This window comes from Streptomyces sp. NPDC026394, assembly GCF_055567735.1.
Window position 1 is genome coordinate 53940 of the sequence record NZ_JBVHPX010000015.1, and the last position, 114191, is coordinate 168130.

Below are 114191 nucleotides of genomic sequence, written 5' to 3' on the forward strand. Positions count from 1 at the left end.
ACACGTCCCGACCAAGATCTCACCCATGGCACCCGGCTACCCCGATCCGGCTCCTAGGATCCCGTCATGACCGTCACCTACGAATGGCGGGGCGACTTCGACAACGCGGCCGTCAACGCGCTGCACGCCGAAGGGTTCGACCACCCGCCCCTGAAGATCGACTGGCTGTCGCGGCTGCGTCGGCACAGCCTCGGTTGGGTCTGCGCCCGGGAGGACGGCCGGCTCGTCGGCTTCGTCAACGTGGCATGGGACGGAGGCGTCCACGCGTTCGTCCTGGACACCGTCGTGGACCGGCGGCACCGGAGGAGCGGAGTCGGCACAGGTCTCGTCGCGCGGGCCGTACAAGAGGCCCGCGCCGCACAGTGCGAGTGGCTGCACGTCGACTTCGACGACCATCTGAAACGCTTCTACCTCGACGCCTGCGGCTTCACCCCGACGGACGCCGGGCTGATCCAGCTCTGAGGTGAGGCACCCTGTACACGTCGAAGGCCCCCACCGCGGACGGTAGGGGCCTTTCGACGCGTCGCCAGGTGAGGCACTGGTGGCGGGGTCCTGTCGGCGAGTGATCAGTTGGCGATGCCGACCGGGTGGACCTTGATCTTCTCGTCGTACGGGCCGGCCGGCTTCAGCGCGTCAGCGGGCCACTTCAGGGACACGCTGTGGGTCTCGTTCGGCGGCGTCACGATGAGGTGGGTCGGGGAGACGAGGCCCTCGCCACTGGAGTCGACCGAGTACGAGATGCTGAAGGTGGCGGTGTCGCCGGGCTTCAGGTCGGTGATACGGGGCTGCTCACCGCCACGGTGGACCGGGGCGGAGGTGCCGTCGGCGTCCTTCAGGTCGACACCTGCGAAGCCGGTCACCGAGCAGGTCCGCCCACCCTTGTTCGTCATCTGAACGGTGACATCACCCGTCTCCTGGTCGGGCGAGCTGTCCACCGCCTCCATCGTCAGCTCGTTCGTACGGCAGAACTTGCCCTTGCCCCCGCCCTTCGCCGCTCCGTTCCCGGACCCGGCCCGGGACGAGGCGCCACCACCGGAGCCGGCGCGGGGCGCGGTGCCGCCGCCGGAGCCCGGCTCGGCACTGTCCGGCTTGGCATCGGTGCCCTGCCCGCCACCGGAGGAATCCGCGCCACCGGCCCCGGCGGAACCCGCACCGCCGGCCTCGGGAGCAGCGCCCGACCCCGACTGGCCCCCGGGCTTGGCGGCGGCGTCCGAGCCGGAGCAGGCGGTCAGGGACAGCGCGGCGGCCGCGGTCAGGGCCGCGGCGGCAACGCGCAGGGTGCGGCGACGAGTGGTGCGGTCAAAGGTGCTGGCGCTCATTTCGGGTCCCCCCGGGAAGTCGGTGTCGGTCTCTCCTCCGTACGACACCCACTCTGGCCGGGGCCGTTACCGCCGTACTGGTGCCCCGCTAACTTCCGGCTAATACGGGCGCGAGCAGGGAAGACACCAAGGACCCGGCGGAGCCCTCGGGGTGGACGACTGCATCGGCCGGTGGACAGAGACCAGGACCACGAGGACCGAGAACGGGACGAAGGCCCCCACCGCGAACGGTAGGGGCCTGCGACGCAGTGTCCGGTGAGGCACTGGCGGAGGGTGTGGTGGGGCCTCGTCCGAACAGCTCCGGACGGGGCTGAATGAGACCAGGAGCGAGAGGCAGGACCGAGGCCGGAGCTCCGTGCGGGCGACCGTGAAGAGGAGCGGAAGCCGGTCAGCCGGCGAAGCCCGGGACCACCAGGCCGGACTCGTAGGCGATCACCACAGCATGGGTCCGGTTCTGCGCGCCGAGCTTGGTCAGCACGTTTCCGACGTGGGTCTTGATCGTTTCCAGGCGCACCGTGAGGGACTCCGCGATCTCCGGATTGGAGAGCCCGGTGGCCATCAGGCGCAGCACCTCTTCCTCCCGGCCGGTCAGGGCGGCCCGCGGCAGGGCCTCGGCGGAGCCCAGCGGGCGGGGGGCGACCATGCGGCCCAGCGCGGCCGGGAAGAGGACCGCTTCGCCCGCCGCCACTACCCGTACCGCCTCGGCGATCTGGCGGACCGGGAGGCGTTTGAGGACGAAGCCGCTGGCGCCCGCGCTGAGCGCGGCGGTGACGTAACCGTCGTTCTCGAAGGTGGTGATCACCACGATCCTCGGCGGGTCGGCCGCTTCGGCCAGCAGTTGCCGGGTGGCGTCGATCCCGTTGAGACGCGGCATGCGGACGTCCATCAGGACCACGTCCGGCCGCAGGCTCCGCGCCCGGTCGACCGCCTCGACGCCGTCGGCGGCCTCGCCGACCACCGTGATCCCCGGCTGTGCGGTCAGCAGCATGCCCAGACCGCTGCGGGTCACCTCGTCGTCGTCCGCGATCAGGAGGGTGACGGCGGGGCCGGCGGCAGCGGGGAGGGCCGTGCCTCCGTCCGCGTCGGATCCCCTCACGCCGACACCCGTACCGGCAACCGGACGGCCAGCCGCCAGTGCTGCGTTCCGTCCGGGCCGGCCTGGAAGTCGCCGTTCAGTAGCCGGACGCGCTCGGCCAGTCCGGCCAGACCGTGGCCGGACGTCGGGAAGGCTCCCGTGCCCGGCCCGGTCCGTGCCCCGGTCCGGTTGACCACCGTGAGGTCCAGTCCGTCCGGTCCGGCCGCCACCCGTACCTCGATCGGGCCGCCCGCCCCGTGGCGCAGCGCGTTCGTCAGCCCTTCCTGGAGGATCCGGTACGCCGCCCGGGAGAGCGTCCCCTGTACCTGCTCCGGCTCGCCCGACAGCTCCGGTTCCACCACCGCCCCCGCGTGCCGCAGGCGGTTCAGCAGCTCAGGGAGGTCGGCCAGGGTCCGGGCCGGTGCCGTCCCCGACTGTTCCTCGCGCAGCACTCCGAGCACGTAGTCCAGGTCCTCCAGCGCGGCCCGCGTCGACTCCTCGATGCTGCGCATGGCGGCCCGAGCCGCCGTCGGGTCGGCGGAGAGCACCTCGCCCGCCACCGCCGCCTGGATGGTGGCCGCCGTCAGCGTGTGCCCGATCGAGTCGTGCAACTCGTGGGCGATCCGGTTGCGTTCGGCCAGCAGCAGTTCCCGCTCGGCAGCCAGCGCGAGCCGTTCGGCCGCCGACGGCCCCAGCAGCCGTGGCGCCGACCACCGTAGGACCTTCGTCACCAGTACGCCGACGGCGACCGCCAGCAGGACGCACACGGCCGCACCCACCCAGCTCCACCCGCCCGTCACCCGCACCGGCGTGCCGGACAGGCTCGCCCGTACCTCGCCGCCGAGCCAGTTGCCCGGCAGGGAGATGCCCATGATGAACAGCACCCCGCTCGCCAGTGCCCCTGTCCATCCGACGGTCACGTGCAGCACCAGCCAGAGCGGGGTCCGCCAGCGGCCGAGGCCGAGTGAACCGGAGGACCGGTGTCCGGCCACCGGGTTCGGCAACGGCACCCGCAGCAGCCGGCGGGCGGACACGACCAGCGCTCGCCGTACGGGGCGCGCCAGTCCGACCACGCCGACCAGCACCGCCCAGATCAGCAGGACCAGGACGACCTGCACGCTCTCGGGTGCGGATCGCCACGACAGCGCCGGCAACAGGGCGAAAGGCAGCAGCGGAAGGCTCGCCAACGCGCCGCCATAGGCGAACAGCACACCTGAGTACGTGGAGCCGCGCAGCAGCAGCCGGATTCCCCTGATCATGGTCGCCAGTATCACCGGGCGGCCCACCTGCGGCCTCCCCCGATCGGGGGAGCGATTTCTCCCGCTGTCACGCGATGCGTTCAGAGGGCCCTGGAAGCAAGGATCGTGCTCCGACGAAACGATGACCCAGGAGTTGACTCATGCGTACTCAGACAGGGCAGAGCCGTTGTTCCGCGGCCCGGCGGGGCGGTCGGCGTCGACGAGCCGTTTCGGCCGCGGCCGCGGTGGCCATCGGTGTCATGACGCTGGGCACCCTCGCCCCGCCCGCCGCCTCCGCTGCTGCCGCCGCCAGGCCGGACGCCGTCCAGCAGGCCCTGAACACGCTGGTGCGCGACGATGGGATGCCCGCCGCGCTGGCGAGCGTCCAGGACCGGAACGGCCGCACCCGCACCTACACCGCGGGAGTCGGCGACCTGGCCACCGGCTCGAAAGTGCCCAGGGACGGTCAGGTGCGGATCGGCAGTAATACCAAGGCGTTCACGGCGGTTGTGGTGCTGCAGCTCGTCGGCGAGGGAAAGATCGACCTCGGCGCCTTCGTGGACACCTACCTGCCCGGCCTGGTCCGCGGAAAGGGGATCGACGGGAGCCGCATCACGGTCCGTCAGCTCCTCCAGCACACCAGCGGACTCCCCGATTACGGCATCCACCTCGACGACGACGAGATCAGGAAACGGTATTTCGAGCCCCGCGAGCTGCTCGACCTCGCGCTCAAGCACCAGGCTGACGCGGCTCCGGGGAAAACCTGGGGGTACAGCAACACCAACTACGTCCTGGCTGGCCTGATCGTCCAGAAGGTCACCGGCCGCCCCCTCGCCGAGGAGATGGACCGGCGCATCATCAAGCGCCTCGGGCTGCGTCACACGTACTTCCCCGCCCCCGGCGAGATGACCGTCCGAGAGCCGCACCCTCGGGGCTACCACCGCAACCCGGCGGACGGACCACTGCGCGACTTCACGGAGATGGACCCCTCCGCAGGCTGGGCCGCGGGCCAGTTGATCTCCACCAACTCCGACCTGAACCGCTTCTTCACCGCGCTCCTCGCCGGCCGCCTCCTCCCGGCGGCCCAACTCGCCGAGATGCGCACGACCGTCCCCGCCGGGACCTCCGGCCTCCGCTACGGACTGGGGCTCACGAGCAGGCCACTGTCGTGCGGCGGCGTCTACTGGGGCCACGGCGGTGACATCGCGGGGTACGAGACGCGGGGCGGTGTCACCGACGACGGCCGCGCTGCCAACGTCGCGGTCACCAGCATCCCGACGGACAAGGCGGCCGCACGGCACGTGAACGACGCCGTGGACAAGGCCCTGTGCGGCTGAAGCACGCAACCGGCAACCCGGACGACGCTCCAACGACTCTCAGGACTTGACTCATGCGTGGACAGAAGCGGCGAGTACTCCGCTCGACGGGCCGGCCGCACGGCACGCGGCGACAGATCCTGCCCGGCGCAGCCGCGGTGACCATCGGTGTGCTGACGCTGGGGGCCCTGGCCCCGCCCGCCGCCTCAGCCGCCAGGCCGGACGCCGTCCAACAGAGCCTGAACGCGCTGGTGCGCGACGGCGGGACACCCGCGGCGCTGGCGAGCGTCAAGGGCCCCGGCGGCCGCAACCGGACCTACACCGCAGGGATCGGTGACCTGGCCACAGGCGCGCCGGTGCCCGTCGACGGGCAGGTGCGGATCGGCAGCAACACCAAGACCTTCGTCGCGGTCGTCGTTCTCCAGCTCGTCGCGGAGAGGAGAATGAGTCTGGACGCCACCGTCGAAACCTACCTGCCCGGCCTCGTCCGCGGAGAGGGCATCGACGGACGGCACATCACCGTCCGCCGGCTCCTCCAGCACACCAGTGGGCTTCCCGACTACAGCAACCGCCTCGGGGACGACGTCCGCTACTACAGCCCCCGTGAACTGCTCGCCACAGCTCTCCGCCACCCGGCCGAATTCGCCCCCGGGGAGAGCTGGAAGTACAGCAACACCAACTACGTGCTCGCCGGCCTGATCGTCCAGAAGGTCACCGGCCGACCTATCGCCGACGAGATCGACCGGCGGGTCGTCCGACGCGCCGGGTTGCGCCACACCTACTTTCCCTCACCGGGGGACGCGAGCATCCGGGAGCCTCACCCGCACGGCTACCACCAGGAGCCGGCGGGGACGCCGCTGCGCGACATCACAGAGATCGACCCTTCCTGGGGCTGGGCGGCAGGACAGATGATCTCCACCAACTCCGACCTGAACCGCTTCTTCACCGCGCTCCTGGCCGGCCGCCTCCTGCCCGCGGCCCAGCTTGCCCAGATGCGCTCCACCGTCCCGGCCGAAGCGACCTTCGGCCCGGGCGCCCGCTACGGCCTGGGACTCGTCAGCAGGCCGCTGCCGTGCGGCGGCCTGGCCTGGGGCCACGGCGGTAGTTTCCCGGGGTACGAGACCCGCGGCGGCGCCACCGACGACGGCCGCGCCACCAACGTCGCGGTCACCCTGCAGCTCACCGGCGAGGCGTCCCGGAGGAATCTCGAACGCGCGGTGGATACCGCCCTGTGCCGCTGACCCCCACCGAGGCGTCCCGTGCCTGCGGGCCCGAAACGATGCCGGCCCCACCGGCACGCCCGCACACAGCCGCCGCGCCACAACTCCGCCGGGGCTGCGTCCGCGGCACTTGCGACCAGAGAACGTCGAAGGCCCCGGCCGGTTTCTCGGTCGGGGCCTTCGACGTTAGTGCCCGGTGAGGCACTGGCGGAGGATACGAGATTCGAACTCGTGAGGGGTTGCCCCCAACACGCTTTCCAAGTCTGTTGGTAGGCCACATCGGGCATGTGCAAGTGTGTTCACCTGCGTTCTGGCCCGTGTCCCGGGAGGACTAGGAGCCCGATCATGACAGGCCTCAGCCGTGTCACCGATCAGATGCGTTGGTTGCCTCCGGCCGGGAGATGCTGGGGCGTGCCGTCGTCGACGTGAGGCTTGGGTTTCGGTCGAACTTAGCGCAGCCTGTGGCGGGCTTGTCGACTTCTAGTGGCCCGGCTCCGAAAAGAACGGGTGCGGCCCCGGTTCGCTTGGAGGAGGTCGGGAGGCTCGCCCAGGGCCGAACTGACGGGCAGATTTCGAGGCGTCGGCCTGCGATCGCCGACCGTGTACCAACTTCTTGCGTGAGTCGAGGACAGGCGCCCGCAAGATCCTGACGTCTCCGGAGCCCGACATGACGAGATCAGCAGCACTTGTCGCTCTACCCCGTTGCGCTGATCGTCATCCCTCGAAGACCATGGTCGGGGCGAGGCTGCGATCCGCGGCAAGGGGGCAATGGGTGGGGTTGAACAGCGAAGTGAAATGCAGAGCTTCTTGCGAAATCTCCACGTCGTGAGCCAAGCCTCAGTGTGCCTCGGTCTCTAGCATCGGTTGGCTGTGTGCTGTGTGCGCCGGACGGAAGTGATAAGGCGAAAGGGAGCACAGGCCTGGTTAAGGGCCGGGTGCTGTGAGCGGAGCGAACTTCCTGCAATCCATCCCGTTTACGCACCGGTACTGCGACTCCCCGGCCGGGGCGGTGGCAGCAATAGGTCGCGCTCGGGGTGCTTGCTCCCGATGACGGTCCCTTGAACTCCGAGGTCTTTGCGGGCTGCCTCGTGGAATTCGTTGATGGAGCGGAAGACGGCCCGGTTTCGGTCTCGCCACTGCTGCAAGGTGCCGGCCGTCTTGCCTGCGGCTTGCCAGTCGACCTCTAGGGCTGCGGCGTTGAGTTCGTGGGCTGCCTCTACGACGTCGTCGCCGCCCAGCAGCGTGACGCGTTCGAAGGCCCTGCCTCGGAGGCGTCCTGCCTCCGCTACGTCGGCGAGCAGTTCCTGCTCCGGCTTCTCCGGTTCGCGCATGCCCTCGCGTTGTTCGTAGAGCTGGGCGGCCAGGAAAATGCAGGCTCGCATCCGGTCGATGTAGGTCTCGTAGGCGCTGAGCTTCTTGTCGTCCCAGCGGGTCTTGAGCTGGTACCTGTTGCGGCTCCGCTCCATGAGGAAGTTGGCCACGTACGAGCTCATCGCGCCCAGGAGTACGGCAGCGATCGTCACGAACTGCTCATTGGTCCCCAAGCCATCCCCCAGACACGGAACTTGTGTTGTCGTGTTGAGGAGTTCATGAGTGCGGCGGGGCGCACGGGGTGCGGTGACGTAAGCCTGTGGCTGGGGAGGGGAAGGTGGTCAAGGTACGTGGGTGGGGCTCAACGTGATGCAGCCCGGTTTCCAGTGGGGACACAGCTGGAAACCGGGCTGCCGACGCCGGGCTGGGCCGACGCCGCCCCTCGGCCGGTGGTGCCTCGGTGACGACGCTCAGCGGGTGGACCGCCGAGCAGGCACGCCGAGAGGTTTGGAGACCGGGGGCGGCCAGGCCCGTGCCGGCTCGGCGGCCCCCCGGTCGGTCCTCAGTTGGGTTGTGCGGTGGAGGGGCTGTCAGCGGGGTGGGCGTCGAAGTGTTGGAAGGCGACGACCTCGTACCTGGTGCATCTGGAGAGGCCGGCGTGCTTCAGGCACCAGAGCTGCGCATCGTCGGATGCCTCGGTGTCGGTGGACTGGGCGAAGCATTCCAGGCACTTCCCGTAGTACCGGATCTCCGCGCCCGGGACGGCGCTCAACGTTCACTCGGTGAAGCGGTAGGTCGACCTCATGTCGGCTCCTCAGTCGACCGTGAGGAGTCCTCAAGGTCGTCGTCGGGCTCGTCGTCATCGTCCCGATCGGGGATTCGTTCGCCGCGGCTGTCTGCGACTCGTAGCGCGTCCACCCGTGCTTCGCGCAGCCGACGAGCCAGGAAGTGGAGCTCGCCCGACGACGCCTTGGGGTCGTCCAGCAGCCGGCCGGCGTGGTCGAGGAGCTCTTCTCCGATGTTGAGCTGCGCCTCTTCCATGCTGTCTGCCAGGCGCGATACGAAGCCGGGGGTGCCGTCCGTCGCTACGTAGCAGCGTCGTCCGTTCGGGCCGGACCACGGGAGCAGGCGCAGCCCTGATGCGGTGCTCATGTCGCCACCTGCACACCGTGAATCCAATACGGGCCGACGTCGATGCCATGCACGGCCAGCCACAGGGCTCGGCGGCGTTGCCGCTGGAGTCGCTCTTCTTCCTGTTCCTCGTACGCGATCAGGCACGGGCGGATGAGGGCCACGTCTTCGCCGCGTAGTAGTGGGACATGACTGGTGGGCCTGACGGGTTGGCGGCTGATCGGCGCGGTACCTGCGGCTTGGAGGCGTCGGGTGGCGGCGGCGCAATGGCGCCCTTGGCTGGGGAGCAGCGGCTGAAGAAGCGACTTGATGAAGTGAGCGGTACGGTGCGGCATGTTGACCTGCACTCTCAGGTTGGCCACACCCCCGGGCCGTTCGCCGCGGCCGCGGGGGTCTCTGTGATCAGGCGCCATGGAGCTTGCGGCTTGAGTGATCCGCGAGTGCTGGTCGCCGCTGGGTTTACGTGGATGCTCGGTGGTGACAGGCGGCAGATCAGGCACGGGTCAATCACTCAACGTACAGCTAGTTAACTAGCATAGTCGGTGGTGACGCTTCTACCGCTCCCCTTTGAGATTTCACTCTCCGCGGCCAGCCGCGCCTACCTCGGGGAGTCGGGCGCCTGCGCAGTGGCGCTCAGTGGCGTGCCGCCGTCGGGAAGGCGGTGCTGACGGCGGCTTGTTGGTCGGCGGGGACGTCTATACCCTCGAACTGACGGGTCGTCAGGTACGTCGCCGACGCGGCGACCGCTGAGAGGGGCCTCATGACTGGCCAGGCGAACGGCATGAAGGGCACGAACAGCACCACCGAGTCCATCGACATCCCCCGCGTGATCAGCGTTGACGACCACGTGATCGAACCGGCGCACCTCTTCGAGACCTGGCTGCCCGCGAAGTACCGCGATCTCGGGCCGAAGCCGTTCACCGCCGGTATCGGCGAGCTGGCGTACATCGGAGGCAAGTACAAGTTCACGACGGATCCGGCCGGCCAGCTGACGGACTGGTGGCGGTACGAGGGAAACCTCTTCCCGTACAAGCGGATCATCGCGGCCGTCGGGTTCTCCCGGGACGAGATGACACTCGACGGCATCACCCGGGAGCAGATGCGGCGCGGTTGCTGGGACCCGAAGGCACGCCTCGCGGACATGGACCTCAACCACGTCGAGGCGTCGCTGTGCTTCCCGACCTTCCCCCGCTTCTGCGGGCAGACCTTCGCCGAGGCCCAGGACAAGGAAGTCGGCCTGGCGTGCGTCCGCGCGTACAACGACTGGATGGTGGAGGAGTGGTGCGGGGACAGCGGCGGGCGGCTGATCCCGCTGTGTCTGATCCCCTTGTGGGACGTCGACCTGGCGGTGCAGGAGATTCGGCGTAACGCTGCCCGAGGGGTACGCGCCGTGACCTTCAGCGAGATCCCCACCTACCTGGGGCTGCCGAGTATCCACTCGGGTTACTGGGATCCATTCTTCGCGGAGTGCGAGGCGACGGGAACGGTGGTGTGCATGCACATCGGCTCGTCGTCGCAGATGCCGGCCGCCTCGCCGGACGCTCCCCCGGCCGTGCAAGCTTCGCTGTCCTTCAACAACGCCATGGCATCGATGATGGACTTCCTCTTCAGCGGCGTCCTGGTGAAGTTCCCCAGACTGAAGTTGGCTTACGCGGAAGGGCAGATGGGGTGGATCCCCTACGCCCTGGAGCGCGCGGACGACGTGTGGGAGGAGCACCGCGCCTGGGGCGGCGTACGCGACCTGATCCCCGAACCGCCCTCGACGTACTACTACCGGCAGGTCTTCTGCTGCTTCTTCCGCGACAAGCACGGCGTCGCATCGATCGAGACGGTTGGCGTCGACAATGCCACCTTCGAGACCGACTATCCGCATGTCGACTCGACGTGGCCGCACACCAAGAAGGTGGCCGCGGAGCACGTCGCCGGGATGCCGCCGGACGTGGCTTACAAGGTCCTCCGCGGCAACGCGATCCGGATGCTTGACCTGGACCTCGACAGGAAGCGGTGACGACCGAGGGGTAGGCGTCGATTCGTCCTGGCGGCGCCGCTATAGGCACTCGGACCGGGGCCGCTGATCGTCAGAGCGGCCGTACCGGGGGGGGCTGATCCCGGTACGGCCGCCCGAATGGTGATACCTCAGTAGGGCTGACGCGTACGCACGCACGGCGTGGAGTACACCGCCGCCACGCGGTCTCCGGACATCAACAAGTCAGCCGCCTCCACCACCGTGCCGCGCGCGTCGTACGACGTGCGCTGAATCGCGATCACTGCCACGCCGGGAGAGATGCCGAGTTCGGCCGCCTCCCTTGCGCTCGGTGGCCGGGCCGTAAGCCGTTCGAGGATGTGGTCCAGTTCAATGCCGGCCTCGGTCAGCCAATCCACGGACGCGTCGCCCCACGGAGAGGCAGCGCTCGCAAGTTCCGCCGGTGCCGGGGGCGCCATCGCGTACAGCAGGTAGGAGCGCACGATGCTGTACGGAGCTTCGTCCTTCGGGCGCCGGCCGCGTTCGACGAGCTCAAGCAGTCGCGTCTCGACCTGTACGTTCATCCGCGACGCCAGCTCGTCGTTGGCCCAGACCTCATAGCAGCTCACGGTGACCTCCGGGGAGCCGTCGAGAGCACGTCCCTGCGGTGAGCTGGAGACGTCGGGAGGCTGAGCAGCTCGGTGGTGCCGGTTGTTCGCGTACTCGATCTTTTAGTTCGCTGCTCGGACGAACGTGCCCCGACCGTGGTGCTTCTCGATCAGCCCTTCCGCCTGCAGAACGTTCAGCGCGTGCCGCACGGTCGGCAAGCCGACGCGATGCTGCACGGCGAGGGCGCTCTCGGAAGGCAACCGTGCAGCGGCTGGAAGAGTGCCGTCCTCGATCTGCTTACGCAGGTCGGCGGCGATCTGCTCGTACCGGTCAGCCATGTGGGCTCATCGCCTCCACAAGCTCGGGTACAGGGGTTCTCCTCTTGTCGGCGTTCACGGGTTCATGTCCTCGTCGCGTCGTTGGGGGCTGTCGACACGGCATCGTCCAGACGAGGGCCCAGGCGGTGAGCCCGTGCTCGTTCCCACGAAGGCCGAATCGATCAGCGCGGTCTGGTGCGGCAAGGAGGGCCTGCCGGCGGGGCGGGGACGGCTCGCCGAGCACCTTGGTCACGACGTGGATCCGGGTGAGGCGCCGGTGTACGTGCGGTTCGTAGCCGGCGGCGGTGAGCCGTGCCGCGATGTCCTGCGCTCGGGATGCAGGTGCAGGCACGGCGGGTCCTCCGTGCAGATTGATCACTCACTGTGAAGCTAGTTAACTAGAATAGAGCTAGTGGACTAGATTTGCTACATGCCTGAGCAGCCTCCGTACCTCGCCGTCGCTGACCGGCTCCGGCAGAGCATCGCCGACGGCGACTGGTCCCCCGGTGACCGGCTGCCGTCGCGCGCGCAGCTCGCCGGCGAGTACGGGGTGGGCGACAACGTCATCCGGCGCGCGCAGGAGCTGCTGATCGCGCAGGGTTTGCTGGAGGGCCGCGCCGGTTCCGGCACCTATGTTGCTGAGCCGCGGCAGCGGCTGCGCATGGTCAGGTCCTCGTCGCGGGAGCAGCGCGGCGGAGCGCCGTTCCGCGCCGACATGGCGGGGCTCGGGAAGCACGGTACGTGGGAGCACAGCACCGAAGCGAAGGTGCCCGCCCCTCGTGAGATCGCCTCGCGGCTCGGCATCGCCGAAGGCGACCTGTGCGTCCGCACGGCGTACGAATTCCTGGCCGACGGGAAGCCGGTGCAGCTGTCGACCAGCTGGGAGCCGTACAGCATCACCGAGGGCACGATCGTGGTGCTGCCCGAGGGCGGACCGTACGCCGGTCGAGGAGTCATCGAGCGGATGGCCGCCATCGGCGTGGCGATCACTCACGCCGTCGAGCGGCCGGAGCCCCGGCAGGCCACCACCGCGGAGGCGAACCTTCTCGGTATCCCGAAGAGCGCGCTGGTCACGCACATCCGGCGTACGTACATCTCGGAGGACGGCCGGCCGGTCGAAACGGCGGACATCGTCGTGCCGGACGCGTACTGCGAGATCGTTTACGAGGTGCCGATCGAGCGCCGTACGTAGGGTGATCCGATCCGCACGGCCGGCTCAACTTCTTCGAGGGCTCAGGTGACTTCTCTCCTCACGCAGTTCAGGTTCGACCTCTCCCGCTGGTACGTGCGCTACGCCCCGGGCACGCTCGGCAAGGCCGGCATCGTGGAGTCCTACCTGAACGCCGGCCTGCGCGACCACCCGCGCATCCGCCGGGCCCGTACGCGCTTCGGCGCCACGATCGTCACCGACACCCAGGACCTGATCCAGCGGTACATCTACCTCTTCGGGGTCTGGGAACCGCATCTGACGCGATGGCTGGAGCGACGGCTCCGGCCGGGCGACGTCTTCGTCGATGTGGGCGCGAACATCGGTTACTACAGCCTGCTCGCCTCGCGGCTGGTCGGCGAGAAGGGGGCTGTGGTTGCTCTGGAGGCGTCCCCGGACTTCCACCGCGTGCTGCGCAAGCAGGTGGTGATCAACGGGTGCAGAAACGTTCGTGCGGTGAACGCCGCGATTTCGGACCGTGAGGAGATGCTCACCTTCACCCTCGCGAGCTCCCACAACATGGGGGCCAACAGCATCGTGCCGTATGCCGGTGAGGCCGAGTCCACTTTCGAAGTAGCTGCTCAGCCGCTGTCGGAAGTCCTCAGTGCTGATGAGCTTGCACGAGCCCGGGTGATCAAGATTGATGTGGAGGGGGCTGAAGGCTCCGTCGTACGGGGGCTGGTCCCGCTGCTCGACCAGCTCCGGCCCGACGCGGAGCTGGCCATCGAGGTGACGCCGCAGCGGATGCTCGAACTCGGGGAATCGGCTGAGGAACTGCTGGGCGCGCTGCGGGCGAACGGATTCCACATGTACCGCCTTCCGAACGACTACACCGCCAGCCGTTACCCGGCAGCCTTGCGACGCGAAGCAGCGGTGCCGATCCGGTGGCGAGAGCCGATCACCGAGGAGAGCGAGCTGCTCTTCTCCCGCGTTGGTGCTGAAGCCCTGCCCTGAGTGTCCCGGCAACCTCGGTCGTCTCCGCGCACTCTGCGCCGCATGCAGTTCGTCGGTTGAATGCCTGCGATGGTCATCCGAAGGGGGACGCGGCGGCCGCGGTTTCCGCGTCAGCCAGGGGGCCAATACCCTGGTGCAGTTGCGGGGCGGTGAAGCTGATACCGCCGGCCACCACCGTCGCCAGCTCCAGGAATTCCTCCTGCGCTTGGAACTCTTCCGTCGACAGTGTTACCACCACAGCTTTGGGCAAGCGAGGGAACGCCATGTGAAAGCTGACGGATAGAACTTCGGTGGCCCCGTTTTCGGGAACTCCGAAGAACACTCCTGGCACCGGAATCACCGTGTCCGACACAACGACCGCAGCGAGCCCTGCGGGCAACTCGACGATGCCCCTGTGCTCATCCCTACCGCCTCCGTCTGGTTGCGCGTCGAGCACGGCTCGCGGGTAGAGGTTGGGGTCTCCCATCGGCCGATCGGCCACAGCGATATTGCATGTTCCAGTGAGGAGCAGCCCATCATCTGTCCGCAAGGTGAAAGAGCTGAAGTGGACGAGCCCCTCTTCGACCAGCTTGCTGAGCGTCGCTTCGAAGCTGAGGACGCTGGTGATCAGTTGCTTCGAAGTTGCCGCAGGGTAGATCCGGGTGAGCGCGTCGTAGTGGGCATCCATACGAGTCCCGGGTTCCTGCGCCAGGTCGACGGGGTGGAAACCCTCAGGCAGCGCGTACCACATCGGTAGCAACTCAGCCACTACTGTGCTGTCGAGATCTCGATCCATCACAACGCCTTGGCCACGGTGAAAATTTTCTTCAACGGGTCGACGGCCATGCCGGCGCCGACAAGACCGTCATTGATTTCTGTTCCTCGCAACGCTCTGTCAGTTGTGGCGTCGCTGTGAGTCCAGCAGATGTCCAAAGTCTGGGCCGTGGGCACAGCGAGACCACCGGTTACAACAGCTTGCGTCACGTCAGCGGTCATCTCAGCAGCCGCTCGCGACGACCCCAGTTTCTGAGCCGCCCATTCGATGGGCTTCCCCATGACACGATTCGAGGGGTCTGCTGCTTTGGCGAATTCTCTGAAGTGCACAGCTCCTGTTTTTGCTGCCTGCGAGACAGTCGCGGTACTTTTGGCCACCGCACCAGCGCCACGAGCAGCCCCAAAGCTGGCCCGCCCGGCACCAATAGCAGCCTTGGTCCCCTTGATCGCGGGCCCGACACCCGGAACGGCACCGAGTACGTCGCCAGCCAGCGTCGCCCATTCGCTGATGTTCTTCGATGTCGGCGGAAACATGTCCTTTCCGCTCTTGATGTACTGGTTGGCGTGCTGAGCCGCAGCAGCCAGGCTAAGTCCGATAGCTATCGGCGCGAGCACCGGAACGAAGATGGCAGCGATACCTGCGATGGTGGCAACAACGGTCAGCAGATCGCCTCCGTGTTCGTCCCACCAGTCCCCGAGTTTGTCCAAGAATCCACCGTCGGGAGCATGGTCACTGGCATGTTTCCGTATCTGATCAGCGAAATTTTGCGCCGTGTCGGAGTGTTCACGCTCCAGCTTCTTCGCGTCATCGATCAGGTTCTGAAGCTTGGCCCTCGCGTTTTCCACCGCACGCGAGGCACTGTCCATACGCCCCTGGGCGACGTCCAGTCGATGCTGGGCACTGTCGAGTTCAGCCTTGGTCTCGAATACCTGCCCGGAAAGCTTCAGATCGGGATGGGTTCGGGCTCCCTCGTACTGATGCTCAGCATTCTTGACCTTTTCTCTTGCGTCTTTAGCGTCCTCCTCATAGTTTCTGGCCTTGACTTTCATGTCGTACAGCGCATCACTCCACTTCTTTATTTCTCCTCCTGCCGCTTCGAGTGACTCGTGGGCCCGGCTGAGATAGTCGGGGAGGTCTGATATTTTTTCGGTGAACGCCTTCGCCGCTTCGCCGCTCCAGTAGGAGCTTTCCTTGTCCAGGGAATCGAGCAAATCGTAGGTGCTCTTGAGGGTTGCCGCCGTTTTTGAGAGATTGCCGGCGAGATTGTTAGCCAAGTTCGGGTGGCCAGGTGTCGGGTTCCACCCCAGCCCGCTCCAGTCGTCACTCACTTGGTCTTTCCTCCAGAATTCGCGAACCCTTGCTTGATCTCCTCTTCGGTCTTCTCGTATGCTTTGAGAATGGCTGGCAGCGCTTCATTGAGCGTCTTCAGTCGTTTTTTTGTCTCTTTCAGGCCGTGCTCCCAGTCGTCTTCGAAGTCTTCACACGCTTTGTCAAGCGATCGTTTTCCGAGGTTCTTCGGCCCTGTATCTTTCATCCTGCGCAGGGCCTCCTCCATCTGACTCTCACTGTCTTCCAGCTTCTTCTTCAGCTTGCGCAACTGCGCCAAATCAACCGAGAAGTCCGACATCGCTTTCACCTATTACTCAGGTTCACGCCGACTCTTTTTCTCATCCGCCTGCGCAGCTACCGTGTCGCGGTAGGCGGCGAGGACCACTCCATCCTTCCTGCGCCCTTCCGCTCTTAGCCTCCGCGCCCTGATGAGCATTCGTACACCAACTATCAGAAGTATCGCCGCGCATATTTGAAAGGCCGCATAAAGTGGCCATTCGCCCCACGCGAACCGCGCGAGGATCTCCGCGAACACCCACCCCAAAAGAGCCAGCGCGCATCTGACAGTTGCCCGGTCGCTTCTGGCGCGAGCTGTCCGAAGTTCCTTCTCCGCCGTCGCCAGTGTCGTTTCGTCCAGGGGGTCGAAACCGTCCTGTGTGCGGAATTCTTCGGCTACGCGGCGAGCCGCCGCGCTCTCGCGCACTACCTCAGGGGCAGGCCCCCCTCGTACATCGACGCCTGTTGAAGAACCAGGCTGCGTTCCCACGCGATAGAAAAGCCACTGACCTTTTGCTCCCTGCGACTGCCGGAGAAAACCTTCTTCGCGTGCGACGTCCTCGGCCTGACTGACAGAGATGCCCGGATAGCCGACCGGATCGACACGAATGTGACCACGAGCATTCGGAGTGCCCGTACGCAGCTCCTCACGCAGCACATCGACACGCTGCTCCACCGGGAGTTTCTTTTTCCTTCTACGGCTCTCCCAGGTAGCGACAACGGCGAACAGCAACCAAAGCCCGAACCCGACTGCAGTCCACTGCAGAAAGGCTGGACTGTTCTGGCCGCCCGGCGGAGCCATCAACTGAGTGTCAGCCCAAGACATGTGACTCAACTCGCTTCTTCGGTCGCACTTTTGAAGTGACGCTTCCCGCTCTTCACATGCGGTCCTGGGCAGTGATACTGGTCAGGAAGGCGGAACGGACGGCACTCTGGCCGAGGTCTTCCCGATGCAGCCCGGTCACATCACAGCAACGCCACATCCGCCAGGCGGCCGGATACGATGCAGGGGACTGCTGGGGGAATAGGAATGAGGCGCATGTAGTCGGCCATGCCGACGTTTTGACGCGCAGACAGAAGCTGACGATGCGGGCGGTTCGCATACCGCGGCCATACAAAAATACGCAGCAACCATGTGGTCTACCCCCAGTCAGCGAAGAGACTTGTCCCTTACTCGCCGACCAGACTTCCCGGCACACCAATGCCAACATACACGGCCCCCATGCCCTACTGACAAGAGGGTGGTCCGCCGTTTTAGTGGCTCTCGTGCTTCCTCGCCAGGAGGTGCACGGATAGGTCGTACGCGGCGTCGACATCGCCGCGGGCGAGGCCCGTTGAGCATTCATATGTCGCGACGATGAGCTGTGCTGACCTGTGCGATTGGCACGACGAGGCATTGGCCCATGTCTGGTGCCCGCGAGCTCAGTCGAGCATCTCCCAGCGAAAAACAACGGGGGTGAGGCTTAGCCACACCCCCGTTGTTCCCGAGCCGTTACTGCTCGGCTTGGTATTGCCAGCCTTCCATTGCCGCCAAGGTGCGCGCTCTGGCCTCGACCACCGCGAACCGTGCCTCCCGCTCGCCTTCATGGACGTGGGCCGCCTGGTTCGTCGCCTGTCCAGGCCACTTCCGGTACAGCAGCCCCGTCTCGGCGGAAAAATGCCCGCGACTGACCGCGCTCAGGGCCATCAGCAGACCGGTGTCCTCGCTCGCCGGCAGGGCCATCCATCCGCCCAGCGCCAGGAGCAGGTCACGGCGTATGAAGAGGGTCGCCGGGTGGACCTGGGCGCGGTAGTTGTGGGCCTTCCAGTGCTGGAGGACGGTGCCACGTTCGATCGGGCCCTCGGGCGGGTCCTGGTCGAAGCCGACGGTAGAGCCGTCGGGGAGGAGGTCCAGTACGCGAGAGGTGGCCCAGCCGAGGGAAGAGTCGGAGGCGAGGGCCTGGAGGTCGCGTGCCAGAGCGCCCGGGGTCAGCATGTCGTCAGCGTCCAGGACCTTGACGTACTCGCCCTCGGCGCGGGACAGGCCTAGCGTGCGTGCGACCGCGGCGCGGCCCTGCCGGCCCTGGCCGAAGGAGATGCGCGGGTCGTCGGGCAGGTGGGGCGTTACGCCGTCGGTCTCGCCGTCTTCCTGGATCACCCACTGCCAGTCCCAGCCGTCCGGCAGCTGCTGCTCGGTCAGCGACTTGTACGCGTCGGCCAGGTACTTCGCGGCCGGCGGGTGGACGGCCGTGATCACCGTGATGAGGTTCGTCATCGTCACCACCGGTCCAGGCGGGTCGTGAAAACCAGCTCGGTGCGGTCGCCGGGCATGATCACGTCGGAGACGTCCACCACCCGTCCCTCGGTGTCGATGGAGATCTTGCGGAGCACGATCACGGAGACGCCCTTCTGGAGGCCGAGCTCCTCGGCCTCCTCTGATGTCGGAGGCCGGGCCGTTATCCGTTCGACGATGTGGTCGAGCTCGATGCCGATGGTGTGCAGCTGGCTCTGGGTGCCACCTGGCCACGGCTCGTTGGTCTCGTCGAGAAGGTCAGGGTTGGCCGCCACCACGTCGTGGACGAGGTGGGAGCACACGAGGCTGAAGGCCGCGTCCCCGTCACGCGGGTAGGTGCGGTAGACACGTTCGAGCAGCCGGGTGCCTACGGGGACGGCGAAGGCTGCGGCCAGGTCCTCGTCGGCCTTCGTTTCGCGGTACCGGGCCTTGAAGACGAGATCAGAGACGGTGAGGCCGGTGTCGTGCTCGGTGGCGCCGGTCTTTTCACGCTCGTTCCGTGCCGCGCGCGCCCGGTCTTTCTCCCACTGGTGGCGCTCGTTGGTGCGCTCCACGCGCTGTGGGGGCTTGCGGACGAAGTTGCCGACCCCGTGCCGTTTATCGATCAGCCCCTCGGCCAGCAGCTCGCCCAGCGCGTCGCGCATCGTCGGCACACTGGTCTTGTACCGCTTCGCGAGTGTGGTCTCCGCCGGAAGACGCTCTCCAGGCTTCAGCTGGCCTGCGCGGATGTGCTGACGCAACTCGTCAGCGATCCGCTCGTACTTCTTGGCCATGTGGTGCTCACCGTCCCTGATCGTTGGACGGTTTCAGCATAAGTCCTCAAGAGGAGTTGACGACATCAGGACTGGTCCTATGTTCATGAGCTCTCCTCAAGAGAAGTAGAGGACATGAGGTCTTTACGACCTATCGCGCCGCTCGCCCATGCCTGCCCGCGCCGGCAGAGCCGCGCGATCCCGCAGTGCTCGCGCCCGGAGATCTCCGTGAAACGGGGTCGAAGGAAGCGTCCGTTCCTTGAGAACTGAATGGCACGGCGCCTGGCAAGCAGACCGTGCCCGTACCAGTGGTTTTGGCCCTGGCGCCTCCTCGCGGAGGCGCTGACGGCCATGGCCACTCGCCCACGACGAATGGGCGCCGCTGCCCGGCCCTCGCCGGCGCGCGGCTCGCTCAACACAGATCTGCCGGAGCGCCGGTACTCCCGTGCAAAGGACAACGCCGTCGCTCCGGGGCTGCCTGCCAGCCCGTTCAGGTCAGGAGAGCACCCATGAAGCATTGGTTCGGCAGCCACCAGCTCGTCATCGACGACGTAGAGCTGTCCCTCGGCACGCCGCCCGAGCTCTGGCTCGGTGACGAAAGCGAGAGCGCGGAAGAGCGCTAGGCCCGGCTCGACGCAGGCCGCGGAATCCTCGACGCGCCCGAGCTGCTCGACCTTGTCACCCGGATCACCGTGGCCTCGATCGAGGCGGACGTCCCCGACTCGCTGGGGTACGCGCCCGGCGGCGGCACCCGCCTCGCCGGTCGGCCCACGACGTAGCGGAAGGACTTCCCCTGCGAACGGATACTTCGACTACGACGAGACCGAGTACGGCTTCACGCCACTGGACGCCGCGATGAAGCCGGCCTCGACGAAGTGACCGGTGCAGGTTCCTGCCGGGTGAGGCGGTCGCCGTCGGCCCGCTATCCGCGGTGTGCGCCTGCTGGGTCGGGCGGGGTGCCCCCGCGGAGGAGTGCGAGTGCGGGCCCGAGCGTGGGGAGGTGGCGGGTGGCCACGCCCCCGACTGATTCAACTGCGCCGTCGGTCCTCCCGGCGTCGACGATTTCGACGACGGGAGGAGCCGCACCGGTGACAGAGCAGGAAGCCGGAGCGGCTCGCCGAGCGATCGAGCAGTTGGAGAAGGTCGGGCGCCTGGTGACCCGTTCCCTGCTGGTGCTGGGCATCGGGGCTCTGGTCTTCACCTGCGTCAACATCACCACGTTCGCCGTTAAGCACCACGTACCGGGCTGGGTGGCCTGGATGCTCGCCCCGCCCGCGTCACTTGCCCTGTTGACCGTCCTGTACGTCGACGGGGTCCTGGCCGAGCAGGGCGACTACCGGGCGAGTGCGTGGCCGTTCGTCCTGCGCTGGTTCGCAGGGATGTCGGGCTGGATCATGAACTGTTGGCAGTCCCTGTACGCGGACGGCGTCTTCCGGATCATCCCCGAACAGGCGGACGCCGGCGGCTTGCTGCTTCACTCGGTGGCACCGTTCCTGCTGATCATCCTGGCCGAGGCCTCCGCGGGATACCGCACGTATCTCGCCGCCAAGGCCGTCGCTCACCGCGACACGACCCGCGCATGGGGTGGGAAGACGCTCGTGCCGTCGACCGTGCCGCCCGTGAGCGGCGCGCGCAGGAAGAGCGGGAGCGAGCCGAAGCAGCCGAACGTGAGCAGGCTCTGGAAGCGGCTCGCGCCGTGCGGCAGCAGGACGAGCGTGAGGCGGAACGCGAGGCGCGCGAGCACTCCGCGCGCCTGGCTCGTGAGGCTCAACAAGCGGAAATCGCGAAAGCTCGCGAACTGGCCCGCATCGAGCAGGAGCAAGAAGAACGCGCCGCGCGGCGAGAAGCGGAGCGGCTGCGCGTCGAGGCGGACATCGAGGCAGCGGAACGGGATCGTGCTGCTGAGCGCGAGGCCCTGCGCACCAGGGCGGAAGCCCGAGGCGAGGGCCATTGAAGAGGCCGAGCGCGTGAAGCGGGAAGCTGCCGCCGAGCGGCGGGAGCGTGCTCAGCGCAGCCGTGCCAAGCATCGTCGGAACAGTACGGGGGGCGCCTCGAAGAGGAGGAGATCGAGCCGTACACCATCGAGGAGATTCAGAGCCTTCTGCGGACGGCCTCGAAGGCGCGCAACAGCGCTCGCTGGATCATCGCCCTCGCCCTCGGGCTGCGCCAGGGTGAAGCGCTCGGGCTCATGTGGGAGGACATCTACCTGGACGCTGGGTACATCCGTCTTTCGCAAGAACCGCCTGCGGCCCAGATATGAGCACGGGTGCGGGTACACCTGCGGCCGGAAGCCGAGGTACTGCCCCGCGCGCCGTCAGACCCGGCGGGAGTTCAAGAACACCAAGTCACGCGCCGGGCGGCGCACCGTGGGGCTTCCGGATCCGCTGATCAAGCTGCTTCGTAAGCACCAGGAGGAGCAGGAGCGCGAGCGCCAGGAGATGGGGGGAGGACAGGGGGTACGTCTTCGCTCAGCCGACCGGTGGTCCGCTGAATCCGAACACTGATTACCACCGGTGGAAGCAGTTGCTGGAGAACGCGGGAGTACGGGACGGACGGCTCCATGACGCTCGTCACACGGCCGGCGCCGTCCTCCTTCTGCTGGGAGTCCCGGACGTGATCGTTGACGCGATCATGGGCTGGGAACCCGGTGGCTCGGCCCGGATGCGCGCTCGGTACATGCACGTGACGGGCCCGCTCCTGAAGCAGGTCGCCCGTCAGGTCGGGGATGCGCTCTGGGGCGGGACCGGGCCGGAGCGCGAGGGCGGCGGGGGAGGCGCTCCGCCGGCCAACTGAGACGAAAACTGAGACGGACGCGACGAAGGCCCCCACCGCGGACGGTAGGGGCCTTCGACGTAGTGCCCGGTGAGGCACTGGCGGAGGATACGAGATTCGAACTCGTGAGGGGTTGCCCCCAACACGCTTTCCAAGCGTGCGCCCTAGGCCACTAGGCGAATCCTCCGCCGCAAACAATACAAGACGTTGAGGGGTGCTCGCGAACATGATCCGCCGGAGGGGGTCGGGAGGGGGCGTCGAGAGGGGTGGGAGTGATCTTGCGGTGGGGTGGGAGCGGAGTGGGGTCGTGCGGGGGGCGGGGGATCCGCTAGGGTTGGGCACAGCCCCTCACGTGGCGCTATCTCACCGAACTCCCCCAGGGCCGGAAGGCAGCAAGGGTAAGTGAGCTCTGGCGGGTGCGTGGGGGGCGTTTGCGTTCCGGGGATCGGGGGCGGCCCGGTTGTCGGTGCGGGCCGATATCGTCGTATGCGTGTCGTCCCTCGCGCTGTACCGCCGCTACCGCCCCGAGACCTTTGCTCAGGTCATCGGGCAAGAGCACGTGACCGATCCGCTGCAGCAGGCCTTGCGGAACAACAGGGTCAACCACGCGTATCTGTTCAGCGGCCCGCGCGGCTGCGGCAAGACGACCAGTGCGCGCATCCTGGCGCGCTGTCTCAACTGTGAGAAAGGTCCCACCCCCGATCCGTGCGGGGAGTGCCACTCGTGTGTGGACCTCGCGCGCAACGGGCGGGGGAGCATCGATGTGATCGAGATCGACGCGGCTTCGCACGGTGGCGTGGACGACGCCCGTGAGCTGCGGGAGAAGGCGTTCTTCGGGCCGGCCGCCAGCCGGTACAAGATCTACATCATCGACGAGGCCCACATGGTCACGTCGGCGGGCTTCAACGCGCTGCTCAAGGTGGTCGAGGAGCCGCCGGAGCACCTGAAGTTCATTTTTGCGACGACCGAGCCCGAGAAGGTCATCGGGACGATCCGGTCGCGTACGCATCACTACCCGTTCCGGCTGGTGCCGCCGGGGACCCTGCGTGACTACCTGGGCGAGGTGTGCGGGCAGGAGGACATCCCGGTCGAGGACGGCGTGCTGCCGCTGGTCGTGCGGGCCGGGGCCGGGTCCGTACGGGACTCGATGTCGGTGATGGACCAGCTGCTCGCCGGCGCGGGCGACGCGGGTGTGACATATGCCATGGCCACGTCCCTGCTCGGGTACACCGACGGATCGCTGCTGGACTCGATCGTGGAGGCGTTCGCCGCGGGTGACGGGGCGGCGGCCTTCGAGGTCGTGGACCGGGTCATCGAGGGCGGGAACGACCCGCGGCGGTTCGTGGCCGACCTGCTGGAGCGGCTGCGTGACCTGGTGATCCTGGCGGCGGTTCCGGACGCGGCGGAGAAGGGGCTGATCGATTCGCCCGCCGATGTGGTGGAGCGGATGCAGGCCCAGGCGTCGGTGTTCGGAGGGGCGGAGCTGGCGCGGGCCGCCGATCTGGTCAATACCGGGTTGACGGAGATGCGGGGGGCCACCTCGCCGCGGCTCCAGTTGGAGCTGATCTGTGCGCGGGTGCTGCTGCCCGCCGCGTACGACGACGAGCGCTCGGTGCAGGCGCGCCTCGACCGCCTGGAGCGCGGGGCGAGCACGGCCGGGCTGAGCCTCGGCGCGCCGGTGACGACGGGGGTCGGCGGGCCCGAGGTCGAGTACGTGCCGGGGCCGGGTGCCCATGCGGGAATGCCGCCTTCGGGGTCGCCCGCCGGCGCGCCAGCCGGGTCGCCTGCCGGGCCTGCCGGCCCCGCCGCCGCGCGCGCCGCGGTGCGGGGGATGAACGGCGGGGGCGCCGGGGGCGGCGCCGGGGCCGGAATCGGTGCTGGTGCTGGGGCGAGTGCGCCCGGGGTGTCCTCCGGTGGTGCGCCCGCTGGGGAGATGCCCTCCGGCGGGGGGCAGGCGGAATCCACAGGGGCGGATGCTGCGGCTGCCGCCGCGCCGGGCGCTTGGCCTGGGGCGGCGAATGCAGGAGCAGGAACCGGAGCAGGAGCAGGGGCCGGCGCGGGTTCCGGCTCGGGCGCTGAGCAGGCGGCGCAGCCTGGGGCCTGGCCCGGTCAGGGGGGAGGCCAGGGAGCCGGACAGCGGCAGCCCGGTGCGTGGCCCGGGCAGCAGGCGGCCGGGGGCGCGGCCGGGCGGCAGCCTGGCGGGTGGCCCACGGCGGCGGCGCCGGGGCAGGGCGGCGGCCCGGGAGGCGCCGGGGGCGCCGGCGGCCCTGCCGGTGGCGGCGTGCAGGCCGGTGCGGGCCAGTCCGGGCAGCCCGGCCAGTCCGTACCCGTACAGCACGGACAGCAGTCTCCACAGCCTCCGCAGGCGCAGCAGGCCGCTCAGGGCGGCGGGAGCATGGCGCAGGGAGCCGCGCAGGTGCGGCAACTGTGGCCGGAGATCCTGGAGGCGGTGAAGGGCCGCCGGCGCTTCACCTGGATCCTGCTCAGCCAGAACGCGCAGGTCGCCGGTTTCGACGGCACGACGCTGCAGATCGGCTTCCCGAACGCCGGAGCCCGGGACAGCTTCGCCAACGGCGGCAGCGAGGACGTGCTGCGGCAGGCGCTGGCCGACAAGTTCAACGTGCAGTGGAAGGTCGAGGCGATCGTCGACCCGTCCGGGGGCACCAATCCTCCCGGCGGGCCCGCCGGGGGCGCGCCGCAGGGTGGCGGCTTCGGCGGCGGCAATGCCGGCGGTGGCGGCGGCTTCGGCGGCTCCTCCGGCGCTCCGGCGCAGGGCGGCGGGCCGAGCGCTCCGTCCGGTGGCGCGCAGGCCGGGTCCGGATCCGGGTACGACGCGGGCGGCGGCCAGGGTGCGCAGATGGCGCGGCAGGCGGTGGCTCCGACGGGGGCCGCGTCCGGTGGAGGTGGCTACGGGACCGCGGGCGGCCATGACGGTGGCGGCGGCAACGGCGGTCAGGGTGGCAACGGCGACTCCAGCGGTTCCTACGGGGCCGGGGCCGGGGCCGGTGCCTCCGGGCCTGCCGGTGGTGGCGCTGCCCGGTCCGCGTACCGCGAGCCGGAGCCCGCACCGGTGTCGATCGAGGACGACATGCCCGCCGAGGACGACCCCGACCTCGTCGACTCCGCGCTGAGCGGACACGACCTGATCGTCCGCGAGCTGGGCGCGACGGTGGTCGAGGAGTTCAACAACGAGTACTGAGCGGTCGAGCGGCTGTCGACGCGTCCGTACGGAGCGTTACTGAGCGTTCGCTCCGGGCGTGCTGATCGGGTACGGGCGCGCGCCGGATGGCTGCCGTACTACGGTCGGCCGGGCGTACGGCCCCGCTCCTCCGTACGGCGTAGGGCGTCGCGCCGTTCGAGCACGTAGGCTCGGGCTACCGCACCAATCGTTGTCGTACGGCAGGAGTCACGTAGTGATCCCCGGTGGTCAGCCCAACATGCAGCAGCTGCTCCAGCAGGCCCAGAAGATGCAGCAGGATCTCGCGGCGGCCCAGCAGGAGCTGGCCGAGACGCCCGTGGAGGGTTCGGCGGGAGGCGGCCTGGTCAAGGCGACCGTGAACGGCTCCGGCGAGCTCCAGGGCCTGGTCATCGACCCCAAGGCGGTGGACCCCGAGGCGGGCACCGCCGAGGAGAACGCCGAGACGCTCGCGGACCTCGTCCTGGCCGCCGTACGGGACGCCAACGCCAGCGCTCAGCAGCTCCAGCAGGAGAAGCTCGGCCCGCTCGCCCAGGGGCTGGGCGGCGGCGGCATTCCCGGCCTCCCCTTCTGAGCCACCGGCCACCGGTCGCCGGTCGCCGGTCGCCGGCCACCGGCCGCCGGTCGTACGGCCGCCGACCGGAAGGCGGCAGGAGGACGACACAGGCTCCGGCTCCGGAACCACCGTTCCGGATCTCCGGGGCCGAAGTCGTCGGAAGATGGGTCTCCCTTTCCGGGGAGGAGACAACTAGCGTACGCAGCACGGCAGAAGAGAGAGAAGACGTTCCGTGTATGAAGGCGTGGTCCAGGATCTGATCGACGAGCTGGGCAGACTGCCCGGCGTCGGTCCCAAGAGCGCGCAGCGGATCGCCTTCCACATTCTTCAGGCCGAGCCGACCGACGTCCGCCGGCTCGCGAACGCGCTGATGGAGGTCAAGGCGAAGGTCCGGTTCTGCAGCGTGTGCGGCAACGTCGCGCAGGACGAGCAGTGCCGGGTCTGCCTGGACCCGCGCCGCGATCCGGCGGTCATCTGTGTCGTGGAGGAGCCCAAGGACGTCGTGGCGATCGAGCGGACGCGGGAGTTCCGCGGCCGCTACCACGTGCTCGGCGGGGCGATCAGCCCGATCGAGGGCGTGGGCCCCGACGATCTGCGGATACGGGAACTCCTGGCCAGGCTCGCGGACGGCACGATCACCGAGCTGATCCTGGCCACCGACCCGAACCTGGAGGGCGAGGCCACGGCCACGTACCTCGCGCGCATGGTCAAGCCGATGGGCCTGCGGGTGACGCGGCTGGCCAGCGGACTGCCCGTCGGGGGCGATCTGGAGTATGCCGACGAGGTCACGCTCGGGCGGGCCTTCGAAGGGAGGAGACTTCTCGATGTCTGATGCCACGCTGCACGACGCCACGCGGAATCCGGACGATTTCGCCGTACAGATCTCCGACTCGATCGAGAGCTTCATCGTCGCGGTCACCGAGGTGGCCAAGGGTGACGAGCCGGACAGCGCCGTGCCGTTCCTGCTGCTGGAGGTCTCCCAGCTCCTGCTGACCGGCGGCCGGCTGGGGGCGCACGAGGACATCGTGCCGGACGAGCGGTACGAGCCCGACGTGGGCCCGGAACCGGACGTCGACGAGCTGCGGGAGCGGTTCGCGCGGCTGCTGGACCCGGTGGACGTCTACTCCGAGGTCTTCGACCCGTACGTACCGCGCAGCGCGCCCGTCGCCTGCCGGATCTCCGACGACCTCGCGGACCTCATCACGGACCTGCGGCACGGCCTGGCGCACTACCGGGCGGGCCGGGTCAGCGAGGCGCTGTGGTGGTGGCAGTTCTCGTACCTGTCGAACTGGGGGCCGACGGCGAGCGCGGCGCTGCGCGCGTTGCAGTCGCTGGTCGCCCACGTACGGCTGGACCAGCCGCTGGACGAGCTGGACGGCCTGGACACGGACAGTGACGCGGCGGACGGCGACGAGGAGCGGCTCGCCGAGGAGGCCGGCAAGGTCATGGCGGCGGAGATCGCCGGACCGCTGGGGCTGCGCGGGGTGTGAGACGGCCGCGCGGCCGGGTACGCGCCCCGAAGCGCCCGCAACGGCCACCGCGACCGGTGTGACCTGGCTTACCTTTCCGTGTGCCCTTGTGAGAAGCGGGCATGTGCTGGCCGAGCGGGCGCAACGGCGCGCCCACGCCGGTCCACGGACGTTCGTGACGTGAGCGCTGTGTCTCACCATGTGGTATTGGCGAGGCGGATTCCGCCTGCTCGTTAGACTGAGCCGACCGCAGTACCCCCTTTCCGGGGGTCCGGGAGGAAACTCCCGAAGAGACAGTTGCGAGGAGCGCACGTGGGCCTTGTCGTGCAGAAGTACGGCGGCTCATCCGTTGCGGATGCCGAGGGCATCAAGCGCGTTGCCAAGCGAATCGTCGAGGCCAAGAAGAACGGCAACCAGGTGGTTGTGGTGGTCTCCGCGATGGGCGACACGACGGACGAGCTGATCGATCTCGCGCAGGAAGTGTCCCCGATCCCGTCGGGGCGCGAGTTCGACATGCTGCTGACCGCCGGAGAGCGGATCTCCATGGCCTTGCTGGCGATGGCGATCAAAAACCTCGGTCACGAGGCGCAGTCCTTCACCGGGAGCCAGGCCGGTGTCATCACCGACTCCGTGCACAACAAGGCGCGGATCATCGATGTCACCCCGGGCCGCATCAAGACGTCCGTGGACGAGGGCAACATCGCCATCGTCGCCGGCTTCCAGGGTGTGTCCCAGGACAAGAAGGACATCACCACGCTGGGGCGGGGCGGCTCGGACACCACCGCCGTCGCGCTGGCCGCGGCGCTGGACGCGGACGTCTGCGAGATCTACACCGATGTGGACGGTGTCTTCACCGCCGACCCCCGGGTCGTGAAGAAGGCCCGGAAGATCGACTGGATCTCGTTCGAGGACATGCTGGAGCTGGCCAGCTCCGGTTCCAAGGTGCTGCTGCACCGCTGCGTCGAGTACGCCCGCCGTTACAACATCCCGATCCACGTCCGCTCGTCCTTCTCCGGACTGCGCGGCACCTGGGTCAGCAACGAACCGCAAGGGGACCAGCCCATGGAGCAGGCGATCATCTCGGGCGTCGCGCACGACACCTCCGAGGCGAAGGTCACGGTCGTCGGCGTCCCGGACAAGCCGGGCGAGGCCGCGACGATCTTCCGGGCCATCGCGGACTCCGAGGTCAACATCGACATGGTCGTGCAGAACGTGTCGGCCGCCTCGACGGGTCTGACCGACATCTCCTTCACGCTGCCGAAGGACGAGGGCCGCAAGGCCGTCACGGCGCTGGAGAAGACCAAGGCGTCGGTCGGCTTCGACTCGCTGCGCTACGACGACCAGATCGCCAAGATCTCGCTGGTCGGCGCGGGCATGAAGACCAACCCCGGCGTGACCGCGACCTTCTTCGAGGCGCTGTCCAACGCGGGCGTGAACATCGAGCTGATCTCGACCTCCGAGATCCGCATCTCGGTCGTCACCCGTGCGGACGACGTCAAGGAGGCCGTGCAGGCCGTGCACAGCGCCTTCGGTCTCGACAGCGAGAGCGACGAGGCCGTGGTGTACGGCGGCACCGGTCGATGACGACCCCCTTCTCGGGTACGGCTACGGGCCGCGTGGGTGACCGCGCGGCCCGTAAGCCGCATCTGGCCGTCGTCGGCGCCACCGGCGCGGTCGGCTCGGTGCTGCTCGGAATCCTCTCCGAGCGGGCCGACATCTGGGGCGAGATCCGCCTGCTGGCCTCGCCCCCAAGCTCTCAGCTTCGTTCGGGCAGGGGGGACCCCCACCGTTCGGCCGGCCGCAAGCTGACCGTACGGGGCGAGGAGGTCGAGGTCCTCGCGCTGAGCGAGGAGGCCTTCGACGGCATCGACATCGCGATGTTCGACGTACCGGACGAGGTCTCCGCGCAGTGGGCGCCGATCGCCGCCGCCAAGGGCGTGGTGGTCGTGGACAACTCCGCGGCGTTCCGGATGGACCCGGACGTGCCGCTGGTGGTGCCCGAGGTCAACGCGCACGCGGCGCGGGTGCGCCCGCGCGGCATCGTCGCCAACCCGAACTGCACCACCCTGTCGATGATCGTCGCGCTGGGCGCCCTGCACGCCGAGTACGGGCTGAGCGAGCTGATCGTCTCCTCGTACCAGGCCGTCTCGGGCGCGGGCGAGGACGGCGTCGACACGCTGCGCTCCCAGCTCGCCGCCGTCTCCGGTACGGACCTGGGCACCGCCCCCGGCGACGTACGGCGGGCGATGGGCGACACGCTCGGCCCCTTCCCGGCGCCGGTCGCGCTCAACGTCGTGCCGTGGGCCGGGTCGCTGAAGGAGGACGGCTGGTCCTCGGAGGAACTCAAGGTCCGCAACGAGTCGCGGAAGATCCTGAGCCTGCCCGACCTGCGGGTCACCGCGACCTGCGTACGGGTCCCCGTGATCACCACGCACTCGCTGACCGTGCACGCGCGCTTCGAGAACGAGGTCACGGTCGTCGGGGCGCACGAGATCCTGGCGTCCGCGCCGGGCGTCGTGGTCTGCGACGACCCGGAGGCCGGCGAGTTCCCCACGCCCGCCGACGTGGTCGGCACGGACCCGACCTGGGTCGGGCGGGTACGGCGGTCGCTGGACGATCCCAGGGCGCTGGAGCTGTTCGTGTGCGGGGACAACCTGCGCAAGGGCGCGGCGCTGAACGCCGTGCAGATCGCCGAGGTGGTCGCGGCGGAGATGACCGCGTAGGCCCGTAGGGGCGGGGTACGGGACGCGGGGTACGGGGCCGGCCTGCGGACCCGGCGCACGGCATCCGCGCCCGGTGTGCGACGCTCGTTGGCCGGGAAACGTCGACCGTGGCCGAGGAGTGCCGTTTTGGAGAGCTGCTGACCCGATTGGTGCTGTCACTGATCCGCTCAGGAGATACCTTGTGAGTTGTGTGAAGGTCCTGTGAGCGACTCGTTGGTCCAAACCACTTGAACTGGCCCGACGCCGTGTTCGACTATTCGCTCCCCCCTTGCTGCAACCGGTAGTTGGGCGGGGAGCGTCTTTGTGGCCGCCCCTCAGGGGTGTCCATGGACCTGTTGGACAAATGGGGTATTGGGGAAGAGCTGGTACGCATGAGGGCATTTGACCCGCCGTCAAAGACGGTGTCGTGCGCGTACAACCCTGATGGGGGGAAACGTGTCCAACAGGCGTGGCAGAGGTATTCGGCATCGCGATCGCCCCAGGGGGCTCCGGCGGCACGGCAGTGCGGCCGTTGCGGCCCCGCATGCCCGGGGGCATGCCGGTGATCGCCCCGTGGCCCGCCGCGCAGCCCGCGCAGATCTCCCCTCAGCGTGGGGACACTGACGACGCGATGGCTGCGGGCACGACTGTCGACCATCTCACCGAGACCTACCGCGCGCACTACCGATCACTGCTGGGCCTCGCCGCGCTGCTGCTGGACGACACCGCCTCCTGCGAGGACGTCGTCCAGGAAGCCTTCATCCGGGTGCACTCCGCCCGCGGCCGGGTGCGCGATCCCGAGAAGACCCTCGCCTATCTGCGCCAGACAGTCGTCAATCTCTCCCGTTCGGCGCTGCGCCGCCGCATCCTCGGGCTGAAGCTGCTCTCCAAGCCGATGCCCGACATGGCGAGCGCCGAGGAAGGCGCGTACGACCTCCTGGAGCGCGACCAATTGATCAAGGCGATGCGGGGGTTGCAGCGCCGCCAGCGCGAGGTCCTGGTCCTGCGGTACTTCGCGGACATGACCGAGGCCCAGGTCGCCGAGACGTTGGGGATATCGCTCGGTTCGGTGAAGGCGTACGGCTCACGGGGTATCGCGGCGCTGCGCGTCGCCATGGAGGCTCCCGCATGAGTGGCAAGCAGTTCGGCCCGTACGACCCGCAGGACAGGCAAGGCCCGCGGAACTCCCGTAACGAGGGGGAGCCGCAGCACCGGCAGGACGCGCAGGACCAGCACGGCACGCAGGACCAGCCCGATGCCCGGCCCCCGCAGGGAGCACAGGACCCGCAAGGCACACAGGACCGGCGGGACCCGCGGGGCTCGCAGGCACCGAAGGATGCGCCGGACCCGAGGGGCGAGCCGCAGGAACGCGGGGAGACCGACCAGCCCGGACAGGACACCGGCCACAGCGTCGGCGAGGACGAGCTGCGGCGGCTGCTGCACTCCGCCGTCGGCGACCTGGAGCCCGCCCCCGACTCGCTCGAACAGTTGCGCCGCGCGGTCCCGGCCCGGCGCCGGCGCCGCCGCCACGCCGTGGCCGGCGCCGCCGCGGCCATCCTGCTCGGCGGTACGTCCATCCCCGCGATGGTGCACGTGGCCGACTTCGCCGACGGCCCCGAGGACCGTCCCGCCAACGCCGCCAGTACACAGCGCACCCCGGGCAGCACCGAAGGCACGCACGGCGAGGGCACCGAGCACAGCGGCAAGCCGCCGGCCGGGCACGGCGGGAAGAAGACCGGTCCGGGCAAGTCGGCCGAACCGGGCAAGAGCCCGGACGCGGCGGAGAAGCAGCCCAGCGCCGGCACCGGCACGCCGTACCCGTCCGGGACGATGGACGTCACCTCGCCCGCCTGTTCGCGCGCGCAGCTCGGCAACGGTGTCAGCTCGGTCGGCCCCGCCGACGCCGGCGGCCGCGTCTACGGCTCGTTCCGGGTGGTGAACACCTCCGACACCGCGTGCTCGGTCGAGGGCGGCGGCGAGATCGGCGTGCTCCCGCAGGGCGGTACGGACAGCTCGCGCGTCAGCGTCGTCGACCACACGGCGGGCGACGCGGCCCCCGCCCTGCCCGACCCGATCACCACCCCGGACCAACTGGTGCTCAAGCCGGGCCAGGCGTACGAGGTCAAGTTCGCGTGGGTCCCGGCGGAGGGCGGCGGCACGACCGGCTGCTCCGCGCCGCCCCCGTCGCCGACCCCGGTTCCGTCCAAGGCACCCGGTGAGAAGACGCCGGACTCCTCCTCGTCGGCGTCCGGCGAGGGCGGCGGCAGCACCACGGGCGGCAGCCAGGCCGGCGGCAACGAGGGCACCCCGGGCGGTGGCTCCAACCCGCCGGGCGGCATCGTGCTGAACCACACACCGGAGGCCGGGGAGCCGGCCGCGGCGGACGTCAAGCTTCCGGACGCCTGCGCCGGGACGGTCTACCGCACCGAACCCCTGCCGGCGCAGTAGCGGCCCGCCCCGGGCACTGCCTGCCCTGGGTGAACTCTCCAGGGCCGGTGCGGGCGCGGAGCCGGGCTGAGGTCCGCGTCCGGGCCCGCGCGCGGGTTCTCACCCGGGCCGCGCGGGGCGGCGTGGGTACGGCCCCGCCGTCCGGTCCGGGTGGCGCTCCCCGTACCGTTGGCCTTGTGTACCGGTTCCTGCTGACCCCGCGGTGGTGGGGAATCAACGTCTTCGCCGTACTGGCGATTCCTTTCTGCATCTTCATGGGCAGCTGGCAGCTGAGCCGCTTCGAGGACCGCGTCGACACGCACCACCAGCAGGAGGACCGGTCCGCCGAGGCGCAGGCCGCGGCCGCCCGGCCGCTGGACGAGCTGCTGCCGGTGGACAAGGTCACCTCGGGCCGCCAGGCCACCGCCACCGGTCGCTACGACACCGGACACCAGTTGCTCGTCCCGGACCGCCGTCTCGACGAGCGGAACGGTTTCTACGTACTGACGCTGCTGCGTACGGACGGCGGCAAGGCGCTCCCGGTCGTACGGGGCTGGCTGCCCGGCGACGCGAACGCGCCCGAGGCCAGGGCGAAGGTGCCCGCGCCGCCGAGCGGCGCGGTGACGGTCACCGGGGCCCTGCAGGCTTCGGAGAACCAGGGCACCGACGGGGTGCACGCGAGCGGCGGGCTGCCGGCCGGGCAGCTCGGCATGATCAGCGCGGCGTCACTGGTCAACATCGTCCCGTACGACGTGTACGACGCCTGGATCACCGTGACCGAGGCCGACGCGCCGCTGGTCGCCGTGCCGCCGACGGCGGCGGAGGGCAGCGGGCTGGACCTGAAGGCGTTCCAGAACCTGGGGTACACCGGGGAATGGTTCGTGTTCGCCGGGTTCGTGATCTTCATGTGGTTCCGGCTCTTCCGCCGGGAGGCGGAGGCGGCCAGGGACGTGGCGCTGGGGCTGGTCCCGGCGGAGGAGGGGGCGGCGGCCGGGGCCTCCGGGAGCGCCGATGACGGTACGAGCGCTGCGAACGGCGCGAAGGGCGCGAGCGGCGCGAACGGCACCTCCTCCGCGACACGGTCCTGAGTCGGCCACCTCGCTGCTGTCCCGGCCGCGGCCCCCGTCTCCCGCGGCTCCCCGTCGTCCGCTACTCCCCGCCTCCCGCTACTTCCCGTTTCCCGATGGCCCCTGCCCCCGCTCCTGCCAGTGCGCCGGGCGGCTGAGCGCCTCGGGCAGCTTCGTCGAGGCGTCGCCCCTGGCCGCGTTGAGCTGGGCCTGGGTGAGGAAGATGCTGCCGGTCAGGTCGGCGCCGCTCAGGTTCGCGTCCCGGAAGTCCACGCCGATCAGGTCGGCGGTCCGCAGATCCGCGCCCTTGAGGTCGGCGGCGATGAGGTAGGCGCCGCGCAGGTTCGCGCCCCGCAGGTCGGCCCCCCTGAGCCGGGCGCCGATCAGGTCGGCCCCCCGGTGGTTCTTCTTACGGCCGGGAACGGTGGCCCGCACCAGTTCGCTGGTGCGCAGCAGCAGGGCGTTGACGTCCTGCCGTACGGCCGCGACGTCCACGTCGGCGAGCGCGTCGGCGCTGCCGCGGGTGAGCCGGTCGGTCTCCTTCAGGGCGCGGCGGAGGTCCTTGTGGACGGGACGCGCGGCCGGCAGCTCCAGTGCCTCGGCCAGGTACCAGAGCAGTTCGTGGAGCTGGCGCATGACGGGGAACACGTCGAACATCTGCCGCGCGGTGCCCGGCGCGCTGCGCCAGTCCGTACCGCCGAAGGTGACCTGGGAGACCTTCTGGCCAGCGCCGAAGCAGTCGAAGACCGTACAGCCGGAGAAGCCCTTGTCGCGGAGGCGGGCGTGGATGCCGCAGCTGAAGTCCGCCTGGAGGTTCGTGCACGGCTTGCCGGCGGGCTTGTCGACCGCGAAGTCGGCGGAGGCGGCGAAGGGCAGCGCGACGCAGCACAGCCCGAAGCAGTTGCCGCAGTCGGCCTGCAGGTCGAGACGGTCACCGCCGGCCGAGGGGGCTTCATGCTTCTGGGACACCGTGAGCGCTCTCCTGCCACAAGACGAGCGGGAGTGCGCCCCCCGCTCCGTTCCACGTACGAACCTCCATTCTCCCGGACGGGGGAGAGCGCCGGGGGAGACGGGGCGGGGGGCGGGTGCGGGGCGGTGCGGTCACGGGCGGGGGAGGGGGCCTGGGGCCTCGGGATCTGAGGGCCGGGGGCCCGGGGACCGGGGCGGGCCCACGTGGCGCTCTGGGGGCTTCCCCCCCACCCACCCCCGCCCCTGCTCTCGACCGCTACTGCTTCAGCTCACCGCTGCTCTCCACCCCCGCCCCCAGGCCCAGGTACCGGCGCGTGAAGTCCAGCTCCAGGCGGACCTGCTTGATGCGCTCCTCGACGACCAGGGAGCCGTGGCCGGCGTCGTAGCGGTACACCTCGTGCGGGTGGCCGCGGTCCTTCAGGCGGTCGACGTAGTTCTCCACCTGGCGGATGGGGCAGCGCGGGTCGTTGACCCCGGCGGAGATGTAGACCGGCGCGCGCACCGCGTCCACGTACGTCAGCGGCGACGACGCCTCGAAGCGCTCCGGCACCTCCTCCGGCGTGCCGCCCAGCAGCGTGCGGTCCATCGCCTTCAGGGCCTCCATCTCGTCGTGGTACGCGGTGACGTAGTCCGCCACCGGGACCGCCGCCAGGCCCAGCGCCCACGCCTCCGGCTGGGTGCCCAGCCCGAGCAGCGTCAGGTAGCCGCCCCACGAGCCGCCGGAGAGCACCAGCCGCTCCGGATCGGCCAGCCCGGAGGAGACGGCCCACTCCCGCACCGCCGCGATGTCCTCCAGCTCGATCAGCCCGACGCGGTGCTTGAGGGCGTCCGTCCACTCCCGGCCGTAACCCGTCGAGCCGCGGTAGTTCACCCGCACCACGGCGAAGCCGTGGTCCACCCACGCCGCGGGCGCGGACGCGAATGCGTCGCTGTCGTGCCACGTCGGGCCGCCGTGGATCTCGAAGACCGTCGGGAACGGGCCATCGCCGGCCGGCTGCTGCACCAGCGCGTGGACCGTGCCGCCCGGGCCCTCCACCCACGCGTCGGTCACCGGCACCGAGCCCGGCGCCTTCATCCCGGGCGGGTCGAGGACGACCCGCCCGCTCGTCGAGCGCACCTCCGGCGGCTGCGCGGCCGACGACCAGAGGTACTCCACCGAGCCGTCCGGCCGCGCCGTCGCCCCGGCGACCGTCCCGGCGGGCGTATCGACGCGGGTCAGCTGCCGGGTCAGCGGCTCGTAGCGCCACAGTTCGGCGCGCGCCCGGAACTCGTGCTCCACCAGCAGGGCGGCACCGTCCGGATACCAGTCGGCGGCCACGTCGCCCGGCAGGTCGATGTCCAGGGCGCTCTCCTCGCCCGTCAGCGGGTCCCAGATCATCGGCTCCCAGCGGCCGCGCCGCTGGTGCCCGACGAGCAGCCGGGAGTCGCCGTCCACCGGCGCGAAGCCCATCACGGACAGGCCCAGCTCCTCGGTGCCGCCCTTGGTGTCGTCCAGCTCGGCGACGGTCGAGCCGTCCGGCCGCAGCACCCGGATCGCGGAGTGCATCGCGTCACCGTGCTCGGTGTGCTCGACGGCGATCAGCGAACCGTCGTGCGACAGGGCGCCCACGCCCGCCGACTCGCGGTGCCGGTAGATCTCCACGGGCTGCTGCCCGGGCCGTACGACGTGGATGGTGGTGCCGTCCTCGTCCGTGGAGCGGCCGATCACCGCTGTGCCGTCCCGGCCGAGCGCCAGGCCCGCCGGGTACGAGGGCTCCAGGCCGGGCGCGGCCGGCTCGTCCGGGCCGCCGCCGAACGGCTGCCGCTTCCAGATGCCGAACTCGTCGCCGTCGGTGTCCGAGAACCACCAGATCCACTCGCCGTCGGGCGTCAGCGTGCCGTCCGTCGTGCCGTTCGGCCGGTCGGTGGCCTGCCGCTGCCCGCCGCTCGCCCGGTCCCAGGCGTACAGCTCGAAGGTGCCGGTGGCGTTGGAGACGAACAGCGAGCGGTCCGGGGCGTCCTCGGCCCACTCGGGCAGGCCGACCCGCGGCGCCCGGAAGCGCTTCTCCCAGTCCGGCACGGTCGCGGGGGAACCGGCCGTCCCCGGGGCGCCCGCCCCGGAAGCTTCGGTGTTGGCGTTGGTGGTCTCGTCAGTCATGGCCCCATTCTGCGCAGGCCCGGAAAAATTCCGCTGACACGGCCCCCAGCCTGTGGATAACTTCGCCGGATGCTGACACACACGGGACCTGAGGACTGGCGTGCGGCCAACCGTGCCATGTGGGACGAGCGGGTCCCCATCCACCTCGCCAGCGACTTCTACGACCAGGACGGTTTCCGCCGGGACCGGGACGTCATCCGTGACTTCGAGGCGGCGGAGGTCGGCGACGTCACCGGCAGGACGCTGCTGCACCTCCAGTGCCACATCGGCCAGGACACCCTGTCCTGGGCCCACCGCGGCGCCGCCCACGTCGTCGGCCTGGACTTCTCCGAACCGGCGATCGAGGCCGCCCGCGCACTGGCCGCCGAGGTCGGCATCGGCCCCGACCGTGCCACCTTCCTCACCGCCGACGTGTACGACGCGGCCGACGCCGTCGCCGCCACCGGGGCCCCAGCGGCGTACGACGTCGTCTACACCGGCCTCGGGGCGCTCTGCTGGCTGCCGGACATCCGCCGCTGGGCCGAGACGGCCGCTTCCCTCGTCGCCCCCGGAGGCTTCCTCTACCTCGCGGAGTTCCACCCGCTCACCGACGTCCTGGACGACGAGAGCGCCTCGCGCGTCGCGTACGACTACTTCAGCCGGGACGCGTGGGTGGACGAGAGCCCGGGGACGTACACGGACTTCTCGGCCCCCACGGTCCACAACCGCCGCGTCGAGTGGCAGCACACCCTCGGCGACGTCGTCTCGGCGCTCGCCGCGGCCGGTCTGCGCCTGGAGTTCCTGCACGAGCACGACATGACGATGTTCCAGCGCTTCGGCTCGCTGGCACGCGGGGACGACGGCTACTTCCGGCTGCCCGCCGACCGCCCCCGCGTCCCGCTCATGTACTCGCTCAAGGCGACGCGCCCGTAAGGCTCAGGCGGCCGCGGGACTCACCCGCACGTCTGCGGGGCCCGCACCGACGCCTGCGGGACTCACACGAACTTCTGCGGCCGGTGCCACAGCGCCTCGTCGGTGCCGCGGAAGAACAGCTCCAGCCGGCCGTCCCGGTTGGTGCCGACCACCGGGTCGCCGCCGACGTTGCGTACCAGCTCGAAGTGGCCGCTCCAGTCCACGCCGTTGATCTTCGATTCCTCGGCCGCGTACATGTGGCCGTTGGTGCTGTGGTGGAAGACCACCAGCCGCCCGTCGGCCGCGCGCGCCAGCGCGGGCGTGCCCTGGACGCCGCCCCCCAGGCTGGAGGCGGAGGTCCAGGAGTCGTACCCGGCCTTCTGCTGGATGTGCCACAGCTGGGTGTCCGTACCGCGGAAGAACACCTGGACGCGCTGGTCCGAGTCGAGACCCGCCTCGATGCCGCCGCCGATGTTGCGTACGAGCTCGAAGTGGCCGCTCCAGGAGTCGCTGGAGTCGGGCACCTTCTGCTGGTTGTCGTAGAGGTTGCCGTTGGTGCTGTGGTGGAAGACCTCCAGCTTGCCGTCACCGGCCCGCGCGACCGCCGGGTTGCCCTGCACGCCGCCGGCCAGGCTGGACGGCGCCACCCAGTTCTCGTAGTCGACGTTCTGCTGGTACACGTGCCACAGCTGGGTGTCCGTGCCGCGGAAGAAGACGTCCAGGCGCCCGTCGGCGTTGACGGCCGGGACCGGGTCGCCACCGATGTTGCGCACGATGATGTCGTCGGGGCTGAAGCCGACGTTGATCGCGCCCTGCCGCACGTGGTGCAGGTGACCGTCCGAGCCCTTGTAGAAGACCGAGATGCGGCCGTCCAGGCTGCGGATGGCGTTCGGTTCGCTGCCCAGCGAACCGCCCAGGTTCTCCCAGTCGCTCCAGCCGCCGTCGCGCTTCTGCCAGATGGTCCACAGCGCCTGCTCGTTCTTCCCGCGGGCGAACACCTGGAGGCGGCCGTCGGCGTTCGGGGCCACGGAGGGGTTGCCGACGATCTGCCCGTGCAGGGAGGTGGCCTCGTCCCAGGCCATACCGGGTGTGGTGGGGATGTCGACCATGATCGCTCTCCTTCGTGCGTACGAGTGGAGCAGGTCGGCGCACAGGCTAGCCACGGGAACGGCACCCGAGAACACGGCCCGGCCGATTGACCGGAACCACCCGTCATACCCGGCCATGAGCGACATCGGGGGCGGCGAGCGGGCGGCGAGGGGACAGCGGGCCGGTCAACGGCGAACCGGCGAAGGGCGCCGTTCACCGGGCCACCGGCGGACCGCCGACGCCCCACCACCGGCCCCGCCCCTACTCCAACCCGCGGGCCTGCTGGAACCGCGCCAGACCGTCCGCCAGGTCGATCACCGGGTCCGGGTAGTCCAGCGCCGCCCGCGCCGCGGCGGGCCTCAGCTTCCACGGCTGGTGGACGGCGCCCCCTTCCAGCCCCGGTACGTCCGCCAGCTCCGGCACCCAGCGCCGTACGTACGCGCCGTCCGCGTCGAAACGCTTCGCCTGCGCCAGGGGGTTGAGGACGCGGTTGGGGCGGGTGTCCGTACCGGTGCCCGCCGCCCACTGCCAGTTGAGCTGATTGTTGGCCAGGTCGCCGTCGACCAGGAGCGACAGGAAGTGCGCCGCGCCCAGCCGCCAGTCCAGATACAGCGTCTTGGTCAGGAAACTGGCGGTCAGCAGTCGCGCCCGATTGTGCATCCACCCTTCGTGGGCGAGCTGCCGCATCGCCGCGTCCACGACCGGGTAGCCGGTGCGGCCGGTGCGCCACGCCTCGGCCTCCTGCTCGTCGTGGCGCCAGCGGTCGTGCCGCGCCCGGTAGTCGGCGTGCGCGGCGGCCGGGCGGGCCGAGAGAACCTGGTGGTGGAAGTCCCGCCAGGCCAGCTGCCGTACGAACGCCTCGGCGCCGTCCCCTCCGCCACCCGCCGCACGGGCGCGCCGGACCAGTTCCACGGCGGACAGCGTGCCGAAGTGCAGATGCGGGGAGAGGCGGGACGTCGCGTCTCCGGCGAGGTCGTCCTGCCCCTGTGCGTAGCGGCGCAGCGGCGTGCCCATCCAGGCCGTCACCCGGCGGCGGCCTTCCACCTCGCCGCCCGCCGCCAGCCCGGGGGACACCCCGGACACGTCACGCCGCCGCGGTACGGGACCGGAGCCGGCCGCCTCGGGCACCCGCACCCGCCGGGGTGCTGGCAGCACGTCGCGGTGGCGTTCGGCCTGCCAGCGCCGGAAGTACGGCGTGAAGACCGCGAAGTGGTCCTTGCCGGCCGGCGTGACCTCGCCCGGCGCGAGGGCGGTGACCACCGCGTCGTGCACGTGCAGCCGCCGCCCGGCGGCCTCCAGGGCGCGCCGCAGCCGCTCCTCCCGGCGGTGCGCGTAGCCGCTGACCCCGCCCGCCACATGGACGTCGCGCGCGTCCGCCTCGGCAGCGGCCCGCGCGGTCTCCTCGACCACGTCCCCCGTACGGACGACGAGCCGGCCCCCACGGGCGCGCAGCGCCTCGTCCAGGTCCGCCAGGCAATCGGCCAGGAAGGCACGCCGGTTGGGGACGTCGAACCCCGCGGCCCGTACGCCGTCGTCGAGGACGAACAGCGGGACGACACCGCCCGTGGCCCTCACCGCGGCGTGCAGGACGGGATTGTCGTGGACCCGCAGGTCGGAGGTGAACAGGGCGATCGAGGCAGCACTCATGGGGGTTGCTCCGGGCGTTGTGGGGGAGAGAGCCGAGGTTGGTGGGAAGGCGCGTACGGGTTACGCCCGCGCGCCCCGGCCACACCGCCCGGTCGCCGGCCACAGCACCCCGGCGACCGACAGCGCCCCCCACCCCACGGAGACGGCCACCGCGGCCCGCCGCCGCGCCCGCCCCGGCAGGGTCATGCCGAGCAGTGCCGCGTCACCGAAGTCCGCCGCGATCCGCAGACAGGCGGCGGTGCGCAGGGCCGGCCCCGCCGGTGCCAGGAGCAGCGCCAGGCCGCAGGCCGCGTCGCGCCAGGCCAGCGGGCGCAGCGAGGTACGGGTGGCGGGGGCCGTCCGGCCGTTCGCTTCCGCGAGGCCGGAGGGCTGGGCCAGCAGGCCGGGCCAGGCGGTGACCGCCAGTCCGTACACCGCCGTCGTGGCACCCACCGTGCGCAGCAGTCCCACGTGCATCGTCCGTCTCCTCCTGGCGGCCGCCGTGGCAGGCCCGGAGCGTGCGCCTGCGCGTACCCACTCTTCCCCTTCCGCCGCCTCCCGGCGGTACAACGCGCCCGGCGGACCGTTCCGGCGGCGCGGCGGGTGGCGGCGGCGCTCAGACGTCCAGCTCCGCCTCGACCCCGCGCAGGCTCTCCCGCGCGGCCTCCAGGTCGCCGCTGGCCCGGTCCAGCACGAGGAAGACGAAGATGCCCTGGCAACTGCGCCGGGTGAGGGGGCGGATGACGTGGAACGCGTCGTCGAGCGTGACGACGATGTCGTCGATGCGTTCGGGGCGGTAGCCGATGAGTTCCAGTGCGGAGAGCTTGGCGCGCACCACGTCGGTGTCGCCGCGGGCCGCCGCTTCGAGGTCGGGCCCGGCCGGATCGCCGACCGCGCCGAGCGTCAGACGGCTGAAGTAGTCGACGATCGAGGCGCCGAGGACGCCTTCCAGCTCCGCCAGGTCCCGCAGCGTCTCATCGATGCCTGCCATGGCCACCTGCCCGGGCACCCGGCCCCGTCGCACGTCGAACCGACCGCCGACCAGACTTCCCGGCACACCAGGAGTGCGCCATGGCGACCCCATACGTTCATCCTGGCACGGTGCGCGGCAGCATGACGGCGTACCAGGCGGTGCGTTCGGGGCGGCAGAGGCGCCGGCTCGGGGCGCGCCCCGGCTGTACGCGAGCGTGTTCCGTGGCGTGGGCGCCGGGTCGCGTACTCACGCGCCTCAGTGTGCGCATAAGCGCCCCCGGCCCCCTCGGCACCCCAGTACCCCTGGGCCCGTGACCAGTGCCCCTGGGCCCGTGACGGCCCTGTCAGGCCGCCTCCGCCGCGATGATCTCGTCGGCCGCGCGCTGCCCGCTCGCCACGCAGTCGGCGACGCCCACGCCGTCGTAGGCCGCGCCGCACAGCCGCAGCCCCGGCAGCGTGGACAGCCCGTTGCGTACCCGCGTCACGCGGGCGGGGTGCCCGACCGCGTAGTGCGGCAGCCCGCCGATCCACCGGGTCACGTCGGTCGCCACCGGGCGCGCGGTCAGACCGGTGGCCTCGCCCAGGTCGCGCAGCGCGGCGCTCACCAGGTCGGCGTCGTCCAGGTAGAGGATCTCCTCCTGGCCGTACCGGCCGATGGACGTCCGCAGCAGGAACAGGTCCTTGGCCCGCTCCGACAGCCAGTCCCACTTACGGGTCAGGAACGTGGACGCCTTGATGGTGTGCCCGTCACCCGGCGGCACGAGGAAGCCGCACCGGCCGTCGAACGCCGTCAGCCCTTCCAGGTGCGAGCGCCGGAACGCCATCGTCACCAGGGCCATCGACGCGTAGGCGACCTCGGACAGCTCGGCAGCCGCGAGCGGCGCCTCGGCGGCGAGCAGGGTGGCCGCCGTCCAGGCCGGAGTGGCGAGGACCAGACCGTCGCACAGCAGGGTGCGGGCGGCGGTGCGTACCTCCCAGCCGTACGGGCCACGGGTCAGCGCCAGGGCCGGGGTGTTGCGCAGGATCTCGCCCCCGGCGGCGCGTACGGCATCGGCCACGGCGCCCGCGAGGGTGCCCGCGCCCCCGTCCAGCCCGAGGTAGTCGGGGCCGCCGCGGGAGAGGTCCGGGATCGTGTGGGCGCCTCGGGGGCCGCCGGGGAGGCCGCCGGCGGACTCCGGACCGGCACATCCCACGTCCGCACCCGCACCCGGTCCCGGTCCCGGTCCCGGTCGGGTGAACCCGGAGCGGGGCCGGGGGACGAGCGGACCGGAGCGTGCCCGCCCGGGAAGTCCCGGCTGACCGGCGGTTCCCGGCCGGTCGGCGAGGCGCCGCTGCTCGGCGATCCGCCGTTCCTCCGCGATCCGCCGCCGCTCCACCGCCTGCCGTTCCTCGGCGGCGCGCCGCTGCTGCTCGGCCGTCCGCCGCCGCACCGCCCGTACGCCGGTGAGCAGCGCGCCGTCGTGCCGCGCCGCCTCGAAGAGCTGCGGTACGGCGGCCCGCAGGGACACCTCGTACGTGTCGGCCGTACGGGCCCTGCCGAGGACGTCCCGCCCACGGCAGCTCGGGATCGGCCGCAGCGCGCCCCGCGTCCACAGCGCGGCGTCCGTCGCGGCCGGGACGCGCAGCCGGTCGCCGAGGCCGACCGCCCGCGCCAGGTCGACCGCCTCCGGCCGGGGCACCCGCAGGGCCTCGGCGCCGAGGTCGACCGGCGTCCCGGCGATCTCGCCCGAGCGCAGCTTGCCGCCGACCCGGCCGGTGGACTCCAGCAGCGTCACCCGCAGGCCCGCGCCGGTCAGCCGGTGGGCGGCGGCGAGCCCGGCGATGCCGCCGCCGATGACGACGATGTGCCGCGCGAGCGTCGGACCGGACGCGTCGGGCCCCCCGGACGCGGCGGCGGTTCCGGGCCGGGGCGCGGGACCTGTCGCCCCGTCAGGCCCGGGGCGGCCGGCGGGACGTACGGCGGACACGGTCGTCGGCACGCTCATGAGTCGGCTCCTTCGAACGTGGTGCTCGCGGTCGTCCGCCGGCCGGCCGCGGCGCCCCGGGACCGGGACACCACGGCGGGGCCGCCCGACGCCGGATCGCCGGCGGCCTCCTCGGGGCGGGACGGCGGGCGCAGGATGTCGGAGAGCGGATCGTGGCGGATGTTCTGGGGCGGCACTCCGGCGGCGGTCAGCCGGGCCACGGTCGTGTCGACCACCGCGGCCGGTCCGCTGACGTACGCGAGGTGCCCTGACCAGTCGGCGTGCCGCGTCACCGCGTCGGCCACCGCCTCGGCCAGCGCGTCGTAGCCGTGCGCGTCCGGCCCGAAGGCGCCGCCGGTCTCCGGACGCCGCCCGACGACGGGCGTCACCCGCAGCCACGGCCGCCCCCGTTCCAGCTCCGAAGGCGCCCCCGCGTCGTACAGGTCGGCGAAGCTGTGGGCCCCGAGGAACAGCCGTACGCTGCGGTGACCGCGGCGCGCGGCCAGCTCCTCCAGCAGCGCCTTCACGGGCGCCCAGCCGGTGTCCGCCGCGACCAGGACCAGGTCGCTCGCCAGCTCGTCGTCCAGCGTCATCGACCCGCGCGGCGGACCGACCCGCAGCGTGTCACCGACCTGGGTCCGCGCCACCAGCGCCTCGCTCACACCGCCCGTGCAGGTCTGCCGTACGTGGAACTCCAGCTCGGCGTCGGACCGGGGCGCGCAGGCGATCGAGTACTGCCGCCACGCCTGCGGCAGCCGCGGCGACTCCAGCGCCGCGAACTGCCCGGCCCGGTACGGGTACGGCTCGTGCGGCCGCACCCGCAGGACGGCGAGGTCGGGGCGGCGCCGCTCGTGCGCGGTCACCGTGGCCTGCCAGTACGGCGGTTCGGCGAGCGCGGCCTCGGCGCCGCTGACCATGGCGGCGACGGCGAACCGCAGCATCCGCACCCACGCCTGCTCCACGGCCTCGGCCCAGCGCGGGCCCGCCGTACGGCGCAGTGCCTCGCACAGCGCCGCCTCGAACGCCTCGAAGTGCACCGGACGCACCCCGAGCTTGCGGTGGTCACGGCCGAGCCGCCCGAAGACCTCCGCGATGTCGTCGGGCCGGTGCAGGTTCTCGATCAAGTACCAGAAGGCGCGCGCCAGGTGGGCGCGCTGGAACTCCATCGACTCCGGGAACAGCGACCGCAGGTAGGGCCACCGCCGGAACATCGCGTCGTAGAGGTGGGTGATCAGCTCGCCGAAGGGCGTCACGAGTTCCAGGTACTCGGTGATCACCCGCTGGTCGGCGGCGCCGTCGTAGGCGTCGGCCTGCGGATCGGCGGGGTACCGACCGGCGGCTCCGGAGACGTTGCCGGAGTGGATCGGGGGCCGGCCGAGCGCGCGGGAGCTGTCGGACGGGCCGCCCGCCTGCCCGCCGTACGTCGGGCGCTCCTGGACCGCGTCCTCGCGTTCCGGGCGCGGCGAAAGGATACGGCGGCGCAGCCGCATGGCCTCGTGCCGGGCGAGCAGGGCGTGGTAATCGTCGTTGACGCCGCTCATGGCTGGACGACCGGGTTCGTGGCGGAGGCGGAGGCGGTGGCGTTCGCGGCTCCGGCGGCGACGGTGGTCCCGGCGGATCGCGGGGACGTACGGGCCGGGCAGGCCGGGGCGAGGGGGGAGACCGGGAGGGCCGGAACGGCTCGGAGCGCTCTGACCGTGAGGGCGTACGGCACGGGGGCGTACGACGCGAGGCGTGGCATGAGCGGACCTCCTGAAGGGGATGGGGCGCGTCAGTATGGCACCAGGCAAAGGTGCCCAAACGGCCCTATTCCCGAGGGACTTTCGGCCCTCGCCGGGCGCGGACGCACGGGTGTGTGATGCCCTCGCACCCCTTTGCGCGCGTACGGAGCACCCCCCGGCCACCGCCGGCAGCCGCTCCCGACGCGCGCGTACGGAGCGGGTGTTACGGCGGCGGCGGGCCACCGGTCCGGGCGGCCGCCGACCGGCCCGCCCCGCCGGACCGCCGCACCATGGACCGGTACCCCGCACGCCCGGCCGACAGATCGAGAGCCGCATGAACCAGCACACCGGACCCACCGGCCCTATCGGACGCACCGGCCCTACCGGACGCACCGGCCTCGCCGGACCCATCGGCCCCGCCGCGCCGGGCACCCCGCCCCTGCGCGTCTTCATCCTCGACGACCACGAAGTGGTCCGCCGGGGCGTCCGCGACCTCCTCGACGCGGAGGACGGCATCGAGGTCGTGGGGGAGGCGTCCAGCGGCCCCGAGGCGCTGGCCCGGGTGCCCGCCGTGCGCCCGCAGGTGGCCGTGCTCGACGTACGGCTGGGCGAGCGGGGCGAACCGTCGGGCGGCGACCACGAGGGCATCGAGGTGTGCCGCGAACTGCGCGCCCGTATGCCCGACCTGGCCTGCCTGATGCTGACGTCCTTCGACGACGACGAAGCCCTCTTCGACGCCATCATGGCGGGCGCGGCCGGGTACGTCCTCAAGCAGATCAACGGCTCCGACCTGGTGAACGCCGTACGGACGGTGGCGGCGGGCAAGTCGATGCTGGACCCGCGTACGGCGTCCCGCGTCATGGCCCGGCTGCGCGCGCCGCAGCAGGCCGAGACGTCCCCGCAGTCCGAACTGGACCGGCTCGCACCCCGGGAGCGCGAGATCCTGGAGCTGATCGGCGAGGGCCTGACCAACCGGGAGATCGCGGACCGGCTGTTCCTCGCGGAGAAGACGGTGAAGAACCGCATCTCCACGATCCTGTCCAAGCTGGGGGTGGGGCGCCGGGTGCAGGCCGCGGTGATCGCCGGGCGGATTCGGGGGCAGCAGGAGCGGCAGGGGGAGCAGCGCGGGGGGTGGTAGCGGGGCGGCAGGGTCGGCTTCCGGTGCGGGGGCGGGCTTCCGGTGCGGCGGTCGGCTTCCGGTGTGGCGGGGCCGGTTCCCGGTACGTGGGTCGGCTTCCGGTGCGGCGGCCGGCTTCCGGAGACGTACGCCGGGCGTCATGCACCGGTTCCCGCTCGGCGCCCTTTCCGTCGGCATCCCACCCATCGGCGCCACTGCGCGGTCGCGCCCGCGGTCGCGTCCCGGCTTCGTTCCCCGGCCCCGCCTGCTGCCTTCCTGGTACGACCTCCTCGTACATCCTCGCCGTACGTACCCCTCGGCCGTCCGCGCCTACGCCCTCCTCCTGCCTACCTCCTACCTGCTCGCCGTACGGCCTCGTCACCCGCCCCACCACCGGGGCCTGACGGCCACTCAGCTCAGGGACCCTCGGCGCCCACCCCGGCCCGCCCGGCCCTATGGCGGCGGATGCGCCGCGGCGGACCCTGATGGGGCCGGGAAGAGCCGGTCTCTCCCCCGTGCTGAGGCTCTTCCCGGCCAGAGTCGAGTCAGGCGCCAGAGGCGCGTCAGAGGTGAAGGACACAGCCCGGTGGACGGATCGGATACACGTACGCAGTCAGACCCCGGAGCGGAGGCTGGACCTGGCGCTACGGCGGGCCCCGCCACCGGGCCGGACACCCACCGGGACGACCCGGCGTCCGCGGCCCAGGCCCCCGGCCCGGCGTCCGCGGTCCCGGATTCGGCGTCCGCCGCCACCGGCCCGCCGCGCGCCGTCACCGGCCCCCGCCCGGTCCGTCGCCGGATCCCGGTGGAGTGGCTGACCACCACCGACCACAAGAAGATCGGGACGCTCTACCTCGTCACCGCCTTCGTGTTCTTCCTCGTGGGCGGCCTGATGGCCCTCCTGATGCGGGCCGAACTGGCCCGTCCCGGCACGCAGATCATGTCGAACGAGCAGTTCAACCAGGCGTTCACGATGCACGGCTCGGTGATGCTGCTGCTGTTCGCGATGCCGCTGTTCACCGGCTTCGCGAACTGGCTGATGCCGCTCCAGATCGGCGCGCCCGACGTCGCCTTCCCGCGACTGAACATGCTCGCCTACTGGTTCTTCCTGTTCGGTTCACTGATCGCGGCGGCCGGCTTCCTGACCCCGCAGGGCGCCGCCGACTTCGGCTGGTTCGCCTATGCGCCGCTCTCGGACGCGGTGCACTCGCCCGGTGTGGGCGCCGACATGTGGATCATGGGAGTGGCATTCTCCGGGTTCGGCTCCATCCTGGGCGCGGTCAACTTCATCACCACCATCATCTGTATGCGCGCCCCCGGGCTGACGATGTTCCGGATGCCGATCTTCACGTGGAACGTGCTGCTGACCGCGCTGCTGATCCTGATGGTCTTCCCCGTACTGGCCGCCGCCCTCTTCGCCCTCGAAATGGACCGTAAATTCGGTTCGCACATCTTCGACGCTGCCAACGGCGGCGCGCTGCTGTGGCAGCACCTGTTCTGGTTCTTCGGCCACCCCGAGGTGTACGTCCTCGCCCTGCCGTTCTTCGGCATCATCTCCGAAGTCATCCCGGTCTTCTCCCGGAAACCGATGTTCGGCTACATCGGGCTGATCGCCGCCACGATTTCCATCGCGGGCCTGTCCATCACCGTGTGGGCCCACCACATGTACGTCACAGGCGGCGTGCTGCTGCCTTTCTTCGCCTTCATGACGTTCCTGATCGCCGTGCCGACCGGTGTGAAGTTCTTCAACTGGATCGGCACGATGTGGAAGGGCTCACTGTCCTTCGAGGCACCGATGCTCTGGGCCACCGGCTTCCTCATCACCTTCGTCTTCGGCGGCCTGACCGGCGTCATCCTGGCCTCGCCGCCCATGGACTTCCACGTCTCCGACACCTACTTCGTCGTCGCGCACTTCCACTACACGCTCTTCGGTACGGTCGTGTACGCGATGTTCGCCGGATTCCACTTCTGGTGGCCCAAGTTCACCGGCAAGATGCTCGACGAACGGCTCGGCAAAATCACCTTCTGGACCCTCACCGTCGGATTCAACCTCACCTTCCTCGTCCAGCACTGGCTCGGCGCGGCGGGAATGCCCAGGCGGTACGCGGACTACCTCGCAGCCGACGGATTCACCACCCTCAACACCCTCTCCACGATCGGCTCCTTCCTGCTCGGCCTGTCCTTCCTGCCCTTCTTCTACAACGTCTGGAAGACCGCCAAGTACGGCAAGAAAGTCACCGTCGACGACCCCTGGGGCTACAGCCGCTCCCTGGAATGGGCCACCTCCTGCCCGCCGCCCCGCCACAACTTCACCTCGCTGCCGCGCATCCGCAGCGAATCCCCGGCCTTCGATCTGCACCACCCGGAGATCGCCGCCCTGGAATCGAGCCGCACCTGACGTCCCCGGCCCACGGCTGCGGAAGCACGCCGACGCTCCCGCAGCCGTGGGCCCCACCCACCGGCCCCCGTCCCCGGCGCCGCCATCGGGCCCCCGCCCACTGGGCCCCGCTCACCGGCTCCGCACGTCAGTCCCCACCCGCCCGGCCAGGCCCTGCCCGCCCGGCCTCCGCCCGCCCCCCGAGGGAGGAACCCACCATGTCCCACGCCACCCTCGCCCTCGGCGCCACCGCGCTCTTCGCCGCCGGCTGCGTCTGGTACCTCCCCGCGGCCGCGGCCCTGCGCGCCGGCGCCGACCGGCCGTACTCGCACCGCATCGCCGCCGCGTCCTGCGTCACCTTCTGGTGCACACCCGCGCTCGTCGCCGTACTCCTGCTGACCCCCGCCCCCTGGCCCGCGCTCGCCGCCGTCGCGGCCGCCGGGCTGCTCACGGCCGCGGCCCTGCTGGCCGTATCCCGTCTTCAGCGCGCCCGCGAACAGCAGGAGGAGTCACAGCGCTGGTCCACCCTGCAACAGGGCGGTACGGGCGGCCCCGCCCCCACGCCGCCCCGCAACCCGGCCCGAGCCCAACTCACCTTCCTGCTCTACCTTTTACCCGGCAACATCGTCGCCTCGGTGATCGCGGCCACCGTCCTGCTGACGGCGGACAGCCTGACCCGGCAGAGCGCCGTCACCGCGACCATGACCGCCGTCGGCATCTCCGCCGCCTCCCTGGCCATCGCCGGCACCCGCGCCCAGGCCACCCGCCGCCACTGACGCCCGTACCGCCCGACGCCGGTCCCACCCGTACCACTCGCCACCGGTAGCCGCCCCCGTACCACCCGACGCCATTCCCCCCCCGTACCGCTTACTCGATCTCCACCCGCCCGCCCCCCTGCTCCGGCACCCGCCCGTCGGCCGTGTTCTCCTCCGGCGTGCCCAGGTTGCGGCGTACGGAATCCAGGATCGTCAGCCCCTGCCCGACCAGCCCGGCCGCGATCTCCCCCAGCCCGTCGGCGCCGTTGAGCACGTTGACGTTGGCGCCGGAGAGACCGGCCGCGGCCTCCTTGACGATCTGCGGGAGCTGGTCGATCAGCATCCGGTCCAGCGCCACCCGGTCGTACGACGCGGCGGCCTCCGCCTGGATCTTCATCCGCTCGGCCTCGGCCATGGCGAGCACCCGGATGCGCTCGGCGTCCGCCTCGGCGGGCTTGACGACCTCGGCCACAAGCTGCTGCTGGCGCAGTTGGGCGGCCCGTTCCGCCAGTTCGGTCTGCGCGTCCAGCACCTCCTGCTGAGCGTGGGCCTCCGCCAGCGGCCCGGCCTGCGCGGCCTGGGCCTGCGCACGGTCCACCTCGGCGGAGTACTCGGCCTGGACGACGGCGGTCTGCCGCGCGTACTCCGCCTGCTTGCGTGCCGCTTCCTGCTCCGCCTCCGCCGCGGCCTGCGTCGCCTGTGCCTGCGCGATCTGCGCCTGCCGCTGGATCGCCGCCTTGTGCGGGGCGGACATGGCGTCGATGTAGCCGGTGTCACCGTCGTCGATCGACTGGATCTGCAACGAGTCCACGTGCAGCCCGATCTTCGCCATCTCCGACTTCGAGGTGTCCAGCACCTCGGTGGCCAGCTTCTGCCGCTCGGTGACGATCTCCTCGACCGTCATCGAGCCGATGATGGACCGCAGGTGACCGGCGAAGATGCGGCCGGTCAGTACCGACATCTGGTCCTGGTCGGAGAGGAACCGCTGGCCCGCGTTGACGATGCTCTCGGTGTCGTTGCCGACCTTGAAGGCGATCACGGCCCGTACCGTCAGCGCGATGCCCTGCCGGGTCACACAGGTCTCGACGACCTCCGACTCGCACATGGCCAGGGTCAGGAAGCGGGTCTTGCGGAAGACGGGCAGAACGAACTTGCCGTGGCCGGTCACCACACGGAACGGCGCACCCCCGAGGCCCCGCCTGCCACCCGAGATCAGCATCGCCTCGTCGGGGGCGGGAACGCGGTAACCGAACATCTCTCGTCGTCTCCTCAACCGGCGTCGCCGGCGTCACCGGCCAACGCGTCCAATGGATCGGCCCATCTGATCACGTCGACCTGGCGACCGCCCCGGGACGCGACCACGAGTACGGTCGTCCCGCGCGGCAGGGGATCGTCGGACCAGGCGAGAAACGTTTCCGTCCCGCCCCTGACCCGCACCAGGACCTCACCGGGCCCGGTGGCGCCACGGGTCCCGAGAACCAGCTCCCCAGCACAACCGACCACCGCCTCATCCGGCACCATCGGCGGCCGCCCCCTCATCACTCTGGCCTGCGCTCCGACCATTCCGACCTTAGCGTCCCGCGGCGCACGGCCCCGTCCCCCGGAGCCGTGTGCCACGCACCTCTGACGTACTTACGCATGCAGCGCTCCCGCAGGTGGGCGGACTTACGCATGTCAGTCAGCGCACCGGCAGGTAGCGGGCGAAGAACGTCCGCACCTGGCGGCATACGGCGGGCACCGACCATGCCGGATCGGCCGCCCCCACCAGCCTGGCCCGGCCCTCACCCGACATCAGCCCCGCCGCCTGCAACTGCGGAGCCATGGACGCGTAGTCCGTGAACACCCAGTGCGACGTGCCATCGAGCCGGTCCCGGCACACCCGCCCTCCCGGGTGGGCGAGCGCGGCCGCCCAGGAACGTTCCATCTCCGCCCGCCCCGTGAAGCTGTCCGTGCCCACCAGGAGCAGCGCCCGTTCCACCCCGTCCCGGGCCACCGGAAGCAGTTCCCCAGGACGGCCGGAGGCGTCGGGCGCCTGGTCGAGGAAGCCCTCCCAGTCGACCGCGGCACCGATACGGGAATCCTCGTACAGAGCCTGTGCAGCCGCGGTGCCACCCGCCGAGTGCCCGTACACACCCACCCGCCGCAGATCCAGCGCATGCCCCAGCCCCTCGGGCACCGGCCGCCCCGCCGCGTCCGGATTCCGCCCGGCCACCAGTTCCGCCAACCGGCACAGGACGAACCGCAAGTCAGCGACCCGCGCGGCAATCATGATCCGGAACAGCTCCGCATCCGCCCGGGGATCACCCCGGAACACGGTCGTACGCACCCGCTCCCGCCCGGCCCGCGCCACCGGGAACTCGACGGCAAGGGCGTCCCCCGGGTGGTCGACGGCCACCACCACCCACCCGCGGCTCGCCAAGTCCGTGGCCACCGAGGTCCCGAGAGCGCGCGGGTCGCCCCCTCCAGGGCTGTGGAGCAGTACGGGCCACCGTCGCTCGCGCTGCGCGGGCGCGTCCCCGTACGCGCCGGTCGTGGTGGCCGCCCAGTCCACACCCGTACGCGGCAGCTCCGGATGCACCTGGGGCGCGCCCTCCGAGAACACAGCAGCGACGCCCCGCGTCATATACCGAGCCCGCGACGCCCCTTGGACCGTGCCCGCCGGATAGAACACCGTGGCCATCAGCTCACGTACGGCGATCTCCGCCGCCCACGGGTCCTTCCTCGTGCGATCGACGAGGTACAGCGTGGCGGCCCCGACCGGGTACCTCCCGCCGGCATCCGGCAGCCGCAACCGAACCGCCTCCGCCACGCGCCTGTTGCTCGTGTCCGTCATCGCCTCTCCTCCCACCGGTCGATGGCGTGAATACTGGCCGGAGGCGGGGGATGCCGACGAGGGTTGCGGCCCTGCCCGAAACGATGGCGCGACAGCGCCAAGGGGAGTACGAGACCACCGGGGGACCCAGTGATCCGTATCCATTTCACCGCAGCCGACTTCGCGCGGGTCCGATTCGCGCCCCGGCCGGCGCCCTTGCAGGAGATGAACACCGCCTTCCTGAAGCTGGCGTGCGGCGACGACCCGTTGCTTTTCGGCCACTGGAGGCAACGCCTGCTCCGGTCCCTGCCACGCACCACCCTGCCCCTGCGCGACCTGGTCCCCGCAGGGCAAGCACCCAGCTTCCTCGACGTGTTCAGCGACTCCCTCACGGAGGGCCTGGACTCCGTACGCGCCACCCGACAGGACCTGATCCGCTCCGAGTTGCGACGGGTGTACGAGGGGGGCGGCAGCCCGCCACCCCCATGGCTCCGCGACCTGTACCGCGGCGACAGCGACGCCCGGAGCTTCCTACGCCGGGCTCAGCAGGCGGCCTTCGAAACGGCCCTGCGCCCCGTATGGCCCCTGGTACAGGACCTCCACCGGGACGAGTTCACCCGCCACGCCCTGACCGCCGCCGAACACGGCACAGCCACCGCCCTGACCCGTCTCGTCGGAACGTCCCGCCTGAACGGCACCACCTGGGAACTACCCGCCCCCGCCACCCGGAACATCACCCTCAACGGCCGAGGCGTCCTCCTCCTGCCCACCTTCCACTGGACCGGCCACCCCCTTCTCGGCGACCACCCCGACCAGCCGGTGACCGTCACCTACCCCGCAGGCCCCGGCCTCCCCCTCACCCCCACCGGCACGACAGATCCGACCGCCGCCCTGTCCGCCGTCCTCGGCCGAACCCGCGCCACGATCCTCACCCTCCTCACCGAACCCCACAGCACGTCCGCCTTGGCCCGCCGCCTGGGCCTCAGCAACCCCACCGCCTCCGCCCACACCGCCGCTCTGCGCGCGGCAGGGCTGCTGACCACGACCCGCGCCGGGCGGTCTGTACTGCATCGGCGGACGGAGGTGGGAGCGCTGTTGGCCCAGCGCTGTGTCATACATCACTGACAACTGCGCCCGGTGAACTCCCCCGACTTTCCCCACCGCCCCCGGAAACGAGTCAGGGCCACCGACTCTTGCGAGTCGGTGGCCCTTGACCTGCTACTTCTCAGTCGGGGTGGCGGGATTTGAACCCACGACCTCTTCGTCCCGAACGAAGCGCGCTGCCAAGCTGCGCCACACCCCGAAGCAACGAGCTCTACTTTAGCGGACCGATCCCCGAAGGTGAAATCCGGTTCTCCGGGCGACGGGGGTGGGGCCTGACCTGGTCGATCGCGATGAGGATCAGGGCGAGGGCGTAGAAGGCGGAACCGAAGATGAGGGTGTTCAGGGCGATGCCGGCGTAGCCGTGGAGGTCGACGTCGAGGAAGGGGTACGGGTAGCGGCCCTCTGTGCCCGGGGCGAGGAGGGCGCCGCGGATGAGGGCGAAGGGGAGGTAGAGGAAGGGGTAGGCCAGCCACTGTGCGGCGTAGCGCCAGCGGAAGCCGCGGGGGGCGGTGAGGAGGAGCCAGTCGAGGGCGGCGCCGATGGGGGTGACGGTGTGCAGGAGGTGGGTGGAGACGGTGCGGACGGTGTCGTGTTCCGGGGTGCCGGTCATGGAGAAGCTGCTGGAGTCGTTGGTGAGCACCAGGTGGTAGACGAGGCCGGTGATGGATATGAAGAGGAGGACGCCGCCGCTGACGCGCGAGGAGATCGGGGGGCGGGCGGACCAGGCGCGGTAGGCGGACCAGGCGAAGAAGACGGCCACCGCGATGTTCGTCTGGACCGTGAAGTAGCTGAAGAGGCGGCCCAGGTCCGGGGTGATCGCGATGTCCAGGACGAGGCCGGTCAGCGCGGCCAGGGCGATCAGCAGGCGGAAGGCGGCGGCCAGCGGGCGCCGGACCGGAGGGACGACCGCGGAGGCCGGGGTGTGGGCCGAGGCGGCCGCCGCTCCCCGGGCGTACCGGGTGGAGGCGTGCGAGGTGGCCTGGGGCGGACGGGAGCTCGGGACGCGTGCGCTGGTCGGGTCGATCATCCCCCCACGCTAGACGGGAGTGGGGGGTGATGCGGAGGGTGTGTGCGAATTCGGGGGAGGAAGGGGGGGAGGGGAGAGGAGGGAGGGGGCTGGTGGATCGGGTGGAGGGGGTGGGGCTTGTGGCCTTGCTCGGCCCGTACGGGGACCGACCCGCCCGCGCCCGTACGGGGCCCAGCCCCACCCGCCGTTCTAGTCCCGTGCCGTCAGGGTCAGCAGCGTCGCCTCAGGGGGGCAGGCGAAGCGGACGGGGGTGTAGCGGTTGGTGCCGCAGCCTGCGGAGACGTGGAGGAAGGAGGTGTGGCCGGCCGTGGTGTGGGTGGACAGGCCCTTGACCCGCTCGGTGTCGATGTCGCAGTTGGTGACCAGGGCCCCGTAGAAGGGGATGCAGAGCTGGCCGCCGTGGGTGTGGCCGGCCAGGATCAGCGGGTAGCCGTCGGCGGTGAAGGCGTCGAGGGTGCGCAGGTAGGGCGCGTGGACGACAGCCAGGGAGAGGTCGGCGTCCGGCTCCGGGCCGCCGGCGACCTGGGCGTAGCGGTCCCGCTTGATGTGCGGGTCGTCCAGGCCGGTCAGGGCGATCTCGAAGCCGCCGGCCGAGCCGTCGAGCTTCAGGCGGCCGCGGGTGTTGGTGAGGTTGACCCAGCCGGCCGTGTCGAAGGCGTCACGCAGCTCTTCCCAGGGGTTGTGGATGGCGCCGACGACGGGCGGGTTGCCGTTCAGACCGTGCCGCTTCTGAACTTTTTCGACCAGGTAGCGGGCAGGGTTGCGCGGCTTTGGCCCGTAGTAGTCGTTGGAGCCGAAGACGTACGCACCCGGGAACTCCATGAGCGGGCCGAGCGCGTCCAGCACCTCCGGGACACCTTCGGGGTCGGAGAGGTTGTCGCCGGTGTTGATGACGAAGTCGGGGCGCAGCCCGGCCAGCGACTGGAGCCAGCGCTGTTTCTTGCGCTGGCCGCTGACCATGTGGATGTCGGAGACCTGGAGGACGCGCAACGGCGGCATCCCGGGCGGCAGTACGGGCACGGTGACCCGGCGCAGTCTGAAGGAGCGGACTTCGAATCCGGCGGCGTAGGCCAGGCCCGCGGCACCGGCCGCGGCGAGGGACAGGGGGACTCCGTAACGGGCGCGCATGATTCCCATCGTGGCAGAGCGCGCGGGGGAATCGCCCATCGGTACGTCCTGCCCCGTTCTCCGGTGCGTCACACCCGTACGCAGGTGTGGGGCAACCGGTATGCAGGTACGTGACAGCCGGACGCCGGCAGGGGGCGCCACACCTGTCCTCCGGTACGTCGCGCCCGCCCTTCAGTACGTCGGACCCGCCCATCAGCACGTCACGCCCGTACACCGGAACGTAATGGTGGGGCGCAGGGCTCCGCGTACGGGCATACTCGACGTCATGACCACGCTCAAGTCGAAGCTGCAGGACGACCTCACCACGGCCATCAAGGCCCGTGACGAGCTGCGCTCTTCCACCCTCCGTCTCACCCTGACCGCCGTCCAGAAGGAGGAGGTCGCGGGCACCGAGGCGCGCGAGCTCTCGGACGCCGAGGTCGAGAAGATCGTCGCGCGGGAGGCGAAGAAGCGCCGGGAGGCCGCCGAGGCGTTCGACAAGGGCGGCCGCGCCGAGTCGGCGGAGCGGGAACGCGCCGAGGGTGAGGTGCTCGCCGAGTACCTGCCGAAGCCGCTCTCGGACGAGGAACTGGAGAACATCGTCGCCGAGGCCGTGGCGGAGGCGAAGGGCGGCGGCGCCGAGGGGCCGCGGGCCATGGGCGCCGTCATGAAGATCGTGAACCCGAAGATCGCGGGCCGGGCCGAGGGCGGCCGGGTGGCCGCGGTGGTCAAGAAGCTGCTCGCGGGCTGAGGCGAAGGCGAAGGCGGGCGAGGCAGGCGGACCAGGGCGGACCAGGGGGCCCACGCGGTCCAGGCGAGCTACGCGGTCCAGACGGACCAGGCAGTTCGGACGGTGTGAGCCCAGGCCGCAAGATCACTGCTTCGCCGGCCCGGCCGTTGTACGGAAGGGGCGCCCCCACCACCCGGTGGGAGCGCCCCTTCGTACGTCCTGCCCGATCGCCGCCTCGGTCACCTCAGAGGCCTGGGCCGCCTCAGCGGTCCGAGCCCCCGAACAGGTCGGGGAACCCGGGGAGGTGCCAGCCACCCCCCGGCTTGCCGTCACCGTGGCCACCCCCGCCGCCGGGCCGGTCGTGGCGGCCGCCGCCACCGCCGCCCTTGCCGTCGCTCTTGTCGGAGTCGCCGAGCGGGACGGTGGGCAGGGACGGCGCGGGCTTGCCGGACAGCGCGCCCGACATCGCCTCGCGCCAGATCGGGCCCGGGGTGTCCGCGCCGTACACCTTGTCGTGGAAGGTGCCGCCGATGGTGATGTCGAACATCCGCCGCTTGTGAGCCGGGTCACCCACCCACACCGCGCCGGCCATGTTCGGGGTGTAGCCGGTGAACCAGGCCGCGTACCGGCTGTCGGTGGTGCCGGTCTTGCCCGCGCTGTCCCGGCCCTGGAGGCCGGCCTGCCTGCCGGTGCCGTCCTCGACGACGCCCTTGAGCAGCGCGTTGATGGTCTTGGCGGTCTGCTGGGACATCGCACGGTGGCAGCTGGTCTTCGGTACGGTCAGCGCCTTGCCGGTCGCGTCGGTGATCGACTCGATGGCCACCGGGGAGCAGTGGACGCCCTCGTTGGCGAAGGTCGCGTAGGCGTTGGCCATGGTCAGCGGGGAGACCTCGGGGGAGCCCAGCGCGATGGCGGGGCTCTGCTCCACCGGCTTGCCGTTGGAGCGCTTGATGCCCATCTTGTCGGCCATCTTGGTCACCGGGCAGATCCCGATGTCGCTGATCAGTTGCACGAAGTAGGTGTTGACCGACTTCGCGGTCGCCTCCTTCATGCTGTACGGGCCGACCTCGGAGGTGTTCTCGTTCGAGACCGGGTCGTTGCCCGTCCACTGCCCGGTGCAGGTGGAGACCGGGCTCGGGTACTGCATCTTGTACGGCGAGGAGTACGACTGGTCCGGGCCCTTGCCGGCCTCCAGGGCCGCCGCCGCGATCACCGGCTTGAACGTCGAACCGGGCTGGTAGCCCGCGCCGCCGCCCATCTTCTGGTCGACGGACAGATTCATCTGGGTCTGGTTCTGACCGAAGCCGTACGGGCGTGACTGACCCATGCCCAGGATCTTTCCGGTGCCGGGCTGAACGATCGTCGCCGCGGTGGCGACCGGGTCGTTGGCGTAGACTTGGCCGGTGACGGCCGACTGGATCGACCGCTGGGTCTGCGGGTCGAGCGTCGTACGGATCGTCAGGCCGCCCTGGTTCCAGCGCTTGCTGCGCTCCTTGCGGGTCTTGCCGAACGCCTGGTCGTTCAGCAGCACCTCGCGTACGTAGTCGCAGAAGAACCCGGCGCCCGAACCGGCCGTGATGCAGCCGTTCTTGGGGCGGCTGACGTCCAGCTTGATCGGCTTCTTGGCCGCGGCGTCGGCCTCGGCCTGGGTGACGGCCTTCGTGTCGGCCATCCGCTGCAGCACGGTGTTACGGCGGCGCTGCGCCTCCTTGGGGTCGTTGACCGGGTCGTACCGGCTCGGCGACTGCACGATGCCCGCCAGCAGCGCGGACTCGTCCAGGGTCAGGTCCTTGGCGTGCTTGCTGAAATACCGCTGGGACGCGGCCTCGACGCCGTACGCCTGCTGCCCGAAGAAGGTGATGTTCAGGTAGTTCTGCAGGATCTTCTGCTTGCCCAGCTCCTCCTCGACCTGGATCGCGTACTTCAGTTCCTTGACCTTGCGGCCGATGGTCTGCTGGGTGGCCTGGGCGACCTTGTCCGGGTCGTCACCGGCCTCCTCGATGAAGACGTTCTTCACGTACTGCTGCGTCAGCGTGGAGGCGCCCTCGGAGACGCCGCCGGACCGCGCGTTCTTGTTGACCGCGCGCAGGATGCCCTTCAGGTCGATGGCGCCGTGCTGGTAGAAACGCGCGTCCTCGATGGCGACGATCGCCTTCTGGACGTACGGCGACATGTCCTTGAGGTCGACCACGGTGCGGTCGCGCGAGTAGACCTTGGCGATCTCGCCGCCGTTCGCGTCGAGGATGGTGGTCCGCTGGCTCAGCGGTGGAGTCTTCAGGTTGGCGGGGATCTCGTCGAAACCTTCGACCGATCCCTTCGCCGCGAGGCCCAGCGCGCCGGCTGCGGGGAGGGCCAGGCCCGCCAGCACCGCTCCGGCCAGGACGCTGACACCCAGGAATTTAGCGGCCTGCTGGGTCTTGGTCAGACCCCCGCCGTCGCGCTTCTTACCCATGAGGGCAGCCTAAGCCCTCGTGTGCGGGGGCCCGAGGGAGCGGGGCTGGGTCGGTACATCCGCGTATCGGGACCGGTGGCCCCGCTGTCCGGCCCGGCGCACGAGCCGGACACGGCGGCAGGGGTGGGACCGCAGTGGCGCAGGTGACGACCGGCCGGTGCGACTTCACGAGGTGGCTACGTTCTCAATCGCCGGACAGGGGCGCATCTGTTCGTTTAACCTGATCCCGGCCGGCGCCCGCAGAGGGATCACGCCGGTCCGTCAACCCCGCCTCCGCGGGTGCGAGGCGCCCCGTACGTCCGCATGTGTCGCCGTACATCCGTTGTGCCAGTGGCGAACTGTCCCGTGGCGCCGGGAACGTGGCGTATGCCACCGGCTCACTCCGTTGGGTGATCTGCCGCGTACGCATAGTCCGTTCGGGCCATCCAAGATTGGGCCCGAAGGGGGTGTTGCGCCCTGCTCGCCTTCCGTAACGTCCTCAACTGGCAACGGTGAATATGCCGCTTGCCGCCGTGGGGGAGCCTCGATTCGGGAGAGGACGGCGCCAGCATGAGCTGGGTAACCGACTGGAGTACACAGGCAGCCTGCCGCACCACCGATCCGGACGAGCTGTTCGTTCAGGGCGCGGCCCAGAACCGGGCCAAGGCGGTCTGCACCGGATGCCCGGTGCGGACGGAGTGCCTGGCCGACGCCCTGGACAACCGCGTGGAGTTCGGAGTCTGGGGCGGCATGACCGAGCGCGAGCGGAGGGCGCTGCTGCGCCGCCGCCCGACCGTCACCTCGTGGCGCCGGCTGCTGGAGACGGCGCGTACGGAATACGAGCGCAGCACCGGCATCCTGCCCGTGGACTGTGAGGACGACGAGACGTACGAGAACACCTACGACAACGCGTACGGCGACCGCTACGACGGTACGTACGACGACTACGCCGCGGTCGGCTAGACGACGTCAGTAGCCGTCTGCCGTCTGTCGTAAGCCGTCTGCTGTGGGCCGACGGTCGACGGGCGTATTCGGCGTGGGCCGGAACGGGCGGCGTACGGGCGTGAACGCTGTGCGGTCGTGACCAGCGCACGGTCCTGTTCGGCGCGCGGTCCTGACCGGCGGTGGACGTTCCCGGTGCACGGGCATGGCCGGCGCGCGGACGCGGCCGGTGTGCGGTACCGGTGTCGGCACGGCGGTGCAGGCATGTCCGTACGGGACGACTCGGCGACTCGGTACCGGGAAAGGCGCGAGCACGCGTGCAAGCGGTCGGCCGGGCGGTGTTACAGACGCGGGGATCGTTGCTCAGGCTGTCTGCGTTCGCTGTAGTCCGCTGTTTCCGCCGCTCCTGGGTGAAGTCCTTGGTCCCTCTCCCCTGGGACCTCTTGGGGCCCGTACAGGGCCGCGTCAGGGCTGGGGCAGGGCGGCGACAGGGCCGTGCTGCGGCTGGGTCTTACCCGGACGGCCCCTGGCCAGCCCTCTGGTCAGTTCTCCGGCCACTTCTTCGACCAGGTCTCCGGCCGGTTCTTCGACCGGCCCTCGGGGCAGCCCTCTGGTCAGTCCTCGGTCTGCCGGGTGTCGTCGTCCGTCCGTTCCTGGGTGGCGAGGCGGTCGCCGATCGCGCGCAGGCCCGCCAAGTCGTGCACGTCCCCGGGCAGCGCGGCGATCTCCGCGACCGGGACCTCGGGATGCAGCGCGGTGAAGCGGTCGCGCGTCCGCCGCTCGCGGGCGAGTACCTGCATCCGCTCGGCGTGCAACCGCAGCAGCCCGGCAGCGAGCCGTGCTGCCGACGGGGTGTCGTCCGTTGTCCGTGGGTCCGCCGCGGCGGGGGAGTGGCCGTCGGCGGTACGAGAGTCAGCCTTCCCGTCCGCTAGATCCACAATGCCGTCACCGTCAAGATTTTCCGACCGGTCGCCGGACCGTTCCTCGGCGGCGGCCCGGTCGCGGTCCGCGAGGGCCTCGGCGGCGGCCAGCGCCCGCTCCGCGCCGAGCCGGGCGGCGCCGCTGCCGTGCACCCGGTTCAGGACCAGCCCGGCCAGCGGCATCTGCTCGGCGGCCAGCCGCTCGACGAAGTACGCGGCCTCGCGCAGCGCGTCCCGCTCCGGCGCCGCCACGACGAGGAACGCGGTGCCGGGCGCCTGGAGCAGCCGGTACGTCGCGTCCGCGCGGGTACGGAAGCCGCCGAACATGGTGTCCATGGCGGCCGCGAACGTCTGCACGTCACGCAGCAGTTGACCGCCCATGATCTTGCTGAGGGTGCCGGTCATCATCGACATGCCGACATTGAGGAACTTCATGCCGGCCCGCCCGCCGGCCTTCGCGGGCGCCATCAGCACCCGGATGAACTTGCCGTCCAGGAAGGACCCGAGTCGCTTGGGCGCGTCCAGGAAGTCGAGCGCGGACCGGCTGGGCGGGGTGTCGACGATGATCAGGTCCCACGCGTCACGGGAGCGCAACTGGCCCAGCTTCTCCATGGCCATGTACTCCTGCGTGCCCGCGAAACCGGCCGACAGAGACTGGTAGAAGGGGTTCTCCAGGATGGCGCGGGCCCGCTCGGCGTCCGCGTGCGCCTCGACGATCTCGTCGAAGGTGCGCTTCATGTCCAGCATCATGGCGTGCAGCTCGCCGCCCGCGCTCTCGTCGATGCCCTTGACGCGGCGGGGGACGTTGTCCAGTTCCGAGATGCCCATCGACTGCGCCAGCCGGCGGGCCGGGTCGATGGTCAGCACGACGGCCTTGCGGCCGCGCTCGGCGGCGCGTACGCCGAGGGCCGCTGCGGTGGTGGTCTTGCCGACACCGCCGGAGCCGCAGCACACGACGATACGGGTGCGCGGATCGTCGAGCAGCGGGTCGACCTCCAGGAGGGCGGCGGGGGAGGGCAGCACGCCGTGTCCGGAGGCGGACGGTGCGGTGTGCCGGGACGGCGCGGCACCGGCGTCCGGGGCGCTGACAGCCGCGGTGCCGGCGTCCGGGGCGCCGGCATCCGGAGTGCCGGCGCCCGCCGTGCTGTCGTCCGGGAGGCTTGCGTCCGCGGTCATATGGGCCCCTGTTTCCGCAGGTCTCGCGCGAGCCGGTACAGCCCGGCGAGGTCCACTCCCTCGGGGAGCAGCTCCAACTCGTAGGTCGGCAGGTCGAGACCGGCCAGCTCGGCGTGCCCGGCCCGCTCCAGATCGACGCGCTGCGCGTGTTCGCGGGCTTCTTCCAGGAGGGGGTCGATGAGCCCGTCGGCCCACTTCACGCCGGCCGCGCCGCGGCGGCCGCCGCGCAGGCCCGCCTCGGCCAGCGCCTCGGCGATGCTTCTGCGCGCCCCGTTGGCGGCGATGTCGACCTCGCCGGTGTCCAGCACCTCGGGCCGGGTCATGTTGATCACGACGCCGCCCACCGGCAGCCCGGCGGCGCGCAGCTCCGCGACGCCGTCCACGGTCTCCTGGACGGGCATCTCCTCCAGCAGGGTCACCAGGTGGACCGCCGTCTCGGGAGACTTCAGCACCCGCATCACGGCCTGTGCCTGGTTATGGATCGGCCCTATCTTGGCCAGGCCCGCGACCTCGTCGTTGACGTTCAGGAAGCGGGTGATGCGGCCGGTGGGCGGGGCGTCCATCACGACGGCGTCGTAGACGAACCGTCCGCGCTTGTCCTTGCGGCGCACCGCCTCGCACGCCTTGCCGGTCAGCAGGACGTCCCGCAGGCCGGGTGCGATGGTCGTGGCGAAGTCGATCGCGCCGAGCTTCTTCAGGGCGCGGCCCGCGCCGCCGAGTTTGTAGAACATCTGGAGGTAGTCCAGGAGCGCCCGTTCGGCGTCGATGGCGAGGGCGTACACACCTCCTCCGTCGGGCCCGGGGGCCACCGCGATCTTGCGCTCCTCGTACGGGAGCGCCTCGGTCTCGAACACCTGGGCAATGCCCTGCCGGCCCTCGACCTCGACCAGGAGGGTACGGCGTCCCTCGGTGGCCAGGGCGAGGGCGAGGGCAGCGGCGACCGTGGTCTTGCCGGTACCGCCCTTGCCGCTGACGACATGGAGCCTGCTCACGCCAAGGAGCCTAACCAGTCCGGCGGCGGGCTACGCACGGGACCGGCGTCGGGTTGTGCGCCGGGGGCGCGGAAGGGGCGCGTACCGGCCGCGCACCCGGGCCGCGCCGCCGCGTCCGCGCGCCGCCGGGACAGGCATTACGCTCGGCCCCATGACCAAGTGGGAATACGTGACCGTGCCGCTGCTCGTGCACGCGACCAAGCAGATTCTGGACACCTGGGGCGAGGACGGCTGGGAGCTGGTCCAGGTCGTGCCGGGGCCGAACAACCCCGAGCAGCTGGTGGCCTACCTGAAGCGGGAGAAGCAGGCATGAGCGCGGTGGAGGACAGGCTCGCCGAGCTGGGCCTGAAGCTGCCGCAGGTCGTGCCACCGCTGGCGGCGTACCAGCCCGCGGTGCGCTCGGGCGCGTACGTCCACACCTCGGGACAGCTGCCGATGGTGGACGGCGCGCTGCCGGCCACCGGCAAGGTGGGCGCCGAGGTCAGCCCCGAGCAGGCCAAGGAACTGGCCGCGACCTGCGCGCTGAACGCGCTGGCCGCCGTGAAGGCCGTCGTCGGCGACCTCGACAAGATCGTGCGGGTCGTCAAGGTCGTCGGCTTCGTCGCCTCGGCCCCCGACTTCACCGGTCAGCCGGGCGTCATCAACGGCGCCAGCGAGCTGCTGGGCGAGGTGCTGGGCGACAAGGGCGTGCACGCCCGTTCCGCGGTCGGCGTGGCCGTGCTGCCGATCGACGCGCCGGTCGAGGTCGAGATGCAGGTCGAGGTCGCGGACTGACGTCGGGCGATCGCGTACGACTGCGGAAGACCGCGGGTGACCGCATGAGGGCACGTACGAGCGCGTACGGCTGAGGACGATGAAGTACGGCGGAGTGTGCCGGACCACGGCCGGATGACGGCGTACGACCGGACGTGACCGAGTACGACGGGGCGGGACCGGGGAACCGGACCCGCCCCGTTTCCGTACCCGCGGCTCCGCACCCGGCCCTCACGCCCGGACCCGCACCCATCCCGCACCCGGCCCCGGCGCCCGCGCGCAGCGGCCGGAGAGGCGCCCCCTCGAACATCCGCGCGCCAGCGCATAGCATCCGGCCATGTCGTCGACCCCCAATGGCCAGTGGTATCCGCCGGAATGGCCGGCCCGCATCCGGGCCCTCGCGCACGGCGAGCTGACTCCGGCGGCGCCCCGCCGGGCCGCGACCGTGCTGCTGCTCCGGGACACCGACGCGGGTGGTCCCGCCGTCCACATGCTGCGCAGACGTACCTCCATGGCCTTCGCCGGAGGCGCGTACGCCTACCCGGGCGGGTCCGTCGACCCGCGCGACGAGCGGCCGGTGGCCTGGGCCGGGCCCTCACTCGCCGAGTGGGCCCGGCGGCTCGGCTTCGGGGCGGACGAGGAGGCCGCGGCGCAGGCCGTGGTCTGCGCGGCCGTCCGGGAGACCTTCGAGGAGGCGGGTGTGCTGCTCGCCGGCACCTCCGCCGGGACCGTGGTCGCCGACACCACCGGCGACGACTGGGACGCGGACCGCGCGGCACTGGTCGCCCACGAACTGTCCTTCGCGGACTTCCTGGACCGCCGCGGCCTGGTCCTGCGCAGTGACCTCCTGGGGGCGTGGGCCCGCTGGATCACCCCGGAGTTCGAACCCCGCCGCTACGACACCTGGTTCTTCGTGGCGGTGCTGCCCGAGGGCCAGCGCACCCGGAACGTCTCCACGGAGGCCGACCGTACGGTGTGGATCCGCCCCGCCGAGGCCGCCGCGGGCTACGACCGCGGCGAGCTGCTGATGATGCCGCCGACGATCTCGACGCTGCGTGGCCTGGAGGCGTACGGGACGGCCGCCGAGGCCCTCGCCGCGGCCGGCGGCCAAGACCTGACACCGGTCCTCGCGCGGGCGGAGCTGAAGGACGGTGAGGTGGTCCTGAGCTGGCCGGGGCACGAGGAGTTCACCAAGCACCTCACCCCGGTCGCGCCGCCCGCGACCGGGAGCCCGGCCACCGCCGCGCCACCCGCGACCGGGGGGCCGGGCACCGTCGCGCCACCCGCGACCGGGGGGCCGGGCACCGTCGCGCCACCCGCGACCGGGGGGCCGGGCACCGTCGCGCCGCCCGCGAGCCCGCCCACGACCACGGGAGAGTCCACCGCATGACGTACGCAGCCGCCCTGCCCGGCCGGCCCCGCGGAGGGGACATCGCCGGACCCGCCACCGACCGCGCCCGGTGCGTGCTCGCCCCGAACCCGTCCCCGATGACCCTGGACGGCACCAACACCTGGATCGTCGCCGAGCCGGACGCCGACGTGGCGGTCGTCATCGACCCGGGGCCACTGGACGAGACCCACCTCAAGGCAGTCGTGGACGCCGCCGAGCGGGCCGGGAAGCGGGTCGCCCTCACGCTGCTGACGCACGGTCACCCGGACCACGCCGAGGGCGCGGAGCGCTTCGCCGAGCTGACCGGCTCCCCGGTACGGGCCCTGGACCCGGCACTGCGGCTGGGCGACGAGGGGCTGGCGGCCGGAGACGTGATCACCACCGGTGGCCTGGAACTACGGGTCGTACCGACCCCCGGGCACACCGCCGACTCGCTCTCCTTCCACCTGCCGGCCGACGCCGCCGTACTGACCGGCGACACGATCCTGGGCCGCGGGACCACCGTCGTCGCGCACCCGGACGGCCGCCTGGGCGACTACCTGGACTCGCTGCGGCGGCTGCGGTCCCTGACCGTCGACGACGGCGTCACGACCGTCCTGCCCGGTCACGGGCCCGTACTGAGCGACGCCCAGGGCGCGATCGAGTTCTACCTCGCGCACCGCGCCAACCGGCTGGCCCAGGTCGAGACGGCGGTCGAGGCGGGGTACCGCACGCCCTCGGAGGTCGTCGCGAGCGTGTACGCGGACGTGGACCGCATGCTGTGGCCCGCGGCCGAGCTGTCCGTACGGGCGCAGTTGGACTATCTCGGGGAGCACGGGCTGATCTAGGGCGGATTCAGTAGCCGCGCCGAGGGCGGATTCAGGGGCTGAGCCGAGGGGGCTGACTCGGGGGCAGATCCAAGGACTGGTCCAGGGCCGATCCCGGGCTGATCCGGGGCTGATCCAGGGTTGGCCCAGGACTGGTCCAGGTGCGGTGCCCTGCCCTCAGTCCTCTTCCGCCGCCGGGCCCAGCTCGCGTTCGATGCCGCCGCGCAGCAGCTCGCGGGCGCGCTCCAGGGGGACCGAGCCGCTGAGCCAGCGCGTGCTGAGCCCTTCCACCAGCGCGGTCAGCCGCTCGGCGGCGTCGGCCACCGGAACGTTCCGGTCGGCCGTACCGGCGGCCTGTGCCTCCCGTACGAGGTCGGCCACGTCGTCCGTCCACTGCCGGGTCGCCTCGCGCAACTGCTCCCGCAGCCCGGTGTCGAAGATGGCGCTGGACTGGAACTCGCCCCAGGCGGTGCTGTTCTCCACCAGCTCCGGGGCGTCCTGGAGCTCGCGCAGCAGCATCTCCTCCAACTGCGCGCGCGGGCCCGCCGTGCGGACGGTCTCCGGGTCCGGCGCCGTGCAGCGTTCGGCGCGTTCGCCGATGAAGTCCAGGGTGCGGCGGAGCAGTTCGGCCCGGTCGCCGAAGTGGTAGTAGATCAGTCCGGTGGAGACGCCGGCCGCGGCCGCGATCTCCTCCACCCGCAGGCCGCGTACGCCGCTCCGCGCGATGGTGCGGGTCGCGGCTTCCAGGATCTGCAGTCGGCGCTCGGACACAGTCGACCACCGTACTCGGTGCCCGGTCGGCGGTAACCGGTCGCCATCGGTTCTCGGCGGTGCTACGTTCGGGACAAGTCCTGACTGAAATTTCAGTCAGGTTCCAGGGAAGGCTCGTCCGGCGTCGGCGGGCGGCCCGGAGAGGAGAACAGCCGGTCATGAACCGACCTCGACGTCTTCTGACGCGCCGCGGGCTGCTCGGGCTCGGCGGTCTGGGAGCGCTCGCCGGTACGGGCTTCGCGTACGCCGCCCGGGCGCCCCGGCCCTCCGGGGCCTCCGCTTCCCCCGGGGTCGCCGTGCCGGCCGCCGCGACCGTCCCGGCCCGGATGCCCGCCGAGTGGCGGCCCCATGCCGCCACGTACCTCGCCTGGCCGCCGGCCGACTCCCTCTGGAAGGACCAGGCTCCCGCCGTGCAGCGGGACATCGCGCGGCTGGCGCACACCCTCGCCGAGTACGAGCCGGTGGCGCTGCTGGCCGGGCCGGAGGAGGAAGGGCGGGCCCGCCGGGCGTGCGGTGCGGCGGTCGAGATCGTGCCGGTGCCGGTCGACGACCTGTGGATACGTGACACCGGCCCGGTCTTCGTCACCCGGCCGGGTACGTCGCCGGGGCCCGGCCGGGCGGGCGTGGACCTCCACTTCAACGGCTGGGGCGGCAAGCAGCGTCACCCGCGCGACGCCCAGGTGGCCCGCGGGCTGCTGGGCCGCGAGGGGATCACCCGTGTCGAGGCCGGGATCGTCGCCGAGGGTGGTTCCGTGGAGGTCGACGGCGAAGGAACCCTGCTGGCCACCGAGAGTTCGCTGGTCAACGCCAACCGCAACCCGGGCAGGACACGGACCGACGTCGAACGGGAGCTGAAGCGGGCGCTGGGCGTGACCCGGGTGATCTGGGTCGCGGGCGTGCGCGGCGCGGACATCACCGACTGCCATGTCGACACCGTCGCGCGCTTCGTGGAGCCGGGCGTCGTCGCCCTGAACCGGCCCTGGCACGGGGACGGCCCGGACGTCTGGGCGCGGGTGTACGAGCAGGCCCGCGGCGTTCTCGCACAGGCCCGCGACGCCCGGGGCAGACGACTGGAGATCGTCGAGATCGCGGAGCCCGATCCGTACGCGATCGGTGAGCGGGGGGAGGAGTTCCTGTCCTCGTACCTGAACTACTACGTGGCGAACGGCGTGGTGGTCCTGCCGCGCTTCGGCGACCGGCGGGCCGACGACCGGGCCGCCGGGGTGCTGCGTGACCTGCACCCGGGCCGCGACATCCGGCAGATCGCGATCGACGCGGTCGGCGAGGGCGGGGGCGGCATCCACTGCGCCACGCAGCAACTGCCGGAGGTGCCGGGCGGACCGGGAGGGGGCAGGGGGGAGAGGGCCGGTCGGGCCCGGTGAGGGGGCCGTCCGGGGACGGTGACCCGGGCCGTCCGGGTCCGGTCGCGCGGGCGGTTTCACGCGAAAGGGTCCTGCTCCCCCGGGGGAGCAGGACCCTTTCGGTGCCTTGACGGCGGCGGGCGTCAGCGCGAGCGCTTCGCCAGGCGCTCCACGTCCAGCAGGATCACCGCGCGCGCCTCCAGGCGCAGCCAGCCGCGGCCCGCGAAGTCCGCGAGGGCCTTGTTGACCGTCTCGCGCGAGGCGCCGACGAGCTGGGCCAGCTCCTCCTGCGTGAGGTCGTGCACGACGTGGATGCCCTCCTCGGACTGCACACCGAAGCGGCGCGACAGGTCCAGGAGCGCCCGGGCGACCCGGCCCGGTACGTCGGAGAAGACCAGGTCGGACATCTGGTCGTTGGTCTTGCGCAGGCGGCGCGCGACGGCGCGCAGCAGCGCCGTGGCGACCTCCGGGCGGGCGTTGAGCCAGGGCTGCAGGTCGCCGTGGCCCAGACCCAGCAGCTTGACCTCGGTCAGTGCGGTGGCGGTGGCGGTACGCGGGCCCGGGTCGAACAGGGAGAGCTCGCCGATCAGCTCACCGGGGCCGAGCACCGCGAGCATGTTCTCCCGTCCGTCCGGGGAGGTGCGGTGCAGCTTCACCTTGCCCTCGGTGACCACGTACAGGCGGTCGCCCGGGTCCCCTTCGTGGAACAGGGCGTCGCCGCGGGCGAGCGTGACCTCTCCCATCGAGGCGCGCAGCTCGGCCGCCTGCTCATCGTCGAGCGCCGCGAAGAGCGGTGCGCGCCGCAGAACGTCGTCCACGAGATCTCTCCTTGTCGACATGCTCAAAGGGACCTTGGTCCCCATCATGCCGGAATGCAAAACAGTGCGATCAATCACAAGGATGCCGGACCCGTGGCGCAAGCCATACGGCAGGGGGCCGATTGGACCCACGGGCACTGGTGATCGGGCCGTATGTCAGTGGGTGGCCTTAGTCTGGCCGAGTGTCCAATACGCCGGTGAGAGCACAGGACAAGGGGGCTGAGCGAGTGAGCGCGGGCCGTGATTCCGCTGTGGGCGAACAGGCGCCCGCCGAAGCCGCGAAAGCGGTGAAATCCGGAGAAAAGGTGCGCAAGGCGACGACGCGGAAGAAGTCCGCCGCCACGGCAGCGACCGGGACCTCTGCCGCGAAGAAGACCACGGCCAAGAAGACCGCCGCGGCGACCGCCGTGAAGAAGACCACGGCCAAGAAGACCGCCGCGGCGAAGACCACCGGCGAGACGGCCCCTGCCAAGACGGCCCCTGCGAAGAAGACGGCCGTCGCCAAGAAGGCGGCCGTCGCCAAGAAGGCGCCCTCCAAGGCCGCGCCCTCCAAGGCCCCCGCCAAGGCCGCCCCCGCCCCCGCCCTCAAGGACGAGTCCCGCACCGCCATGGTGCGCCGGGCCCGCCGGATGAACCGTGAGCTGGCCGAGGTGTATCCGTACGCCCACCCCGAGCTGGATTTCCGTAACTCCTTCGAGCTGCTCTGCGCCACGGTCCTGTCCGCGCAGACCACCGACCTGCGGGTCAACCAGACCACCCCGGCCCTCTTCGCCGCCTACCCCACGCCGGAGGACATGGCCGCCGCCGATCCGGAGCGGCTGGAGGAGCTGATCAGGCCGACCGGCTTCTTCCGCGCCAAGGCGAAGTCCCTGCTGGGCCTCTCGACGGCGCTACGGGACCGTTTCGACGGCGAGGTGCCCGGCCGCCTGGAGGACCTGGTGACGCTGCCGGGCGTCGGCCGCAAGACCGCGAACGTCGTGTTGGGCAACGCGTTCGGCGTGCCGGGCATCACGGTCGACACCCACTTCGGCCGGCTGGTCCGGCGCTTCCGCTGGACCGGACAGCAGGACCCGGAGAAGGTCGAGGCGGAGATCGCCGAGATCTTCCCCAAGAGCGAATGGACGATGCTCTCGCACCGCGTCGTCTTCCACGGCCGCCGCGTCTGCCACTCCCGCAAGCCCGCCTGCGGCGCCTGCCCCATCGCGCACGACTGCCCCTCGTACGGCGAGGGCGAGCTGGACCCGGAGAAGGCGAAGAAGCTGCTCAAGTACGAGATGGGCGGTCAGCCGGGCCAGCGGCTGCGGCCCCCGGCCGACTACCCGGGACAGCCCGCGCCGCCGCTGGCGGGCCGTTGAGCGCCGCCCGTGCCCGGCGCCCGCGGCCCCGGCCCGCCGGTGCCCGTTCCGACGGTGCCGCCCCGCGCGGGACGAAAGCGTCACATTCCGGAGGGGAACCGGACCGGCCGCCGCGGGACTCACCCCCAAGAGGACCGGCCACGGCCGCATGACCATCGATCCCACCGATCCAAGGGCCTGAGGGGGCGCGGATGACGAGCGCACGGGAGCAGTACGGCAAGACAGCGGCGTACGGGGCGGACGGGGCGGCCGTCAGCTCCGACGGCCTGCCGGAGTGGCTGGCGCCGGTCTCGCGCGCCGCCGCCACGATCGAGCCCCACCAGCTCAGCAGATTCCTGCCGCCCGAGAGCGGCGGCCGGCAGTCCGCCGTCCTGGTCCTCTTCGGGCACGGCGACCGCGGCCCGGAGCTGCTGCTCATGGAGCGCGCGGGCACCCTGCGCTCGCACGCCGGCCAGCCCTCGTTCCCCGGCGGCGCCCTCGACCCGGAGGACGGCGATCCGGAGGGCGACGGTCCGGTGCGCGCCGCGCTGCGCGAGGCGTGGGAGGAGACCGGGCTGGACCCGTCGGGCGTGCAGGTCTTCGGCGTGCTGCCGCGGCTGTACATCCCCGTGAGCGGCTTCGTCGTCACGCCCGTCCTGGGCTGGTGGCGGGAGCCGAGCCCGGTCGGGCCGGTGGACGCGGCGGAGACCGCCCGGGTCTTCACGGTTCCCGTGGCGGATCTCACGGACCCCGCGCACCGGGTGACGGCCCGCCACCCCAGTGGCCACGTGGGCCCCGCCTTCCTCGTCGAGGACGCCCTGGTCTGGGGTTTCACGGCCGGGGTGATTGACCGGATCCTGCACTACGCGGGGTGGGAACGGCCGTGGGACCGCACGAAGCAGGTCCCGCTCGACCGGCGCGCGTGAGACGGTGGCGGGCGTGAACGTGCTGGACATCGTGTTGCTGCTCGCGGCCGTGTGGTTCGCCGTCGTCGGCTACCGCCAAGGCTTCGTCGTCGGCATCCTGTCCGTGATCGGCTTCCTCGGGGGCGGCCTGGTCGCGGTCTACCTGCTCCCCGTGATCTGGAACGAGATCACCGACGACGCCACACCGGGCACCTTCGCGGTGATCGCGGCGGTCGCCGTCGTGGTCGTGTGCGCGTCCGTGGGACAGGCGCTGACCACCCATCTGGGCAACAAACTGCGGCGCTACATCACCTGGTCACCGGCGCGCGCCCTGGACGCCACCGGCGGCGCGCTGGTCAACGTCCTGGCGATGCTGCTGGTCGCCTGGCTGATCGGCTCCGCGCTGGCGCGCACCTCCCTGCCGACGCTGGGCAAGGAGGTCCGCAACTCCAAGGTGCTGCTCGGCGTCTCCCAGGTGATGCCGGAACAGGCCAACACCTGGTTCCAGGACTTCTCCTCGGTGCTCGCGCAGAACGGCTTCCCGCAGGTCTTCACGCCGTTCTCGAACGAGCCGATCCACTCGGTGCCCGCGCCCGACCCGAAGCTGGCCAGCAGCCCGGTCGCGGCCCAGGCGCGCAAGAGCATCGTCAAGGTCGTCGGTACGGCCCCGAGCTGCGGCAAGGTCCTCGAAGGCAGCGGCTTCGTCTTCGCGCCGCACCGCGTCATGACCAACGCGCACGTGGTGGGCGGCGTCAAGGAACCGACCGTCCAGATAGGCGGCGAGGGCCGTACGTATGACGCGAGGGTCGTCCTGTACGACTGGGAGCGCGACATCGCGGTGCTCGACGTGCCGTCGCTGCCCGCGCCCGCGCTGCGCTTCGCGGCGGACGACGCGAGCACCGGCAAGGGCGCCATCGTCGCCGGCTTCCCGGAGAACGGCGGCTACGACGTCCGCGCGGCCCGTATCCGCAGCCGCATCCAGGCCAACGGCCCGGACATCTACCACCGCGGCACGGTCGGCCGTGATGTGTACTCCCTGTACGCCACGGTCCGGCAGGGCAACTCCGGCGGCCCGCTGCTCACGCCGAGCGGCGAGGTGTACGGAGTGGTCTTCGCCAAGTCCCTGGACGACGCCCACACCGGCTACGCGCTGACCGCCGACGAGATCCGCGAGGACATCACCAAGGGGCGTACGGCCCAGCGGGCGGTCGACAGTCAGGGATGCGCGATGTGACGGGACGCCGAGCCGGATCGGGCCGGGCGGGAGGCGGAGGCCGCCCCCTGGCCCGGGGCTCCGGCGGGGGTCAGGTCCGTGGATGCTTGAGCCGCGCGGTCATCCAGCGCGCCCGGCGGCGCAGGATGCGCGGAATGCCCAGCGGATGGGCGAGCTCGGGAGACTCACCGGACACAAGGTCCGAGGATCCCCTCTCCTGAGTGCCCATCGCAGCGGCGTTGCTGCGGCGGTTGCGTGCCACGTCACGGTAGTCGTGCGTCCAGCCCATACCCACGACTCTGCCCGGGCCCCGGGCTCCGTAACCGCCCGGCGGCCCGTCAATTGGCCTATGCGGGCGGCAATTGGCTGTTCGTCATACGCACGTTCGATCGGGTCGGCGTGTCGCGCCGCCCGGCCCCGCGCCCCGGCCCGCCGGCCAGGGTCTACCGGTCCGGCTCCGGATCCTTCAGCCAGTTGATCAGTTCGGCGGAGAACGCCACCGGGTCCTCCTCGTGCGGGAAGTGCCCGAGCCCGTCGAAGAGCCGCCAGCGGTACGGGGCCTCCACGTACTCGCCGGAACCGGCCGCGCTGCGGGTGCGCATCACGGGGTCGAGCGAGCCGTGCAGGTGCAGCGTCGGCACCCGTACGGGCCACTTCATGCGCCGGTTGAACTGGATGCCGTCCGGCCGGGCCATCGACCGGACCATCCAGCGGTACGGCTCGATCGCGCAGTGCGCCGTCGAGGGGATGCTCATCGCCCGCCGGTAGACCTCGACGTCCTCGTCCTCGGGCAGCCGCGGCCCGGACCAGTCCCGGATCAGGCGGCCCACCAGGGCGGCGTCGTCCGCCACCAGCCGGCGTTCGGGCAGCCACGGCCGCTGGAAGTTCCATACGTAGGAGCTCTGCCGGCTCTGCTTGAAGTCCGCCAGCATGGCCGCGCGCCAGCGGCGGGGGTGCGGCATGGAGGACACCGCCAGCCGCCGTACCAGCTTCGGCCGCATCACGGCCGCGGTCCACGCCAGGTAGCCGCCGAGGTCGTGCCCGACGATCGCGGCGTCCGGCTCGCCCAGGGACCGTACGACCCCGGTGATGTCCAGGGCCAGGTTGGCCGGATCGTAGCCGCGGGGCGTGCGGTCGCTGCCGCCCACGCCCCGCAGGTCCATCGCCACCGCACGGAAACCCGCTCCGGCGAGCGCCGGGAGCTGATGGCGCCAGGTCCACCAGAACTGCGGGAAGCCGTGCAGCAACAGCACCAGCGGGCCGTCACCCATCTCGGTGATGTGGAAACGCGCACCGTTGGCCGCCACGTCCCGGTGGGTCCAGGGCCCGTCGGGACGTACGACCGAGTCGGAACTGTCGGTAGCCGTCATACGGAGGAGCGTGTCACAGACTCCAGGACCGGGTGGTCCTCCGGCACCGCGCGCGGATGCGGCTTGACGTTCCCCAGTACGGCCGCCGTCTCCTTGGCCGAACTGATGGTCTTCTCCGGCTTCTTGATCTTCTTGAGCTTGCTGACCGCCATCAGGACCAGCAGCAGGGCGACGATCAGGAAGGCGCCGCCCACGATCAGGAAGGACCAGGCGAGGCCGAGGCCGAGGTTGTGGATGCCGTACGCCGCGGCGAAGCTCAGCACCGGCAGCGCGAACAGCGCCAGCGCGCCGGCCACGAGGAACGCGGCGCTGCCGATGCCGGCCCGCTTGGCGTCCTGCCGCAGCTCGGCCTTGGCCAGTGCGATTTCGTCGTGCACCAGTGCGGACATCTCGGCGGTGGCCGTGGCCACCAACTGCCCGAGGCTGCGGTCCGCGCCGTCGTCGGCTGTGCTCATCGACGTCTCCCTCTTGTCTTCTCCCGGATGCAAAGCCTCTCAGATCATGCCGGACCATCGTCCCCGGCGTTCGCGCCGGAGGCCACTTCGGCAAGGCGGCGGTGTTCCGCGGCCTTGGCTTCGAGGAGTTTCGCCATCCGCAGGTGGTACTCCGGGTTGCCCAGTTCGTACACGTCCGGGATGCCGTCCTGGTCCTCGTCGCGGTCCTCGTCCTCGCACAGCTTCTTGTACTTGGCGTTGCGTATCTTCAGCAGGGTTCCGGACAGCACCGCGGCGATCAGCGAGCCCGTCAGCACGGCGGCCTTGATCTCGTCGGTCAGCAGCGGGTCGTCGGTGAAGGCCAGCTCGCCGATGAGCAGCGAGACCGTGAAACCGATGCCGGCGAGCGAGGCGACGGCGAAGAGGTCCGGCCATCTCAGGTCGGGGTTCAGCTCCGCCTTGGTGAAGCGGGCCGCGCACCAGGTACCGCCGAAGATGCCGAGGGCCTTGCCGACGACCAGGCCGAGCACGACGCCGAGCGTCTCCGGCTTGGTGAACACGTCGTGCAGCGCGCTGCCGGAGATCGACACGCCCGCCGAGAAGAGGGCGAACAGCGGCACCGCGAGACCGGCCGAGACGGGCCGCACCAGGTGCTCGATGTGCTCGCCGGGGGACTGCTCCTCGCCGTCGCGGCGGTGGCAGCGCAGCATCAGGCCCATGGCGACGCCCGCGATGGTGGCGTGGATGCCGCTGTTGTACATCAGGCCCCAGATGACCAGGGCGAGCGGTACGTAGATGTACCAGCCGCGTACGCCCTTGCGCAGCAGCAGGTAGAAGACGGCGAGGCCGGCGACGGCGAAGCCGAGCGCCAGGAAGTTGAGCTGCGAGGTGAAGAAGACCGCGATGATCAGGATCGCGAAGAGGTCGTCGACGACGGCGAGGGTGAGCAGGAAGGCGCGCAGCGCGGACGGCAGGGAGGTGCCGATGACGGCGAGCACGGCCAGTGCGAAGGCGATGTCGGTGGCGGTCGGCACCGCCCAGCCGTCCATCGAGCCGCCGCCGGCGGTGTTGACCACGACGTAGACGAGGGCGGGCATCGCCATGCCGCACAGCGCGGCGACCACCGGGAGCGCCGCCTTCTTGGGTTCGCGCAGGTCACCCGCGACCAGCTCGCGCTTGAGCTCGATACCGGCGACGAAGAAGAAGACGGCGAGCAGGCCGTCGGCGGCCCAGTGCTGTACGGAGAGGTCCAGCCCGACGGAGCCGATGCCGAGGTGGAAACCCCGTACCGACTCGTAGCTGTCCCCGAGGGTGTTGGCCCAGACGAGGGCCACGACGGCGGCGATGAGCAGCAGGACGCCGCCCACGGTCTCGGCGCGCAGGGCGTCCGCGATGAAGTTCCGCTCGGGCAGGGACATCCGCCCGAGGAATATGGATCGGCGGTTGTGGGGCGCGCTCACGCGAAGACCTCCGGTGTTTCGGCAGCTGGATACGGCTGTTGCAGTTGCCGACCAGACTTCCCGGCGCACCTTTGGTATTTGTCGCGTTCTTGACGCGATCCCTACTGTACCCGGGCTGCGCGGGGAACATTCCGGCGATCTTCACCTTACGGGCAAATGGTGTGATCGGCCGCCCGGCGAGGGGTACGGGGCGCCCGGAACAGGCGAAAGGCACCCGGCCGGTCTGCGGACGGGTGCCCCTCGGAGTGGCGGTCACGCATCGGCACACGCGTTCGAACGCGGCGTGCCGGGTGCGACCGCCCGGTCAGTCCTCGCTGGCCGCGCCGGGCAGCTTCGCCTGGATCAGGTCCATCACACCGGAGTCCGTGAGCGTCGAGACGTCGCCCAGGTCGCGGTTCTCCGCGACGTCGCGCAGCAGACGGCGCATGATCTTGCCGGAGCGGGTCTTCGGCAGCTCGGCCACCGGCAGGACACGCTTGGGCTTGGCGATCGGGCCGAGCTGCTTGCCGACGTGCGCCCGCAGCTCCTCCACCAGCCCCTCGTCCTCCGCCGCGGTGCCGCGCAGGATCACGAAGGCACAGATCGACTGGGTCGTCTGCGGGTCGGTCGCGCCGACGACGGCGGCCTCGGCGACCTTCGGGTGCGAGACCAGCGCGGACTCGACCTCGGTGGTGGAGATGTTGTGGCCGGACACCAGCATCACGTCGTCCACCCGGCCGAGCAGCCAGATGTCGCCGTCCTCGTCCTTCTTCGCGCCGTCACCGGCGAAGTACTTGCCCTCGAAGCGCGACCAGTAGGTGTCCAGGTAGCGCTGGTCGTCGCCCCAGATCGTGCGGAGCATGGACGGCCACGGCTCGGTCAGCACCAGGTAGCCGCCGCCCCCGTCCGGCACCTCGCGGGCCTCGTCGTCCACGACGGTGGCCGCGATGCCGGGCAGCGGGCGCTGCGCCGATCCGGGCTTGGTCTCCGTGACACCGGGCAGCGGGCTGAGCATCATGCCGCCGGTCTCCGTCTGCCACCAGGTGTCGACGATGGGGGCCTGGTCGGCACCGATGTGCTTGCGGTACCACATCCACGCCTCCGGGTTGATGGGCTCGCCCACCGAACCGAGGACCCGCAGCGAGGACAGGTCGTACTTCGCGGGGATGTCGTCGCCCCACTTCATGCAGGCGCGGATCGCGGTCGGCGCGGTGTAGAGGACCGTGACGCCGTACTTCTGCACGATCTCCCACCAGCGGCCCTGGTGCGGGGTGTCGGGCGTGCCCTCGTAGAGCACCTCGGTCGCGCCGTTGGCCAGCGGCCCGTAGGTGATGTACGAGTGGCCGGTCACCCAGCCGACGTCGGCGGTGCACCAGTAGACGTCGGTCTCCGGCTTGAGATCGAAGACGGCGTGGTGGGTGTACGCCACCTGGGTGAGGTAGCCGCCGGTGGTGTGCAGGATGCCCTTGGGCTTACCGGTGGTGCCGGAGGTGTAGAGGATGAACAGCGGGTGCTCGGCGTCGAACGCCTCCGGGGTGTGGGTCTCGCTCTGTCGCCCGACGATGTCGTGCCACCACACGTCGCGGCCCTCGGTCCAGGCCACGTCCTCCTGGCCGGTACGGCGCACGACCAGCACGCTGCGCACGTTCTCCGTGCCGGGCTTGGTCAGCGCCTCGTCGACGGCGGGCTTGAGGGCGGACGGCTTGCCGCGGCGGTAGCCGCCGTCGGCGGTGATCACCACACGGGCGTCGGCGTCGTTGATGCGGGTCGCCAGCGCGTCGGCGGAGAACCCGCCGAAGACGACCGAGTGCGGCGCGCCCAGACGGGCACAGGCCAGCATGGAGATGACGGCCTCGGGGATCATCGGCAGGTAGATCGCGACCCGGTCGCCGGCCGTGACGCCCAGCTCGGTCAGCGCGTTGGCGGCCTGGGAGACCTCGCGCTGGAGCTGCGCGTAGGTGATCGAGCGGGTGTCGCCGGGCTCGCCCTCGAAGTGGATGGCGACGCGGTCGCCGAGCCCGTTCTCGACATGGCGGTCCACGCAGTTGTACGCGACGTTGAGCTTGCCGTCGGCGAACCACTTGGCGAACGGGGGGTTGGACCAGTCGAGGGTCTCGGTGGGCTCGGTCGCCCAGGTCAGGCGCTTGGCCTGGGTGGCCCAGAAGCCCAGCCGGTCCGCCGCCGCCTGTTCGTACGCCTCGGCGGTGACGTTGGCGTTCGCGGCCAGTTCGGCGGGCGGCGCGAACCGCCGCTCCTCCTTGAGAAGGTTGGCCAGGCTTTCGTTGCTCACGTCATCTCCCATTCAGGGCGTGCGATGTCTCTCCCGGCCCTAGCTCATCAGCCCACCACCCGCCCTGACAAGGGTCGCCGCCAAAAATTGGTGTAGACCTTTACTGTTGCGCAGGTCAAGTGCTGTTTACGGGCGGGTTTAAGGGGAGTTGGAGGGGGGTGAAGGGAAGGCTCCGGGCTGACGGTCCGGCGGCCGGCGCGGTGGCTCGACGCCCAGCAGGTGAGCGGTCCGGTCGTACACCGTGCCGGCGAGGTCGTCGTCCTGGGCCGGACGGGAGGGCGTGGTCGGCCGGGACTTGCTGAAGAAGCCGCCGTTGGGCCGCGGCGCGGGTGCGGCCGTGGCAAGCCGGACCACGGTCCGTACGCCGGTGTCCGGGGCGACGGCGAACGGCTTGAACAGCGGGGCCGTCAGCCGCATCAGGCCACCGGCGTTGCTGTTGATGGCGGTGCCCTTCACCGTGCCGGGGTCGGCGTTGTAGGCGCTCATGCCGTCGGGCAGGCGCCGTGCGAGTTCCCGGGTGGCCAGGAGGCTGACGAGTTTGCTGGAGGCATAGACGTTGATCTGGTGATAGAAGCGGGTCTGCCATGATCTGCCGGTGACGTCCGGATCGCCGGTGTCGACCTTGCCCCGCTTCTCCACGAACGTCGACAGGTTGACGATCCTGGCCTCGGGGCGAGCGTTCCGCCGGCCAGGAGGGCGTGCGTGAGCAGGAAAGGCGCGTGGCGGTTGAGGGCGTAGGTCCGCTCGGCGCCGTCCACGGTCCGCTCGTAACGGGGGAACGCGCCCCCCCGCGTTGTTGATGAGCACGTCCACGGATACGGCGCCCGCGGCGAGCCTCTTGGCCAGGTCGCGGACCTGCGACCACTGCTCCAGGTCGGCGGTGTACGTCCGGGGCGGAGCGGTGCCCCGGCCGGCGGGCGCGAGGCCGCGCAGGCTGTCGGCCGCCGTGACGGTGCGCGCCGCGTCCCGGCCGACGAGGACGACCGTCTGCCCGGCCGCGACGAGGTGACGTGCCGTCACCAGGCCGAGTCCCGAGCTGCCACCGGTGATCACGGTGGTGGTCGTGCTCGTCACTGCGCCGTGCCGTGAGGGTCTTCGGCGCCGGGAGTTCCGGCCGGCCGGGAGCCGCCGGCCACCTGGCGCAGCAGTGCGTGCAGACGCAGCCTGCTCGCCCGGTCGAGGCGGGCGAAGGGTGAGTGCTCGGCGCTGTGCCGGACGACGCGGTCGCGCAGTGCGCACCCCTCGTCGGTGAGCTGAACGAGCTTCGCCCGGCGGTCGGTGGGGTGGGGGACGCGGCGCACCAAGCCGCGCTTCTCCAGCCGGTCGATCATCGACGTGGCCGTCGAGGCGTCGCACTGGAGGCGATCGGCCAGGTGGCGTGCGGTCATTTCTTGTCCGCGGCTCAGCCGCCACAGCACGTCGGTCTGTGTGTCGGTCAGTCCCGCTTCGCGCGCCAGGTCCCTCAGCTCGGCGTGCACCTGGGTGCGGATGGCGAACAGGTCGTCGATCAGTTCTTCGGTCAAGCGGGCGTCGTCCGCGGCGTGGGTCACGTCATCAGCCGCGTCATCAGCCACGCCATCGCGCACGGCGTCATCCATGGCGAGGACGGTATAGGGAACTTCCCATCATTTGGAGTCCCCTGCACATGGGATGCGGAGGCTCCGGCTACGAGGTGACGGCTGCCGTCTCCGGCCGCACCGCGCGGAACCGGCCCGTCGTGCGGTCCAGGACGTACGCCTGGGCCTCGGCCACGTGGAAGTACATGCCGTGCAGGGTGAGCGCGCCCTCGGCGACGCGGTGGGCGACGCACGGGTACGACATCAGGTGGTCGAGCTGCTGGACGACGTTGACCAGCGCGAGCCGTTCCACGTCGTCGGCGACCGGGCGTTCGGCGAGCGCGACTTCACCGCGCCCCAGCCGGCCGATCCGCTGCATCCGTGCCAGGCTCGGGCGGCCGTGCCGCAGCCAGCGCGCGAGCGGGGTCCGCGCTCCCGGCTCGTGGTCAGCGCCGAGCAGCGCCTGCATCGCGCCGCACCCCGAATGCCCGCAGACGGTCAGCGAGCCGACCTTCAGCACCTCGACCGCGTACTCGATGGCCGCGCCCACCGAGTCGCAGGCGGCGTCCGTGCCGGGCGGCGGCATCAGATTGCCGACGTTGCGGACGGTGAACAGGTCACCCGGGCCACTGGAGGTGATCATGCTGGTGACCAGCCGGGAGTCGGCGCACGTCAAAAAGAGCTGGGTGGGCCGCTGCCCTTCGTGGGCCAGCCGGGCCAGCTCGTCCCGTACCAGCGGGGCCGTATGGCGCTGGAACGCGCTGACGCCGCCGAGCAGTTGATCGCCACTGGTCCGCGGAGCGGCCGCGGCCTCCTCGGGCGGGCGGGTGCAGTAGTGGTTGCGCCACGGCGTCCACGGGCGGCAGTGGTGGGCGCTCGCGGGCTCCGCGATCGGGCTCCCGGCGCGGCCGCCGAGGGTCACCCAGCCGCCGCCCGCGCGATGCCCGTCGGACCAGGCCCGCAGGGCCTCGTAGGCGGCGTGGTCCATGAACGAGCCTCCCAGTTCGACGACGGTGTCCGCCCCGGCGGGCACCTGGGCGAGCGCCCGGGTCAGCCTCGGTACCGCGAGAAAGGTCAACTGCCCATTGACGCGCACCCGGTGGCGGCCGTCCTCGGCGCTGACCGTGACCCGGGTGTGGGTCAGCCGCCGCAGCGACAGGAAGACCGTCACCCCGACGCCCAGGGCCACCCCCTGGAGGACGCCGAACAGCACCACACCGCCCAGGGTGACCGCGTAGACCGGAAACTCCCGGTGCCGCTGCACATGTTTGATGTGCGCGAAGCTCACCATCCGTACGCCCATGACCATCACCAGCGCGGCGAGGGCGGCCAGCGGGATCAGCTCCAGCGCCGTGGCCAGCAGGCCGGCGCAGAGCACCACCCAGGCGCCGTGCAGCACGGTGGCGCGCCGGCTGACGGCGCCCGCCCGCACGCTCGCCGAGCCGCGCATCGCCCCGCCGGCCACCGGTAGCCCGCCCAGCAGCCCGGACACCACGTTGGCGACGCCCTGACCCGTCAGTTCGCGGTTCAGGTCCGTACCGGACGTGGGGACGGCGCGGTCGGCGGCGAGGCGGTCCACCGCGACCGCCGACAGCAGCGACTCCATGCTGGCGACGAGGGTGACGGTCAGGACGGCGGCGGCGATCCCCAGGACCGGCCCGTCCGGGAGGGTGGGCAGGGCCTGGAGCGACCACTCGGGCAGGGCGACGCGCGGCACCGGCACCGGGAGGGCCGCGCTCACGGTCGTGGCGGCGGCCACGGCGGCCAGTGGGGCCGGGACCGTCCGCAGCGTCCGCCCGGCCCGCCCGGGCAGCCGCTGCCAGCCGGCCAGCACCGCGACCGTGACGGCGCCGATGAGCAGGGCGGCGACGTGCGGGTGCGCCAACTGGCCGGGCAGCGCGGCGACGTTGTCGACGGCCGAGCTGTCGGGGCTGCCCCCGAGCACCACGTGCAGTTGTCCGACGGCGATGGTGACGCCGATGCCCGCGAGCATGGCGTGCACGATCGCGGGGCTGATCACGAGCGCGCCCCGGGCCACCCGGACGGCGCCGAGCGCGAGTTGGGCCAGCCCGGCGAGGACCGTGACGGCGCAGGTGGCCCGCCAGCCGTACCGCTGCACCAGCTCGGCCGTGACCACGAGCAGGCTCGTCGCCGCGCCGCTGACCTGGAGGGGAGCGCCGCCGAGCAGTCCGGCCACGATGCCGCCGACGGCCGCGGCGACCAGGCCCGCCTGGAGGGGCGCCCCGGTGGCCAGGGCGAGGCCCAGTGAGAGCGGTACGGCGATCAGGAAGACGACGACCGAGGCGGACAGGTCGCCGCGGCGGGCGGCGGCCCGGTCGGCGGGCGGCGGGGGCTGCGTACGGCGGGTGCTCGGAGCGCCGGTCGGTCCCGGCGGCCCTGGCGGCTTCTGAAGCTGCGACATTCCCGTCTCCTCCGGGGCGGCGCGGTCGCGCGGGGCGCGATCGTGGGCGGCGGTGTACTGCGGCGGGAGGCGAGCCGGCCGGTTGGCGTCACGGTTCGTGACGGCCCGGTGACTCTCAAGCATCGGTAAATGAAGCGTAATGACACGTAAAGGCACAGAGAAGCCTTTTCAGGCATTCGGGTCTGCCGTTCCGTCTTTCGAGTGAACACAGCGACGAGTCGCTTGTACCTTACGGCCCATTCCGTGGCTTATGCGGGCTTGAAAACGGTTAATCAGTTTTTCTGATGTTTCCGTTTCGCAGTTCGCAGCTCAGGGAGTGAGGTGGCTGATGGCAGCCGCATCAAGGGTCACGGCCGGGGTGGTCACGACGATGGCGCTGGCGGCGGTCGCCGGCTGTGCCGGGGGGAACGGGGGCGGGCCGGGCGGCGCCCAGGGCGGCCAGGCCGCGCCGCAGCGCACCGCCCAGCAGGTCAAGCTCATCGGCGACGGCTCGACCGCGTACACCGGGGCGCAGCCGATGCAGCCGAAGGCCGAGCGTCTGAGACCCGGTGAGCGGCCGCCGCAGTTCGTGGTCTTCTCCTGGGACGGCGCCGGTGAGGACAGCCAGAAGCTGTTCTCGCACTTCCGCGCGGTCGGCAAGAAGTACGACGCCCGGATGACGTACTTCCTCAGCGGTGTCTACCTGCTCCCGGGCAACAGGAAGGACGCCTACCACCCGCCCAAGCACAGCCCCGGCGCCTCCGACATCGGCTTCAACGACGTCAAGGGCGTCCGGGCCACCGTGGAACAGATCCGCGGCGCCTGGATGGACGGCAACGAGATCGGTACGCACTTCAACGGCCACTTCTGCGGCGCGAACGGCGGCGTCGGCACCTGGTCGCCGGAGGAGTGGCAGAGCGAGATCCGGCAGGCCGAGGCGTTCGTCAAGACCTGGAAGACGCACACCGGACTGAAGACCGAGAAGCCGCTGCCGTTCGACTACAGCAAGGAACTCGTCGGCGGCCGTGCCCCCTGCCTCGAAGGGCAGCGCAACCTCATCCCCGCGGCCAAGGCGATGGGCTTCCGTTACGACTCCAGCTCCGTCGGCGGCCGGCAGTTGTGGCCGAAGCAGATCGACGGCATCTGGGACTTCCCCCTCCAGCAGGTCCCCGTCCCCGGCCGGGCCTTCGAGACGCTCTCGATGGACTACAACTTCCTCGCCAACCAGTCCGGTACGACCAGGGGCGACCCGGCGATGCACGCCACCTGGGGCAAGCAGATGCGGGACGGCCTGGTCGCCGCGTTCGAGCGGGCCGAGAAGGGCAACCGGGCGCCGCTCATCGTCGGCAACCACTTCGAGTCCTGGAACGGCGGCACGTACATGCGCGCCGTCGAGGACACCATCAAGACCGTCTGCCCCCGGCAGGGCGTGCGCTGCGTGACCTTCAAGCAACTTGCCGACTGGCTGGACGCGCAGGACCCGCGGGTGCTGGAGAAGCTGCGCGCGCTGCCGGTGGGCGGCGCCCCGAAGGGCGGGTGGGGGAGCTACCTGGCGACCTCGTCCGCGAAGCCCGGGGCGCCGGGTGAGCCCGCCGGTTCGGCCGAACCGGCGCGGCGGGACGCGGAGTAGCGGGGAGGCGGCTCGGCAGGGACCCGTGGGGCTCCGGAACCCGTGGGGCTCCCGGGCCCCGTGAAGCTTCCGGGCCCCGTGAAGCTTCCGGGCATCGTGCCGCTTCCGGTCGCCGTTCCGCTTCCGGGCCCCGTGGCGGCCCCCCGACCGGGGGTCAGGCGGGCTGCGGGGCCCCCGCGGGCTCGGCGAGGACGAAGGCGGGGTCGACCTGGGCCGCCAGATCGGCGCCCGTCTTCGCGTTCGCCCAACTCTCCGCGTTCTTCAGGTGGAAGTGCACCATCTGGCGGGTGTAGCGCTCCCAGTCACGCTGCTCGTACATCTCGTCGGCGGCGGCGTGCAGCTCCTTCAGCGCCTGCCGGTGGTCGGCCTCCAGCAGGTCGAAGCGGCGCGGCCGGCCCTTCTCCATGGCCCGCACCCACGCCGAGTCCCCCACGGTCAGCAGCAGGTCCTCGCCCACCTCGTCGGCCAGGAAGGTGGCGTCGTCCGGGCCCTGGACCTTGTTGCCGACGACCTTGAGGGCGATGCCGTAGTCGCGTGCGTAGTCCTTGTACTGGCGGTAGACCGCGACGCCCTTACGGGTGGGCTCGGCGACCAGGAAGGTCAGGTCGAAGCGGGTGAACATTCCGGAGGCGAAGGAGTCGGAGCCGGCCGTCATGTCGACGACGACGTACTCCTCGCGGCCGTCCACGAGGTGGTTCAGGCACAGTTCGACCGCGCCGGTCTTGGAGTGGTAGCAGGCCACTCCCAGGTCGGACTCGGTGAACGGGCCGGTCGCCATCAGGCGCACCGGTTCGCCCTCCAGGAGGACGGGCCGGGCGCACGCCGCGTACACGGGGTTGTCCTCGACGACCCGCAGCAGCCGGGAGCCCTCGCCGGGCGGCGTCGTCTTGATCATCGTCTCGGCGGACGCGATACGCGGGTTGGTGCCGCGCAGGTAGTCCTTGACCAGCGGCAGCCGGGCGCCGAGCGCCGGCAGCGCGGCGGCCTCCGTCTCGTCCATGCCTAGGGCGCTGGCCAGGTGCTGGTTGATGTCGGCGTCCACCGCGATCACGGGGACGCGGGCGGCGGCGAGGTGGCGGATGAACAGGGCGGACAGCGTGGTCTTCCCACTGCCGCCCTTGCCCACGAACGCGATCTTCATGGTCACTAAGCGTAAGCGCCGAGTTGCCCCGGGTGAGAGGTTCGGGTGAAGAAGACCACTCCTTCGAGCGGTTCGGCCTTGCGGCTTCCGGGGTGCGTAGGGTCGTACCCATGAGTACGACAGCCGATCCGCTCGCGACCCTGGCCTCGCTCCCGGGGGTCGCCGACTCCGTGGACTCCGTGCGCGCGAGCGTGGACCGGGTCTACGGGCACCGGATCATGCGACGGCGCAGCAACGAGATCACCTCCGAGGCGGCGCTGCGCGGAGCGCGGGCCTCCGCGGCGCTGGCCGGAGCCGACTGGGCGCTGGAGGAGGTGCGGCGGCGATCCGACTTCGGCGTCGAGGGTGAGCCGCGTACGGTCGGCGCGGCGCTGCGGCTGACCGCCGAGGCCGGGCAACTGCTCAGCGTGTGGCGGCAGTCGCCGCTGCGGGTGCTGGCGCGGCTGCACCTGGTCGCGGCGAGCGGCGACGCCCGGCAGGAGTCGGTGGGGCGGCCCCGGCTGGCGGGTGAGCCGGTCGACGAGCCCCTGGTGGAGCTGGCGTTGCCGGATGCCGACGAGGTCGCGGGGCGCCTGGACGGGCTCGCGCGGCTGCTGCTGGCGGGCAGTGAGGCGCCGGCTCTGGTGGTGGCGGCCGTGGTGCACGGCGAACTGCTGGCGCTGCGCCCCTTCGGCTCGTACAACGGGCTGGTCGCGCGGGCCGCCGAGCGCATCGTGCTGGTCGGCAGCGGGCTGGACCCGAAGTCGGTCTGCCCGGCGGAGGTCGGCCACGCGGAACAGGACCGGGCCGCGTACGTGGCGGCGCTGGAAGGCTATGTGTCCGGCACCCCGGAGGGTGTGGCAGCGTGGATCGCGCACTGCGGCCGGGCGGTGGAGCTGGGGGCGCGGGAGAGCACGGCGGTGTGCGAGGCGATGCAGCGCGGGGCGGCCTGACGGGGGGCAGCCGGGGCCGGTATCCGGGCGGCGTGAAGGTACCCGGTGGGTACGGGCTTCCGGCCGTGTAGTCCCCGGACAAAGGGTTGCGGCGGTACCCAGTCGTTCCGGTACCGCCGCTGGCACGTCCACCGGGTTACCAAGCGCGCTCCGGATGTTGCCGATCAGGTCGGAGACTTCGTCCGTCACCTGGTACGGCTGGCCCGTAATCGACGGGTCGGCGTCGCGTGGGTGCCCGGTTTCCGTGCTTCGGTCCGTGGGGCCTTGCTGCGTAGAAGGTCTTCCTCTCGGATGTCCTCGGTCTCGCGGGCCGTTACGTCCTTTGTACTCCTGCGGCGGGGGAAGCGGAACCCCTCGCCACAGTTCTTTACTTTTCCCTTCAAACTCGGGTGATACGGGCAAAAACCGGGCGCCGTCGGCTCGCGTACCAGACGAGGCCCGCCGTCGCGGCGGCCGCGCCCACGGCGGCCACCGTGGCGAGCACCGGACGCGACGGCATGCCCAGGGAGGGCAGCCGCTGCTTCAGCTGGACCGGCCGGGTGAACGACAGAACCGGCCAGCCCCGGCTCGCGGCCTCACGGCGCAGTGCGCGGTCCGGATTGACGGCGTGCGGATGGCCGACCGCCTCCAGCATCGGTACGTCGGTCGCCGAATCGCTGTACGCGTAGCAGCGCGCCAGGTCGTAGCCCTCGGACGCGGCGAGGTCCCGGACCGCCTGCGCCTTGGTCGGGCCGTAGGCGTAGTACTCCACCTCGCCCGTGAAGCGGCCGTCCGCGCCGACGACCATCCGGGTGGCCACCACGCGGTCGGCGCCGAGCAGGGCGCCGATCGGCTCGACCACCTCGGCGCCCGAGGTGGAGACGATCACGACGTCGCGGCCCGCCGTGTGGTGCTCCTCGATGAGCGAGGCGGCCTCGTCGTAGATGAGCGGATCGATCAGCTCGTGGAGGGTCTCCGCGATGATCTCCCGGACCTGGGCCACGTCCCAGCCCCGGCAGAGCGCCGAGAGGTAGGCGCGCATCCGCTCCATCTGGTCGTGGTCGGCGCCGCCCGCGAGGAAGACGAACTGGGCATAGGCGGTGCGCAGTACGGCCCGGCGATTGATCAGGCCGCCTTGGTAGAACGACTTGCTGAAGGTCAGCGTGCTCGACTTAGCAATGACTGTCTTGTCCAGGTCGAAGAACGCGGCTGTGCGGGGTGTCGAGTGAGTCGCCGAGTGGGGCACGGAGTGGTTTTCCACGGGGCGAGCATAGGCGCCCACCATTCGGCGTAAGGTGTGGCGCGTGGGTTTGCCTGAGAAGGCTCTCGGGTACACCATGGAAGTCACGGATCGTTCGCGACCGTGCTAACCCGGTCCGACTCCTCCCCCCCCGAGTCGGCCGTGGGGACGACCCCCGCTCTCCCCCCCGGCGGGGGTCGTCGCATGTCCGGACGCGTTTTTGCCCGTCCGAGGCGGATCGGCCGCTTCCTCTTCATCGCTCGGCCCCGAGCGTGCCGACGCCCACCGGTCGTCACTCAGGGTAGCCGTAGCGATGCTCTAAGGGAGCCTGCAAGGTCGCCGGTATAGGTGACTGGGATATTCACAGCCTTTGAGTTGTCCACAGTTTTGGACCAAGATCCACGGGATTTTCCGGATCGCCACACGATGAAAACTCCGCGAGTTCGCGGATGTGTGAGTTGCGTAGCGATAGGGGAACGGAACGTGGCCGGACGTATGACTCCCGATCAACCGCCCGGGCCTGCCGAAGGGCGCGGCGGACCGCTGGTCGTCACCGAGGACGAGGACCTTCTCGACGACGTCCTGAGACTGTGCGCGGCAGCCGGTGCGACGCCGGAGGTCGCCCATGGCGTCGCCCGCGGCCGCAGTCCGGGCTGGGCCTCGGCGCCGCTGGTGATCGTCGGCGCCGACTGTGCGCCCCGGCTGTGCGGGGCGGGCCGCCGGGACGGGGTGGTGCTCGTCGCCCGGGGCGCGGACGACCGGCAACTGTGGCGGCTGGCCGTCGCCCTCGGGGCGGAACGGGTGCTGGTGCTCCCCGGTGGCGAGAGCTGGCTCGTGGACCGGATCGCCGACGCGGTGGAGGGCGTCGGGCCGACGGCCGTGACGGTGGGGGTGATCGGCGGCAGCGGCGGCGCCGGCGCGAGCACCCTCGCCTGCGCCCTGGCCCTGACGGCGGCCCGCGCGGGCCGCCGGACCGTCCTGGTCGACGCGGACCCGTTGGGCGGCGGACTCGACGTGCTGCTGGGCGGTGAGAAGGAAGAAGGGCTGCGCTGGCCGGCCTTCGCCGAATCGCGTGGGCGGGTGGGCGGCGACGCCCTGGAGGAAGCGCTGCCGCGGCTGCACTCCTTACGTGTACTGAGCTGGGACCGCGGTGACGCGGTGGCGATTCCGCCGCAGGCGATGCGCGCGGTCATGGCAGCGGCACGCAGACGGGGCGGCGCCGTGGTGGTGGACCTGCCGCGCCGGCTGGACGAAGCGGTCGTGGAAGCGCTCGCCCAGGTCGATGTCGGGCTGCTGGTCGTCCCCACCGAACTACGGGCGCTGGCGGCGGCCCGGCGCGTGGCGGCTCTGGTGCGTACGGTCCTGCCGGACGTGCGGGTGGTGACACGCGCCGGCCCCGGCCCGGACGGCGGCCGCGCCGCGGAGCTGGCGCCCGAGGAGGCCGCCCGGCTGCTCGGCCTTCCACTGGCCGGAGAACTGGGCTGGGAGAACGCCCTCCCGGGAGAACTGGCCCGGGGCGCGCCGCCGGGGGCGAACGCCCGAGGTCCGTTACGGCACTTCGGCACGGCCTTCTGGAAGCGGGTGTTGCCCGAGGCCGTGGGGTCGGGGACCACGGGACCGGGGGTCGCAGGGCCGGTGGCTGCGGGCTCGGGAGCCCCGGGGGCGAGGGCCGGGAGGCCGGAGGCCGGTGGGCGGCGCGGATGGCTCGGTGAGGGCGCGGCGGGTGGTCCAGGTGAGGACTGAGCTTCCCCGGGGGAACGGGTCGCGGGCGTCCGGGCCGCGGGCGAGCGGGGCGCAGATGCCCGGGCCGCAGGTATCCGGACTGCGGGCGTTCGACGGGCCACCCGGCGCCGACGCCCACGGCACACCTCGCACGGGCGGCATCGGCGCCGGTCTTCTGGAGGCGGTGCGCGGGCGGCTGGCCCAGGCGGGCGCCGAGCCGACGCCCGCACGGGTCGCGATGGCGCTGCGCGCCGAGGGTCGCCTGCTCGGCGACGCGGAGGTGCTGGGGGTCGTATCGGCGCTGCGGTCGGAGCTGGTCGGCTGCGGCCCCCTCGAACCGCTCGTCGCCGCACCGGAGGTGACCGACGTCCTGGTCAGCGCGCCGGACGAGGTGTGGGTGGACCGCGGCGGAGGCCTGGAGCGCACCTCGGTCCGCTTCGCCGACGAGGCCGCGGTGCGCCGGCTCGCGCAGCGGCTGGCCTCGGTGGCCGGACGACGGCTGGACGACGCCCACCCCTGGGTGGACGCCCGGTTGCCCGACGGCACCCGCCTGCACGCCGTCCTGCCGCCGGTGGCGGTCGCGGGCACCTGCCTGTCGCTGCGCGTCCTGCGCCCCCGCGCCTTCACCCTCGCGGAACTGGTCGCGGCAGGCACGGTGCCACCGGACGGCGACCGCCTGCTGCGGGCCGTGCTGGACGCCAGGCTCTCCTTCCTCATCAGCGGCGGGACCGGCTCCGGGAAGACCACACTGCTCAGCTCGCTGCTGGGCCTGGCCGGCCCGGCCGAACGGCTCGTCCTGGCCGAGGACTCCGCGGAACTGAGGCCGGACCACCCCCACGTCGTACGGCTGGAGACCCGGCCCGCGAACCAGGAAGGCGTCGGCCGTGTCACCCTGCGGGACCTGGTGCGGCAGGCGCTGCGGATACGGCCGGACCGGCTGGTGGTCGGCGAGGTGCGCGGCGCCGAGGTCACGGACCTGCTGGCGGCCCTGAACACGGGGCACGAGGGCGGCTGCGGCACGGTGCACGCGAATGCCTCAGGTGACGTCCCGGCGCGCCTGGAGGCCCTGGGCTCGACGGCCGGGCTCGACCGGGCGGCACTGCACAGCCAGGTGGCCGCCGCGCTGTCGGTGCTGTTGCACCTCGTACGGGACCGGGACGGCCGTCGGCGCCTCGCCCGGGTGGACGTCCTGGAGCGGGATCGGGACGGCTTCGTGGTGACCGTACCGGCGGCGGTGTGGGCACCGCGGGGATTCCAAGAGGCAGCGGGCTGGGCGCGATTGACCGGGCTGTGCGAGCGGGGGAGGGGCGCGGGATGAGTGATGTCGGTACGGCGACGGTGCCGGTGTGCGCGGCCGTGCTGTGCGCGGGGATGGCGGTCTGGCTGTCCGGCGGCCGCAGCGGTGACGTACGACGGGCACGACTGTTGTTGGTGGACGGAGAGGCGGTGGGCCCGAAGGGGGGAGCGTGGGAACTGGGCCCTGAAGAAGGAGGGTTCACGCTCCGGCGGTTGCTGCAACGGGTGGCGCATTGGGCCACGTGGGCCGCGTACCGGGTCTTCGGGCCGGGTGGCGGATGGTGGAAAGCGAACCGAGCTCCTCGGTGCGGCGGAGGAAGCCGGGACGGGACCGTCCGCTTCCCCCGAGAGCTGTGGTGCCTGCCAGCCGGTCTCGGCCTCGGTGTCATGGCCGGTTCGGTGGTGCCCGTGATCGCAGCCGTGGTGGCGTCGGTCCTGGTGCGGCGATGGCTCCGGGCCCGGGAGCGGGTGCGGGAGCGGGAGCGCCGGGGCGCGGCGGTCATCGAGCTGTGCGAGGCGGTGGCGGGCGAGTTGCGGGCCGGACGGCAGCCGGGGCAGGCCCTGACGGCGGTCGGTGCCGCGAGCTTCGGCGAGACGGGCGCGGTGGTCACGACGGCGGCCCGGTTCGGCGGGGACGTGCCGGCGGCCCTGCGTGCGGCGGCGCGGCTGCCGGGTGCGGAGGGGCTGGCCGGTGTGGCGGCGTGCTGGCAGGTCGCCGTCGACGGCGGGGCCGGGCTGGCCGCCGGGCTGGAACGGATCGCGACGGCCCTCCGGGCGGAACGTGACCAGCGCGACGACCTGCGCGCCCAGTTGGCGGGCCCGAGGGCGACCGCACTGATGCTCGCGCTCCTCCCGGCCGGAGGGCTGGCGATGGGCAGCGCCCTCGGCGCCGACCCGCTCCGGGTACTGCTGCACACCCCCGCCGGATGGGCGTGCCTGCTGGTCGGCGGCCTGCTGGAGTGGTGCGGCGTCGTCTGGACGGCGCGGATCATCGCGGCCGCCGAAGGGGGCGGTCATGTCCGCTGATGCCGACCACGGGGCCGTCCCGGAACTTGTCCACACCCTGGGGACAGTTTTTCTGATCCTGGCCGCCGTGGTCGGCGCGTTGACCACGGCCGGGGAAGCGCGCGGCCTACGGAGTACCCGACGGCGGGCGACAGCGGTCCTGGGCAAGGCCGTACGGCACCACGACGGCTCCGGCCGGCGCCCGGCACCGGAGCTGAAGCGCGGCCGAGGGCGTCGGTGGCCCGGGGCCGCCCGGGAACGGGCCGGGCCCGCGGTGATCGCGGGAGCCGTGGCCATTCTCGTCGGCGGGGTGACCGGTGGCGTACTGGGACTCGCCGTGGCGTACGGAGCCTGGCGGTGGCGGCGCCGTACACAGGCACAGGCCAGGCGGCAGGCGGCCGAGAGCGGCCTGCGTGCGGCGCTGGCACCGGCCGCGGACCTGCTCGCGGCCTGCCTGGCAGCGGGCGCCGGGCCACGGGAGTCCGCCGAGGCGGTAGGGCGGTCGCTCGGCGGAACCGTCGGCGAGCACCTGTGGCGCGTGGCCGCGGAGCTCCGGCTCGGCAGCGAGCCCGCGACGGCATGGCGGCGCTTCGGCGCCCTCCCCGGCGCCCGGGGGTTGGCCCGGTGTCTGGAACGGGCGGGCATATCGGGGGTCCCGGCCGTGGAGGGCGTCTCCCGGATCGCGGCGGAGTTGCGGGCACAGGACTCCCGCTCGGCGGCCGAACGGGCCCGGCGGGCCGGGGTGCTGGTCACGATGCCGCTGGCGGCCTGCTTCCTGCCCGCTTTCCTGGCGCTCGGTGTCGTACCGGTCCTGTTCGGCCTGGCCACAGCGCTCACGAAGAACTCATGACGGCACACGACCGATCCGGGCCGCACCGGATCACCGACAGCGGAAGTGATCACAAGACCTCAAGGGGGAAGAGATGGTGGTAAGTAGGTGGCTGGAGCGGCGCGTTGCGGCCGTCCGGGCAAGGGGCTCCGCCGACCGGGGCATGACCACGGCCGAGTACGCCCTGGGAACCCTGGCGGCGTGTGCGGCCGCGGCCGTGCTCTACAAGGTGCTGTCGGGCGGTGCGGTGGAGGCGGCGCTGCGCGCGGTGATCGGCAAGGCCCTCGGTGTCCAGGTCTGACGACGGACGCGGCCGTGAGCGTGACCGCGACCGGGGATATGTGACGGCGGAAACGGCCCTGGTCATCCCGGCGTTGGTGCTGTTCACGGGGCTGTTGCTGTGGGGGCTCGTGGCCGCCTGCGCGCAGATCCAGTGCGTGGACGCGGCCCGCGCCGGGGCCCGGGCGGCAGCCCGGTCGGAACCACCGTCGGCCGTCGGCGCGGTGGCCCGCGAAGCAGCCCCGCACGGCGCGCGGGTGGCGCTGGAGAGGCGCGGTGACCTGGTGCGCGTACGGGTCGAGGCGGCGACGCCCGGCGTCGGCCCGTTGACGCTGACGCTCCGAGGGGAGGCGACGGCACTTGCGGAGGAGACGGTGGGGCGATGAGGGCTCGGCCACGGTGTGGGCGGTGTTCGCGGCGATGGCGCTGTGCACGGTGTTCGCGGTGGTGATCGCCATGGCTCAGGTGGTCGTGACACGTCATCGTGCGGGAGCCGCGGCGGATTTGGGCGCCCTGGCGGCGGCGGACACCGCGCTCCGGGGCGCGTCGGCCGCCTGCCGAGCCGCCCGGGAGGTGGCGGCCGCGCAAGACGCTCGCCTGGTGCGCTGCACCGTTCGGGGCGACATCGCGGACGTCACGGCCCGGGCCCGTACCGGACCGTTCGCCTCGGACCTCCGCGCCCGCGCGGGCCCGGCGACGACAGCGGGCCGGGCCGCCGAGCCGATACCCGAACGGGGCGGCCCCGCCCGGGAATAGTGCCCGGCGGCGGCGACCGGCGGCAGCGACCGGCGGCAGTGGTCGCCCGTGCCCGGGGAGGTTTTACCGAACGGTCGACCACCTCCGGCCCCGTCCCGGATAGCGTCCGGATCATCCATTGATCTTGATGTGCGGGCTCTTCGGGCGTGACCGGGGCGGTCCGCCGGGAGGCGTGCCATGAAGGCGATCGACGTACGGGGAACGGCGGCTGCCCTGCCGGAAGCGTGGAGCTCCCGTGCCCTGGGGAAGGTGGGCGCGGCCCGCGTGAAGGTGCTGCGCATGGACGAGTTGCCGGGGGAGGAGGAAGCGCACGGGACGGCCGAGGCGCTGTTCGTGCTCGACGGGCGGCTGGAGCTGTCGGTGGGCGGCGCGGACGTCTCGGTGCGGCCGGGAGAGTTGTATCTGGTCCCGGCGGGTGCGACGCACGCGGTCCGCGCGGGAAGCCGCGGCACGCTGCTGATCTTCGCTGCGGACGCGGGCGCTGGCGCTGGCACGGACGCAGACGGTGACGCGGACGCGGACGCTTGGCGCGGACGCGGATGTGGCGGACGCTGACGTGGAGGCGGAGGCGGAGGCGGAGGCGGAGGTGGGGGTGGGGCGGGGGAGGGGAGGGGGAGCAAGGCCCGGGCATCGCCCTCCGGCCCCGGCCCCTACCCCGGCCTACGCCCCGGACGCCCCCTCGTCGTAACCGTACACACGCACCGGATCGAGGTGCAGTTCATGCGGCCCCATGCAGTCGGCCGCGAGGGTGGCGACGAGCGTCCCGCAGGTGCACGCCATGTTGCGGCCGCTCGTGCCCAACGGGCCGCAGCAACCGTGGTGGCCCGCGGGGACGGCGACCTGGCGGAGATCCGGCGTGTCGTCCGGGTGGACGATCACCGTGTTCCGTGGGCCGGCGGAGACCAAGTCGGCCATGCCGGGCGGCATGAGCAGAGCCCGGTCGTTCATGACGCGCCCGCGCCCGGGCCCGGCGGGCTCGAACGGGGCGCCCCACGGCTCGGGATCGATCGCGTAGTGGCCCGGCGGCACGGTGGAGGCGGCGAGTCCCGTCCTCCTGTCGCGGTCCTTGTCGTGCGTCGACACGTCGGGGACGGCGGGAAGCCGCCGCAGGTCCGGGGTGAGCGTGTTGCCGCACTTGGCACAGAAGAAAACGGTCATCAGTCGATTCCGCGGGCGCTCAGGAAGCCGGTTCCGGCGCGTTCTTGAGGAGTTCGGTCAGGAGTCGTACGGCGCCCCGTTTGTGGAGCGGGTCGTTGCCGTTGCCGCACTTGGGCGACTGGATGCAGGACGGGCAGCCGGCCTCGCACTCGCAGGAGGCGATGGCCTTGCGGGTGGCCGCGAGCCACTCCGGGGCGGTGCGGAAGGCGCGTTCGGCGAAGCCCGCGCCGCCCGGGTGGCCGTCGTAGACGAAGACGGTGGGAAGGAGGGTGTCGGGGTGCAGCGGGAGGGACACGCCGCCGATGTCCCATCGGTCACAGGTGGCGAACAGCGGCAGCAGGCCGATGGAGGCGTGTTCGGCGGCGTGCAGGGCGCCGCCGAGCTGTTCGGGATTGACGCGGGCCGCGTCGAGCTGGTCCTCGGTGACGGTCCACCACACGGCCCGGGTGCGCAGCGTACGGGGCGGCAGGTCGAGTTTCGCCTCGCCCAGCACCTCGCCCGTGATCAGCCGGCGGCGCAGGTAGGAGACGACCTGGTTGGTGACCTCCACCGAGCCGAAGCACAGGCGCGCGTCGCCCCACGGGACCTCCGTCTCGGTCTCCAGTACGGCGATGGCGGTGGTGTCGCGCGCGGTCGTCGAATACGGCGGGTTCGCCTCCTGGACGAGGGCCACGTCGTCCTCCAGGTCCAGGTGCTCGACCAGGTACGTACGGCCCTGGTGGAGGTGGACGGCGCCGTCGTGGACGCTGGTGTGCGCGGCGCCCGCGTCCACCGTGCCCAGCAGACGGCCGGTGCCCGCCTCCACGACCTGTACGGGCGAGCCGCCCTGCCCGCGGATGTCGGCGAGGTCGGCGGCCCGCTCGCGCCGGGTCCAGTGCCACGCCCTGGCGCGGCGGCGCAACAGCTTGCGGGCCTCCAGCGAGGGGAGGAGGCCCGGTGCGGCGGGGCCGAAAAGGGGGAAGTCGTCCTCGGTGAGCGGGAGTTCCGCGGCGGCCGCGCACAGGTGCGGCGCGAGCACGTACGGATTGTCCGGGTCCAGCACGGTGGACTCGACGGGCTGGTCGAAGAGCGCCTCCGGATGGTGCACGAGGTAGGTGTCCAGCGGGTCGTCCCGGGCGACGAGGACGGCGAGCGCGCCCTGTCCGGCCCGCCCCGCGCGCCCGGCCTGCTGCCACAGGGAGGCGCGGGTGCCCGGGTACCCGGCGATCAGTACGGCGTCCAGCCCGGAGACGTCCACGCCCAGCTCCAGGGCCGTGGTGGCGGCCAGGCCGAGCAGGTCGCCGGTGTGCAGGGCGCGCTCCAGCGCCCGCCGCTCCTCCGGCAGATAGCCGCCCCGGTAGGCGGCCACCCGCTGGGCCAGGGCCCGTGCGACCGTCCCCAGCCGCTCCTGCGCGATGAGGGCGATCAGCTCGGCGCCGCGCCGCGACCGTACGAAGGCGACGGTACGGACATCCTGGAGCGCGAGGTCGGTCAGCAGGTCGGCGGTCTCGGCGGTGGCGGTCCGGCGTACGGGGGCGCCCTGCTCGCCGTGCAGCTCCGTCAGCGGCGGCTCCCACAGCGCGAAGACCACCTCGCCGCGCGGCGAGGTGTCCTCCGTGACTTCGGCCACAGGAAGACCCGTCAGCCGCTCGGCCGCCTGCGCCGGTTCGGCGGCGGTGGCCGAGGCCAGCAGGAAGACCGGTTCGGAGCCGTACCGGGCACAGACACGCCGGAGGCGGCGTATGACCTGGGCCACGTGGGAGCCGAAGACGCCGCGGTAGGTGTGGCACTCGTCGATGACGACGTAGCGCAGGGCGCGCAGGAAGGAGGACCAGCGGGGGTGGGCCGGGAGGATGCCCAGGTGGAGCATGTCGGGGTTGGTCAGGACGTAGTTGCCGTACTGGCGCACCCATTCGCGTTCCTCGACCGGCGTGTCGCCGTCATACACGGCCGGCCGCACCGCGGTACCGAGCGGCGCGGCGAGTTCGCCGACGGCGCGCCGCTGATCGGCGGCGAGCGCCTTGGTGGGCGCCAGGTACAGGGCCGTGGCGCCGCGCCCGTTCGGGGCCTCGGAACCGTCCAGGAGCCCGGACAGCACCGGGACCAGGTAGGCGAGCGACTTCCCGGACGCCGTACCGGTGGCGATGACGACCGATTCGCCCCGCAGCGCGTGCTCGACGGTACGCGCCTGATGGGTCCACGGGCGGGCGATCCCGGCGGCGCCGACGGCTTCCAGCACCTCCGGACGGATCCGTGCGGGCCATTCCGCATGGCTGCCGATGCGCGGGGGCAAGTGCTCCGTATGAGTGATGCGCGTAGCGCGGGACGCCCCCTGGGTGAGACGGTCCAGGACCGTGCGCGGGGAGGGTCTGGTGCCCCCGTCCGGGGGCAACTGATTGGAGGCCATCGGCACCGAGTGTGTCACCGGTGTGACGGACAATGCGCACAAGGCGTCGTGCACGCCTGCTGGTAAGTGATTGAATGCCATCGCGGCTGCCGATCCATGGGGGGCGACCGCTCGATAGCAAGGTGCTGGAGGATCCGTGGACCTGTCCCTGTCGACCCGGACCGTTGGCGACCGTACGGTCGTCGAGGTCGGTGGCGAGATTGATGTATACACCGCGCCCAAGCTGCGGGAGCAGCTGGTCGAGCTCGTGAACGACGGAAGCTACCACCTCGTGGTGGACATGGAGCGTGTCGACTTCCTGGACTCCACGGGGCTCGGCGTTCTGGTCGGCGGGCTCAAGCGGGTGCGTGCCCACGAGGGCTCGCTGCGCCTGGTCTGCAACCAGGAGCGCATTTTGAAGATCTTCCGTATCACCGGACTGACCAAGGTGTTCCCGATTCACACCTCGGTCGACGAAGCCGTCGCAGCCACCGACTGACGGCTCGCCGGTCCCCGCGCCGCGGCGCGGGGGTTGGAAGCAGTGGGGGGAACCGGGCTTGGCGGTCCGGCCCCCTGCGTTGCACGCCCGCATACCGAGGGGGATGGCATGGCCACCGTCGAACTCCGCTTCAGCGCCCTTCCCGAGCACGTCCGCACCGCGCGGCTGGTCGCGGCTGCCGTGGCGAGGCGGGCCGGGGTGGACGAGGCCGTGCTGGACGAGGTTCGGCTCGCCGTCGGTGAGGCGTGCACCCGTGCGGTGGGGCTGCACCGCACCAACAACATCACGGCCCCGGTACGGGTCGCCCTGGTCGAGGACGAGAAGAAGTTCTCCATCGAGGTGGGCGACGAGGTCCCGGGGAGCCCGGCGGGTGCCGGTGCGGTGCCTGGCGTCCGCGGTCTGAACGGGGAGCCGCTGCCCGGCGGACCCGCCTCGGACAACGGTGACGCGGCCGAGAGCGACGACGAGATGGGGCTCGCGGTCATCAGCGGGCTGGTCGACGACGTCGAGGTGACCGCCGGCGACACCGGCGGCATCATCCGCATGAGCTGGCCCACGACACCGGCGCCGGTGCTGCCGTAGGGGCCGGCCTGCCGTAGAGCTGGCGGTTCTGTCGTCGGGGCTCTGTCGTCGGGGCGGCGTTCTTCTGGTGCGGGGCTGCCCACGTTGCAGTGACGCATGCGTAGCGCGGCTGCCCCGGTAGCGGGGAGGCCCTCGCCGTAGCGTCTGCCGGCTGCTGCGACGGGCTACGGGCGCGCGCCTGGCGCACCGGCGATCCCACCCGCACCGCAGGAAGCCCGTCTCGCGCCCCTCCGCGCCCGCACGCGCCCTTCCGCGCCTGCACGAGCATCTCCGCGTCCGCACGCGCCCTCTTTCACTCCCGCACGCCCCATTCAGCCGTACGTGCCCCAACTCTTTCGTGTGGCATGCGGCGGCCGGGGCTCACCATCCGGCCACTCGGGGGCCTTCCCCCTCACCCTCCTCTTCCGGCCACATCCGCACGCTCGTACCCAGCGGGTTCCCCGTACCCACCGGTCCCGTGCGCCCGGCTCCTCCGCCTCCCCACCCGGCCGTACCGGGCGTACGGTCCGCCGCCGTCCCGGGGCCGCGTGCCCCCTACCGGAGTGCGTACTTCCGTGGCGGTACGCAGGCACCGACGCAGCCGGGCGTCCACCGACCCCGTACCGCCGCCGGACCATGCCCGCGGCGCCACCGGCACCTGGCGGGGCGGCCGGGCACACCGGGGCCCCGTGCGGGACCCCGCACGGGGCCCCCGAGCCGCCCGGTGCCCGCCGGCCCGACGGTGGCCCGACGACGGCCCGACGCCGGCCCGACGACGGCCCGACGGCGGCCCGGCCGGGCCGCGCGGCGCTCGTTCGCGGCGCCGTGAGCAGCGGCGTTAGGTAAGACCCTGAGATCATCATTCAGTTGTCAGCTAATTATTCGCATTCATTCGTCCAGGCGAATTGCGGCGACGCGGCTACGGCCCCGCTATTTTCGATCTTCGCTGCTTCTTCGCCTGATCTCTGTCCGATCTCCGTCCGTTCTTCGAACGATCTCGGCCGCCACCGGCGAATTCCCTTTGAGGCGCCCTGTTTTGATCTGGTGCCGCTACCTACAATCCGTCCACAACTTTGCTCAGGACGCCTGAGCGTGCATCCGCGCGCCCATGTGCCAAACGTCAAGGAGGACGAATGGCGGGGCCTTACACCCCTCAGTTGCTGGAACACCCCTCTTACCTGGCCGAGCCATCGCTGACGTCGGGCAACCGCGGCATGGTGCTGGTGATCGCCGTCGTGGCGCTCGCGGCACTGGCCGTCGCGGCGGTGCTGGTGCGGCAAGTGCTCGCCGCCGGTGAGGGCACCGACAGCATGAAGAAGATCGCTGCCGCCGTGCAGGAAGGCGCGAATGCCTATCTCGCCCGGCAGTTGCGCACCCTCGGCGTTTTCGCCGTGGTGGTGTTCTTCCTGCTCATGCTGCTTCCCGCGGACAACTGGACGCAGCGCGCCGGGCGCAGCGTCTTCTTCTTGATCGGCGCCGGTTTCTCGGCCGCCACCGGCTATATCGGGATGTGGCTGGCGGTGCGCAGCAATGTGCGCGTCGCCGCTGCCGCCCGGGAAGCCACGCCGGGCGAGGGCGAGGCGAAAAAGGATCTCACCGCCGTCTCGCACAAGGCCATGAAGATCGCTTTCCGTACGGGCGGCGTCGTCGGCATGTTCACCGTGGGGCTCGGCCTGCTCGGCGCGTCCTGTGTGGTGCTCGTCTACGCGGTCGACGCACCCAAGGTCCTGGAGGGCTTCGGTCTCGGCGCCGCGCTGATCGCGATGTTCATGCGGGTCGGCGGCGGCATCTTCACCAAGGCCGCGGACGTCGGCGCCGACCTCGTCGGCAAGGTCGAGCAGGGCATCCCCGAGGACGACCCGCGCAACGCCGCGACCATCGCGGACAACGTGGGCGACAACGTCGGCGACTGCGCCGGCATGGCCGCCGACCTCTTCGAGTCGTACGCCGTGACGCTGGTCGCCGCCCTCATCCTGGGCATGGCCGCCTTCGGCGACTCGGGCCTGGCCTTCCCGCTGCTGGTCCCGGCCATCGGTGTGGTCACGGCCATGATCGGCATCTTCGTCGTGGCGCCCCGGCGCTCCGACCGCAGCGGCATGACCGCCATCAACCGTGGCTTCTTCATCTCCGCGGCCATCTCGCTGGTCCTCGTGGCGGTCGCGGTCTTCACGTACCTGCCGTCCTCCTACGCCGACCTGTCCGGTGTCACGGACCCGGCGATCCTGGGCCGCAGCGGCGATCCGCGGGTGCTGGCGCTGGTGGCGGTCGCCATCGGCATCGTGCTGGCCGCGCTCATCCAGCAGCTCACCGGTTACTTCACGGAGACCAGCCGACGGCCGGTACGGGACGTCGGCAAGACCTCCCTGACCGGCCCGGCGACGGTGGTGCTCTCCGGGATCTCCCTCGGTCTGGAGTCCGCGGTCTACTCCGCGGTGCTGATCGCCCTGTCCGTGTACGGCGCCTTCCTGCTGGGCGGCACGTCCATCATGCTGGCGCTGTTCGCGGTGGCGCTGGCCGGCACCGGCCTGCTGACCACCGTCGGCGTGATCGTCGCGATGGACACCTTCGGCCCGGTTTCCGACAACGCCCAGGGCATCGCCGAGATGTCCGGCGACGTCACCGGCGACGGCGCGCAGGTCCTCACCGACCTGGACGCCGTCGGCAACACCACCAAGGCCATCACCAAGGGCATCGCCATCGCCACGGCCGTACTGGCCGCGGCGGCGCTGTTCGGCTCGTACCGCGACGCGATCGCCACGGCCGTACGGGACGTCGGGGACGCCGCCCGGGGCATGGGCCTGAGCCTGGACATCTCGCAGCCGAACAACCTGGTCGGCCTGGTGCTGGGCGCCTCCGTCGTCTTCCTCTTCTCGGGGCTGGCGATCAACGCGGTGTCCCGGTCGGCCGGCTCGGTCGTCTTCGAGGTGCGGCGGCAGTTCCGTGAGAAGCCCGGGATCATGGACTACACGGAGCAGCCGGAGTACGGGCGTGTCGTGGACATCTGCACCAAGGACGCGCTGCGCGAGCTGGCCACCCCCGGCCTGCTGGCGGTGCTCACGCCGATCGCCGTCGGTTTCTCGCTCGGCGTCGGCGCGCTCGGCTCGTTCCTCGCGGGCGCCATCGGCACCGGCACCCTGATGGCGGTCTTCCTCGCCAACTCGGGCGGCGCCTGGGACAACGCGAAGAAGCTGGTCGAGGACGGCCACCACGGCGGCAAGGGCAGCGAGGCGCATGCCGCGACCGTCATCGGCGACACGGTCGGCGACCCGTTCAAGGACACCGCGGGCCCCGCGATCAACCCGCTGCTGAAGGTCATGAACCTGGTGGCACTGCTGATCGCGCCGGCCGTCGTGAAGTTCAGCTACGGCGCGGACAAGAGCACCGGCGTGCGGATCGTGGCCGCCGGGGTGGCGATCGTCGTCATCGTCGGCGCGGTGTACGTCTCCAAGCGCCGCGGCATCGCGGTGGGTGACGAAGACAACAACTCGGGGAAGGTGGCGCAGACCGCCGACCCGGCGGTGGTCTCCTAGCGGGCGGAGCGTCCGCGCCGCTCAACGGGCGGGCGGAGGGCGTGCTTTGAGCACGCCCTCCGCCCGCACTGCTGTGCGCCCGGCCGCGTCACAGGGCTTGGTGCAAATGGCTGCAATGAGGGGCGTACGGGCCGACCGGCTCATGGCCGGGGGCCCTCGGACGTGTATGTTCCGGGGCCGAGAGCCATGGAAGGGACCAATCCGGTGAAGAAGAAGCTTGTGGCCGCGCTGTCCGGCGGCGCGGCACTGATGCTCGCGCTGACCGGCTGCAGCGACGACGGTGACAATAAGCTCGACGCCTGGGCCAAAAAGTTCTGCGACCCCGCCCAGGCCCAGTTCAAGAAGATCCAGGACGCCAACACGTCCATGCAGACGGCCGACAGCGGCGGTACCGACTCCAAGAAGGTCCAGGAGGCCGACTCCAAGGCGTTCCAGCAGATCTCCGACGCCTACGCGTCGCTGGCGAAGTCGCTCGACCAGGCCGGCGCGCCGCCCGCCGACGGCGGCGAGGAGTCCCAGAAGAACGCGGTCAAGGAGCTCAACGACCTCTCCAAGGGCTACGCCGACCTCAAGAAGCAGGTCGACGGCCTGGACACCGGGGACAAGGGCAAGTTCGCGGACGGCCTGCGGACGCTGTCCGACGGCATCAACAAGCTCAACAAGAAGAGCGAACAGGCGTTCAGCAAGCTGGAGTCCGGCGACGTCAAGAAGGCGATGGCGGGGCAGTCCGGCTGCCAGAACCAGAAGGCCACCGAGGGCGGCGGGTCGGCCGCGCCGAAGAAGTAGCCGAGGCGGGCGCGGCGGCCGCCGCCCCCCGGGCACGGCTGTCGCTCAGGGATGCTGGGGCCGGCCTCGGGAGGGCCACCGCGCAGGGCCGCCACGGCCGCCGAGTACGGCCACCGTGCACGTCCACGAGCGCCCCGGGGAGCGGCCGACACGCCGTCAGGCGCGGCCGGGTCGCGGCCGACACGCCGTCGGGACATGGCGGGCGCGCGGCCGACACGCCGGCGGGCATCCCGTCGGCCGCGCCCGCCCCACCGCTCGCCTCCCGACTCGCCGTCCGCCGCTCGCCCCGCACCCCGCAGCCCGACTCGCCGTCCGCCGTCCGCCGTGCCCCGTCGGCCGCGGCGTGGCCGGGCCGTGGCCGTTTGTCAGTGGTTGGCCTGACAATGGGAGCGTGAGTACGCACCTCCCCACCGCAGACCTTCGAGACCCCGATTCCGCCGCCCGTACGGCCCGGATGCGCGACGCGCTGCGCGACGCCGCGTTCACCGCCGACGGCCTGCTGGAGCTGCTCGGCGCGCCCGCCTACGCCGCGCTGGCCCGCAGCGAGACCGTTCCGGCGCTCCGCGCGACCCGGGACGACGGCCCGCTGTCCACCCTGGTGCGGCTGTTCCTGCTCCAGCGCCCGGTGCCGTACGACCGGGCCGCCGCCGCGCTGCCGGTGGACGACTGCCTCGCCGACGGCTGGCTGGTGCGCGACGGCGACGAGGTCCGGGCGAGCGTCGACGTGCGTCCGTACGGCGGCCCCGACGGCCAGGACTGGTGGATCGTCTCCGACCTCGGGTGCGCGGTCGGTGGCGCGGGCGGCATCCGGGCCGCCGAGGAGGCCGCGGGTGTGGACCGCGCGCAGTTGGTGCTCGGGGTCGGCGGCGCGTCCACGACGCTGGCCGGCATCACGGTCCGCACCCCCGTCGCCAAGGTCCTCGACCTCGGCACCGGCTCCGGCATCCAGGCGCTGCACGTCTCCCCGTACGCGACCGAGGTCACGGCCACCGACCTGAACCCGCGGGCGCTGCGGATCGCCGGGCTGACGCTGGCGCTGTCCGGCGCGGCCGCCGCCGACCTGCGGGAGGGCTCGCTGTTCGACCCGGTGGGCGAGGAGACGTACGACCTGATCGTCTCCAACCCGCCCTTCGTGATCTCGCCGGGCGCCCGGCTGACCTACCGGGACGGCGGCATGGGCGGCGACGACCTGTGCCGCACCATCGTCCAGCAGGCCGCGGACCATCTGAACGACGGCGGGTACTGCCAGCTGCTCGCCAACTGGCAGCACGTCGAGGGCGAGGACTGGCGCGACCGGCTGCGCTCCTGGGTGCCGCGCGGCTGCGACGCGTGGATCGTGCAGCGTGAGGTCCAGGACGTGACGCAGTACGCGGAGCTGTGGCTGCGGGACGCCGGCGACCACCGTACGGGTCCGGAGGAGTACGCGGCGCGCTACGACGCCTGGCTGGAGGAGTTCGCGACCCGGCGGACCAAGGCCGTCGGCTTCGGGTGGATCACCCTGCGCAAGTCCGGCGCGACGGACCCGTCGATCACGGTCGAGGAATGGCCGCACCCGGTCGAGCAGCCGCTGGGCACCGCGGTCGTCCAGCATTTCGAACGCCAGGACTACCTGCGCGCGACGGACGACGCGGCCCTGCTGGCCGGCCATTTCCGGCTCGCCGACGAGGTCGTGCAGGAACAGGTCGGGCTGCCCGGGGCCGAGGACCCGGAGCACGTGGTCCTGCGGCAGAACCGCGGCATGCGGCGCGCCACGAAGGTGGACACGGTCGGCGCGGGCTTCGCCGGGGTCTGCGACGGCTCGCTGCCCGCCGGACGGATCCTCGACGCGATCGCGCAACTGGTCGGCGAGGATCCGGTGTTGCTGCGCGACCGTACGCCGGACGCGATCCGGACCCTCGTCGAGCAGGGCTTCCTGGAGCCGGTGGCGACCGGGACGGACTGAATCCCGGGCCGAGGGGGGGGACGGCGTGGTCGAGCCGAAGGGGTGACGGCGGGGCCGGGCCGAGGGGCGGCGGAGAGAGGCCCCGCCCCCGGTCCGAGGGACGACGGCCCCGAGGGGCGACGGTCAGGCCGTACAGGTGGCATTCACCCGAGGTTCGTCGCCGCGCTGCCCGGGAGTGCCACTCTGCCCGCATGGAGAGTGGTCCCGAGGCGTTCGCCGGGGCGGCCTTCGCGCTGTTCGGCGCCGGCCTGCTGGTGTGGACGGGCGTGTGCGTACGGGCCGGGGAGCCGGTCGCCGACGGGGTGGGCCGGACGTCGGGTACGGCGCTGGCGCTGCTCTTCGGCGTGCTGTTCCTGGGGACGGGATGCTGGCTGCTGCTGTAGCGCGGACGGGGCGGACGGGGCAGGCCACCGGGCGCATCCGGAAGTTCCCGGGAGCCCCGAGGGAACGCCCCACCCTCCCCCGCCGTCTTCACAAGAAGCGCCTGCCGCCCAGCCTTCCCCATCCCTTTCGTTGCGCACTCAACTGCATTGCGGCCACGGCCTGTTCACTTCCGCACTACCAGAAAAAACTCACGCAAAACCACTCCCCCGTGAGGCAACCGGAACGGCCATCTGCCCGTGTTCCAGAGGGAAGGCCATCAACCGGCCCAACAGGGAGGAACACGTCATGAACCGTGCATACCGCCTCGCCGCCGCAGGGGTTCTCAGCGCCGCTCTCGTTGCCGGGACCGCGGCCGCCGCCTCCGCGGCCCCCGCGTCCCCGGCCGCCCACTCCGTGGCCGCCAAGGCCCCGCAGAAGGCCACGCTCACCGCCAAGGCGAGCACGACCTCGGTCAAGGCGTGGCAGGAGTTCCGTATCTCCGGCACCTCCACCGGCATCAAGGCGGGCACCAAGGTCACCGTCCAGCAGAAGCAGGGCGCCAAGTGGGTCTCGCTGCCCGCCAGCGTCACCACCAACAAGACCGGCGCCTACTCGCTCCGCGTCAAGCTGGGCATCAAGGGCGTCAACCAGCTTCGGATCGCCGGCGGCGGCGTGATCTCCCCGGTGATCACGGTCACGGTGCGCTGAAGCGGGCCGTAGGGCACCTCTCAGGACGCACGGTACGCCGGGCGCGCCGCTTCCCCCGCGGCGCGCCCGGCGGCCGTCCGCGTGCGGGCGGTGCCCGCGGGGTGAGACCCCCGGTCAGCCCGTGAGATTGCGCACCAGCATCCAGGCGGCGGCGACACCGAGGACGACGGCGTTGCCGCGCGCCCCGAGGCGGGCCCGGAACCGGTGCCCGCGCAGCCCCGCGTACAGCCACCGGCTGGTCATGTACGCGGCGGCCGGTCCGCCCAGGGTCAGCAGGACGGCGTTGTCGTGGAAGGCCGTCACGAGGTCGCCGTGCATCAGGTCATACGCCATCCGGGTCCCGCCGCACGCGGGGCAGAGCAGCCCGGTCGCCCAGCGGAACGGACACGGAAGCAGTACCTGCCCCGGTTCGTGGGGATTGGTGTGCCACAGATAGGCCGCGCCGAGGGCGCCGACGCCGACGGCGACCGCCGCGCGGCGCAGCGTCGCGTTCCGTACGGCGGCGGGGGAGGAGGGGGCGTTCACGGAGTACTCACCGCACCGGGCCCGGCTCGACGACCTGGCGTAGTCGCCCTGATTCAGGACAAACGCGCTCTGCCGGGGCGACGGCCCCGGCCCCGGCTCCACACAGACCCACCAGCCCCTCCAGTCATCCCGGCTACCGCGACTCTCCCGGCCGCTCCAGCCGTCCCCGCCACTTCCCGCACGCCGGCGACATCACGCCCCGCCCCGGCCGGGACGGCGGCACCGCGTGGGAGGGCACGGTCGAGAGGGGACAGTACGGGGTGAGAACGGATACGGCCACCGGCCGTCCTGTCCGCGCAGCCCGCAACCCCGCAGCCCGCAACCCCGCAGCCCCCAGTCCGCAGCCCCCGGCCGACCGGCCCGGAGCCGGGTCCGGCACCGGCCCGTGTCCGGTCCGGGCGGCATGAAGGCATGTAGTCGGGTTACCGTTCGAGTGGCGTTGCGGGGTTTTTCCGTTTGACACGAGGGCGGGATGTACCGTCACACTCCGCAGCGTCAAGCGTCACCGCAGTGTCCCCCAGAGCTCCGGCCCGGGGGGTTACCCCCAGCGTCGACCGGAGAGAAGAGCGAAGTTGTCCCCGACCAGCGAGACCGCACAGGGCGGCGGCCGCCGACTCGTCATCGTCGAGTCGCCTGCCAAGGCGAAGACGATCAAGGGCTACCTCGGCCCCGGCTACGTGGTCGAGGCCAGCGTCGGGCACATCCGCGACCTCCCGAACGGCGCGGCGGAGGTCCCGGCGAAGTACAAGGGCGAGCCCTGGGCCCGTCTCGGCGTGAACGTCGACGCCGACTTCCAGCCGATCTACGTCGTCAACAGTGACAAGAAGGACCAGGTCAAGAAGCTCAAGGAGCTGCTGGCCGAGTCCGACGAACTCTTCCTCGCCACCGATGAGGACCGCGAGGGCGAGGCCATCGCCTGGCACCTCCAGGAGATCCTCAAGCCCAAGGTCCCGGTCCACCGGATGGTCTTCCACGAGATCACCAAGGACGCGATCCGGGCCGCCGTCGCCAACCCGCGCGAGCTGAACCAGAAGCTGGTCGACGCCCAGGAGACCCGCCGCATCCTCGACCGCCTCTACGGCTACGAGGTCTCGCCGGTCCTGTGGAAGAAGGTCATGCCGCGCCTGTCGGCCGGCCGGGTGCAGTCGGTGGCCACCCGCCTCGTCGTCGAGCGGGAGCGCGAGCGCATCGCCTTCCGCTCCGCCGAGTACTGGGACCTGACCGGCACGTTCTCCACGGGCCGCGAGGGCGACACCAGCGACCCGTCCACCCTGGCCGCCCGCCTGTCCACGGTCGACGGCCGCCGCGTAGCCCAGGGCCGCGACTTCGGCGCCAACGGGCAGTTGAAGAACGCCGACGTCCTCCACCTGGACGAGACCAACGCCCGCGCGCTGGCCGCCGCCCTGGAAAACACCGACTTCGCGGTCCGCTCGGTCGAGTCCAAGCCGTACCGCCGCTCCCCGTACGCCCCGTTCCGTACGACCACGCTCCAGCAGGAGGCCAGCCGCAAGCTGGGCTTCGGCGCGAAGTCCACCATGCAGGTGGCGCAGAAGCTGTACGAGAACGGCTTCATCACCTATATGCGTACGGACTCCACGACGCTCTCGGACACCGCGATCTCCGCGGCCCGCGCCCAGGTCACGCAGCTTTACGGCGCCGCGTACCTGCCGGACAAGCCGCGCTCGTACGCGGGCAAGGTCAAGAACGCGCAGGAGGCGCACGAGGCGATCCGGCCTTCGGGTGATCGTTTCCGCACCCCGGCGGAGACCGGCCTGACCGGTGATCAGTTCAGGCTGTACGAGCTGATCTGGAAGCGCACCGTCGCCTCCCAGATGAAGGACGCCACCGGCAACTCCGTCACCGTCAAGATCGGCGGCCGGACGGCCGACGGCCGGGACGCCGAGTTCAGCGCCTCCGGCAAGACCATCACCTTCCACGGCTTCCTCAAGGCGTACGTGGAAGGCGCCGACGACCCGAACGCCGAGCTGGACGACCGCGAGCGGCGGCTGCCGCAGGTCGCCGAGGGCGACCCGCTGACCGCGCGGGAGATCACCGCGGACGGCCACGCCACCAAGCCCCCGGCCCGCTACACCGAGGCGACGCTGGTCAAGGAGCTGGAAGAGCGCGAGATCGGCCGCCCGTCGACGTACGCGTCGATCATCGGCACCATCCTGGACCGCGGCTACGTCTTCAAGAAGGGCACCGCCCTGGTGCCGTCCTTCCTGAGCTTCGCCGTGGTCAACCTCCTGGAGAAGCACTTCGGGCGGCTCGTCGACTACGACTTCACCGCCAAGATGGAGGACGACCTCGACCGCATCGCGCGCGGTGAGGCCCAGTCCGTGCCGTGGCTGCGCCGCTTCTACTTCGGCGAGGGCGAGGCGGCCGGCGCCGCCTCCGAGGCGGGCAACGGCGACGGCGACCACCTCGGAGGCCTGAAGGAACTGGTCACCGACCTCGGCGCGATCGACGCCCGCGAGATCTCCTCCTTCCCGGTCGGCGACGGCATCATGCTGCGCGTCGGCCGCTACGGCCCGTACGTGGAGCGCGGCGAGAAGGACGCCGAGGGCCACCAGCGCGCCGACGTGCCGGAGGACCTGGCGCCCGACGAGCTGACCGTCGCGTACGCGGAGGAGCTGCTCGCCAAGCCGAGCGGCGACTTCGAGCTGGGCATGGACCCGCACAGCGGCAACCAGATCGTCGCCAAGGACGGCCGCTACGGCCCGTACGTCACCGAGATCCTGCCCGAGGGCACCCCGAAGACCGGCAAGAACGCGGTCAAGCCGCGCACCGCCTCGCTCTTCAAGTCGATGTCCCTGGACACCGTCACCCTCGCCGACGCCCTCAAGCTGATGTCGCTGCCGCGCGTCGTCGGCAAGGACCCCGAGGGCGTCGAGATCACCGCGCAGAACGGCCGCTACGGCCCGTACCTGAAGAAGGGCACCGACTCGCGCTCCCTGGAGAGCGAGGACCAGATCTTCAACATCACGCTGGAGCAGGCCCTCGCCATCTACGCGCAGCCCAAGCAGCGCGGCCGGGCCGCCGCCAAGCCGCCGCTGAAGGAGCTGGGCACCGACCCGGTCAGCGAGCGCCCCGTGGTCGTCAAGGACGGCCGCTTCGGCCCGTACGTCACCGACGGCGAGACCAACGCGACGCTGCGGCGGGACGACGACGTCGAGACGATCACGCCGGAGCGCGGGTACGAGCTGCTCGCCGAGAAGCGCGCCAAGGGCCCGGCGAAGAAGAAGACCGCCAAGAAGGCCCCGGCCAAGAAGGCGACGGCGAAGAAGACCGCCGCGAAGAAGGCCCCGGCGAAGAAGACGGCCGCGAAGAAGACGACGGCCGCGAAGAAGACCACGACGGCGAAGAAGACGACCGCCGCCAAGAAGACCACGGCTGCGGCCGCGACGGCGAAGAAGGCGGCGGCCGAGAGCGTGGAGGGCTGAGGGGGAGCACGTTGACGTACCGCGTCACCTGCACCGTCGAGGCGAAGGCGACGGCGGACGTCATGGCTCCCGAGCGGCGTGACCTGCTCGAACGCGGGCCGGCCAAGCTGACGCTCGACCCGTACCACAAGGCGACGGTGCCGGTCGGCACGCACGGGACGACCGCAGGGTCCAGGTGGCGCCGGGACTCCTCATCGAGTACGTCGTCGCGCACGGGCTGCTCGTCATCGTGGTGATCGAGATCTTCGACGACATGCTGCTGGAGGACTGAACCCACCCGCCCGTGTGTTCGGGTGGACGCTGGACCTGTCATATCCGGCCGATAGGCTGGCGGGATGACGCGTGCCGAGCTCCCTACGGTCGTGACCCCCACATCCGGCGCCCTCGTCGCGGACTCCCGCGAGCGCGCCGTGCGAGCCCTGCTCCGCTTCCCCCCACTGAAGCGGCTCTGGAGCGCACAGTTCGTCGGGGCGATCGGCGATGCCCTAGCCCTGTTGGTGCTCGTACTGCTGACGCTGCAAGCGGCGGTGTACGTACCCTTCGGCGGCCAGGCGGCCTTCGGCGGCGGCTACCGCGGCGCGGCCCTGGCCGTCGCCGCCGTCTTCGCGGCCCGGATGCTGGCCACCCTGCTCTCCGGGGCGGTGCTGCTGGGCCCGCTGTCCGCGCTGACCGCGCCGTCCGGACCGCTGGACCGCCGCTGGACCATGATCGGCGCGGACGGGGTGCGGCTGGCGCTGCTGGTCGTGGCCCCGCTGTGGATCGACTGGACCCCTGACACCGCGCTGATCTGGCTGCTGGTGACGGTCTTCGTCGGCGGCGTGGCCGAGCGCTTCTGGACCGTCGCGCGGGAGAGCGCGGCGCCCGGACTGCTCCCCGCGCCACCCCCGGCCCCGGCCCCGTCCGACCGGGGGGACCGGGCCGAAGGACCGTCCGTCCGCCCGCTGCCGGACAACCTGGACGCGCTGCGCCGCCTGTCGCTGCGCACCGCCTTCGTCTCGCTGCCGCTGGCCGCCGCGGGCCTGATCGTCGTCGCGCTGGTCAGCAGGCTGCTGGCCAACGGCATCGGCTGGTTCGCCGACCACCAGGCCGCGCTCGCCTCGTACGTGGCCTCCGGCCTCTTCGCCGCCTCCGTCTCGATCCTGTACTTCCTCGAACTTCCCGGTACGCAGACACCGCGCCCGCGCTCCCCCCTGGAGGGCCTGCGCCGCCCCAAGGGTGACGGCGGTGTCGACCGCGGCCGTACGAACGCCGTACCGCTGTTGGTTCTGGCCTGCGCGGCGGTGGCCGGCGCGATCGCCTCGGCCGTCTCCGTCGCCGTCCTGCACGCCGGTGACCTCGGCGGCGGACCGGTCGCCTTCGGACTGCTGGTCCTCGGCCTGAGCGCCGGCCCGGTCGCGGGCATCCGCGGCGCCCGCAAGGTGCTGCCCGCGCTGTCCCGGCGCCGTCTGCTGGCCCTCGCCGTGGCCGTCACGGGCCTGGCCCTGCTGGCGGCCGGGCTGGTCCCGGACACCACGACGGTCGTGCTGCTGATGCTGCTGGCCGGAGTGGCGGCGGGCGTCGCGGCCAACACCGGCCACACGCTCCTGGACCAGGAGACCGAAGCCTCCCGCTCGGCCCGGACGACCGATCACCTGCACGCGGTCGTCCGGCTCGTCGTCGCGCTGGCCGTCATCGTGGCGCCGCTGCTCGCCGGGGCCATCGGCCCGCACCACCTGGCGGGCGACAAGAACGTCTTCTCGCACGGCGGCGCGGCCTTCACCCTGATGCTGGTCGGCGCGCTGCTGCTGCCGGTCGCCGCATGGGTGCTCGGCAAGGTCGACGACCGGCAGGGCGTCCCCCTCGGCCGCGACCTGCGCGAGGCACTGCGCGGCGGCGACCCGGACCAGGCCCCGGCCCCCACCGGCTTCTTCATCGCCCTGGAGGGCGGCGACGGCGCCGGGAAGTCGACCCAGGTCGAGGCGCTCGCCGCATGGATCCGCGGCAAGGGGCACGAGGTCGTGGTGACCCGCGAGCCCGGCGCCACCGCCATCGGCAAGCGGCTGCGCTCGATCATCCTGGACGTGTCCACCTCGGGCCTCTCCGACCGCGCCGAGGCCCTGATGTTCGCCGCCGACCGCGCCGAACACGTCAACAGCGTGATCCGCCCCGCCCTCGAACGTGGCGCGGTCGTCATCACCGACCGCTACATCGACTCCTCCGTCGCCTACCAGGGCGCGGGCCGCAACCTCGCCCCCACCGAGATCGCCCGCATCTCCCGCTGGGCCACCGACGGCCTCGTACCGCACCTGACCGTGCTCCTCGACGTCTCCCCGGAGACCGCCCGCGAGCGCTTCACCGAGGCACCGGACCGGATGGAGTCCGAGCCGGCCGAGTTCCACCAGCGCGTCCGCTCCGGCTTCCTGACCCTGGCCGCCGCCGACCCGGCGCGCTACCTGGTCGTGGACGCCGGCCAGGAGCCGGAGGACGTCACCACCGTCGTACGCCACCGCCTCGACCAGGTGCTGCCGCTGTCCGAGGCCGAGGTCAAGGCCCAGGAAGAGGCCCGCAAGGCCGCCGAGGAGGAAGCCCGGCGCAAGGCCGAGGAAGAGGCCGCGCGCAAGGCCGAGGAGGAGCGCAAGGAGCGCGAACGGCAGGAGCAGCTCGCCAAGCTCCGCGCCGAGGAGGAAGAGCGCAAGCGCCGCGAGATCGAAGAGGCCAAGGCCCGCGAAGCCGCCCGCCAGGCCGAAGAAGCACGCAAGCGCGCCGAGGAGGCCCGCCAGGCCGCCGAGGAGGAGCGCCTGCGCCGCGAGGCCGAAGAGCGCGCGCGCCAGGCCGAACAGGAACGCCTGCGCAAGCGGGCCGAGGAAGAGGCCCGGCTGCGCGCGGAGGCCGAGGAACGCCGCCTGGAGAAGCAGCGCAAGGCCGAAGAGGCGCTGCTGCGCGCCGAACAGGCTCGCCTGGCCGCCGCGGCCGAGGCAGAGGCCAAGGCCAAGGCCGAGGCGGAAGCCCGGGCCGAGGCGGAGGCCGAGGCCGCGCGCAAGGCCCGCGAAGAGGCGGTGAGGGCGGCGGAGACCGCGGAGGCGCCCACGACGGAGACGCCGATGGCGGGGCTGGAGCAGCACGGCCGAGCGGAGCAGGAGCCGTCGTCCCGTTCGTCCGCGGCCTCGGACGCCGAGGAGACGGCTGTGCTGCCGCAGCACCGGGACGACGCCCCGGGAGCCTCCGACGAGACCGCGGTGCTGCCGCCCGTACGCCCCGAGGCGGGCCAGGGCTGGCAGCAGCGGGAAGAGGCGCGGCGCGGGGACGACCCGGCGGACCGGGTGCCTGAGTGGATGTTCCGCAAGGAGCACGACGGCCGTACGGGGGAGCGGGGCGCGCGGGGCACGTCCGGAGCCTCCGGTGTCTCCGGCGTGGAACGTACGAGGGAACTCCCGCAGATCGACCCGGCCACCGGCGAACCGGTCCAGCCCGCACCGCGCCGCCGCCCGGCCTGGGCGGAGGAGACCCCGCTGGACGACCTGCCGACACTGGCCGACGAACTCCTCGGCCCGCGCGAGGACGAGGACGAACAGCAGGGGCGCGGCCGACGGGGGCGCCGGGGCTGAGGCGGCGGCCGGATGATGGGTCCGTAAAAGGGTGAGCCCCTGGCAGCCGTCTTCTGACGGACGCCGGGGGCTCACCCCTTCCCCACCACCAACCGCCGCCCCCCACCCCCCCCACCCCCTCTCCTCATCCCTTCCTCCTCCCCTCCCCGCCCGCGCTGTCAGTGGGAGGCCCCACAATGGAACGAGCGCGGGGCGCGGCGCGACGGCGCGGAAGAACGCGCGTCGGCGGGGCGGCGTGACGGCACGGGCAGGACGGACAGGAACGGCGGGCAGCGAAATGGCTGTGTGGGACGACGTGGTCGGGCAGGAACGCCTGACGGAGCAGCTTGCCGCTGCCGCGCGCGACGCGGACGCGCTGGTCACCGCCGAGGGCGCGGTCGCGAGCGGCGCGGACCCCATAGCGCAGTCCGGCACGTCCAAGATGACGCACGCCTGGCTGTTCACCGGCCCGCCCGGCTCGGGCCGGGCCACCGCCGCCCGCGCCTTCGCCGCCGCTCTCCAGTGCGTCAGCCCGGACCGCGCGCTCGGCGGTGTCCCCGGCTGCGGCTTCTGCGACGGCTGCCACACGAGCCTGGTGGGCACCCACGCCGACGTCGAGGTGGTCCGTACGGACCTGCTCTCGATCGGCGTCAAGGAGACCCGCGACCTGGTCCGCCGCTCCTCCATGTCCCCGTCCGGCGGCCGCTGGCAGGTCATCGTCCTGGAGGACGCCGACCGCCTCACCGAGGGCGCGGGCAACGTACTCCTCAAGGCCGTCGAGGAGCCCGCCCCCCGTACGGTCTGGCTGCTGTGCGCCCCCTCCATCGAGGATGTCCTGCCCACGATCCGCTCCCGCTGCCGGCACGTCACCCTGCGCACGCCGCCGGTGGCCGCCGTCGCCGACGTCCTGATCCGCCGGGACGGCATCGACCCGGACGCCGCGGCGGCCGCCGCCCGTGCCACCCAAGGACACATCGGCCGGGCCCGCCGCCTGGCCACCGACGAGCGCGCCCGCGCCCGCCGTGACGCCGTCCTCAAGCTGCCCCTGCGCGTCGACGACATCGGCGGCTGCCTCAAGGGCGCCCAGGAACTGATCGACGCGGCGTCGGAGGACGCCAAGCAGGTCGCGGAGGACGTCGACACCAAGGAGACGGAGGAGCTGCGCGCCGCCCTCGGTGCCGCGGCCGGCACGGGCGGCCGGCTGCCGCGCGGTACGGCGGGCGCCATGAAGGAACTCCAGGACAAGCAGAAGCGCCGCTCCACCCGTACCCAGCGCGACAGTCTCGACCTCGCCCTGACCGACCTCACCGGCTTCTACCGCGACGTCCTGGCCGTCCAACTGGGCGCCACGGTCCCGCTCGCCAACGACGAGGTCCGCGACAGCATCCGGCGTATCGCCTCCTCCTCGTCCCCGGAGCGCACCCTGCGCCGGATAGAGGCGGTCATCGCCTGCCGCCAGGCCCTCGACCGCAATGTGGCGCCCCTCCTGGCCGTCGAGGCGATGACAGCGGCCCTCCGCGAGGGCTGAGGCCCACCGGTCCCTTCCGGGACACACCCCTCACCCGTACGAGCGTACCCACTCACCCCCACGGAACGTCCCGACCCGGATACGCTCCGTCCACCACCGAGGCCGACGCGACACCCCCCCAAAGCACCTCCCACCACCTCCCACCACCTCCACCTCTCCACTCCACCAATTCCGCCCCGCCCCTCCCACCCCACTCCCACCCCCTTCCGCCCTTCCTCTCCCCAGGGACCGAGGGACCGCCCATGGCCACCAGCCGCCTGCTCCGCACCGCCGGTACCGTCCTGACCGCCACCGTGCTGCTCGTCTCCGGTTGCTCCTCGGGGGATTCCTCACCCGGCGCCGCTGCCTCCGGGCAGCCGACGAACGGCCGTACGGGCTCCGCCGAAGCCATGCCCGACGCGGCGACGGCCACCCTCAAGCCCCTCCCCACCGCCGTCCCGGCCGCCCTCCGGCCGTATTACGACCAGAAACTCACCTGGCGTGAGTGCGGCATCGTCGGCTTCGAGTGCACGACGATGAAGGCCCCTCTCGACTACGCGAAGCCCAGCACCGCCACCGACCTGAAGCTGGCCGTCTCCCGCAAGAAGGCCACCGGCCCGGGCAGCCGCATCGGTTCCCTCATGGTCAACCCGGGCGGTCCGGGCGGCTCGGCGATCGACTACCTCCAGCAGTACGCGCCGCAGCCCGACGCCGTCCGGGCCCGGTACGACATGGTCGCCGTGGACCCGCGCGGCGTGGCCCGCAGCGAGCCGGTCACCTGCCTGTCCAAATCCGAGATGGACGAGTACACCCGCGTCGACCAGACCCCCGACTCGGACGCCGAGGTCGACCGCCTCACCAGCGCCCAGCGCGACTTCAGCCGGGGATGCCGCGCCCGCACCGGAGCCCGCCTCGGCCATGTCTCGACCGTCGAATCGGCCCGCGACATGGACGTCCTGCGCGCCGCCCTCGGTGACGACAAGCTCACCTACGTCGGCGCCTCCTACGGGACCTTCCTCGGCGCGACCTACGCCGGCCTCTTCCCCTCCCGCGTCGGCCGCCTCGTACTCGACGGCGCGACGGACCCCTCCCTGCCGGCCCGGACGATGAACCGCGACCAGACCGCCGGCTTCAACACCGCCTTCACCGCATTCGCCAAGGACTGCGCCAGGCAACGCGACTGCCCCCTGGGTACCGGCGGCCCCGAAGAAGCGGGCCGCCGCCTGAGCGCCCTCTTCAAACAGCTCGACGCCCGTCCCGCCCCCACCGGCAGCCCCCGCACCCTCACCGAGTCCCTCGCCACCAGCGGCGTGACGGCCGCCATGTACGACGAGGGCGCCTGGCCGGTGCTGCGCGAATACCTCGCCCAGGCCCAGAAGGGCGACGGCCGCGGCCTGCTCGCCCTCTCCGACTCCTATTACGAACGCGACCCCGACGGCACCTACGCCAACCAGATGTTCGCCAACCCCGCCGTGAACTGCCTCGACCTCCCCGGCGCCT

100 protein-coding genes, 2 tRNA genes, 1 other RNA gene and 1 pseudogene (2 of these 104 cut by a window edge) are annotated in these 114191 nt (G+C 71.6%); 54 read left to right on the forward strand and 50 right to left on the reverse strand.

The window, feature by feature from the left end:
* Positions 1-27: the start of a DUF72 domain-containing protein gene (locus tag ACZ4QV_RS29300; RefSeq protein WP_467763597.1), read on the reverse strand. It extends 864 nt beyond the left edge of the window; the window shows 27 of its 891 coding nt (coding positions 1-27); it begins with the start codon at positions 25-27; its stop codon lies beyond the left edge, outside the window.
* A 39-nt stretch (positions 28-66) separates the two neighbouring features.
* On the opposite strand from ACZ4QV_RS29300, the gene ACZ4QV_RS29305 reads away from it, so the two are divergent.
* Complete coding sequence (locus ACZ4QV_RS29305) at positions 67-462, forward strand: GNAT family N-acetyltransferase (protein ID WP_361155386.1); 396 nt, start codon at positions 67-69, stop codon at positions 460-462.
* A gap of 104 nt (positions 463-566) precedes the next feature.
* Here the strand turns inward: ACZ4QV_RS29305 and ACZ4QV_RS29310 are convergent, their stop codons facing one another.
* From ACZ4QV_RS29310 to ACZ4QV_RS29320, 3 genes are all read right to left on the reverse strand, one after another.
* Positions 567-1319, reverse strand: a complete 753-nt coding sequence (locus tag ACZ4QV_RS29310; RefSeq protein WP_361155388.1) for a DUF4232 domain-containing protein — start codon at positions 1317-1319, stop codon at positions 567-569.
* Positions 1320-1707: 388 nt separating this feature from the next.
* Entirely contained in the window at positions 1708-2415 is a 708-nt protein-coding gene (locus ACZ4QV_RS29315) for a response regulator transcription factor (protein WP_361155390.1), read from the reverse strand.
* Positions 2412-3653: a sensor histidine kinase gene (locus ACZ4QV_RS29320; protein ID WP_361155392.1), complete on the reverse strand. Its 1242-nt coding sequence runs from the start codon at positions 3651-3653 to the stop codon at positions 2412-2414. Before ACZ4QV_RS29320 ends, ACZ4QV_RS29315 begins: the two co-directional genes overlap by 4 nt.
* Before the next feature lie 140 nt (positions 3654-3793).
* Here ACZ4QV_RS29320 and ACZ4QV_RS29325 point away from each other — a divergent pair, with 140 nt between their 5' ends.
* Both ACZ4QV_RS29325 and ACZ4QV_RS29330 read left to right on the forward strand, forming a co-directional pair.
* On the forward strand, positions 3794-4969 hold the full coding sequence (locus tag ACZ4QV_RS29325) for a serine hydrolase domain-containing protein (protein WP_467763598.1): 1176 nt from the start codon (positions 3794-3796) through the stop codon (positions 4967-4969).
* 53 nt (positions 4970-5022) lie between these two features.
* Complete coding sequence (locus ACZ4QV_RS29330) at positions 5023-6189, forward strand: serine hydrolase domain-containing protein (RefSeq protein ID WP_361588033.1); 1167 nt, start codon at positions 5023-5025, stop codon at positions 6187-6189.
* Positions 6190-7142: 953 nt separating this feature from the next.
* Here the strand turns inward: ACZ4QV_RS29330 and ACZ4QV_RS29335 are convergent.
* From ACZ4QV_RS29335 to ACZ4QV_RS29345, 3 genes are all read right to left on the reverse strand, one after another.
* The gene (locus ACZ4QV_RS29335) at positions 7143-7691 is read right to left on the reverse strand and encodes a hypothetical protein (protein WP_467763599.1); all 549 of its coding nucleotides are present in this window, start codon (positions 7689-7691) and stop codon (positions 7143-7145) included.
* A 350-nt stretch (positions 7692-8041) separates the two neighbouring features.
* A complete protein-coding gene (locus tag ACZ4QV_RS29340) occupies positions 8042-8251 on the reverse strand; it encodes a DUF7848 domain-containing protein (RefSeq protein ID WP_361614396.1) in 210 nt (69 codons plus the stop codon).
* 29 nt (positions 8252-8280) lie between these two features.
* A complete protein-coding gene (locus ACZ4QV_RS29345) occupies positions 8281-8631 on the reverse strand; it encodes a hypothetical protein (RefSeq protein ID WP_361588039.1) in 351 nt (116 codons plus the stop codon).
* 17 nt (positions 8632-8648) lie between these two features.
* Between ACZ4QV_RS29345 and ACZ4QV_RS29350 the strand changes: the two genes are divergently transcribed.
* Both ACZ4QV_RS29350 and ACZ4QV_RS29355 read left to right on the forward strand, forming a co-directional pair.
* Positions 8649-8789, forward strand: coding sequence for a hypothetical protein (locus tag ACZ4QV_RS29350; RefSeq protein ID WP_467763600.1), 141 nt, complete (start codon positions 8649-8651; stop codon positions 8787-8789).
* Positions 8790-9370: 581 nt separating this feature from the next.
* Positions 9371-10618 (forward strand): amidohydrolase family protein, encoded by a 1248-nt coding sequence (locus ACZ4QV_RS29355; protein ID WP_361588041.1) that lies wholly within the window; start codon positions 9371-9373, stop codon positions 10616-10618.
* A 128-nt stretch (positions 10619-10746) separates the two neighbouring features.
* On the opposite strand, the gene ACZ4QV_RS29360 is transcribed toward ACZ4QV_RS29355, so the two are convergent.
* Both ACZ4QV_RS29360 and ACZ4QV_RS29365 read right to left on the reverse strand, forming a co-directional pair.
* Entirely contained in the window at positions 10747-11202 is a 456-nt protein-coding gene (locus ACZ4QV_RS29360) for a UTRA domain-containing protein (protein ID WP_467763601.1), read from the reverse strand.
* A 102-nt stretch (positions 11203-11304) separates the two neighbouring features.
* Positions 11305-11520, reverse strand: a complete 216-nt coding sequence (locus ACZ4QV_RS29365; protein ID WP_361155407.1) for a winged helix-turn-helix domain-containing protein — start codon at positions 11518-11520, stop codon at positions 11305-11307.
* A gap of 409 nt (positions 11521-11929) precedes the next feature.
* On the opposite strand from ACZ4QV_RS29365, the gene ACZ4QV_RS29370 reads away from it, so the two are divergent.
* Complete coding sequence (locus ACZ4QV_RS29370) at positions 11930-12691, forward strand: GntR family transcriptional regulator (protein ID WP_467763602.1); 762 nt, start codon at positions 11930-11932, stop codon at positions 12689-12691.
* A 45-nt stretch (positions 12692-12736) separates the two neighbouring features.
* Complete coding sequence (locus ACZ4QV_RS29375) at positions 12737-13660, forward strand: FkbM family methyltransferase (protein WP_467763603.1); 924 nt, start codon at positions 12737-12739, stop codon at positions 13658-13660.
* A gap of 73 nt (positions 13661-13733) precedes the next feature.
* Here the strand turns inward: ACZ4QV_RS29375 and ACZ4QV_RS29380 are convergent, their stop codons facing one another.
* From ACZ4QV_RS29380 to ACZ4QV_RS29410, 7 genes are all read right to left on the reverse strand, one after another.
* On the reverse strand, positions 13734-14435 hold the full coding sequence (locus tag ACZ4QV_RS29380) for a hypothetical protein (protein ID WP_467763604.1): 702 nt from the start codon (positions 14433-14435) through the stop codon (positions 13734-13736).
* Positions 14435-15742 (reverse strand): putative T7SS-secreted protein, encoded by a 1308-nt coding sequence (locus ACZ4QV_RS29385; protein ID WP_467763605.1) that lies wholly within the window; start codon positions 15740-15742, stop codon positions 14435-14437. Before ACZ4QV_RS29385 ends, ACZ4QV_RS29380 begins: the two co-directional genes overlap by 1 nt.
* A complete protein-coding gene (locus ACZ4QV_RS29390; protein ID WP_361588053.1) occupies positions 15739-16041 on the reverse strand; it encodes a hypothetical protein in 303 nt (100 codons plus the stop codon). The genes ACZ4QV_RS29385 and ACZ4QV_RS29390 overlap by 4 nt, the downstream gene beginning before the upstream one ends.
* A gap of 12 nt (positions 16042-16053) precedes the next feature.
* Entirely contained in the window at positions 16054-16845 is a 792-nt protein-coding gene (locus tag ACZ4QV_RS29395) for an MntP/YtaF family protein (protein WP_361588055.1), read from the reverse strand.
* 666 nt (positions 16846-17511) lie between these two features.
* Complete coding sequence (locus ACZ4QV_RS29400; RefSeq protein ID WP_361155420.1) at positions 17512-18273, reverse strand: glycosyltransferase family 2 protein; 762 nt, start codon at positions 18271-18273, stop codon at positions 17512-17514.
* A gap of 2 nt (positions 18274-18275) precedes the next feature.
* On the reverse strand, positions 18276-19064 hold the full coding sequence (locus tag ACZ4QV_RS29405) for a GntR family transcriptional regulator (RefSeq protein WP_361155422.1): 789 nt from the start codon (positions 19062-19064) through the stop codon (positions 18276-18278).
* A 1537-nt stretch (positions 19065-20601) separates the two neighbouring features.
* Entirely contained in the window at positions 20602-20994 is a 393-nt protein-coding gene (locus tag ACZ4QV_RS29410; protein WP_467763606.1) for a hypothetical protein, read from the reverse strand.
* Positions 20995-21090: 96 nt separating this feature from the next.
* On the opposite strand from ACZ4QV_RS29410, the pseudogene ACZ4QV_RS29415 reads away from it, so the two are divergent.
* A pseudogene (locus ACZ4QV_RS29415) lies at positions 21091-21836 on the forward strand (site-specific integrase); the annotation flags it as partial.
* 78 nt (positions 21837-21914) lie between these two features.
* Here ACZ4QV_RS29415 and ACZ4QV_RS29420 read toward each other — a convergent pair.
* Positions 21915-22002, reverse strand: a tRNA-Ser gene (locus ACZ4QV_RS29420).
* Positions 22003-22154: 152 nt separating this feature from the next.
* On the opposite strand from ACZ4QV_RS29420, the gene ffs reads away from it, so the two are divergent.
* From ffs to ACZ4QV_RS29470, 10 genes are all read left to right on the forward strand, one after another.
* Positions 22155-22253: signal recognition particle sRNA small type (gene ffs / locus ACZ4QV_RS29425), an RNA gene on the forward strand.
* Between the two features lie 52 nt (positions 22254-22305).
* A complete protein-coding gene (locus tag ACZ4QV_RS29430) occupies positions 22306-25014 on the forward strand; it encodes a DNA polymerase III subunit gamma and tau (RefSeq protein ID WP_467763607.1) in 2709 nt (902 codons plus the stop codon).
* 214 nt (positions 25015-25228) lie between these two features.
* Positions 25229-25585 (forward strand): YbaB/EbfC family nucleoid-associated protein, encoded by a 357-nt coding sequence (locus tag ACZ4QV_RS29435; protein WP_106968753.1) that lies wholly within the window; start codon positions 25229-25231, stop codon positions 25583-25585.
* A gap of 214 nt (positions 25586-25799) precedes the next feature.
* Entirely contained in the window at positions 25800-26399 is a 600-nt protein-coding gene (gene recR, locus ACZ4QV_RS29440) for a recombination mediator RecR (RefSeq protein ID WP_003984655.1), read from the forward strand.
* Entirely contained in the window at positions 26392-27057 is a 666-nt protein-coding gene (locus ACZ4QV_RS29445; protein WP_030019637.1) for a DUF5063 domain-containing protein, read from the forward strand. Before recR ends, ACZ4QV_RS29445 begins: the two co-directional genes overlap by 8 nt.
* A 291-nt stretch (positions 27058-27348) precedes the next feature.
* Complete coding sequence (locus ACZ4QV_RS29450) at positions 27349-28620, forward strand: aspartate kinase (RefSeq protein WP_031012973.1); 1272 nt, start codon at positions 27349-27351, stop codon at positions 28618-28620.
* The gene (locus ACZ4QV_RS29455) at positions 28617-29759 is read left to right on the forward strand and encodes an aspartate-semialdehyde dehydrogenase (protein WP_361155429.1); all 1143 of its coding nucleotides are present in this window, start codon (positions 28617-28619) and stop codon (positions 29757-29759) included. Before ACZ4QV_RS29450 ends, ACZ4QV_RS29455 begins: the two co-directional genes overlap by 4 nt.
* Positions 29760-30294: 535 nt before the next feature.
* Positions 30295-30870, forward strand: coding sequence for a SigE family RNA polymerase sigma factor (locus ACZ4QV_RS29460; RefSeq protein ID WP_030019634.1), 576 nt, complete (start codon positions 30295-30297; stop codon positions 30868-30870).
* Complete coding sequence (locus tag ACZ4QV_RS29465; protein WP_361588064.1) at positions 30867-32186, forward strand: DUF4232 domain-containing protein; 1320 nt, start codon at positions 30867-30869, stop codon at positions 32184-32186. The genes ACZ4QV_RS29460 and ACZ4QV_RS29465 overlap by 4 nt, the downstream gene beginning before the upstream one ends.
* 176 nt (positions 32187-32362) lie before the next feature.
* Positions 32363-33253 (forward strand): SURF1 family protein, encoded by an 891-nt coding sequence (locus ACZ4QV_RS29470; protein ID WP_467763608.1) that lies wholly within the window; start codon positions 32363-32365, stop codon positions 33251-33253.
* A 78-nt stretch (positions 33254-33331) separates the two neighbouring features.
* On the opposite strand, the gene ACZ4QV_RS29475 is transcribed toward ACZ4QV_RS29470, so the two are convergent.
* Positions 33332-34201 (reverse strand): pentapeptide repeat-containing protein, encoded by an 870-nt coding sequence (locus ACZ4QV_RS29475; protein ID WP_361155436.1) that lies wholly within the window; start codon positions 34199-34201, stop codon positions 33332-33334.
* 256 nt (positions 34202-34457) lie between these two features.
* The gene (locus ACZ4QV_RS29480) at positions 34458-36338 is read right to left on the reverse strand and encodes a S9 family peptidase (RefSeq protein ID WP_361614381.1); all 1881 of its coding nucleotides are present in this window, start codon (positions 36336-36338) and stop codon (positions 34458-34460) included.
* 69 nt (positions 36339-36407) lie between these two features.
* Here ACZ4QV_RS29480 and ACZ4QV_RS29485 point away from each other — a divergent pair, with 69 nt between their 5' ends.
* On the forward strand, positions 36408-37250 hold the full coding sequence (locus tag ACZ4QV_RS29485; RefSeq protein WP_361614379.1) for a class I SAM-dependent methyltransferase: 843 nt from the start codon (positions 36408-36410) through the stop codon (positions 37248-37250).
* Between the two features lie 62 nt (positions 37251-37312).
* Here the strand turns inward: ACZ4QV_RS29485 and ACZ4QV_RS29490 are convergent, their stop codons facing one another.
* From ACZ4QV_RS29490 to ACZ4QV_RS29520, 7 genes are all read right to left on the reverse strand, one after another.
* Positions 37313-38464, reverse strand: coding sequence for a PLL family lectin (locus ACZ4QV_RS29490; RefSeq protein ID WP_467763609.1), 1152 nt, complete (start codon positions 38462-38464; stop codon positions 37313-37315).
* A gap of 115 nt (positions 38465-38579) precedes the next feature.
* On the reverse strand, positions 38580-39965 hold the full coding sequence (locus tag ACZ4QV_RS29495) for a cryptochrome/photolyase family protein (protein ID WP_361155445.1): 1386 nt from the start codon (positions 39963-39965) through the stop codon (positions 38580-38582).
* A 60-nt stretch (positions 39966-40025) separates the two neighbouring features.
* The gene (locus ACZ4QV_RS29500; protein WP_361155446.1) at positions 40026-40421 is read right to left on the reverse strand and encodes a hypothetical protein; all 396 of its coding nucleotides are present in this window, start codon (positions 40419-40421) and stop codon (positions 40026-40028) included.
* A gap of 139 nt (positions 40422-40560) precedes the next feature.
* The gene (locus ACZ4QV_RS29505) at positions 40561-40935 is read right to left on the reverse strand and encodes a hypothetical protein (protein WP_361155448.1); all 375 of its coding nucleotides are present in this window, start codon (positions 40933-40935) and stop codon (positions 40561-40563) included.
* 325 nt (positions 40936-41260) lie between these two features.
* Positions 41261-42901, reverse strand: a complete 1641-nt coding sequence (locus ACZ4QV_RS29510) for a protoporphyrinogen/coproporphyrinogen oxidase (RefSeq protein WP_467763610.1) — start codon at positions 42899-42901, stop codon at positions 41261-41263.
* Positions 42898-44421, reverse strand: coding sequence for a globin domain-containing protein (locus tag ACZ4QV_RS29515; protein WP_361634386.1), 1524 nt, complete (start codon positions 44419-44421; stop codon positions 42898-42900). The genes ACZ4QV_RS29510 and ACZ4QV_RS29515 overlap by 4 nt, the downstream gene beginning before the upstream one ends.
* Positions 44418-44621 carry a hypothetical protein gene (locus tag ACZ4QV_RS29520; protein ID WP_361588079.1) on the reverse strand — a complete coding sequence of 68 codons (204 nt, stop codon included), beginning with the start codon at positions 44619-44621 and terminating at the stop codon, positions 44418-44420. Before ACZ4QV_RS29520 ends, ACZ4QV_RS29515 begins: the two co-directional genes overlap by 4 nt.
* A gap of 314 nt (positions 44622-44935) precedes the next feature.
* Between ACZ4QV_RS29520 and ACZ4QV_RS29525 the strand changes: the two genes are divergently transcribed.
* The 3 genes from ACZ4QV_RS29525 to ACZ4QV_RS29535 all read left to right on the forward strand — a co-directional run bounded on the left by ACZ4QV_RS29525 (position 44936) and on the right by ACZ4QV_RS29535 (position 48871).
* Positions 44936-45739, forward strand: a complete 804-nt coding sequence (locus ACZ4QV_RS29525; RefSeq protein WP_361634382.1) for a response regulator transcription factor — start codon at positions 44936-44938, stop codon at positions 45737-45739.
* A 565-nt stretch (positions 45740-46304) separates the two neighbouring features.
* A complete protein-coding gene (gene ctaD, locus ACZ4QV_RS29530; RefSeq protein WP_467763611.1) occupies positions 46305-48116 on the forward strand; it encodes an aa3-type cytochrome oxidase subunit I in 1812 nt (603 codons plus the stop codon).
* 197 nt (positions 48117-48313) lie between these two features.
* Positions 48314-48871 carry a hypothetical protein gene (locus ACZ4QV_RS29535; RefSeq protein WP_361155459.1) on the forward strand — a complete coding sequence of 186 codons (558 nt, stop codon included), beginning with the start codon at positions 48314-48316 and terminating at the stop codon, positions 48869-48871.
* Between the two features lie 91 nt (positions 48872-48962).
* Here ACZ4QV_RS29535 and ACZ4QV_RS29540 read toward each other — a convergent pair whose 3' ends face one another.
* The 3 genes from ACZ4QV_RS29540 to ACZ4QV_RS29550 all read right to left on the reverse strand — a co-directional run bounded on the left by ACZ4QV_RS29540 (position 48963) and on the right by ACZ4QV_RS29550 (position 51683).
* Positions 48963-50105 (reverse strand): SPFH domain-containing protein, encoded by a 1143-nt coding sequence (locus ACZ4QV_RS29540; RefSeq protein ID WP_361588085.1) that lies wholly within the window; start codon positions 50103-50105, stop codon positions 48963-48965.
* A gap of 14 nt (positions 50106-50119) precedes the next feature.
* Positions 50120-50371: a hypothetical protein gene (locus ACZ4QV_RS29545; protein ID WP_361588087.1), complete on the reverse strand. Its 252-nt coding sequence runs from the start codon at positions 50369-50371 to the stop codon at positions 50120-50122.
* 157 nt (positions 50372-50528) lie between these two features.
* Positions 50529-51683, reverse strand: a complete 1155-nt coding sequence (locus tag ACZ4QV_RS29550; protein ID WP_361588089.1) for an alpha/beta hydrolase — start codon at positions 51681-51683, stop codon at positions 50529-50531.
* 129 nt (positions 51684-51812) lie between these two features.
* On the opposite strand from ACZ4QV_RS29550, the gene ACZ4QV_RS29555 reads away from it, so the two are divergent.
* Complete coding sequence (locus tag ACZ4QV_RS29555; protein WP_361588091.1) at positions 51813-52787, forward strand: ArsR/SmtB family transcription factor; 975 nt, start codon at positions 51813-51815, stop codon at positions 52785-52787.
* A gap of 104 nt (positions 52788-52891) precedes the next feature.
* Here the strand turns inward: ACZ4QV_RS29555 and ACZ4QV_RS29560 are convergent.
* The 3 genes from ACZ4QV_RS29560 to ACZ4QV_RS29570 form a co-directional block, all read right to left on the reverse strand.
* Positions 52892-52965 (reverse strand) — tRNA-Pro (locus ACZ4QV_RS29560).
* A gap of 12 nt (positions 52966-52977) precedes the next feature.
* On the reverse strand, positions 52978-53793 hold the full coding sequence (locus ACZ4QV_RS29565) for a Pr6Pr family membrane protein (RefSeq protein ID WP_361155467.1): 816 nt from the start codon (positions 53791-53793) through the stop codon (positions 52978-52980).
* Positions 53794-53982: 189 nt separating this feature from the next.
* Complete coding sequence (locus tag ACZ4QV_RS29570; protein WP_361584963.1) at positions 53983-54921, reverse strand: metallophosphoesterase; 939 nt, start codon at positions 54919-54921, stop codon at positions 53983-53985.
* A 265-nt stretch (positions 54922-55186) separates the two neighbouring features.
* Here ACZ4QV_RS29570 and ACZ4QV_RS29575 point away from each other — a divergent pair, with 265 nt between their 5' ends.
* Positions 55187-55651: a GatB/YqeY domain-containing protein gene (locus tag ACZ4QV_RS29575; protein ID WP_031010044.1), complete on the forward strand. Its 465-nt coding sequence runs from the start codon at positions 55187-55189 to the stop codon at positions 55649-55651.
* A gap of 241 nt (positions 55652-55892) precedes the next feature.
* On the opposite strand, the gene ACZ4QV_RS29580 is transcribed toward ACZ4QV_RS29575, so the two are convergent.
* Positions 55893-58082 carry a transglycosylase domain-containing protein gene (locus ACZ4QV_RS29580; protein ID WP_361584960.1) on the reverse strand — a complete coding sequence of 730 codons (2190 nt, stop codon included), beginning with the start codon at positions 58080-58082 and terminating at the stop codon, positions 55893-55895.
* A 549-nt stretch (positions 58083-58631) separates the two neighbouring features.
* Between ACZ4QV_RS29580 and ACZ4QV_RS29585 the strand changes: the two genes are divergently transcribed.
* Positions 58632-59024: a WhiB family transcriptional regulator gene (locus ACZ4QV_RS29585; RefSeq protein ID WP_361155473.1), complete on the forward strand. Its 393-nt coding sequence runs from the start codon at positions 58632-58634 to the stop codon at positions 59022-59024.
* A gap of 593 nt (positions 59025-59617) precedes the next feature.
* Here ACZ4QV_RS29585 and bagB read toward each other — a convergent pair.
* Positions 59618-61099 (reverse strand): ATPase BagB, encoded by a 1482-nt coding sequence (gene bagB / locus ACZ4QV_RS29590; protein WP_467763612.1) that lies wholly within the window; start codon positions 61097-61099, stop codon positions 59618-59620.
* Positions 61096-62091 (reverse strand): ATPase BagA, encoded by a 996-nt coding sequence (gene bagA, locus ACZ4QV_RS29595; protein WP_361155477.1) that lies wholly within the window; start codon positions 62089-62091, stop codon positions 61096-61098. The genes bagB and bagA overlap by 4 nt, the downstream gene beginning before the upstream one ends.
* Positions 62092-62242: 151 nt before the next feature.
* Here bagA and ACZ4QV_RS29600 point away from each other — a divergent pair, with 151 nt between their 5' ends.
* The 4 genes from ACZ4QV_RS29600 to ACZ4QV_RS29615 all read left to right on the forward strand — a co-directional run bounded on the left by ACZ4QV_RS29600 (position 62243) and on the right by ACZ4QV_RS29615 (position 65061).
* Positions 62243-62404, forward strand: coding sequence for a DUF4177 domain-containing protein (locus tag ACZ4QV_RS29600; protein WP_003981536.1), 162 nt, complete (start codon positions 62243-62245; stop codon positions 62402-62404).
* Positions 62401-62865 carry a RidA family protein gene (locus ACZ4QV_RS29605; protein ID WP_361155479.1) on the forward strand — a complete coding sequence of 155 codons (465 nt, stop codon included), beginning with the start codon at positions 62401-62403 and terminating at the stop codon, positions 62863-62865. Before ACZ4QV_RS29600 ends, ACZ4QV_RS29605 begins: the two co-directional genes overlap by 4 nt.
* Before the next feature lie 316 nt (positions 62866-63181).
* The gene (locus ACZ4QV_RS29610) at positions 63182-64234 is read left to right on the forward strand and encodes an NUDIX hydrolase (RefSeq protein WP_467763613.1); all 1053 of its coding nucleotides are present in this window, start codon (positions 63182-63184) and stop codon (positions 64232-64234) included.
* Positions 64231-65061 carry an MBL fold metallo-hydrolase gene (locus tag ACZ4QV_RS29615; RefSeq protein WP_361155482.1) on the forward strand — a complete coding sequence of 277 codons (831 nt, stop codon included), beginning with the start codon at positions 64231-64233 and terminating at the stop codon, positions 65059-65061. The genes ACZ4QV_RS29610 and ACZ4QV_RS29615 overlap by 4 nt, the downstream gene beginning before the upstream one ends.
* A gap of 156 nt (positions 65062-65217) precedes the next feature.
* Here the strand turns inward: ACZ4QV_RS29615 and ACZ4QV_RS29620 are convergent, their stop codons facing one another.
* On the reverse strand, positions 65218-65811 hold the full coding sequence (locus tag ACZ4QV_RS29620; protein WP_361584946.1) for a TetR/AcrR family transcriptional regulator: 594 nt from the start codon (positions 65809-65811) through the stop codon (positions 65218-65220).
* 158 nt (positions 65812-65969) lie between these two features.
* On the opposite strand from ACZ4QV_RS29620, the gene ACZ4QV_RS29625 reads away from it, so the two are divergent.
* Positions 65970-67193, forward strand: coding sequence for an agmatine deiminase family protein (locus tag ACZ4QV_RS29625; protein ID WP_467763614.1), 1224 nt, complete (start codon positions 65970-65972; stop codon positions 67191-67193).
* Between the two features lie 122 nt (positions 67194-67315).
* On the opposite strand, the gene ACZ4QV_RS29630 is transcribed toward ACZ4QV_RS29625, so the two are convergent.
* Positions 67316-67990: a Crp/Fnr family transcriptional regulator gene (locus tag ACZ4QV_RS29630; RefSeq protein WP_003981529.1), complete on the reverse strand. Its 675-nt coding sequence runs from the start codon at positions 67988-67990 to the stop codon at positions 67316-67318.
* Positions 67991-68277: 287 nt separating this feature from the next.
* On the opposite strand from ACZ4QV_RS29630, the gene nth reads away from it, so the two are divergent.
* The 3 genes from nth (at position 68278) to ACZ4QV_RS29645 (ending at position 71463) form a co-directional block, all read left to right on the forward strand.
* Entirely contained in the window at positions 68278-69345 is a 1068-nt protein-coding gene (gene nth, locus ACZ4QV_RS29635) for an endonuclease III (protein WP_467763642.1), read from the forward strand.
* 191 nt (positions 69346-69536) lie between these two features.
* A complete protein-coding gene (locus ACZ4QV_RS29640; RefSeq protein ID WP_361155486.1) occupies positions 69537-70250 on the forward strand; it encodes an NUDIX hydrolase in 714 nt (237 codons plus the stop codon).
* 13 nt (positions 70251-70263) lie between these two features.
* Positions 70264-71463 (forward strand): MarP family serine protease, encoded by a 1200-nt coding sequence (locus ACZ4QV_RS29645; protein WP_361155488.1) that lies wholly within the window; start codon positions 70264-70266, stop codon positions 71461-71463.
* 70 nt (positions 71464-71533) lie between these two features.
* Here ACZ4QV_RS29645 and ACZ4QV_RS29650 read toward each other — a convergent pair whose 3' ends face one another.
* The 8 genes from ACZ4QV_RS29650 to ACZ4QV_RS29685 all read right to left on the reverse strand — a co-directional run bounded on the left by ACZ4QV_RS29650 (position 71534) and on the right by ACZ4QV_RS29685 (position 80953).
* Positions 71534-71731, reverse strand: a complete 198-nt coding sequence (locus tag ACZ4QV_RS29650) for a hypothetical protein (RefSeq protein WP_361155490.1) — start codon at positions 71729-71731, stop codon at positions 71534-71536.
* Between the two features lie 154 nt (positions 71732-71885).
* Positions 71886-72812: an alpha/beta fold hydrolase gene (locus tag ACZ4QV_RS29655; RefSeq protein ID WP_361155492.1), complete on the reverse strand. Its 927-nt coding sequence runs from the start codon at positions 72810-72812 to the stop codon at positions 71886-71888.
* Positions 72809-73267: a phage holin family protein gene (locus ACZ4QV_RS29660; protein ID WP_361155494.1), complete on the reverse strand. Its 459-nt coding sequence runs from the start codon at positions 73265-73267 to the stop codon at positions 72809-72811. The genes ACZ4QV_RS29655 and ACZ4QV_RS29660 overlap by 4 nt, the downstream gene beginning before the upstream one ends.
* A gap of 44 nt (positions 73268-73311) precedes the next feature.
* Complete coding sequence (gene nhaA / locus ACZ4QV_RS29665; RefSeq protein WP_361155496.1) at positions 73312-74706, reverse strand: Na+/H+ antiporter NhaA; 1395 nt, start codon at positions 74704-74706, stop codon at positions 73312-73314.
* 304 nt (positions 74707-75010) lie between these two features.
* Positions 75011-76975: an acetate--CoA ligase gene (gene acs, locus ACZ4QV_RS29670; RefSeq protein ID WP_361614348.1), complete on the reverse strand. Its 1965-nt coding sequence runs from the start codon at positions 76973-76975 to the stop codon at positions 75011-75013.
* A gap of 138 nt (positions 76976-77113) precedes the next feature.
* Positions 77114-78049: an SDR family NAD(P)-dependent oxidoreductase gene (locus ACZ4QV_RS29675; protein WP_467763615.1), complete on the reverse strand. Its 936-nt coding sequence runs from the start codon at positions 78047-78049 to the stop codon at positions 77114-77116.
* Positions 78046-78573: a MarR family winged helix-turn-helix transcriptional regulator gene (locus tag ACZ4QV_RS29680; RefSeq protein ID WP_361155499.1), complete on the reverse strand. Its 528-nt coding sequence runs from the start codon at positions 78571-78573 to the stop codon at positions 78046-78048. Before ACZ4QV_RS29680 ends, ACZ4QV_RS29675 begins: the two co-directional genes overlap by 4 nt.
* Positions 78574-78640: 67 nt before the next feature.
* The gene (locus ACZ4QV_RS29685; RefSeq protein WP_361634352.1) at positions 78641-80953 is read right to left on the reverse strand and encodes a SulP family inorganic anion transporter; all 2313 of its coding nucleotides are present in this window, start codon (positions 80951-80953) and stop codon (positions 78641-78643) included.
* Between the two features lie 328 nt (positions 80954-81281).
* Between ACZ4QV_RS29685 and ACZ4QV_RS29690 the strand changes: the two genes are divergently transcribed.
* Positions 81282-82562 (forward strand): polysaccharide deacetylase family protein, encoded by a 1281-nt coding sequence (locus tag ACZ4QV_RS29690; protein WP_361155502.1) that lies wholly within the window; start codon positions 81282-81284, stop codon positions 82560-82562.
* Positions 82563-82716: 154 nt separating this feature from the next.
* Here the strand turns inward: ACZ4QV_RS29690 and ACZ4QV_RS29695 are convergent, their stop codons facing one another.
* Positions 82717-83703, reverse strand: a complete 987-nt coding sequence (locus ACZ4QV_RS29695; protein ID WP_467763616.1) for an ATP-binding protein — start codon at positions 83701-83703, stop codon at positions 82717-82719.
* A gap of 110 nt (positions 83704-83813) precedes the next feature.
* On the opposite strand from ACZ4QV_RS29695, the gene ACZ4QV_RS29700 reads away from it, so the two are divergent.
* The gene (locus ACZ4QV_RS29700; RefSeq protein WP_467763617.1) at positions 83814-84635 is read left to right on the forward strand and encodes a Fic family protein; all 822 of its coding nucleotides are present in this window, start codon (positions 83814-83816) and stop codon (positions 84633-84635) included.
* A 379-nt stretch (positions 84636-85014) separates the two neighbouring features.
* Here the strand turns inward: ACZ4QV_RS29700 and ACZ4QV_RS29705 are convergent, their stop codons facing one another.
* Entirely contained in the window at positions 85015-85899 is an 885-nt protein-coding gene (locus tag ACZ4QV_RS29705; protein WP_361584923.1) for an HAD family hydrolase, read from the reverse strand.
* Between the two features lie 438 nt (positions 85900-86337).
* On the opposite strand from ACZ4QV_RS29705, the gene ssd reads away from it, so the two are divergent.
* From ssd to ACZ4QV_RS29745, 8 genes are all read left to right on the forward strand, one after another.
* Positions 86338-87597 carry a septum site-determining protein Ssd gene (gene ssd, locus ACZ4QV_RS29710; protein ID WP_467763618.1) on the forward strand — a complete coding sequence of 420 codons (1260 nt, stop codon included), beginning with the start codon at positions 86338-86340 and terminating at the stop codon, positions 87595-87597.
* 55 nt (positions 87598-87652) lie between these two features.
* Complete coding sequence (locus tag ACZ4QV_RS29715; protein WP_467763619.1) at positions 87653-88894, forward strand: TadA family conjugal transfer-associated ATPase; 1242 nt, start codon at positions 87653-87655, stop codon at positions 88892-88894.
* Positions 88891-89898, forward strand: a complete 1008-nt coding sequence (locus tag ACZ4QV_RS29720) for a type II secretion system F family protein (RefSeq protein WP_467763620.1) — start codon at positions 88891-88893, stop codon at positions 89896-89898. Before ACZ4QV_RS29715 ends, ACZ4QV_RS29720 begins: the two co-directional genes overlap by 4 nt.
* Positions 89888-90727 carry a type II secretion system F family protein gene (locus ACZ4QV_RS29725; RefSeq protein WP_467763621.1) on the forward strand — a complete coding sequence of 280 codons (840 nt, stop codon included), beginning with the start codon at positions 89888-89890 and terminating at the stop codon, positions 90725-90727. Before ACZ4QV_RS29720 ends, ACZ4QV_RS29725 begins: the two co-directional genes overlap by 11 nt.
* A 73-nt stretch (positions 90728-90800) precedes the next feature.
* Positions 90801-91007: a DUF4244 domain-containing protein gene (locus ACZ4QV_RS29730; protein ID WP_361155514.1), complete on the forward strand. Its 207-nt coding sequence runs from the start codon at positions 90801-90803 to the stop codon at positions 91005-91007.
* On the forward strand, positions 90994-91371 hold the full coding sequence (locus ACZ4QV_RS29735; protein WP_361155516.1) for a TadE family type IV pilus minor pilin: 378 nt from the start codon (positions 90994-90996) through the stop codon (positions 91369-91371). The genes ACZ4QV_RS29730 and ACZ4QV_RS29735 overlap by 14 nt, the downstream gene beginning before the upstream one ends.
* A gap of 22 nt (positions 91372-91393) precedes the next feature.
* Positions 91394-91741, forward strand: coding sequence for an Rv3654c family TadE-like protein (locus tag ACZ4QV_RS29740; protein WP_467763643.1), 348 nt, complete (start codon positions 91394-91396; stop codon positions 91739-91741).
* A 177-nt stretch (positions 91742-91918) separates the two neighbouring features.
* Positions 91919-92296, forward strand: coding sequence for a cupin domain-containing protein (locus ACZ4QV_RS29745; RefSeq protein WP_467763622.1), 378 nt, complete (start codon positions 91919-91921; stop codon positions 92294-92296).
* Between the two features lie 105 nt (positions 92297-92401).
* Here ACZ4QV_RS29745 and ACZ4QV_RS29750 read toward each other — a convergent pair whose 3' ends face one another.
* Together ACZ4QV_RS29750 and ACZ4QV_RS29755 are read right to left on the reverse strand one after the other, a co-directional pair.
* Positions 92402-92899, reverse strand: a complete 498-nt coding sequence (locus tag ACZ4QV_RS29750; RefSeq protein ID WP_361155521.1) for a hypothetical protein — start codon at positions 92897-92899, stop codon at positions 92402-92404.
* Positions 92900-92918: 19 nt separating this feature from the next.
* Positions 92919-95366, reverse strand: coding sequence for a DEAD/DEAH box helicase (locus ACZ4QV_RS29755; protein ID WP_467763623.1), 2448 nt, complete (start codon positions 95364-95366; stop codon positions 92919-92921).
* A 55-nt stretch (positions 95367-95421) separates the two neighbouring features.
* Here ACZ4QV_RS29755 and bldG point away from each other — a divergent pair, with 55 nt between their 5' ends.
* From bldG to ACZ4QV_RS29790, 7 genes are all read left to right on the forward strand, one after another.
* On the forward strand, positions 95422-95763 hold the full coding sequence (gene bldG, locus ACZ4QV_RS29760) for an anti-sigma factor antagonist BldG (protein ID WP_004571875.1): 342 nt from the start codon (positions 95422-95424) through the stop codon (positions 95761-95763).
* 108 nt (positions 95764-95871) lie between these two features.
* On the forward strand, positions 95872-96345 hold the full coding sequence (locus ACZ4QV_RS29765; RefSeq protein WP_361155525.1) for an ATP-binding protein: 474 nt from the start codon (positions 95872-95874) through the stop codon (positions 96343-96345).
* Between the two features lie 1112 nt (positions 96346-97457).
* A complete protein-coding gene (locus ACZ4QV_RS29770; protein WP_361155527.1) occupies positions 97458-99854 on the forward strand; it encodes a sodium-translocating pyrophosphatase in 2397 nt (798 codons plus the stop codon).
* 204 nt (positions 99855-100058) lie between these two features.
* Positions 100059-100640, forward strand: coding sequence for a small secreted protein (locus tag ACZ4QV_RS29775; protein ID WP_361155529.1), 582 nt, complete (start codon positions 100059-100061; stop codon positions 100638-100640).
* A 391-nt stretch (positions 100641-101031) separates the two neighbouring features.
* Entirely contained in the window at positions 101032-102582 is a 1551-nt protein-coding gene (locus ACZ4QV_RS29780) for a DUF7059 domain-containing protein (RefSeq protein ID WP_361878729.1), read from the forward strand.
* Positions 102583-102773: 191 nt separating this feature from the next.
* Positions 102774-102965 carry a hypothetical protein gene (locus ACZ4QV_RS29785; protein ID WP_361155533.1) on the forward strand — a complete coding sequence of 64 codons (192 nt, stop codon included), beginning with the start codon at positions 102774-102776 and terminating at the stop codon, positions 102963-102965.
* Between the two features lie 286 nt (positions 102966-103251).
* A complete protein-coding gene (locus ACZ4QV_RS29790) occupies positions 103252-103653 on the forward strand; it encodes a hypothetical protein (protein ID WP_361155535.1) in 402 nt (133 codons plus the stop codon).
* A gap of 114 nt (positions 103654-103767) precedes the next feature.
* On the opposite strand, the gene ACZ4QV_RS29795 is transcribed toward ACZ4QV_RS29790, so the two are convergent.
* The gene (locus tag ACZ4QV_RS29795) at positions 103768-104178 is read right to left on the reverse strand and encodes a DUF2752 domain-containing protein (RefSeq protein WP_467763624.1); all 411 of its coding nucleotides are present in this window, start codon (positions 104176-104178) and stop codon (positions 103768-103770) included.
* A 572-nt stretch (positions 104179-104750) separates the two neighbouring features.
* Between ACZ4QV_RS29795 and topA the strand changes: the two genes are divergently transcribed.
* The 4 genes from topA to ACZ4QV_RS29815 form a co-directional block, all read left to right on the forward strand.
* The gene (topA, locus tag ACZ4QV_RS29800; protein ID WP_467763625.1) at positions 104751-107621 is read left to right on the forward strand and encodes a type I DNA topoisomerase; all 2871 of its coding nucleotides are present in this window, start codon (positions 104751-104753) and stop codon (positions 107619-107621) included.
* Between the two features lie 335 nt (positions 107622-107956).
* Positions 107957-111205, forward strand: coding sequence for a dTMP kinase (gene tmk / locus ACZ4QV_RS29805; protein ID WP_361584892.1), 3249 nt, complete (start codon positions 107957-107959; stop codon positions 111203-111205).
* Between the two features lie 277 nt (positions 111206-111482).
* Positions 111483-112712, forward strand: a complete 1230-nt coding sequence (locus tag ACZ4QV_RS29810) for a DNA polymerase III subunit delta' (protein WP_361155540.1) — start codon at positions 111483-111485, stop codon at positions 112710-112712.
* A 242-nt stretch (positions 112713-112954) separates the two neighbouring features.
* Positions 112955-114191, forward strand: the 5' portion of a protein-coding gene (locus ACZ4QV_RS29815; protein ID WP_467763626.1) for an alpha/beta hydrolase. Its footprint extends 365 nt past the window's final position; only the first 1237 of its 1602 coding nucleotides appear in the window; it begins with the start codon at positions 112955-112957; its stop codon lies off the right edge, out of view.

What these genes read in the sequence shown, in the direction of transcription:
- ACZ4QV_RS29305 (WP_361155386.1), top strand. Translation starts at nt 67, where the DNA reads ATGACCGTCACCTACGAATGGCGGGGCGACTTCGACAACGCGGCCGTC.
- ACZ4QV_RS29310 (WP_361155388.1), bottom strand. Translation starts at nt 1,319, where the DNA reads ATGAGCGCCAGCACCTTTGACCGCACCACTCGTCGCCGCACCCTGCGC.
- ACZ4QV_RS29320 (WP_361155392.1), bottom strand. Translation starts at nt 3,653, where the DNA reads ATGATCAGGGGAATCCGGCTGCTGCTGCGCGGCTCCACGTACTCAGGT.
- ACZ4QV_RS29325 (WP_467763598.1), top strand. Translation starts at nt 3,794, where the DNA reads ATGCGTACTCAGACAGGGCAGAGCCGTTGTTCCGCGGCCCGGCGGGGC.
- ACZ4QV_RS29330 (WP_361588033.1), top strand. Translation starts at nt 5,023, where the DNA reads ATGCGTGGACAGAAGCGGCGAGTACTCCGCTCGACGGGCCGGCCGCAC.
- ACZ4QV_RS29345 (WP_361588039.1), bottom strand. Translation starts at nt 8,631, where the DNA reads ATGAGCACCGCATCAGGGCTGCGCCTGCTCCCGTGGTCCGGCCCGAAC.
- ACZ4QV_RS29355 (WP_361588041.1), top strand. Translation starts at nt 9,371, where the DNA reads ATGACTGGCCAGGCGAACGGCATGAAGGGCACGAACAGCACCACCGAG.
- ACZ4QV_RS29365 (WP_361155407.1), bottom strand. Translation starts at nt 11,520, where the DNA reads ATGGCTGACCGGTACGAGCAGATCGCCGCCGACCTGCGTAAGCAGATC.
- ACZ4QV_RS29370 (WP_467763602.1), top strand. Translation starts at nt 11,930, where the DNA reads ATGCCTGAGCAGCCTCCGTACCTCGCCGTCGCTGACCGGCTCCGGCAG.
- ACZ4QV_RS29380 (WP_467763604.1), bottom strand. Translation starts at nt 14,435, where the DNA reads ATGGATCGAGATCTCGACAGCACAGTAGTGGCTGAGTTGCTACCGATG.
- ACZ4QV_RS29390 (WP_361588053.1), bottom strand. Translation starts at nt 16,041, where the DNA reads ATGTCGGACTTCTCGGTTGATTTGGCGCAGTTGCGCAAGCTGAAGAAG.
- ACZ4QV_RS29395 (WP_361588055.1), bottom strand. Translation starts at nt 16,845, where the DNA reads ATGTCTTGGGCTGACACTCAGTTGATGGCTCCGCCGGGCGGCCAGAAC.
- ACZ4QV_RS29400 (WP_361155420.1), bottom strand. Translation starts at nt 18,273, where the DNA reads ATGACGAACCTCATCACGGTGATCACGGCCGTCCACCCGCCGGCCGCG.
- ACZ4QV_RS29405 (WP_361155422.1), bottom strand. Translation starts at nt 19,064, where the DNA reads ATGGCCAAGAAGTACGAGCGGATCGCTGACGAGTTGCGTCAGCACATC.
- ACZ4QV_RS29410 (WP_467763606.1), bottom strand. Translation starts at nt 20,994, where the DNA reads ATGGCCCTCGCCTCGGGCTTCCGCCCTGGTGCGCAGGGCCTCGCGCTC.
- ACZ4QV_RS29445 (WP_030019637.1), top strand. Translation starts at nt 26,392, where the DNA reads ATGTCTGATGCCACGCTGCACGACGCCACGCGGAATCCGGACGATTTC.
- ACZ4QV_RS29455 (WP_361155429.1), top strand. Translation starts at nt 28,617, where the DNA reads ATGACGACCCCCTTCTCGGGTACGGCTACGGGCCGCGTGGGTGACCGC.
- ACZ4QV_RS29460 (WP_030019634.1), top strand. Translation starts at nt 30,295, where the DNA reads ATGCCGGTGATCGCCCCGTGGCCCGCCGCGCAGCCCGCGCAGATCTCC.
- ACZ4QV_RS29465 (WP_361588064.1), top strand. Translation starts at nt 30,867, where the DNA reads ATGAGTGGCAAGCAGTTCGGCCCGTACGACCCGCAGGACAGGCAAGGC.
- ACZ4QV_RS29480 (WP_361614381.1), bottom strand. Translation starts at nt 36,338, where the DNA reads ATGACTGACGAGACCACCAACGCCAACACCGAAGCTTCCGGGGCGGGC.
- ACZ4QV_RS29485 (WP_361614379.1), top strand. Translation starts at nt 36,408, where the DNA reads ATGCTGACACACACGGGACCTGAGGACTGGCGTGCGGCCAACCGTGCC.
- ACZ4QV_RS29490 (WP_467763609.1), bottom strand. Translation starts at nt 38,464, where the DNA reads ATGTCGCTCATGGCCGGGTATGACGGGTGGTTCCGGTCAATCGGCCGG.
- ACZ4QV_RS29495 (WP_361155445.1), bottom strand. Translation starts at nt 39,965, where the DNA reads ATGAGTGCTGCCTCGATCGCCCTGTTCACCTCCGACCTGCGGGTCCAC.
- ACZ4QV_RS29500 (WP_361155446.1), bottom strand. Translation starts at nt 40,421, where the DNA reads ATGCACGTGGGACTGCTGCGCACGGTGGGTGCCACGACGGCGGTGTAC.
- ACZ4QV_RS29505 (WP_361155448.1), bottom strand. Translation starts at nt 40,935, where the DNA reads ATGGCAGGCATCGATGAGACGCTGCGGGACCTGGCGGAGCTGGAAGGC.
- ACZ4QV_RS29510 (WP_467763610.1), bottom strand. Translation starts at nt 42,901, where the DNA reads ATGAGCGTGCCGACGACCGTGTCCGCCGTACGTCCCGCCGGCCGCCCC.
- ACZ4QV_RS29515 (WP_361634386.1), bottom strand. Translation starts at nt 44,421, where the DNA reads ATGAGCGGCGTCAACGACGATTACCACGCCCTGCTCGCCCGGCACGAG.
- ACZ4QV_RS29520 (WP_361588079.1), bottom strand. Translation starts at nt 44,621, where the DNA reads ATGCCACGCCTCGCGTCGTACGCCCCCGTGCCGTACGCCCTCACGGTC.
- ACZ4QV_RS29525 (WP_361634382.1), top strand. Translation starts at nt 44,936, where the DNA reads ATGAACCAGCACACCGGACCCACCGGCCCTATCGGACGCACCGGCCCT.
- ACZ4QV_RS29535 (WP_361155459.1), top strand. Translation starts at nt 48,314, where the DNA reads ATGTCCCACGCCACCCTCGCCCTCGGCGCCACCGCGCTCTTCGCCGCC.
- ACZ4QV_RS29540 (WP_361588085.1), bottom strand. Translation starts at nt 50,105, where the DNA reads ATGTTCGGTTACCGCGTTCCCGCCCCCGACGAGGCGATGCTGATCTCG.
- ACZ4QV_RS29545 (WP_361588087.1), bottom strand. Translation starts at nt 50,371, where the DNA reads ATGGTGCCGGATGAGGCGGTGGTCGGTTGTGCTGGGGAGCTGGTTCTC.
- ACZ4QV_RS29550 (WP_361588089.1), bottom strand. Translation starts at nt 51,683, where the DNA reads ATGACGGACACGAGCAACAGGCGCGTGGCGGAGGCGGTTCGGTTGCGG.
- ACZ4QV_RS29565 (WP_361155467.1), bottom strand. Translation starts at nt 53,793, where the DNA reads ATGATCGACCCGACCAGCGCACGCGTCCCGAGCTCCCGTCCGCCCCAG.
- ACZ4QV_RS29570 (WP_361584963.1), bottom strand. Translation starts at nt 54,921, where the DNA reads ATGCGCGCCCGTTACGGAGTCCCCCTGTCCCTCGCCGCGGCCGGTGCC.
- ACZ4QV_RS29575 (WP_031010044.1), top strand. Translation starts at nt 55,187, where the DNA reads ATGACCACGCTCAAGTCGAAGCTGCAGGACGACCTCACCACGGCCATC.
- ACZ4QV_RS29580 (WP_361584960.1), bottom strand. Translation starts at nt 58,082, where the DNA reads ATGGGTAAGAAGCGCGACGGCGGGGGTCTGACCAAGACCCAGCAGGCC.
- ACZ4QV_RS29585 (WP_361155473.1), top strand. Translation starts at nt 58,632, where the DNA reads ATGAGCTGGGTAACCGACTGGAGTACACAGGCAGCCTGCCGCACCACC.
- bagB (WP_467763612.1), bottom strand. Translation starts at nt 61,099, where the DNA reads ATGACCGCGGACGCAAGCCTCCCGGACGACAGCACGGCGGGCGCCGGC.
- ACZ4QV_RS29600 (WP_003981536.1), top strand. Translation starts at nt 62,243, where the DNA reads ATGACCAAGTGGGAATACGTGACCGTGCCGCTGCTCGTGCACGCGACC.
- ACZ4QV_RS29605 (WP_361155479.1), top strand. Translation starts at nt 62,401, where the DNA reads ATGAGCGCGGTGGAGGACAGGCTCGCCGAGCTGGGCCTGAAGCTGCCG.
- ACZ4QV_RS29610 (WP_467763613.1), top strand. Translation starts at nt 63,182, where the DNA reads ATGTCGTCGACCCCCAATGGCCAGTGGTATCCGCCGGAATGGCCGGCC.
- ACZ4QV_RS29615 (WP_361155482.1), top strand. Translation starts at nt 64,231, where the DNA reads ATGACGTACGCAGCCGCCCTGCCCGGCCGGCCCCGCGGAGGGGACATC.
- ACZ4QV_RS29625 (WP_467763614.1), top strand. Translation starts at nt 65,970, where the DNA reads ATGAACCGACCTCGACGTCTTCTGACGCGCCGCGGGCTGCTCGGGCTC.
- ACZ4QV_RS29640 (WP_361155486.1), top strand. Translation starts at nt 69,537, where the DNA reads ATGACGAGCGCACGGGAGCAGTACGGCAAGACAGCGGCGTACGGGGCG.
- ACZ4QV_RS29650 (WP_361155490.1), bottom strand. Translation starts at nt 71,731, where the DNA reads ATGGGCTGGACGCACGACTACCGTGACGTGGCACGCAACCGCCGCAGC.
- ACZ4QV_RS29655 (WP_361155492.1), bottom strand. Translation starts at nt 72,812, where the DNA reads ATGACGGCTACCGACAGTTCCGACTCGGTCGTACGTCCCGACGGGCCC.
- ACZ4QV_RS29660 (WP_361155494.1), bottom strand. Translation starts at nt 73,267, where the DNA reads ATGAGCACAGCCGACGACGGCGCGGACCGCAGCCTCGGGCAGTTGGTG.
- ACZ4QV_RS29680 (WP_361155499.1), bottom strand. Translation starts at nt 78,573, where the DNA reads ATGGATGACGCCGTGCGCGATGGCGTGGCTGATGACGCGGCTGATGAC.
- ACZ4QV_RS29685 (WP_361634352.1), bottom strand. Translation starts at nt 80,953, where the DNA reads ATGTCGCAGCTTCAGAAGCCGCCAGGGCCGCCGGGACCGACCGGCGCT.
- ACZ4QV_RS29690 (WP_361155502.1), top strand. Translation starts at nt 81,282, where the DNA reads ATGGCAGCCGCATCAAGGGTCACGGCCGGGGTGGTCACGACGATGGCG.
- ACZ4QV_RS29695 (WP_467763616.1), bottom strand. Translation starts at nt 83,703, where the DNA reads ATGAAGATCGCGTTCGTGGGCAAGGGCGGCAGTGGGAAGACCACGCTG.
- ACZ4QV_RS29700 (WP_467763617.1), top strand. Translation starts at nt 83,814, where the DNA reads ATGAGTACGACAGCCGATCCGCTCGCGACCCTGGCCTCGCTCCCGGGG.
- ACZ4QV_RS29705 (WP_361584923.1), bottom strand. Translation starts at nt 85,899, where the DNA reads ATGGTGGGCGCCTATGCTCGCCCCGTGGAAAACCACTCCGTGCCCCAC.
- ACZ4QV_RS29715 (WP_467763619.1), top strand. Translation starts at nt 87,653, where the DNA reads ATGCCCGGGCCGCAGGTATCCGGACTGCGGGCGTTCGACGGGCCACCC.
- ACZ4QV_RS29720 (WP_467763620.1), top strand. Translation starts at nt 88,891, where the DNA reads ATGAGTGATGTCGGTACGGCGACGGTGCCGGTGTGCGCGGCCGTGCTG.
- ACZ4QV_RS29725 (WP_467763621.1), top strand. Translation starts at nt 89,888, where the DNA reads ATGTCCGCTGATGCCGACCACGGGGCCGTCCCGGAACTTGTCCACACC.
- ACZ4QV_RS29730 (WP_361155514.1), top strand. Translation starts at nt 90,801, where the DNA reads ATGGTGGTAAGTAGGTGGCTGGAGCGGCGCGTTGCGGCCGTCCGGGCA.
- ACZ4QV_RS29745 (WP_467763622.1), top strand. Translation starts at nt 91,919, where the DNA reads ATGAAGGCGATCGACGTACGGGGAACGGCGGCTGCCCTGCCGGAAGCG.
- ACZ4QV_RS29750 (WP_361155521.1), bottom strand. Translation starts at nt 92,899, where the DNA reads ATGACCGTTTTCTTCTGTGCCAAGTGCGGCAACACGCTCACCCCGGAC.
- ACZ4QV_RS29755 (WP_467763623.1), bottom strand. Translation starts at nt 95,366, where the DNA reads ATGGCATTCAATCACTTACCAGCAGGCGTGCACGACGCCTTGTGCGCA.
- ACZ4QV_RS29765 (WP_361155525.1), top strand. Translation starts at nt 95,872, where the DNA reads ATGGCCACCGTCGAACTCCGCTTCAGCGCCCTTCCCGAGCACGTCCGC.
- ACZ4QV_RS29770 (WP_361155527.1), top strand. Translation starts at nt 97,458, where the DNA reads ATGGCGGGGCCTTACACCCCTCAGTTGCTGGAACACCCCTCTTACCTG.
- ACZ4QV_RS29785 (WP_361155533.1), top strand. Translation starts at nt 102,774, where the DNA reads ATGGAGAGTGGTCCCGAGGCGTTCGCCGGGGCGGCCTTCGCGCTGTTC.
- ACZ4QV_RS29790 (WP_361155535.1), top strand. Translation starts at nt 103,252, where the DNA reads ATGAACCGTGCATACCGCCTCGCCGCCGCAGGGGTTCTCAGCGCCGCT.
- tmk (WP_361584892.1), top strand. Translation starts at nt 107,957, where the DNA reads ATGACGCGTGCCGAGCTCCCTACGGTCGTGACCCCCACATCCGGCGCC.
- ACZ4QV_RS29810 (WP_361155540.1), top strand. Translation starts at nt 111,483, where the DNA reads ATGGCTGTGTGGGACGACGTGGTCGGGCAGGAACGCCTGACGGAGCAG.